88 protein-coding genes, 1 pseudogene and 1 riboswitch (1 of these 90 running past the window's edge) are annotated in these 115,343 nt (G+C 45.0%); of the genes and pseudogenes, 66 read left to right on the plus strand and 23 right to left on the minus strand.

Annotated elements, in window-relative coordinates; translation table 11 throughout:
- Positions 1-32 precede the first annotated feature (32 nt).
- Positions 33-977 (minus strand): DNA-3-methyladenine glycosylase family protein, encoded by a 945-nt coding sequence (locus tag L6I86_RS19370; protein WP_236289710.1) that lies wholly within the window; start codon positions 975-977, stop codon positions 33-35.
- Between the two features lie 153 nt (positions 978-1,130).
- On the opposite strand from L6I86_RS19370, the gene L6I86_RS19375 reads away from it, so the two are divergent.
- From L6I86_RS19375 to L6I86_RS19405, 7 genes are all read left to right on the plus strand, one after another.
- Positions 1,131-1,673, plus strand: a complete 543-nt coding sequence (locus tag L6I86_RS19375; protein WP_236289712.1) for a bifunctional transcriptional activator/DNA repair enzyme AdaA — start codon at positions 1,131-1,133, stop codon at positions 1,671-1,673.
- Between the two features lie 30 nt (positions 1,674-1,703).
- Positions 1,704-2,267: a methylated-DNA--[protein]-cysteine S-methyltransferase gene (locus L6I86_RS19380; RefSeq protein WP_236289714.1), complete on the plus strand. Its 564-nt coding sequence runs from the start codon at positions 1,704-1,706 to the stop codon at positions 2,265-2,267.
- A 293-nt stretch (positions 2,268-2,560) separates the two neighbouring features.
- Positions 2,561-4,213 carry a spore germination protein gene (locus L6I86_RS19385; RefSeq protein WP_420851910.1) on the plus strand — a complete coding sequence of 551 codons (1,653 nt, stop codon included), beginning with the start codon at positions 2,561-2,563 and terminating at the stop codon, positions 4,211-4,213.
- The gene (locus tag L6I86_RS19390) at positions 4,161-5,276 is read left to right on the plus strand and encodes a GerAB/ArcD/ProY family transporter (RefSeq protein ID WP_236289716.1); all 1,116 of its coding nucleotides are present in this window, start codon (positions 4,161-4,163) and stop codon (positions 5,274-5,276) included. Before L6I86_RS19385 ends, L6I86_RS19390 begins: the two co-directional genes overlap by 53 nt.
- Positions 5,257-6,474, plus strand: a complete 1,218-nt coding sequence (locus tag L6I86_RS19395) for a Ger(x)C family spore germination protein (RefSeq protein ID WP_236289718.1) — start codon at positions 5,257-5,259, stop codon at positions 6,472-6,474. Before L6I86_RS19390 ends, L6I86_RS19395 begins: the two co-directional genes overlap by 20 nt.
- A 19-nt stretch (positions 6,475-6,493) precedes the next feature.
- Complete coding sequence (locus L6I86_RS19400; protein ID WP_068669204.1) at positions 6,494-6,694, plus strand: CLC_0170 family protein; 201 nt, start codon at positions 6,494-6,496, stop codon at positions 6,692-6,694.
- A 14-nt stretch (positions 6,695-6,708) separates the two neighbouring features.
- Positions 6,709-7,524: an SPL family radical SAM protein gene (locus L6I86_RS19405; RefSeq protein WP_236289720.1), complete on the plus strand. Its 816-nt coding sequence runs from the start codon at positions 6,709-6,711 to the stop codon at positions 7,522-7,524.
- Here the strand turns inward: L6I86_RS19405 and L6I86_RS19410 are convergent.
- Positions 7,521-8,489: a helix-turn-helix domain-containing protein gene (locus L6I86_RS19410; RefSeq protein WP_236289722.1), complete on the minus strand. Its 969-nt coding sequence runs from the start codon at positions 8,487-8,489 to the stop codon at positions 7,521-7,523. The genes L6I86_RS19405 and L6I86_RS19410 overlap by 4 nt on opposite strands.
- Positions 8,490-8,672: 183 nt before the next feature.
- Between L6I86_RS19410 and L6I86_RS19415 the strand changes: the two genes are divergently transcribed.
- From L6I86_RS19415 to L6I86_RS19440, 6 genes are all read left to right on the plus strand, one after another.
- Positions 8,673-9,410, plus strand: coding sequence for a ThuA domain-containing protein (locus L6I86_RS19415; protein ID WP_236289724.1), 738 nt, complete (start codon positions 8,673-8,675; stop codon positions 9,408-9,410).
- 176 nt (positions 9,411-9,586) lie between these two features.
- Positions 9,587-10,432: an AraC family transcriptional regulator gene (locus L6I86_RS19420; protein ID WP_236289726.1), complete on the plus strand. Its 846-nt coding sequence runs from the start codon at positions 9,587-9,589 to the stop codon at positions 10,430-10,432.
- Positions 10,433-10,543: 111 nt separating this feature from the next.
- Positions 10,544-12,061 carry an ABC transporter substrate-binding protein gene (locus tag L6I86_RS19425; RefSeq protein ID WP_236289728.1) on the plus strand — a complete coding sequence of 506 codons (1,518 nt, stop codon included), beginning with the start codon at positions 10,544-10,546 and terminating at the stop codon, positions 12,059-12,061.
- A gap of 17 nt (positions 12,062-12,078) precedes the next feature.
- Positions 12,079-12,981: a carbohydrate ABC transporter permease gene (locus L6I86_RS19430; RefSeq protein ID WP_236289730.1), complete on the plus strand. Its 903-nt coding sequence runs from the start codon at positions 12,079-12,081 to the stop codon at positions 12,979-12,981.
- The gene (locus L6I86_RS19435; RefSeq protein WP_236289732.1) at positions 12,978-13,802 is read left to right on the plus strand and encodes a carbohydrate ABC transporter permease; all 825 of its coding nucleotides are present in this window, start codon (positions 12,978-12,980) and stop codon (positions 13,800-13,802) included. Before L6I86_RS19430 ends, L6I86_RS19435 begins: the two co-directional genes overlap by 4 nt.
- Before the next feature lie 53 nt (positions 13,803-13,855).
- Complete coding sequence (locus L6I86_RS19440) at positions 13,856-15,253, plus strand: sulfatase family protein (protein WP_236289734.1); 1,398 nt, start codon at positions 13,856-13,858, stop codon at positions 15,251-15,253.
- Between the two features lie 154 nt (positions 15,254-15,407).
- On the opposite strand, the gene L6I86_RS19445 is transcribed toward L6I86_RS19440, so the two are convergent.
- Both L6I86_RS19445 and L6I86_RS19450 read right to left on the minus strand, forming a co-directional pair.
- Complete coding sequence (locus L6I86_RS19445; protein ID WP_236289736.1) at positions 15,408-16,601, minus strand: chromate transporter; 1,194 nt, start codon at positions 16,599-16,601, stop codon at positions 15,408-15,410.
- Between the two features lie 477 nt (positions 16,602-17,078).
- Positions 17,079-18,449, minus strand: coding sequence for an erythromycin esterase family protein (locus tag L6I86_RS19450; protein ID WP_236289738.1), 1,371 nt, complete (start codon positions 18,447-18,449; stop codon positions 17,079-17,081).
- Positions 18,450-18,761: 312 nt separating this feature from the next.
- On the opposite strand from L6I86_RS19450, the gene L6I86_RS19455 reads away from it, so the two are divergent.
- From L6I86_RS19455 to L6I86_RS19515, 14 genes and pseudogenes are all read left to right on the plus strand, one after another.
- Entirely contained in the window at positions 18,762-19,340 is a 579-nt protein-coding gene (locus tag L6I86_RS19455) for a sensor domain-containing protein (RefSeq protein WP_236289986.1), read from the plus strand.
- Positions 19,341-19,461: 121 nt separating this feature from the next.
- The gene (locus tag L6I86_RS19460) at positions 19,462-21,255 is read left to right on the plus strand and encodes a helix-turn-helix transcriptional regulator (protein WP_236289740.1); all 1,794 of its coding nucleotides are present in this window, start codon (positions 19,462-19,464) and stop codon (positions 21,253-21,255) included.
- Positions 21,256-21,313: 58 nt separating this feature from the next.
- A pseudogene (locus L6I86_RS35940) lies at positions 21,314-21,466 on the plus strand (macrolide ABC transporter ATP-binding protein); the annotation flags it as partial.
- 765 nt (positions 21,467-22,231) lie between these two features.
- On the plus strand, positions 22,232-23,749 hold the full coding sequence (locus L6I86_RS19465) for a family 43 glycosylhydrolase (RefSeq protein WP_236289742.1): 1,518 nt from the start codon (positions 22,232-22,234) through the stop codon (positions 23,747-23,749).
- A 285-nt stretch (positions 23,750-24,034) separates the two neighbouring features.
- Positions 24,035-26,248 (plus strand): helix-turn-helix domain-containing protein, encoded by a 2,214-nt coding sequence (locus L6I86_RS19470; RefSeq protein ID WP_236289745.1) that lies wholly within the window; start codon positions 24,035-24,037, stop codon positions 26,246-26,248.
- 562 nt (positions 26,249-26,810) lie between these two features.
- Complete coding sequence (locus tag L6I86_RS19475; RefSeq protein ID WP_236289747.1) at positions 26,811-27,767, plus strand: ABC transporter permease; 957 nt, start codon at positions 26,811-26,813, stop codon at positions 27,765-27,767.
- An 11-nt stretch (positions 27,768-27,778) separates the two neighbouring features.
- Positions 27,779-28,669 carry a carbohydrate ABC transporter permease gene (locus L6I86_RS19480; protein ID WP_236289748.1) on the plus strand — a complete coding sequence of 297 codons (891 nt, stop codon included), beginning with the start codon at positions 27,779-27,781 and terminating at the stop codon, positions 28,667-28,669.
- Between the two features lie 91 nt (positions 28,670-28,760).
- Positions 28,761-30,395, plus strand: a complete 1,635-nt coding sequence (locus L6I86_RS19485; RefSeq protein WP_236289750.1) for an extracellular solute-binding protein — start codon at positions 28,761-28,763, stop codon at positions 30,393-30,395.
- 76 nt (positions 30,396-30,471) lie between these two features.
- Positions 30,472-32,550, plus strand: coding sequence for a glycosyl hydrolase 115 family protein (locus L6I86_RS19490; RefSeq protein ID WP_236289753.1), 2,079 nt, complete (start codon positions 30,472-30,474; stop codon positions 32,548-32,550).
- A 408-nt stretch (positions 32,551-32,958) separates the two neighbouring features.
- Complete coding sequence (locus L6I86_RS19495; protein WP_236289755.1) at positions 32,959-40,359, plus strand: glycosyl hydrolase 53 family protein; 7,401 nt, start codon at positions 32,959-32,961, stop codon at positions 40,357-40,359.
- A 285-nt stretch (positions 40,360-40,644) separates the two neighbouring features.
- A complete protein-coding gene (locus L6I86_RS19500) occupies positions 40,645-43,122 on the plus strand; it encodes a glycosylhydrolase-like jelly roll fold domain-containing protein (protein ID WP_236289758.1) in 2,478 nt (825 codons plus the stop codon).
- 125 nt (positions 43,123-43,247) lie between these two features.
- Positions 43,248-43,853, plus strand: coding sequence for an extracellular solute-binding protein (locus L6I86_RS19505; RefSeq protein ID WP_236289760.1), 606 nt, complete (start codon positions 43,248-43,250; stop codon positions 43,851-43,853).
- Between the two features lie 28 nt (positions 43,854-43,881).
- A complete protein-coding gene (locus L6I86_RS19510; protein ID WP_236289763.1) occupies positions 43,882-44,505 on the plus strand; it encodes a TetR/AcrR family transcriptional regulator in 624 nt (207 codons plus the stop codon).
- A 74-nt stretch (positions 44,506-44,579) separates the two neighbouring features.
- Complete coding sequence (locus tag L6I86_RS19515) at positions 44,580-45,785, plus strand: YhgE/Pip domain-containing protein (protein WP_236289765.1); 1,206 nt, start codon at positions 44,580-44,582, stop codon at positions 45,783-45,785.
- A 173-nt stretch (positions 45,786-45,958) separates the two neighbouring features.
- Here the strand turns inward: L6I86_RS19515 and L6I86_RS19520 are convergent, their stop codons facing one another.
- A complete protein-coding gene (locus tag L6I86_RS19520) occupies positions 45,959-46,993 on the minus strand; it encodes a sensor histidine kinase (RefSeq protein WP_236289767.1) in 1,035 nt (344 codons plus the stop codon).
- Complete coding sequence (locus tag L6I86_RS19525) at positions 46,990-47,661, minus strand: response regulator transcription factor (protein ID WP_236289769.1); 672 nt, start codon at positions 47,659-47,661, stop codon at positions 46,990-46,992. Before L6I86_RS19525 ends, L6I86_RS19520 begins: the two co-directional genes overlap by 4 nt.
- 190 nt (positions 47,662-47,851) lie before the next feature.
- On the opposite strand from L6I86_RS19525, the gene L6I86_RS19530 reads away from it, so the two are divergent.
- Both L6I86_RS19530 and L6I86_RS19535 read left to right on the plus strand, forming a co-directional pair.
- Positions 47,852-48,619, plus strand: coding sequence for an ABC transporter ATP-binding protein (locus tag L6I86_RS19530; RefSeq protein WP_236289771.1), 768 nt, complete (start codon positions 47,852-47,854; stop codon positions 48,617-48,619).
- On the plus strand, positions 48,606-50,531 hold the full coding sequence (locus tag L6I86_RS19535) for an ABC transporter permease (protein ID WP_236289773.1): 1,926 nt from the start codon (positions 48,606-48,608) through the stop codon (positions 50,529-50,531). Before L6I86_RS19530 ends, L6I86_RS19535 begins: the two co-directional genes overlap by 14 nt.
- Here the strand turns inward: L6I86_RS19535 and L6I86_RS19540 are convergent.
- The 3 genes from L6I86_RS19540 to L6I86_RS19550 all read right to left on the minus strand — a co-directional run bounded on the left by L6I86_RS19540 (position 50,493) and on the right by L6I86_RS19550 (position 53,660).
- Positions 50,493-52,070: a HAMP domain-containing sensor histidine kinase gene (locus L6I86_RS19540; RefSeq protein ID WP_236289774.1), complete on the minus strand. Its 1,578-nt coding sequence runs from the start codon at positions 52,068-52,070 to the stop codon at positions 50,493-50,495. The two genes, L6I86_RS19535 and L6I86_RS19540, sit on opposite strands and share 39 nt — an antisense overlap.
- Entirely contained in the window at positions 52,067-52,765 is a 699-nt protein-coding gene (locus tag L6I86_RS19545; protein ID WP_236289775.1) for a response regulator transcription factor, read from the minus strand. Before L6I86_RS19545 ends, L6I86_RS19540 begins: the two co-directional genes overlap by 4 nt.
- Positions 52,766-52,853: 88 nt before the next feature.
- Positions 52,854-53,660, minus strand: coding sequence for a hypothetical protein (locus L6I86_RS19550; RefSeq protein WP_236289777.1), 807 nt, complete (start codon positions 53,658-53,660; stop codon positions 52,854-52,856).
- A gap of 262 nt (positions 53,661-53,922) precedes the next feature.
- On the opposite strand from L6I86_RS19550, the gene L6I86_RS19555 reads away from it, so the two are divergent.
- Positions 53,923-54,399 (plus strand): hypothetical protein, encoded by a 477-nt coding sequence (locus L6I86_RS19555; protein WP_236289779.1) that lies wholly within the window; start codon positions 53,923-53,925, stop codon positions 54,397-54,399.
- A gap of 123 nt (positions 54,400-54,522) precedes the next feature.
- Here the strand turns inward: L6I86_RS19555 and L6I86_RS19560 are convergent, their stop codons facing one another.
- The 3 genes from L6I86_RS19560 to L6I86_RS19570 form a co-directional block, all read right to left on the minus strand.
- Entirely contained in the window at positions 54,523-54,831 is a 309-nt protein-coding gene (locus L6I86_RS19560) for a hypothetical protein (protein ID WP_236289781.1), read from the minus strand.
- Between the two features lie 171 nt (positions 54,832-55,002).
- A complete protein-coding gene (locus L6I86_RS19565; protein WP_338113424.1) occupies positions 55,003-55,881 on the minus strand; it encodes an SDR family oxidoreductase in 879 nt (292 codons plus the stop codon).
- A gap of 91 nt (positions 55,882-55,972) precedes the next feature.
- Positions 55,973-56,473: a CBO0543 family protein gene (locus tag L6I86_RS19570; protein ID WP_236289785.1), complete on the minus strand. Its 501-nt coding sequence runs from the start codon at positions 56,471-56,473 to the stop codon at positions 55,973-55,975.
- A 187-nt stretch (positions 56,474-56,660) separates the two neighbouring features.
- Between L6I86_RS19570 and L6I86_RS19575 the strand changes: the two genes are divergently transcribed.
- The 5 genes from L6I86_RS19575 to L6I86_RS19595 are packed head-to-tail and all read left to right on the plus strand — an operon-like array spanning position 56,661 to position 61,944.
- Positions 56,661-57,767 (plus strand): GerAB/ArcD/ProY family transporter, encoded by a 1,107-nt coding sequence (locus L6I86_RS19575; RefSeq protein WP_236289786.1) that lies wholly within the window; start codon positions 56,661-56,663, stop codon positions 57,765-57,767.
- A 22-nt stretch (positions 57,768-57,789) separates the two neighbouring features.
- Positions 57,790-59,358 carry a spore germination protein gene (locus L6I86_RS19580; RefSeq protein ID WP_236289789.1) on the plus strand — a complete coding sequence of 523 codons (1,569 nt, stop codon included), beginning with the start codon at positions 57,790-57,792 and terminating at the stop codon, positions 59,356-59,358.
- A 17-nt stretch (positions 59,359-59,375) separates the two neighbouring features.
- The gene (locus L6I86_RS19585) at positions 59,376-60,572 is read left to right on the plus strand and encodes a Ger(x)C family spore germination protein (RefSeq protein ID WP_236289791.1); all 1,197 of its coding nucleotides are present in this window, start codon (positions 59,376-59,378) and stop codon (positions 60,570-60,572) included.
- Between the two features lie 5 nt (positions 60,573-60,577).
- Positions 60,578-60,811 (plus strand): hypothetical protein, encoded by a 234-nt coding sequence (locus L6I86_RS19590; RefSeq protein WP_236289793.1) that lies wholly within the window; start codon positions 60,578-60,580, stop codon positions 60,809-60,811.
- Positions 60,812-60,846: 35 nt separating this feature from the next.
- The gene (locus tag L6I86_RS19595) at positions 60,847-61,944 is read left to right on the plus strand and encodes a GerAB/ArcD/ProY family transporter (RefSeq protein WP_236289795.1); all 1,098 of its coding nucleotides are present in this window, start codon (positions 60,847-60,849) and stop codon (positions 61,942-61,944) included.
- Between the two features lie 123 nt (positions 61,945-62,067).
- On the opposite strand, the gene L6I86_RS19600 is transcribed toward L6I86_RS19595, so the two are convergent.
- Positions 62,068-63,891 carry a copper amine oxidase N-terminal domain-containing protein gene (locus L6I86_RS19600; protein WP_236289797.1) on the minus strand — a complete coding sequence of 608 codons (1,824 nt, stop codon included), beginning with the start codon at positions 63,889-63,891 and terminating at the stop codon, positions 62,068-62,070.
- Positions 63,892-64,325: 434 nt separating this feature from the next.
- Between L6I86_RS19600 and L6I86_RS19605 the strand changes: the two genes are divergently transcribed.
- Together L6I86_RS19605 and L6I86_RS19610 are read left to right on the plus strand one after the other, a co-directional pair.
- Positions 64,326-66,536: a sensor histidine kinase gene (locus L6I86_RS19605; protein ID WP_236289799.1), complete on the plus strand. Its 2,211-nt coding sequence runs from the start codon at positions 64,326-64,328 to the stop codon at positions 66,534-66,536.
- A complete protein-coding gene (locus tag L6I86_RS19610; protein WP_236289801.1) occupies positions 66,533-67,228 on the plus strand; it encodes a response regulator transcription factor in 696 nt (231 codons plus the stop codon). The genes L6I86_RS19605 and L6I86_RS19610 overlap by 4 nt, the downstream gene beginning before the upstream one ends.
- 10 nt (positions 67,229-67,238) lie before the next feature.
- Here the strand turns inward: L6I86_RS19610 and L6I86_RS19615 are convergent, their stop codons facing one another.
- Positions 67,239-68,414, minus strand: a complete 1,176-nt coding sequence (locus tag L6I86_RS19615) for a YncE family protein (protein WP_236289803.1) — start codon at positions 68,412-68,414, stop codon at positions 67,239-67,241.
- Between the two features lie 179 nt (positions 68,415-68,593).
- On the minus strand, positions 68,594-70,075 hold the full coding sequence (locus L6I86_RS19620) for an S-layer homology domain-containing protein (RefSeq protein WP_236289805.1): 1,482 nt from the start codon (positions 70,073-70,075) through the stop codon (positions 68,594-68,596).
- A 208-nt stretch (positions 70,076-70,283) separates the two neighbouring features.
- Between L6I86_RS19620 and L6I86_RS19625 the strand changes: the two genes are divergently transcribed.
- The 12 genes from L6I86_RS19625 to L6I86_RS19680 all read left to right on the plus strand — a co-directional run bounded on the left by L6I86_RS19625 (position 70,284) and on the right by L6I86_RS19680 (position 86,107).
- Positions 70,284-71,138 (plus strand): AraC family transcriptional regulator, encoded by an 855-nt coding sequence (locus tag L6I86_RS19625; RefSeq protein ID WP_236289807.1) that lies wholly within the window; start codon positions 70,284-70,286, stop codon positions 71,136-71,138.
- Positions 71,139-71,221: 83 nt separating this feature from the next.
- Complete coding sequence (locus tag L6I86_RS19630; protein ID WP_236289810.1) at positions 71,222-72,634, plus strand: ADP-ribosylglycohydrolase family protein; 1,413 nt, start codon at positions 71,222-71,224, stop codon at positions 72,632-72,634.
- Positions 72,635-72,820: 186 nt separating this feature from the next.
- Positions 72,821-72,967 carry a hypothetical protein gene (locus tag L6I86_RS19635; RefSeq protein WP_236289812.1) on the plus strand — a complete coding sequence of 49 codons (147 nt, stop codon included), beginning with the start codon at positions 72,821-72,823 and terminating at the stop codon, positions 72,965-72,967.
- 434 nt (positions 72,968-73,401) lie between these two features.
- A complete protein-coding gene (locus L6I86_RS19640) occupies positions 73,402-76,521 on the plus strand; it encodes a hypothetical protein (protein WP_236289814.1) in 3,120 nt (1,039 codons plus the stop codon).
- 160 nt (positions 76,522-76,681) lie between these two features.
- A complete protein-coding gene (locus tag L6I86_RS19645; protein WP_236289816.1) occupies positions 76,682-77,812 on the plus strand; it encodes an amidohydrolase family protein in 1,131 nt (376 codons plus the stop codon).
- Positions 77,809-78,189 (plus strand): Rieske (2Fe-2S) protein, encoded by a 381-nt coding sequence (locus tag L6I86_RS19650; RefSeq protein ID WP_236289818.1) that lies wholly within the window; start codon positions 77,809-77,811, stop codon positions 78,187-78,189. Before L6I86_RS19645 ends, L6I86_RS19650 begins: the two co-directional genes overlap by 4 nt.
- A gap of 134 nt (positions 78,190-78,323) precedes the next feature.
- A complete protein-coding gene (locus tag L6I86_RS19655) occupies positions 78,324-79,196 on the plus strand; it encodes an AraC family transcriptional regulator (RefSeq protein ID WP_236289820.1) in 873 nt (290 codons plus the stop codon).
- Positions 79,193-80,944, plus strand: a complete 1,752-nt coding sequence (locus tag L6I86_RS19660) for a sensor histidine kinase (protein WP_236289822.1) — start codon at positions 79,193-79,195, stop codon at positions 80,942-80,944. The genes L6I86_RS19655 and L6I86_RS19660 overlap by 4 nt, the downstream gene beginning before the upstream one ends.
- Positions 80,925-82,526 carry a response regulator transcription factor gene (locus L6I86_RS19665; RefSeq protein ID WP_236289824.1) on the plus strand — a complete coding sequence of 534 codons (1,602 nt, stop codon included), beginning with the start codon at positions 80,925-80,927 and terminating at the stop codon, positions 82,524-82,526. Before L6I86_RS19660 ends, L6I86_RS19665 begins: the two co-directional genes overlap by 20 nt.
- Positions 82,527-82,694: 168 nt before the next feature.
- Positions 82,695-83,642 carry an ABC transporter permease gene (locus tag L6I86_RS19670; protein ID WP_236289826.1) on the plus strand — a complete coding sequence of 316 codons (948 nt, stop codon included), beginning with the start codon at positions 82,695-82,697 and terminating at the stop codon, positions 83,640-83,642.
- Positions 83,643-83,666: 24 nt separating this feature from the next.
- Positions 83,667-84,533, plus strand: a complete 867-nt coding sequence (locus L6I86_RS19675) for a carbohydrate ABC transporter permease (protein WP_236289828.1) — start codon at positions 83,667-83,669, stop codon at positions 84,531-84,533.
- A 56-nt stretch (positions 84,534-84,589) separates the two neighbouring features.
- Positions 84,590-86,107: an extracellular solute-binding protein gene (locus L6I86_RS19680; protein ID WP_236289830.1), complete on the plus strand. Its 1,518-nt coding sequence runs from the start codon at positions 84,590-84,592 to the stop codon at positions 86,105-86,107.
- A 106-nt stretch (positions 86,108-86,213) separates the two neighbouring features.
- Here L6I86_RS19680 and L6I86_RS19685 read toward each other — a convergent pair whose 3' ends face one another.
- Positions 86,214-86,825: a biotin transporter BioY gene (locus L6I86_RS19685; RefSeq protein ID WP_236289832.1), complete on the minus strand. Its 612-nt coding sequence runs from the start codon at positions 86,823-86,825 to the stop codon at positions 86,214-86,216.
- 141 nt (positions 86,826-86,966) lie between these two features.
- Here L6I86_RS19685 and L6I86_RS19690 point away from each other — a divergent pair, with 141 nt between their 5' ends.
- The 3 genes from L6I86_RS19690 to L6I86_RS19700 all read left to right on the plus strand — a co-directional run bounded on the left by L6I86_RS19690 (position 86,967) and on the right by L6I86_RS19700 (position 91,009).
- The gene (locus tag L6I86_RS19690) at positions 86,967-87,848 is read left to right on the plus strand and encodes an energy-coupling factor ABC transporter ATP-binding protein (protein ID WP_236289834.1); all 882 of its coding nucleotides are present in this window, start codon (positions 86,967-86,969) and stop codon (positions 87,846-87,848) included.
- Positions 87,839-89,509 carry an ATP-binding cassette domain-containing protein gene (locus tag L6I86_RS19695; protein ID WP_236289836.1) on the plus strand — a complete coding sequence of 557 codons (1,671 nt, stop codon included), beginning with the start codon at positions 87,839-87,841 and terminating at the stop codon, positions 89,507-89,509. The genes L6I86_RS19690 and L6I86_RS19695 overlap by 10 nt, the downstream gene beginning before the upstream one ends.
- A gap of 576 nt (positions 89,510-90,085) precedes the next feature.
- Positions 90,086-91,009, plus strand: coding sequence for a polysaccharide deacetylase family protein (locus L6I86_RS19700; protein WP_236289838.1), 924 nt, complete (start codon positions 90,086-90,088; stop codon positions 91,007-91,009).
- 102 nt (positions 91,010-91,111) lie between these two features.
- Here L6I86_RS19700 and L6I86_RS19705 read toward each other — a convergent pair whose 3' ends face one another.
- From L6I86_RS19705 to L6I86_RS19715, 3 genes are all read right to left on the minus strand, one after another.
- A complete protein-coding gene (locus tag L6I86_RS19705) occupies positions 91,112-91,627 on the minus strand; it encodes a hypothetical protein (protein WP_236289840.1) in 516 nt (171 codons plus the stop codon).
- 144 nt (positions 91,628-91,771) lie between these two features.
- Complete coding sequence (locus tag L6I86_RS19710) at positions 91,772-92,287, minus strand: hypothetical protein (RefSeq protein WP_236289842.1); 516 nt, start codon at positions 92,285-92,287, stop codon at positions 91,772-91,774.
- A gap of 28 nt (positions 92,288-92,315) precedes the next feature.
- Positions 92,316-94,442, minus strand: coding sequence for an ABC transporter transmembrane domain-containing protein (locus L6I86_RS19715; protein ID WP_276574883.1), 2,127 nt, complete (start codon positions 94,440-94,442; stop codon positions 92,316-92,318).
- 190 nt (positions 94,443-94,632) lie between these two features.
- On the opposite strand from L6I86_RS19715, the gene L6I86_RS19720 reads away from it, so the two are divergent.
- The 3 genes from L6I86_RS19720 to L6I86_RS19730 all read left to right on the plus strand — a co-directional run bounded on the left by L6I86_RS19720 (position 94,633) and on the right by L6I86_RS19730 (position 97,544).
- The gene (locus tag L6I86_RS19720) at positions 94,633-95,025 is read left to right on the plus strand and encodes an iron chaperone (protein ID WP_236289846.1); all 393 of its coding nucleotides are present in this window, start codon (positions 94,633-94,635) and stop codon (positions 95,023-95,025) included.
- Positions 95,026-95,058: 33 nt separating this feature from the next.
- Positions 95,059-95,853: an EcsC family protein gene (locus L6I86_RS19725; RefSeq protein ID WP_236289848.1), complete on the plus strand. Its 795-nt coding sequence runs from the start codon at positions 95,059-95,061 to the stop codon at positions 95,851-95,853.
- A 461-nt stretch (positions 95,854-96,314) separates the two neighbouring features.
- Positions 96,315-97,544, plus strand: a complete 1,230-nt coding sequence (locus tag L6I86_RS19730) for an NAD(P)/FAD-dependent oxidoreductase (protein ID WP_236289850.1) — start codon at positions 96,315-96,317, stop codon at positions 97,542-97,544.
- A 65-nt stretch (positions 97,545-97,609) separates the two neighbouring features.
- Here the strand turns inward: L6I86_RS19730 and L6I86_RS19735 are convergent, their stop codons facing one another.
- On the minus strand, positions 97,610-99,910 hold the full coding sequence (locus tag L6I86_RS19735; protein WP_236289852.1) for a helix-turn-helix transcriptional regulator: 2,301 nt from the start codon (positions 99,908-99,910) through the stop codon (positions 97,610-97,612).
- A gap of 277 nt (positions 99,911-100,187) precedes the next feature.
- Here L6I86_RS19735 and L6I86_RS19740 point away from each other — a divergent pair, with 277 nt between their 5' ends.
- Genes L6I86_RS19740 through L6I86_RS19755 form a run of 4 tightly spaced genes read left to right on the plus strand, consistent with a single transcriptional unit; the run spans position 100,188 to position 104,611 of the window.
- Positions 100,188-101,135, plus strand: coding sequence for an ABC transporter permease (locus L6I86_RS19740; RefSeq protein ID WP_236289854.1), 948 nt, complete (start codon positions 100,188-100,190; stop codon positions 101,133-101,135).
- Positions 101,136-101,149: 14 nt separating this feature from the next.
- The gene (locus L6I86_RS19745) at positions 101,150-102,052 is read left to right on the plus strand and encodes a carbohydrate ABC transporter permease (protein WP_236289856.1); all 903 of its coding nucleotides are present in this window, start codon (positions 101,150-101,152) and stop codon (positions 102,050-102,052) included.
- A 34-nt stretch (positions 102,053-102,086) separates the two neighbouring features.
- The gene (locus tag L6I86_RS19750; RefSeq protein ID WP_236289858.1) at positions 102,087-103,727 is read left to right on the plus strand and encodes a type 2 periplasmic-binding domain-containing protein; all 1,641 of its coding nucleotides are present in this window, start codon (positions 102,087-102,089) and stop codon (positions 103,725-103,727) included.
- Between the two features lie 26 nt (positions 103,728-103,753).
- Positions 103,754-104,611, plus strand: a complete 858-nt coding sequence (locus tag L6I86_RS19755; protein ID WP_236289860.1) for an MBL fold metallo-hydrolase — start codon at positions 103,754-103,756, stop codon at positions 104,609-104,611.
- A 43-nt stretch (positions 104,612-104,654) separates the two neighbouring features.
- Here L6I86_RS19755 and L6I86_RS19760 read toward each other — a convergent pair whose 3' ends face one another.
- Positions 104,655-106,097, minus strand: coding sequence for an MFS transporter (locus L6I86_RS19760; RefSeq protein ID WP_236289861.1), 1,443 nt, complete (start codon positions 106,095-106,097; stop codon positions 104,655-104,657).
- A gap of 290 nt (positions 106,098-106,387) precedes the next feature.
- A riboswitch (cyclic di-AMP (ydaO/yuaA leader) is annotated at positions 106,388-106,538 on the plus strand.
- 191 nt (positions 106,539-106,729) lie between these two features.
- Here L6I86_RS19760 and L6I86_RS19765 point away from each other — a divergent pair.
- From L6I86_RS19765 to L6I86_RS19780, 4 genes are all read left to right on the plus strand, one after another.
- Positions 106,730-108,565 carry an APC family permease gene (locus L6I86_RS19765; protein ID WP_236289863.1) on the plus strand — a complete coding sequence of 612 codons (1,836 nt, stop codon included), beginning with the start codon at positions 106,730-106,732 and terminating at the stop codon, positions 108,563-108,565.
- 45 nt (positions 108,566-108,610) lie between these two features.
- Positions 108,611-108,871 carry a YqkE family protein gene (locus tag L6I86_RS19770; RefSeq protein WP_236289865.1) on the plus strand — a complete coding sequence of 87 codons (261 nt, stop codon included), beginning with the start codon at positions 108,611-108,613 and terminating at the stop codon, positions 108,869-108,871.
- Between the two features lie 29 nt (positions 108,872-108,900).
- The gene (locus L6I86_RS19775; RefSeq protein ID WP_236289867.1) at positions 108,901-109,878 is read left to right on the plus strand and encodes a polysaccharide deacetylase family protein; all 978 of its coding nucleotides are present in this window, start codon (positions 108,901-108,903) and stop codon (positions 109,876-109,878) included.
- Positions 109,879-109,990: 112 nt separating this feature from the next.
- Positions 109,991-111,055, plus strand: a complete 1,065-nt coding sequence (locus tag L6I86_RS19780) for a polysaccharide deacetylase family protein (protein ID WP_236289869.1) — start codon at positions 109,991-109,993, stop codon at positions 111,053-111,055.
- A gap of 60 nt (positions 111,056-111,115) precedes the next feature.
- Here the strand turns inward: L6I86_RS19780 and L6I86_RS19785 are convergent, their stop codons facing one another.
- On the minus strand, positions 111,116-111,331 hold the full coding sequence (locus L6I86_RS19785) for a hypothetical protein (RefSeq protein WP_056612196.1): 216 nt from the start codon (positions 111,329-111,331) through the stop codon (positions 111,116-111,118).
- A 150-nt stretch (positions 111,332-111,481) separates the two neighbouring features.
- On the opposite strand from L6I86_RS19785, the gene L6I86_RS19790 reads away from it, so the two are divergent.
- Positions 111,482-112,894: a hypothetical protein gene (locus L6I86_RS19790; protein WP_236289871.1), complete on the plus strand. Its 1,413-nt coding sequence runs from the start codon at positions 111,482-111,484 to the stop codon at positions 112,892-112,894.
- Positions 112,895-113,243: 349 nt separating this feature from the next.
- Here L6I86_RS19790 and L6I86_RS19795 read toward each other — a convergent pair whose 3' ends face one another.
- Positions 113,244-113,615, minus strand: a complete 372-nt coding sequence (locus L6I86_RS19795; RefSeq protein ID WP_236289872.1) for an iron chaperone — start codon at positions 113,613-113,615, stop codon at positions 113,244-113,246.
- A gap of 370 nt (positions 113,616-113,985) precedes the next feature.
- On the opposite strand from L6I86_RS19795, the gene L6I86_RS19800 reads away from it, so the two are divergent.
- Together L6I86_RS19800 and L6I86_RS19805 are read left to right on the plus strand one after the other, a co-directional pair.
- Positions 113,986-114,765: a sporulation protein gene (locus tag L6I86_RS19800; RefSeq protein ID WP_236289874.1), complete on the plus strand. Its 780-nt coding sequence runs from the start codon at positions 113,986-113,988 to the stop codon at positions 114,763-114,765.
- A 181-nt stretch (positions 114,766-114,946) separates the two neighbouring features.
- Positions 114,947-115,343, plus strand: the 5' portion of a protein-coding gene (locus L6I86_RS19805; protein ID WP_236289876.1) for an NUDIX domain-containing protein. It continues 185 nt past the right edge of the window; the window shows 397 of its 582 coding nt (coding positions 1-397); it begins with the start codon at positions 114,947-114,949; the stop codon falls past the right edge of the window.

Here is a 115,343-nt window from a genome sequence, read left to right on the forward strand (position 1 = left end):
CTACGCCCCCGCGCCGCCCCCCCGCGCCGCGACTAATACAAAACCCGCCACAAGTAAAACGTGGCGTAAGCTTCCCAGCCCCGCCAGCCCTCGGCTAGCTGACGGATCTCTTCAAGCGAGGGCTTGGCCTCGAGCCCAAGCACATGCTTCAGCGCGTTATGCAGGCCGACGTCGGCCAATGGGAACGCTGCGGGGTTGCGCAGACAGCGCATCAGCACATAGTTGGCCGTCCAAGGGCCGATGCCGCGAATGCGCAGCAGATCTTTTTCCATGGCAAGGAAATCGCTCATCGCAAGCAGCCCGGCCTTGGATAACGATCCTTCCGCCATGAGATTGGCAACGCCAATGAGGTACTCCGCTTTTTTACCCGTGAATTGTAAAGCGGTTAAATCCTCGGTCGTGAGGGCAGCAATCCGCTGTGGTGTCGGGAATGCCCAATACGTTCGGCCCTCCCAATCTAGCGAAATGCCGAAGGTTTCGACTAGACGCCTTTTGAGCGTATAGGCAAAAGCCAAATTAATCTGCTGCCCAATAATCCCCCAACTCATCGCTTCAAACAAATCGGGAATCCCCATCAGGCGCAGCCCGCGGAATTCCTCCGTCACTTGTCGCAGGATCGGATCCTCCATCGCATACAATGGCGTCAAATCCGTCCCCAAATCAAACCACTCCCACACATAGCGAGCGATTTCTTCCCGAACTGCAGAGGTTAAACTAGTACCACTATAGTGGACAATTCGGACGTGAAGCACCTCGTCATCCTCACTGTGGACAGCAATAAGTGCGAGGTTATCCCCAAGTGGTAGCAGCTTATAGATGCTAGAGTTATCCACAACGAATAGGCATTCATTGGTTGAGCGGCTTAAATAGCCGATATTTTGCTCATATCGAAAAGGCCCAGGCAGAGCTAGCGAGAGCGTGCTTGTTTGTTCGTACCATTGTAGGCTGGATGGGTCAAAAGCTTGCAGGTGTGGCATCGTCATTCTCCTTATCGGTAGGAAGTCGTTACTTGCATTATCGCCGAGAGCGGCTTTTGTAATCTTGCTTTCTCATCTCGGAACCCTTACAACGACAGACCTGTTTGGGTATACTGAGCTTATTAAAGAAACACAAGGAGAGGGGCATCCGGTATGCAGGAGCGGTTTTGGCAAGCCATTGTAGCGAATGATGCGGCGTATGATGGGACGTTTTATTATGCGGTGGCGACGACAGGGATTTTCTGCCGACCCTCCTGCAAATCGAGGCTTCCGAAGCGGGAGCATGTGCGTATATTTCATCACCGTGAAGCAGCCATTGCAGAGAGCTATCGTCCTTGTAAAAGGTGTCGGCCTGACGGCATCAGGCTCCCCGATGAGGCATGGGTTGCGGAAATGAAGGCGCATATCGAAGAGCGCTTCGCCGAACCGTTGTCGTTAGCGACGCTTTCGGAGCATTTCTATGCGAGTACGTATCATCTGCAAAGGACTTTTAAACGAATAGCTGGCGTGACGCCACTTATGTATATCCAAGAGATCCGGCTTGCGGCAGCTAAAAAGCTTCTAATCACCACGGACATGCCCGTGCAGGTGATCGGGTCGCAAGTGGGGATGTCAAATGCTGCGCATTTTGCGACATTGTTTCAGAAGAAAACAGGACTTACGCCGACAGAGTTTCGGCAACAGCCAGTTCATTAACGATAACCGAGTTGGGAGGTTGGTTGCAACATGGTGACAGAAGTTACGGAAAGTGTGGTAAATCAAACGATTTACTGGGGGGCGGTTCGATTGCAAAATCATAATTTCGTAATGGCGGTAACCGATGCGGGATTGGGTTACTTGCAGTTTCAGAAAGGTGACGCGAGAGATGGCGTTGACGTTGAAGCGTGGCAAGAATTCACCCAATGGGCGAGAAAGATTGGACAACCGAATGGATGGATTCAGCAAGAGGATAGGTTAAAGCCTTACATGCAGCAGCTGGACGAGTATTTGAGTGGGGAGCGAACAAATTTTGAACTGCCACTGGATTTACGGGGGACGGAGTTTCAACAGTCGGTGTGGAGAGCGTTGCACGAGATTGTCCATGGTGAGACGGTAAGTTATTCACAGGTAGCCCAAACGTTAGATAGATCCAGTGCCGTACGTGCGGTTGGTACCGCCATCGGTGCCAATCCTGTGCTTATCGTTGTACCTTGCCATCGCGTCGTAGGGAAGGATGGAGCGTTGACAGGCTATCGCGGCGGTTTGGTGAATAAGGAGAAGCTTTTGCAGTTAGAGCGGCAAGGGAAGTAGAACTGTTGATTCTCTCTATATATGGAAGGTTTTTTACGGTTTATAGGAGTTGTTTATTGTCACTTTTCAATGACAGGAAGCTGCTCCTATTCTCCGTTACAGATAATAAATTCACTCCCATTGACCTTTCCATGCATAGAATCTCAAATATAGATAAAAATACGAGGAAGGAAATGAATGGGAAATAGGAATCTGACATCATCATGAGTGTATTTACGGGGGAGAATTGCGTGACCATTTGGAGTTGGAAGAAGCTACGGACCAAACAAACATCCACAAGTCAGCAGCCTCGGATGATACCGCTGAAGAATTCACCTGCTCATCAGGTTATGGAAGCCAATAAAGAGGCAAGTGTCGGTACGCAACTCGAAGCGACGATTACATACGTTCAACAGATACTCGGTGAAAATGACGATTTCATCATACGCCGGTTTTGCATATTTGACGATCTACCAGCTGTTGTCATGTTTTTCCCTGATTTGATTGATAAGCAGTATCTGAACGATCACATTCTAAAGCCTTTGATGTTAACGTCCTCTCAAGACGCTAAAGCAGTAAGCCGACCTATGAAAGATTATCTTCTGAACGATACCCTTTATGCGTGTGAAGGCAGAACGGAAACTCAGCTGAATGAAATTATCCAAGCCATCGTAGAAGGGAAAACCGTCCTTTTAGTTGATGGAGTAACCGATGCGTTTATCTTCAGTACACGCCATGTTGACAAGCGATCGATCACACAACCAGAAACGGAACAGGTGATCCGTGGCGCAAGGGAAGGCTTTATCGAAATGTTGGGTACGAATCTAGCCCTGCTTCGCTACCGTCTCCCGACGCCGGACCTACGGATAAAAACGATTCGTATAGGACGTATCACCAAATCCAAAGTGGCGCTCTGCTACATTGACGGCATTGTGAATCCAGCACTTGTAGAAGAAGTGTTCAGACGTTTATCGTTGATTGATATTGATGGCATCCTGGACGTTGGATATTTGGAACAGTTTATCGAAGATAACCACTTTTCGCCGTTCCCGCAAATTCAAAACACGGAACGACCCGATAAAGCGGTCGCCAATCTTTTGGAAGGCAGGGTTGTCTTGCTCGTAGACGGTTCTCCGTTTGCCCTCATATTGCCAACCGTGTTCAGTCAATTTTACCAAACGATCGAAGACTACTCAGAACGGTTTCTCCTCGTCAGTTTCATACGACTGTCGCGTTTGGTAGCCTTGATTTTCTCACTAATATTTCCATCGTTATATGTGGCCCTCATTTCGTTTAATCCGGAGCTTATCCCTACAGAATTTGCAGTAGCGGTAGCTGGGGGGAGAGCGGGAGTGCCTTTCCCTTCGGTTATTGAAGTTTTGATCATGGAGATATCGATGGAAGTACTAAGGGAAGCGACACTTCGGCTGCCGCAACAGGTTGGTGGAGCGCTCTCCATTGTCGGTGTGCTAGTCGTTGGGCAGGCAGCGGTTGCGGCAGGTTTTATCTCGCCAATCACGGTTGTTATCATCGCCTTGACGACGATCGGTTCCTTTGCGACACCGGCTTACAATGCGGCTTTAGCGCTGAGGCTGCTGCGCTTCCCACTAGTCATTTTATCAGGCATATTTGGCTTATATGGGGTAATGATCGGGTTGATTCTGATTGCCAACCATATGCTTTCCTTAAGATCATTTGGTGTTCCTTACTTGAGCCCGGTAGTCCCCGGTAATTTCCAAGGGATGAAGGATACGATAGCACGGTTGCCCCTGTGGTCTATGCCGAAGAGGCCGGCACTTTTACACACACCTAATGACACCCGTCTTGGGAAAATAACAAAAGAAATGAGTGAAGAAGCGCCAAACAACACATTAGACCCTTTGAAAGTCGGAGATACAAGGAGGAACGTAACTGATGGAGCATCCTCGCCAGGTAACAGTGATACAAGCGGCGATCATACTGATTAGTACAATCATTGGGGTGGGGGTGTTAGCCCTCTCGTTATTTGCTGTCAGAGCAGCCGATTCAGGGGCGCCTCTTGTCACATTGCTAGGCTTTTTGGTTGGTCTATTAGGACTTTGGTTATTAACCAAGCTCGGGATGCGTTTTCCCACGAAATCTATTATTGAGTACAGCGAGGATCTGATTGGTAAATGGCCAGCGCGTGGATTTAGTGTTCTGATTATCTTGTTCTTTTGCTTGATTACAGCCCTGGCATCACGTGAATTTGGGGAGGTTGTCGTCACTTCCGTTTTAACTAAAACACCCCTAGAGGTGACTGTGATCGTTATGTTGCTGCTAGCGGCTGTTTCTGCTCGCGTAGATATAACGACATTTACTTACTTTCACCATTTTTATTTCCCGATCATCGTATTTCCGGGACTAGTTATTGTCGTGCTCTCACTAAAGAATGCACACTTAATTAATCTTCTTCCCCTGTGGGGAAATGAACCAACCGGTATGCCAATGGGAATTCTCACGATGGCTGCCTTATTTCAAGGCTCATTTGTCATGACGATCGTCATACCTGCGATGCGCAGGCCGGAGAAAGCCATGATTGCTGGGTTTATTGGTATGTTAGCAGCTGGGTCTTTTTATATACTTATCGTGATTGCTACCGTGGGCGTCTTCGGAGCTGAGGAAATTAAGAAATTAGTCTGGCCGACATTGGAATTAGCCAAGACGACATCACTGCCTGCCAATATCCTAGAGCGTTTAGACGGTGCATTTCTTGCTGTATGGGTTACCGCAGTGTTTACGACATTGTTGTCTTCCTATTATTTAGCCATATATTTCTCAAGCCAGCTTTTACGTTTGCGAGATCATAAAATGTTTACCTTCTTAGTTGTCCCCTTTATCTATGTCATTGCGATGTTCTCACAAAATCTGCTGCAGATGTATGAAATCATTCAAATTGTCGGTCGCTGGGGACTAATCTTCACAGTTGCGTATCCATTGGTCTTATTTGTTGTGGCCATGATTCGAAAGAAAAAAAATCGGGGTGATCAACTTGTGGCAAAATCTGATTAAACAGATTCTTGTTTTCGTGTTGGTTGCCCCTTTGCTTACAGGCTGCTGGGATCGCCTAGAAATCGAAGATCGAGCCGTCGTCCTGGCGATTGGCATTGATAAGGCGAAGCCGGGTGATGAGAAAGAAAGCAGCAATGCTACGCATATTCTGGGCCAGGATCCAGAGGCCAATAAGGGACTCATTCGTATCACCGTCCAAATAGCTGTTCCCGGCCGCATTCCGCTAGGAGCAGGGAGCGGATCCGGCAGCCCTTCCGGGGAAAAACCAGTCTGGGTGCTGACCAGCGTCGGATATACCATTCAGGATGCTTTATTGAATCTTCAGCAGCAGCTCGCAGATAAGTTGTTTTTTGGCCATTTACGGGTCATTGTGATTTCGGAAGCCGTAGCCAAAAAAGGGATTGAGAATGAAAACGACTTCTTTCGGCGTCAACCTCAGGTCAGAAGAACCGTTTGGATGGTCGTATCCAAAGGAAATGCGGCTGACATCATGAACGCCACTCCGCAATTGGAACGTGTTCCGTCTTTATATCTGCTCGCTACCCTGGAACATTCTAGAGAAAGGGGCACTCTGCCCAACATTTTCTTGGGTGTCTTTTTAAGTGCGAATTCTGCCAAGGGGCAGGAAGGGATGCTTCCTTATTTGGAATTAAAGAAGGAATCGAACATTGAGCTTGCTGGGATGGCCTATTTTAAAAACGATAAAATGGTTGGCGTCACAACAGCCTTGCAAATCGGACATTATATGGCGATCAAACAAATCAACCCAGGGGGGTATAGTGTTATTCAGGAAATGCCAGGCTCAAAAACGTTAGTTATTTTTAAGTCTACTCACCGAAAGTCGCGAATAACGACAACAATTAAAAATGGAAAAGTGCATACCATCATAAAATGTCAAATCGAAGGGGATTTAACGGAGAAATCGAATGAAAAGGTGTTCATTACAAAAGGAAATTTGAAGAAGCTGGAGGAGAAAATTCAAGAAGACGCTAACGTGGGATTCGGGAAATTAATTCAGCAGACTCAGAAGGATGGCAGTGACATCTTCGGTTTCGGTGAATATGTGCGCGCGACGCAGCCAGCCTACTGGAACAAGGAAATCAAAACCGAGGAATCATGGCAAGATCAATATAAAGAGATGTCCTTCGATGTCACGGTACACGTTAAGATTAGACGAATTGGGACGAAAACCAACTAGGGAAGGAAGGATTCGGCCAATGATTACCTTTAACAATTACACGGTTTTGCTGCTGTTGGTCTCTGGGTTGCTCGTGTTAGTTTTCGATGTGAAAAATTATACGAAGGCCAACATGCCCAAAGAGAAAAAAGGGGCTTTATTTGCAGGATGGTTCAATATTTCTTTAGGAATCCTTTCGTTCTTCGGCTATTGGGTGTATGAGAAGTGGTTCTGGAAATAAAAGGAGGGTCACTCATGGTCAATGTGCAGCGGAAGCAATCTAAGCAGCTGCTGACGAAAGCGAGCGGCTTCCTCGAGGGCTACTCGCATACCTTAAATCCGTACACCGGCTGCGCCTTCGCCTGCTCCTACTGCTATGTGCGGCAAATGCCGGTGGCCTTGTTTCGCAGCGAAGCTTGGGGCAGCTGGGTCGACGTGAAGGAGAACGCTCCCGCACTCCTCGCCAAGGAACTGGCGAGGGCCAAGAGCAAAGGGCCCGTCACGATCTTCTTCTCCTCGGCGACGGATCCGTATCAGCCGATCGAATACAAGGAGTGCCTCACCCGCGCGCTCCTCGAAGTGATGTCCGCGGATCCGCCGGACTTCTTGTTCGTGCAAACCCGCAGCCCGCTCGTGACGCGGGATGCGGACCTGCTTCAGCTGCTCGGCGACCGCGTCCGAGTCAGCATGACGGTGGAGACGGACCGCGAGGAGATCCGCCGCGCGTTCACCCCAGCCGCGCCACCGATCGCGGCGCGGTTAGAGGCACTCCGCGAGCTCGCGTCTCGCGGAATTCCAGTGCAGGCCACGATAGCGCCAGCGCTGCCCAGCTCGGATGGCTTCGCCGAGCGGTTGGCAGGCATCGTGGATCGGGTGTGCATCGACGATTACTTCATGGGCGATGGCAGTGGGGGAGGGCGCACAGGACGCATCGGCGTGCGTGCCATCTATGACGCGCTGGAGCTGACCGACTGGTACAGTCGGGATGCGTATCGGCGCGTGCACGAACAGCTCCTGCGGCATTTCCCACAGGAGCGTGTCTTCATCAGCCAAGCGGGATTCCTCCCCTAAGGGCACGCCGTTCTTAACTCTGTTATTGCCCCGACCGGTTGCTCATCCTGCACCTCCGTATGATCTCGGAGCCGCTGCTTGAATTCCTTAGGCGAGCATTGATTGTATCGCTTGAATAGTTTATAGAACTGAGCCATGTTCTGAATGCCGGCTTCATAACTAATTTCCATAATGCTGAGATCCCCTGTGAGCAGAAGGCGCTCGGCTTTTTTGATACGTTTATAATTCACATAATCAATAAAGGATAGTCCCATCACTTTTTTAAAATACTTAATAAAGTAATGATAACTCAGATTTAGAATGCGGCACACATCTTCGACCGTTATTCGCTCTGTCAAATGCTCATCGATATAATTCAGCGCTGGGCGCAAACGTGAGATGCCTGAATCCTCGGTCAGCCCAGCAAGATCACGTTTATCATTGCGCAGAAGGAGCAACAGGAGGTGTTTAATGGCAGCAACGATGGCTAGCTCATAACCGATGGTACGCGTTTGTGACTCTTCATGAATTTGCCGGATAAGCTGATAAGCTTTTGCTCTAACCGCACTATTCGACCGGAAAAGTTCATTAAATGGTTCGAGAGAATGCGTCAACTCCGAAAATAAATGCAAATAAGCGAGAGTGCTCAGATCAAAATGCTGTGTCAGATCGATTTGAAATACAATTTGGTGCAAAGGCGCTTCTGAGTATTTATGTGTGCGATGGGGTTGTGAGGAACCAAGTAACAAGACATCCCCTGCCTCCATAACCGTATAAGCATCTTTCGTTTGGATGCCGAGTTGACCCTGGGTTACGACGAGAAACTCAACTTGCTTATGCCAATGCCATGTCCAAGGGTCGGGCAAGCCACATTGGGGGTAGTCATGTTTGATTTCCCATATTTTTAAGAATAGAAGCGGGTTCTGGTACACGACTTCTTCATTTCTAATTTCAGTTAAATTTGCAGGACTAAGAGTAGGGTTCATGGGTAAGAATACCTCACTAGCTGGACATTTTCGAATAAGATTTAGTTGGAATAAGTATAACATTGCGAGACATCCGATGACACTATTGAATAAGAAGTAACCACAATTCTACCTTTCCTGAACGCTTGAGAAAATCTATACTCAGAAGTAAGAATGAATACGCTATCGTGGAGGCCTAGAATGATGAGTAAACCATTAAATGTAACTGTTTGGAACGAGCATCGTCATGAAAAAGAAAGTGAAATTGTCCGAGCTGCCTACCCAGATGGCATACATACAGCCATTGGTGAGGGCCTGAGCGGTTCTGTCCAAGTCACCTATGCAACATTAGACGATCCTGAACATGGTTTGTCGGAAGAAGTTTTGAACAATACGGACGTTCTGATCTGGTGGGGTCATAAAGCACACGGCGAAGTACAAGATGAGATCGTAGCTCGTGTTCAAAAGCGTGTATGGGCAGGCATGGGCTTAATCGTCCTGCATTCCGGCCACTTCTCCAAAGTATTCAAAACTCTTATGGGCACATCCTGTGATCTCAAATGGCGCGAAGCTGACGAGAAGGAACGCCTATGGGTTGTTGCTCCAGGCCATCCAATCGTGGAAGGCATTGGCGAGTACATAGATCTTGAGGCAGAGGAAATGTACGGGGAGCATTTTGACATCCCACAACCGGATGAACTCATCATGGTTTCTTGGTTCGAAGGCGGCGAAGTGTTCCGCAGCGGTTGTACGTTCCATCGTGGGAACGGGAAGATTTTCTACTTCCGTCCAGGTCATGAAACATACCGTACGTACTACAATGAGCAAATCCGCCGCGTCATCTCCAATGCGGTTCAGTGGGCAGCGCCATCCACGCGCGAATACCCGAAATACGGTAACCACAAGCCATTGGAAGAGATTAAAGCGAAGGTTAAAGCTTAAATTCATAGCGTAGCGAAGTACCGAGCATGCTCCCAAATCTTTGGGGGCATGCTTTTTGCTGTTTTCAATGAGTTGATTTTGCTAGAATAAGAGACATTGAGCGACGCCTCTGGGATGACAATCATGTTATCTCAGGAGCTTTTTTTTCGTAACCATACCCAATAAGGAGTGAATCCATGTCAACTCAGATCGAGGATCTATATGCGATTACGTTGTTTGATATTAAAAAAATACAATACTACTCTCGGATCATGTTTGATTTCGATCAGCCTTATCTGACGGTATCTTATATCAAAAAAGGAGAGGTTATTACAACAGACGACGGTAAAGAGTATATAGCCAAAACCGGAGATGTTATGATTCATCGTCCCCATACGCCTTTTAATGTTATTTCACAAGAAGAAGGTGTTCATTACCTCCTCAGCTTGAAATTGCATGTTAGAGAAGGAGAAGATTTCTTCCAGCTGTTTCCCTTGGATAAAGTTATTAAAATTAGGGACTCCGCGCTGTATGAGAAGAAGTTCGACGAGCTTCAAGACTTATGGCAGCAGAAAAATGAGGGAATCTGCTCTATGCAGTCAGCCTTTCTAGCGCTCTTTCTGATTCATGAAATTGTAGAAAGCTCTAAAATCGGTGAGAAGCGCAAATCCAGAGAGACGTTCGAAATTGCCCGGTTTAATTATGCCCTGCATTATATCGAGAAGGGGCTGGAGCGCAATATTACTCGCGAGGAATTAGCGGAAATTTACCATATGAATCCGGTTTATTTTAGCCGGGCCTTTAAACAGGTGTATGATCTAACGCCGATGCAGATGCTTCAAAAAATGCGTGTTATGCAAGCCAAACGGATGCTGGAAGACCCCGAGAATACGATTGAATTCATTTCTCAAAAATGCGGGTTCTACGATGCGTCCCATTTCAACCGAGCTTTTCAAAAAACATACCATATGTCCCCCAATCAATTTCGAAAAAGTATCAAAAGTACAAAAAGTGGAATCGCGTCTACATGGTCTGAGGATTAATTGTAAGATAACATAATAGTTAAATCGAAGGCATCCAATCCTCATTGCGCACCCTACACGAGCTCTTCGTTCAGGAAGTAACATTTTTCAAAAATAAAGGGGGATATACCATTGGTACAAAAACGGAAGTATGCTGCCTTATTCATCGGATCTGCTCTAATTGTACAAGGTTTGACGGCTTGTTCAGCTTCAAATCCGAATCCGAACAGCACAGGAACTCCTGTTGCAACAGGGACTGCCGGGGACAAAGCCCAGACGTCGACATCCGGAGAAAAAGTTACCTTGCGCGTGATGGACTGGGCAGACAGTGAGAAGCCTTTTCGTGAAAAATTTATCAAAGATTTCGAAGCCAAATACCCCAACATCAAAATCGAATATACGCTAATGAGCGTCGATCAATTTCAGAATACTATTACAACCGCGATTAAATCGGGGGATGCACCGGATCTATATCCAATACCCGGCAACATGTCATTGAGTATGGCGGTTAAGGGAGAGTGGTATCAGCCGTTAGATCCTTATATTGACGACGCTTTCAAAAACCAATTCGCAGAGGGCGCTTTTGTTGAAGGCTCGACGATGCTGAATGGAAAAATCTATTCCATTCCGGCTATGGCGAGTGTGCCGAGTACGCTTGTATTTTACAATAAACAGTTGTTTCGAGATGCCGGATTAGACCCCGAAAACCCGCCAAAGACATATACGGAATTCCGCCAAGCCGCTAAGAAAATTACAGAAGCAGGCAAAGGCAAAGCTTACGGTATCATCGAGGGCGGTAAACAAATCGGTCGATGGAAATTAGCGGCTATGGACTGGTCGGCACTGGGAGGCAGCGGTTTAAATCAACAATCGCCGATCAGTTTGGTAACGCATGATGCTAACTATGACGGTAAAGAAGTACTTGATGTCATGAATGTATTCAAGGGGTTGAAGGATGACGGAAGTTTTCATCCGAAGACGATGAGCATATCTGCACCTGAAGCTCGAGCCTTATTTGGAGAAGGCCAAGCCGGGTTTATATTGCAGGGGGAATGGTCGATTGGCGTATGGAAACGTGACAACCCTAACTTGGACTTTGGTGTCATGGCGCCGCCTGTTCCGGATGCAGGTCAGAAGGGCTTCTTGCCTAGATCCAGCTATAGTCCTTGGATTGGCATGTCCAAAACAACGAAGCATCCCAAAGAAGCCGCCCTATATTTAAAGGAGTACTTCAACAAAGATTATCAGTCCGTACTCGTGAAAGCGGGAGATCGCTTCTCTATTCTCAAAGAGGTTAATGAGAGCTCATCGGAAATACCACAATTCAAGCAGTACTATGACATCGCTCAGAAGTATTCGCGTTTAGTGCCTAATCCACAAATCAGGAACCCTGAGCTTGCAAGTGTTTACGGGAATTATAAGGATGTTCAGCCAGGTGTAGGTGATATTCTCCAAGGCGTTGTTGCAGGGGCAATTAAAGAACCCAATACGGCACTTAAGCAGTTTTCTGATATTGTCGATAAGTCATTAGATACAGCGATTGCGAAGGCAAAGTCGGAAGGCGCGAAGGTAGATAAAAATGATTTCATTTTCTCTAATTGGAGTTCTGACAAAAATTACTCGCAGCAAGATTATAAGTCAATTCAATGACGGGGAGTTCGCGCATCATGAAAACCAAGTGGAGAATTGAATTGTGGTGTTGGTTATTCCTACTTCCTACTGTAGCCCTTTTCGTTCTGTTTCAAGGCTGGCCGATCGCGGCCAGCTTCTACTATGCCATGTTGGATTGGTCGGGTTTAACATCGGATTCAACTTTTGTCGGACTACGTAATTTTGTTGACGTGGCGAAGGATCCGTACTTTTGGAATGCGTATAAAAATAGTTTTAAATTCATGTTGGGTGTAGTGCCATTAAATCTCCTTGTCCCCTTAGTACTTGCCGTCGTTTTGAATCGTCCCAGGCTTAAGGGAGCCAGCATATATCGAACGTTAATCTTTTTGCCAGTGGTCACGACGACATCGATTGTCGGTATAATCATGGTTTTCATCTGGGGCAGTGACGGAGCGGTGAATGATGCGCTTATGAAAATAGGTTGGCTCGATACGCCGATTAATTGGTTAGGCGACGCCAAATGGTCAATGTTTACCGTTATTCTCATCTCGGTGTGGAAAAACTTAGGCATTAACATGATTTATTGGCTTGCCGGACTGCAGAGCATTCCCAAGGATCTTTATGAGGCGGCTGAAGTGGATGGCGCAAGAGGGACGAAATTATTTGTCTATATCACGATACCCCTTCTATTGCCGATAGGAGCCGTCATCTTATTGCTAAATGTCGTCAACTCGCTGAAGGTGTTTGATTTAATTAAAACAATGACGAACGGAGGTCCCTTCTTTGCCACGGATGTTGTGTCCACGTATATTTACAGGTACGCATTTTCCAGTGAAATGGGATTGCCTCAATTAGGATATGCTTCGGCAGCGGGTCTGTTCTTTGCAGTAACGATTAGTATTCTAGCCATTATCCAATCCGTGCTGAATAAACGAATGAAAGGTCGTGCACAATCATGAAAACCTTTCGATTAACCATGTTTCACGTCGTCATGACTGCTTTTTGTCTTGTATGGATCTATCCGTTCTTATGGATGGTTTCAGCGTCCTTCAAAACCCAGAGTGAGTTTTTTGCAAACGGCCTTAAGCTACTTCCAAACAGCTTTCAAATGGGCAACCTGATCAGAGCATGGAATGAAGCAAACTTTGAGCGATACTTTCTAAATAGTGTGGTTATCTCCATCAGCACCATCCTCATCGTACTTATCGCAACAGCAACTTGCGGCTATGTGCTTGGCAGGTATACGTTCAGAGGAAAGAAATTGCTCTTAGGCGTTCTAGTTGCCAGCATGTTTGTTCCTATGGAGTTTGCGATTATTCCGATCTATGATCTAATCAAAAATTTGGGACTGATGAACAATTTACTGGGGGTTATTCTTGCGGAAGCGGGAGGGGCGCATATTATATTTATCCTGCTTTTCTCCACTTTCTTCAGTCAGATTCCTAAGGAGCTGGAGGAGGCTTCCATCATGGATGGTTGTGGATTTTTAAGGACATTTCTTAGGATCATGCTTCCATTATCCAAACCCATCGTCGGCAGTGTGACGATCATGCAGTTCATTTGGTCCTGGAACTCGTTCATGATTCCTCTAATACTAACGCTCAGTTCCCCCAATCTCCGTCCACTTGCTGTTGGATTGTATGCATTAAGGGGAGAGAACGTTGTAGATTGGACAGGGATTGCAGCTGGAGGTACGATCGCCATTCTTCCGATCATCGTTATTTTCTTGTTCTTGCAGCGCTACTTTGTAGATGGGATTGCCGGGGCAGTGAAGGGTTAATGAATAGATACAGCATGTACAATAACATAAGTGAAAGGCAGGTTACATGAGTTATGAGAATCCTCTATTTGGATTTAGATTCTTTGCGTCCTGATCATCTCGGCTGCTATGGTTACCATCGTGAGACTTCTCCGAATATTGATGGTATCGCAGCCGAGGGTGTTAGATTTAACAACTATTACTGCTCGGATGCGCCGTGTATGCCATCCAGAACAGCCTTAATGTCAGGCAAATTTGGCATCCATACAGGCGTTGTCGGACACGGCGGGACAGCTGCGGATATGAGACGCGAAGGAATGGAGCGCGGCTTCAGCGATCGATTAGCGTCAGAGAGTCTCCCTGGTGTATTGCGCAAGATTGGCATGAAAACGGCTTCGATAAGTACCTTCGCAGAAAGACATTCCGTGTGGACGTTTAATGCAGGGTTCAATGAAGTCTTTAATGTGGGGGATAAAGGGGGAGAATCGGCTGAAAAAGTGCTGCCGATCGCACTCAAATGGTTAGAAGATAATGCGAAAACAGAAGATTGGTTCTTACATCTGAATTTCTGGGACCCGCATACTCCTTATAGAACGCCGGACCACGTAGGCAATCCTTTTGTTGACGAACCGATGCCGGACTGGATCACAGAAGAGGTATTTCAGCAACATAAGCTCAAAAAAGGGCAGCACAGTATTGAAGATATGAATAAGCTTGCCAAGTCGCATTATTACAGACATCCAAGGCATAGCCAAACGATTGAGGAGCATAATGATTTAAGGACGATTATTGACAATTATGATTGCGCAATTCGCTATATGGATGAGCATATCGGACAGGTGCTGCACATGCTTGACAAGCTGGGTGTGTTAGAAGATACTGCGATTATTGTTAGTGCGGATCATGGGGAGAATATGGGGGAATTAGGCATTTACTCCGAGCATGGAACAGCGGATCAGGGGACCTGCCGAATTCCAATGATTTTCCGCTGGCCTGGTGGACGCAAAGGAAGTGTCGACGAGGGTCTCCATTATCAACTTGATCTCGCCCCTACACTGGCAAGCTTGCTGGATACGGAGAAGCCTGAGTCTTGGGATGGTTTGAGTTATGCGGAAAGTATTACGAGAGGTACGGATACTGGAAGGCCATACTTGGTGGTATCCCAGTGTGCGCATGTCTGTCAGCGAAGCGTCAGATTTGAGAATTGGCTGTATATCCGAACCTATCACGACGGTTACCACGGATTCCCAAAAGATATGCTGTTTGACTTGGAAAATGATCCCTACGAACAGCACAATCTTGTTGAAGAAAGAAGCGATATCCACATGAAAGCTGTCTATTTGCTTAATGAATGGCATGATGACATGATGCTGTCGATGAAGGAAGACTCAGATCCGTTGTGGACCGTTATGAAAGAAGGCGGACCTTTCCACGCGAAGGAATATAAGCAAATATTGAATGCTGTGAAATGAGTGCTTTTAGATCCCCGTGAATAAATCACTTGCATAAGTGCTCAGATAATCTTGATAGTAGTCACAAGTCTAACGTCAAGAAAGTACCTTTTAAGAACCTTGATATATCAAGGTTCCTTTCTGTTTGGGTGATATTCGTTTCTACAAATTTTGACTATATAATAATCGTTAGAGTTCCTCCTATTGCACCAGCAATCACAATAACCCATGGAGGCAACTTCCAAAATACGAGCAAAATAAATAAAATAGCAGCTAAAGCAAAGTCTGCAGGGTCTATGATTGCTGATGTCCAGATCGGGTTATAGAAAGCAGCCAGTAAAATTCCGACGACAGCTGAGTTAATACCTGTTAAAGCACCTTGAATTTTAGGATTGCTTCTGAGAACATTCCAAAAGGGAAGTGTACCAATAACCAATAAATATGCTGGAAGGAAAATAGCGAAAGTTGCAATCGCAGCCCCCAGAATCCCCCCATTTATAGCTCCCAAATACGAAGCAAATGTGAACAATGGCCCTGGTACCGCTTGGGTAACCCCATAGCCAGATAAGAAATTTTCTTTACTTACCCAACCTGTTGGTAACATCTCTCGCTCTAATAAAGGTAAAACTACGTGACCTCCGCCAAAGACTAGGGATCCAGATCTATAAAAACTATCAAATAACGCCAGCCAGTGTTGAGTAGAAATCCCCCTCAGAATAGGTAGTCCAACTAGGATAGCAAAGAACAAAACTAAACAGATCAGACCTATGGTTCGGCTAACTGGAATTTGAAGTTCCGGGCGTTCCACATCAGTCTTTTCTCGGTATAGGAGTACTCCAATTAATGCCGCTAGAGCAATAAGTGCGATTTGAGCAATCGTAGTTTGCCAAATCAGTGTGATGGTTGCACTGACTATGGCTATTGTCACTCGTTTTCGATCTGGGGTAAGTTTTTGGCCCATCCCTAAAATTGCTTGTGCTACAATAGCTACTGCAACTATCTTTAAGCCGTGAATCCACCCAACATTTCCAATATCGAATCCTTTCACTACTAAAGCAAAAAGAACTAATGCAATCACTGATGGCAACGTGAACCCTAGCCAAGCAATAAATCCGCCTAGAAGACCTGCGCGAATGGTACCAATCCCTATTCCGACTTGACTGCTAGCTGGGCCCGGTAAGAACTGACAGAGTGCAACTAAGTCTGCGAAGCTACGCTCATCCAACCACTTTTTTCTGCGAACATATTCGTCGTGAAAGTAACCCAAGTGCGCCACTGGACCTCCAAAAGATGTTAAACCCAACTTCAGAGATACCCATAATACTTCAAAAATAGATGTCAATCTATTTGCTTTCTTCGATTGATCCATTACTTTCATACCTCTCCTGTTCTTTATGGTTTACATGGAATAATAAACTACTGAATACGTTAAGTCTGCTTATCTAACTTTATTCTAAAATTAACTCATTATAGCATTCGCTCAATTTTAAAATATCAAGAGAGTATAATTTATTTGTAAAATACCAGGATTCCTAAGAAAGAACGCATATGGGTATTTGGTGCGATGGCATTGTCCATATGCTATATCATTTGGCAGCTTTGGAATCTTCTTCATTTACCATCAACAACATTGCACGATCGTCGTTTCGAGCATACATTCAAAGAGTATGGTTGTGGACTAGCCTTTGCTGTGTTATTTTTGATTCATGCATTTTTATAACGATATTTATTTATCGGACTGTTTATTAGTAATGCCTATCAGTGGTTAGATTGAGGAAATAATAAAGCTATAGAAAACCGCCTTTTTAGAAGGCGGTTTTCTTGTGGTCGAACTAGAAAGAACACATCATCTGTTACACTTGATATGCGAAGGGGTCGTTTTTTGAATATGAACCATAATGTCGAATTGCTCTTGAAGGGAAACATCATCATCATATTGCGGTGTGTTAGGAATGATCTGTGCACCGCCATCCAAGAATGGCTGCTTTTCTTTTACCCATTGCTGCGCGGCTCCATTCAATTTGCGAAGATCTAACAGGAACTGATCATAATGAACTTGTCCAAACATATGATTGGAGCTGTTCTTGTTCATCTGAATGGTATCCGCTCCAATCTTATTTTCACTTAATGATATAAATGCTGTAAATTTACCTTCCGTGGTGGTGGAGCCAATTGCGACATATTGATTACCTACACGTTCTTTCAGAAACTCCCCGGCGACTTTAGGATACATCTTCTCAGTGATAACACCTTTAGCTATGTGAATATTGTGCCCCCAAACCATCGTTTTGCCGCCCAATTTTTCTTGAGCCCAAATAGCGTGCTCGGCTAGATACTGATCATGCAGCTTCACCAAGCTCGGATAGTCAGCCGGAATCACCATCTTCGTAAAATTCTCTATCACCGTAGCTGTTCCCTTCACCCAGGTTAGCTCGTGTGAATCAGTCTCCTTATTCGACTTCGTTTTGTCTTCAAGTAGTTTGACTACTTTTTGCGCATTAGCCATATGCTTTTCTTTCACTTCAGTAGTCTGCTTCATATATTCCTGTAGATTACCTGCCACCGACGACAACTCTTTATAGCTTTGCTCGACTTCCGGCAGCAATTCAGGATGATGCTCCTTTACATAGTTGATCACTTTATCGAAGACACTTTGATCCAGCATTTTTAAGTCGAGTCCGACGAACTGAATTTTCTTTTTATTTACAGGATCAGAGTTGTATTCCCGCATCCATTCTACCATAGCGACGATCTCATCAGTTGGGTACAACAGTTTCAAAAACTCCCTAGGATCGCCTTTTCCCGTTTGGATATACTCGTTTAGCTTTAAACCGTTGCCCCAATCCTCTTCAATCCCAAAATTGGTAAATCCTAGCTCGGTGACCAAATACTTCACAATGCGATGCTTCATCATAAAAATCTCCGAGCTTCCGTGAGTAGCCTCTCCTAAACCAACATAATTTGCATTCCCTATCATGTCTTTTAGCGGTTTTAAATCATCCAATGGTTGTTTCGGATCTAACGTCTTCAGTTGCTTCGCCTGCGATTCAAGTGATTTCGCAATACTATTTTGAGATATTTGAGCTGTCTCAACTGGTTGGGTTGTTCCTATTTGATCCGACTTTTCAGCTGGTTTCGTACTGCAACCTGCAGTTAGAATCGCTGCACTCAGCATTACTGTAACTCCACCGTAAATCATTTTCCTTCTTTTGTTCATGGTATTCACCTCATGGATTTTTTTGAAGTACGACTCTATCTACATACAAGCATATTGGGTCGTCTTCAGTAGTCCAATTGTCACTCACTCACTATCATTTAACCTAGTTACAAATCTTCACTATTTCATGTGACATGCAATGCTCGCTAACGTATCGATTAGCACCAACATGTCACAAAGAAAATGATGACATGTTGTCACTGTTGGAGATGACAGCTGTACGGTTAGTATGGAGCAGTAGGCAACCACCACCTACTGGGATTGGTGGAAGAAGCCAAACCATACAATACACGGAGAGGAGCGATGAACCTTATGAAATCAGGTTTCATCCAAAATGGTTATTTTTTATTATTATCTTTCGTTACAGGCTTGTTTTACTTTTGCTTTTATATGGTAGCTCTGTCGTTAAGTTTAAGTCTTTCATTTACGGTAATCGGCATTCCACTAGTTACACGCGTATTGCGAACTACGACAACCTTCATCCAATTCGAACGCACGCAGACAAAAATTTATACAGATATTACGACGGCACCTTACAACAAAAAAATAACAACGGATGCATCGGTCTGGGTTCATGCCAAATTAGAACTTACGGATCGCCGCAATTGGTTCGCCGTCTTTTGGTTAATGCAGAAGTTGGGGATCGGACTCGTCAGTCTCGTCAGCGTAGCCGTTCTCTATTTAGGACCGCTTGCATTCCTGTTGGCACCACTTTTGTATCGATACATCGATTTGAATGTCATTTTCATGCAAGTAGATACTTTTGCGGAATCACTTCTTACCATGGCTCTGGGAGCGGTGCTTGCCGCAATAAGCGTCAAATTAAGTGACCGGTTGGCGAAAACAATCGGAGGTTATACGCGCACCATGATTCAGCAGCTAGACCGATAGCTGTTTTGTTTCCGGCCTTTGTGCAGATGCTGTAGCGTAAACAGCCAATTATGTACCATACGAAGGTTTGGTCTATAATACTATAGGAAACAAAAAGAAAGTTGCTTAGGGGTTGAATGATTTGTTGGATATGGTCAAACAGTGGTTTTGGTATGATTGGATTATGCTGGGGCTTCGCCTTATTATTAGCGTTTCGCTCGTCCTCACGACGATTAAATTTCAGGAAGGTCTAGTGCTGTCTCTTTGGATCGTTATTTTTTGGGAGATTGCCGCTTTCTCTATTCCCTGGGTTTGCTTACTGCTCAACTACAAATACTATTTATTCACAGAAATACTGCTATTTGGCGGGCTGTGTATACATTTAACCTCGTTGTTTCCAGAAGCTTTCCCTTCATTTCTTGCATCAGCCTTTCTGATTGCAGCGAATAGCGCTCATCGGTCTTATCATTGGACGGCTCCGGCAGTGGTCTTGGTAATACCTGGAATTTTTTATGTCGTTTCGCCAGATAATAGCTATTGGTTCATGGTAACCTACTATGGATTTGCTTATGTGATGGGATTCGCTTTTCATTTATTGATCGTCAATCATCGGCAAAATGAAACGATCCGCAAGCAAAATGCGGTGCTTGAGCAATATATGTCTCAAATCGAGCGTATTACGCTGGCAGAAGAACGAAACAGGCTGTCGAGAGAGCTTCACGATACTGTCGGTCATGCTTATACTTCCATCATCATGGGAATGGAAGCGCTGCGCTCCGAGCTTGCTACTGAAACGGGTATACAGAGGCTGGATTCCTTGCTTGAGTTGGGCCGTAAAAGTATAGAGGAAGTGAGGGGCTACTTGCATCAAATGGAGTCTCCACAGCAGTCGATTTCCTTGGTCCAATCTCTGCAAAAGCTTGGCGATGAATTTCAGGAGCATGCCCGGATCGAGGTAAGCCTTCGTGCGTTCGGAGACGAGTACCAACTGTCCCGACAAGCGAAAATGGCGTTCATTCGCTGCTTGCAAGAGTCGCTTACGAATGCGGTTCGTCACGGTCAGGCGACGAAAATCACCGTTTCTTTGCAATTTGGGCAGCAAGATACAAGATTGGAGGTGCATGACAACGGAAGAGGGATGGAAGAATGGCAGGAGGGCTTCGGCATGAACGCGATGAAGGAGCGGGCCATGAATTTGCAAGGTCAAGTGTCCGTTTATACGAAGCCAGGGGACGGGACGCTTGTTACCTGTTCGTTGCCGCGACAAGCGGAAATGGAAGACGATCTTATTCAGCTGTTGATCGTCGACGACCAACCTTTTATTCGGGAAAGTCTCCGGGTGCTGCTCGACAAGTACCAGGATTTGAACGTCGTCGGATCGGCAGAGGATGGCAAACAGGCCGTCGACCTGTGCGGACGCCTCCAGCCTCATGTAGTGCTAATGGATTTGGATATGCCACGCATGAACGGTGCCGAGGCAACCAAAATGATCAAGCAGCAATGGCCGCATATCCGCGTATTGATTTTCACGACGTTTCAGGATGCGGAGCATGCTTTGGACTTACTGCGCAGCGGTGCGGACGGCTTCCTGCTAAAATCATCCGAACCATTAGAGCTGGCCGATACGATCCGGCTTATTCATAGAGGAGGCACGTTAATCGATCGGGGGATGTCCCATAAAATATTCGAGAAGCTCGATAAGAGCGTACAATCAACGCAATTGAAAATCGCCAACGACTATGACCTGACTCACAGGGAAATAGAAATATTGCAGCTTTTTGCCAAAGGGCTCCGGTACAGGACAATAGCGTCCAAGCTATATTTGTCGGATGGCACGGTCAGAAACTACGCCTCGTCAGCCTATATTAAGCTAGGAGTACGCAACAAGGAAGAAGCAGTCCAGAAAGCGTTGGAAATCGGGATCATCGTTAGCTAGATTTCGAACGGCAGCTATGCTCGGCTACGAATAACTTCTTCTTCATCCACTACCAACCATTGCTCGGACGTTGGCGGGAGATCCGCCGATAATTTTGGCGAATGAGCCCACGGGGGCGCTGGACTCGAAGACTGGCGTGGAGATTATGGATATGTTCAGGCGTATGAACGAGCTGGGGAGGACGATTATTGTAATTACGCATGACCGGTAGGTAGCGGAGTAGGCGAAAAGGGTTGTGAGGTTTAGGGATGGTCAGTTGGTTAATTAAATGTTATAAAGGTTAATTACCCTACGAGAAATCGTAGGGTTTTACGAATTTATTTATGAATTCACATTAGTTAATTTTGATAGCTATATTTCCCAATTATATTCAAAAGAAACTCATTAATGTTACTAGAATCTACTAAAAGAAGTGGCTACTTAAGCAGATTGAGTGAGAAACAATATTAAAAGAAAGTGTTGGTATTGCTTCATATGTTGCTGGACTAATTGAAGACTAACTAATAGATAATTTGAATCGATTGTTGTAGATCAAGGGAAATAAAGTTCGTTAGTGGAAAATAAAGTGTGTTAATGTGTGTTTACTTTTGTAAACGTTTCTCTATATAAGTGAGTACATAAATACAAAGTCAAAAACAACTCACATGTGTCAATATTATCGGATATCGGTTTAGTGCCTGAATTTAGTTTATTGTCTGTTTCAAAGAAATAGTGATAAAGAGCATAAAGTTACGAAGAACTTTTTCTCTAATGTACGAGAGAGGAGTTATTTTTAAATTCCAACGCGAAATATGCAATCAGTTATGAAAACGGAAAACTGTTAAGTGACTGAAATGAGTTTATTGTGATGGATAGGTTTTTATTTTTATACTATAAAATGAAAGCGCTTTATTTTTATCGAATATTGAGGGAGGAGTGTAGTGGTTAGCTAGCTATTGGATCTTGTTACCAATCAAAATTTGAAAGGATGATCAAAATGAAACACGGGATAAAACGTTTCGTCGGCTTTCAATGCTTCCTTCTACTTCTTCTAATCGCATTCTCCGTTGGTGTCACTACAGCTAGCGCTTCCAGTCAAAAACTCACGAATGATGTTTTTTGGAAGGATACAGCTAACAATCCGATCTATTCGCAAGGGGGCGGCATTTTAAAAGTTGGCAACACCTATTATTGGTATGGTGTGAAATACAATGGTGCTGTGACGTACTACAATAATCCAACAGCCTTAAATAGTGATACTAGTTTTAATGCCATTACCTGCTATTCATCCACAGATCTGGTTCACTGGACGTATGAAGGTAATGTGGTGACTAAGGGAGCGACTGGCACGACATGGGACGTAACTTGGTTAGGGAGAGTCGGTGCCGCCTATAACAGCATTACGCATAAGTATGTAATCGTGATGCAATACCAAGGTACGAATGGGAAGGGAACTGCATTTGCTACGAGTGATACGCCGGCAGGCACCTTCACTTTTGATAATGTGCAAACGGAAATTGCAAATACCAGTACGGGTAGAACAGGTGATCAGTCTGTCTTCATCGATGATGACGGTAAAGCTTACCTGGTATATAGCAATAACAGTGGTCGCGCTAATGTATATATTTCTCCTCTGCGTACCTCTGATTACTTAAGCGTGGAACCGGCAACATTGCTCTTAAATGTCCCGGCAGGTCGAGAGGGAAACGCTATGTTTAAATATAACGGCGTGTATTATGTATGCGGTTCTGAATTGCATGGATGGAATTCATCAAAGACTTACTGTATATCCTCTACAAATATTTATGGCCCTTACTCGAGTGAATTTGTCATGGGGAATACAGATAAAGACTTCTCACATGTGACGCAGACAGGATTATTTGTTAGTGTGCAAGGAACTTCGGGAACTACCATCTTATTTGGCGGTGATCGCTGGAGTGATTTCGCAGGCAACGGGATTGGCTACAATCAATGGATGCCGATTTCATTTAGTGGAACGACGCCTACTCTGAATTCCCTAAGCGAGTTCAATATTGATGCTGCTGCGGGTACGTGGAGTGTAAGTGGAGGTAATAATTATATTCTTAATCCAAGTTATGAAGCGGACCGTGTTGCACAAAATGCATTAGCCGGATGGACGACTTGGACTAATGCTACGACAAATCCAAATGCCAATCTATCTGGTGGGCACACGGGTAGGTGGGCTGCTAAGCAAACTGGAACCGCGGCATACAGTGCCACACGTTATCAGGATGTCACTAATTTACCGAATGGTACTTATACATTGAAGGCATGGGTTAAAAGCAGTGGTGGACAGTCGAGCGCTTACATTTATGTGAGCAACTATGGAGGTACAGAGCTTAGGTATAACATCAACTCAACGATTAGCAGTTGGACTCAGATAACGATTCCAAATATTGTCGTGACCAATGGCTCAGCGAGAGTTGCTTTATATTCGGTTGCGAATGCAGGCAACTGGGCGAATGTGGACGACTGGTCACTCATTAAGAATTAAGTATTTCTAAAGTAAATTAGCGTCTGATACGGCTATTTCTATAGCTATGTATCAGGCGTTTTACTTTGTTATAAGGTACTAACTACCGTTGAAGCCCGCCAAATCAAGGGTTTCGGAAATTGGTTTAGGAACGGAAATGAGTTTATTGCGAGGAAAGGATATTGCCAGTATAGTGTTGTTAACCTCTAGCATTTATGCTAGGTTAAGTCTGTGAAAAAGTGGAAGACAACTCATCTTAGAGCTTTATGCTATAGTATAATGACCATCATGAACAGGAGTCCACATATGAAAAATAACACTTATATTAAACGCATGATGTTTTCATATCTGCCCATATTATTCCTAACCATTAGTGTGCTTATTTTCATATTTATAACAATCCTTAATGAATTAAATGTGCGTAACGCGATTCAAGCTAATAAAGTGACTACTGAGTACATTAGTAATATGATGGATAATTCGTTGAAAACAATCGATACAGATGCCAGAAAATTAATTGACACGAATATGGACCTGCAAGCTTTCCTTGACAGCCCTTCGGATCGTTTGTTGAACTATGCGGCATCTAATATTCTGAGCGACATGATGGTTCAACATAATTTTATTGATTCGGTATATTTTTATCGGGCAAAAGATAAGCAAGTGCTGGATCAAAGCAAGATTCGTCCTTTGGACGAGTTTCCTGATCGCAGCTATATTACTGAATTGTTAAATCAGCCATATTCATCGAATTGGTCTTCTCCGAGATTTAAAAAAGGGAGCTATGAGGAGGATTTGACCATAAAGGTCATATCATTGGGTAGAAAAATCCCCATAAATACAGGCAGTCTCGGGTATATGGTGATTAACGTAAAAGTCGATGCACTTTCCAAATTCATTGATGAGATGATTGATCGCAATTTGACCAATGCGCAAATTTATGATGATCAGCACGTACCCTTTCTACCAGAAGTTGCTTTTGCATCGAGTAATAAAGGGGTTCATGCTGAGGTCGTTTCAGATTATACGGGATGGACCTACCAAACGGAGATCAAAGGTGGTAAGTTGTATAGCATTTTACTGAATGGCGGTTTGTTTTGGATTTTTTCCATACTTTGTGCGATCTTACTGGCCGTGGGCTCAACCTTTTATGTAACTCGTCGAAATTATAAGCCGATAGAAGCGATTTTACATCGCATAGATCGGTTTTCAACAACCATTAAGCCTGCTGATTTGAAAAATGACAAAAATGAATTTGCTTTTATCGATCAAGCGATTGAGCGGCTAATCACGAATAACATGGCTTTTCAGGAAAAACAGCAGGAAGATTTAACGATACGCAGGCAGCAATTTCTACAAAGCTTACTAAACGGGGAATATGAAGCAGAGAAGGAAATATGGGTGCAGGAGCGTGAACACTATGCGCTTAGAGAGGGAACCCGATTTATTGCAGCGATTCTAGAAATGGATCATTACGTGCAATTCTGTTTGAAATATAACCAGAAGGATCAGTCCCTATTTAAATTTGTCGTTAATAGTGTAGTGGTTGAATTCGCTGAGCAGCATAAGCACCAAATCATGATCGAATGGATAGCTAAAAATCGGCTTGTTATTCTCCATATGTCGGAGGAAGAACAGGACCTTGAACATAATTTACTAAAATTAGCGGAGCAAATTCGTTCGTGGATCGCAGATCAGTTAGATTTCACGGTCACGATTGGTATTGGTACAGCTACAGATGCGGGTAATATCATCCGATCATTTCAAGAAGCTACACATGCCGTTAACCGTAAGGTTACGCTCGGTATTAATCAAATTATTGATACCATTGAAGTTCAAGAAGGAACATCAAGTGAATGGTTTACCTATTTACAATGGATTCAAGCTGTTGTACGTCAGGTTCGACAAGCAGAATCTGGATGGCTGGATCATTTGGTGAATCTATTTCAAGAAATGCGAACCCAAGGGCTGTCCAAGGAAGATATTGATCGCCTTCTCCATTACTTGATTTTTCAAATGGAGAGGGAACTAGAGGGTATCATGCCAGAAATAGATAAGCATTGGCATTCGAGCATGAAGTCAGATTTACTTCTTGGATTGGAACAGTCAGACACACTCGATCAGATCGAGGCTAGCTATCGTCAAACGATTGAAAAGATGGTCGAGCAATTGTTGGAGCTTTCACAGAATCGAAGGCATCATGTACTCATGAAAGAAATAAGAAGTTTCGTCGCAGAGAACTTCACGGATCCCAACCTTTCTTTGACTTTATTAAGTGATCGGTTTCAAGTTAATTCAAAATATTTGAGCCAACTGTTTAAAGAGGAAATTGGTGAGAATTTTAGCGATTTTTTGATCACACTTCGAATGGAATATGCCAAAAAGCTATTAATTGAGACGAAAGAAAATGTTCAGGATATTTCGGAGAGAACGGGTTATACCAGTTCCATCTCGTTCAGCAGGGTGTTTAAAAAATGGGTTGGCATGTCGCCGGGTCAGTATAGAGAATCGCAGCAATGAGATGCTTTTCATAATGAACATGGTGAGCTTGAAAAGATTAAATTAGACATGTATAGTCCGCACGATGATAGTGAAACAAAAAGGCCTACTATCCTATGGATTCATGGAGGAGGGTTTAAACTTTCACATGTGGATTTTTTGGATTCTGAATTTTCAAGGTTTTAAGTAACATGCTAAGCAATAAAGAATAACATGTCGATGGAGATTTAGAAAATCTCATATGAGGCCAATTATCTTTATTCCGTTAGTAAACCGCTTTCCATTAATGACCTATGATTGAATGGACAGCCCTGATTTAGCAATTAATATGTAACAAAGTTTCGACCAACTAGCAGAAAAACTCCACCCAGGAACACCTTTTATTTTATAACGGGTGTTCCTTTTTTTATCGAAAAAGCCTGTAGTATCAAGGGTTACGGAATTCTGTTAATGACCAGAAATTAGTTTATTGTGTCATCCGTGATATTCCCCGTATAGTGTGGTTAATCACCTGAACCGTTAGGCTCAGACACGGTGGCCAGATGAGTTAGGCTGCCTAAGTACATGAAAAGAAGGGATGCACATGGACCAAACTACTACACAAAGTAAATTGCAATCGTTGCCGGTGACCGTGAGGCGTCGAAAAGAAAAATGGTTTCGGAAGGATTTTCAATTGTATCTATTACTTCTCCTTCCCATTATTTATTTCATCCTTTTCAAATATGTGCCCATGTATGGCGCGGCGATAGCGTTCCAGGATTACAGTATTTTTCAAGGCGTAACGGGTAGCAAATGGATTGGATTCGATAACTTCCGCGAACTGTTCGCCATGAGCCAGTTTTATACGGTTGTAAGGAATACGCTGGTTCTGAACTTTTTGGATTTGCTATTTTCGTTTCCAGCACCGATTATTCTTGCGCTTCTGCTACATGAGCTCAGGGTCATGTGGTACAAAAAATTGGCGCAAACGATTTTGTACCTGCCGCATTTTATCTCGTGGATCATTATTGGTGGTCTTGTCTACCAAATGTTTGCTACCAAAGGCGGCCTCGTTAACAATATGCTCAGCTTAGTAGGTATACCTGCGATTCCGTTTTTAACAGAAAAAATGAACTGGGTGCTTGTTTATCTTGGAACGGGTATTTGGCAAAGCGCTGGCTGGGGAACAATTATTTATTTGGCCGCATTAACCGGCATTAATAAGGAGCTCTACGAAGCTGCAGATGTGGATGGGGCAGGTCGACTGAAGAAAATGTGGCATATTACGGTGCCAGGTATTCGACCAACCATTGTAGTGATGCTGATCATGCAACTCGGTCATATTATGACGATCGGCTTCGAGCGTCCGTTCGTGATGAGCAATCCGCTGGTCATGGATTATGCGGAAGTGATCTCTACCTTCGTGTATAAAGCAGGTCTTCAATCAGCACAATTCTCGCTGGCAACGGCGATGGGCTTGTTCCAAGCATTGGTCGGACTCATCTTTGTCGTATTGGCGAATACGATTGCCAAGCGTTTCGGGGAACAAGGATTATGGTAGGGGGAAAGGGTATGACAACCAATGTAGTACAACGGAAAAGACCGGGCATTCGTATCACAGACGCATTGATCATGCTATTTGTCGGAATCGTCTTGCTGATCTGTCTGATGCCGTTCTTGCACATCATCTCGATCTCGTTAAGCACCAAACATGCGGTACTGTCAGGGGAAGTTACGATATTTCCACGAGGCTTTGACTTACACGCCTATGGAATTGTTTTTCAGGATACGAGGATGCTGAAGTCGATGGGGCTGACGATCCTACTAACGGCGACATTTACGGCAGTGAGTATGTTAATGAGCATTTGTGCAGCGTATCCCTTAACTAAGGAACGTCTGAAGGGAAGATCGGTGTTTATGCTGCTCATCGTCTTTACGATGTTCTTTAGTGGCGGATTAATTCCCGAATATCTACTCGTAAAGCAGTTAGGGATGTTAGACAGTCTTACTTCGTTAGTCATTCCTGGCATGATCAGTGCTTTTAATTTGATTATCTTGCGATCCTTTTTCTCATCAGTACCAGCCAGCTTAGAGGAATCGGCGTATTTGGACGGTAGCTCTCATATCGGAACTTTAGTTCGCGTTGTTCTACCGCTTTCGATGCCTGCACTAGCTACGCTCAGTCTGTTCTATGCAGTTTCCAGATGGAATGGCTTTATGGACGCGCTCTTCTACATTACACATGCGGACTTATATCCGATACAGCTGAAGCTGTACCAGGTTGTTATGAATAGTATGGTTACCGATCTAACCGCAATGGAAGGCGCATCTCAAACCGAAGTCATGCCAGAAGGAATTAAGGCGGCAAGCATCATGTTCGCAACGACGCCGATCTTAATCGTATATCCATGGGTTCAGCGCTATTTCGTCTCAGGCATTATGATCGGGGCGGTTAAAGGTTAATTTTAAGCAAATTAATAACGGTTAATTCCTCGGTTCCTTAGAGGTGAAACATATATGTACATCACAAACAAATGTGAAGGGGAGTTTGAACATGAAAGTATCGCAACGTAAATGGTTTGGGGCATCAACGACAGTTATCGTATTAGCAGGTTTGCTTTCAGCTTGTTCGAGTTCAACGAAGGAGGCTACTCCAAGCGCTACTGCAAGTGCTAATACAGGCGCTGCTGCAACAACAGCAGTTAGTAAAGATCCTGTTACATTGAAAGTTGAAGTGTTCGATCGGGGGAATGCGCCAGCTGGTGCGGGTCCGGTCGACAACAATTTCTGGACACAGTGGATTCAGAAAAATTTCGGCGATCCGAACAATATTAAATTGCAGTTTATACCGGTTCCCCGCAACCAAGAAGTGGATAAACTCAACATTCTCATGGCATCTGGCGATGCCCCTGATCTCGTGTTTACGTATGACACAACGACAATTAATAATTATGTGAAAAGCGGCGGTTTGACAGATGTTAGTACCCTAATCGACGCCAATGGTCCTAATCTCAAAAAGTTCCTTGGTCCGGAAGTTCTTTCCTACGGTATCTTTAGCGGCAAGCAGTATGCGATCCCTGCGAAGAGAACATTACAATTTACACAGTCTTCCTACATTCGTAAAGATTGGTTAGATAAGCTAGGTATGCCGGTTCCGAAGACGACAGATGAATTTTACAAAACGATGAAAGCGTTTAAAGAGAAAGATCCTGGCCAAACGGGTGGCAAAGTGATTCCTTATGACTTTAGTACACTTGACGGCACAGCGATTACAACGCCAGGGGTATTAATCTCCTCGTTCGTTAAGAAATTGTCTGAAGAAGATAACTATGCTTTGTCGACGGCGAACAATATTCCAGAAATAACGAAACCTGGCTATAAAGAGGGACTTCAGTTCTTGAATAAGATGAATCAAGAAGGCTTGATCAATCCAGACTTCGCGCTGGACAAAGACGGGAAAACGTTAGAAAAAGATGTGGCAAACGGCCTAGTAGGCGCATTCACAGCGCTTGCTGCTCATCAAAACTTAATGGGAACTGGTAACGTTTTCGATACACTTAAAAAGAATGTTCCAGGTGCTGAGTATGTCGCGATGGATCCATTTACGAACGAAGAGGGTAAATCAGTAAAGGGTATTTATGATCCAATTGGTGCGTATATCATGATTCCGAAGGCGAGCAAGCATGCGGCGGAAGTGGTTAAATATTTAGATTGGATGTCGAAGCCAGACGTGCTATTTACGCTACAAAACGGTATCGAAGGCCAACACTATACGTTAGAAAATGGATTTCCGAAAGCGATCACAACAGACGAAGCGAAGAAAACGTTCTACAATAACTCCGATATTGCGATGGTGATCAACGGGAAAGATTTCGGCTCCCAAGAAAAAAATATTGAAGCTACTTCTCTTGCATTCCCGAACTATAAAGAACTAGCTAAACAAACCATTGTTAATGGGCTCAAAGACGGCTATACAATGCCACGTTTCGATCGTCCGATCGATTCCGAGATTAAATACGGCAAAACGCTGAAGGATAAAGCGCTTGAGGCTGTCGTGAAAAGTATCATGGCTAAGCCGGATGACTTTGGCAAAACATTTGATGCAGGCGTTCAAGAATATCTGAAAATTGGCGGTCAAACGGTGACGGATGAACGTAGAGCTGCTTATAAGGATATGAAGAAAAAATAAATGGTTTGAGTAACCCCCATGCTATTTATGGGGGTTTTCTATATGTAATGGTGAAATGAAAGGATGTTGGTATTTAATGAGTATTCAAGCAAATAAACAGCTAGTTTTAGAAGGGCAAGTACACATTGGAATTCCCGAAATACTGCGTTCGGCTGTTGAACATGCCCTGAGGATGTTGGTTAGAGACCTCGAAACAGTATTGGGAGCTAAGCCACAACTAGTAACGGGAACTGATAAAAAGGCTGAGTTATGCATAAGGCTTGCTGTAGAAAAAGACGACATTCCGAAACGTTCTGAGACGTTTGGCTTTCGTTTCCACTCGAATTCTGGAATATCCCGGATGGAGATTATAGGTCATGATGACTTGGGACTCGTTTACGGAATATTAGAATTCAGCAGAATATACTTAGGCATACAACCATTCTGGTTTTGGGCCGATCAATGCATTACTAAGCAGACCCAAATTAATATTCCATGCCTTGATTATGATGCCCCAGTGCTGAAGGTTCGGTATCGTGGTTGGTTCGTAAACGACGAAGTGTCATTGATTGGTTGGAAAGACCCTTATCCACCTACCAGGGAAGTATGGGAGCCCGTTTTTGAAGCGCTGCTGCGCAGCGGTGGCAACATGGTTATTCCGGGCACGGACCTACCGAGAGATGGCATTCACTACGAGCTTGCCTCAGAAATGGGGCTATGGGTGACACATCATCATGCAGAGCCGTTGGGAGCAGAAATGTTTTTACGCGCTTTCCCAGGCAGGAACGCCAGCTATCAGGAGGCTCCAGAGTTGTTTGAAAGCTTGTGGGCAGAAGCTATCGAAGAGCAAAAGGACATGAAAGTCCTATGGGTACTTTCCTTCCGAGGCCAAGGAGATGCGCCTTTCTGGCATAACGATCCTTCATTCGACACATCAGAAAAGCGCGGAGCGATGATCAGTAAGGTTATCCGCAAGCAGTACGATATGATCGGCAGTAGCGTGCAGAATCCCGTTTATTGCGTAGCTTTATATGGGGAGATCGCCGAATTGTTTAAAGGTGGCTATGTTGAGTTACCCGACGATGTGATTAAAATATGGGCTGATAACGGGTATGGGAAAATGGTTTCACGGAGACATAATAATCAGAACCTTCGTGTACCATCGCTTCCTACGGCAGATGACAGAGGCAGAGATGGTCTGTATTATCACGTGACGTTCCACGACTTACAAGCATCCAATCATTTGACAATGTACCCAGGTTCAGCGACATTTCTGAAGCAGGAGATCGAGACGGCGTTCGCTGCTGGTACTGACGATTATTTGCTAATTAATTGCGGAAATATTCGGCCTCATGTCTATTCCTTGGACATTCTTCGGGAGCTATGGAGTGTCGGAACTATTGATGTTAGTAAGCATTTAAACGAATTTGTAAGTAGCTATTATGCTTCTCATCATGATGAGCTAGAAGAACTATATCAAAGTTATACAGAAGCGGCGATACAATACGGACCACATGCTGATGATTTAGCTGGAGATGAGTATTATCATCATCCTGCTAGACAAATCATCGGTCATTGGTTGCAAGGAAAGTGTGAACAGCCAGATTCGAGATTGTTCTGGGCTGTGGGAGAAGTTCCATTTTCCCAACAAGTGAAGAATTTCGAAGATCTCTTGGCACAAGGCATACAGAAATGGAGAGCTTGGCTTTTACGCTGCGATGAAGTTCTAGCGAAGCTAGGTACCGAAGATTTGAGAAGGGCCACTGACCAACTACGTTTTCATGGAGCCTTGCACTTGTCCGGATGCGAAGGCTTTTACTGGCTGTGCCGTTCGTATAGGGAATATCAGGAACAGCGATATCCACAAGCTTTCGTGTACGCCTCTGAATCAATCTGGTCTTATAAAAAAGGGCTAGATGTATTAAGAGATGCCGAGCACGGGAAGTGGGATCGTTTCTACCGAGCAGACTGGCTCACGAATATTGAGAGTACGGTTAATAACGTAGATACGTTAAGGCGGTTTCTACGTATGCATGGCGATAGCCCTGATTTTTTCTTGTGGTATAAGGAATATGTGATGCCAGAAACGGAAAAGCATATCTATCTGGAAAATACACATCGGAACCCGTTGTCCGACGATGAGCTGGCGCAGCAATTGAAGTGTCTAACGACATGAAAGTGACTACAACAAAAACCTTGTTAAATCAAGGTTTTTATACTTTTTTTGGAATTTACTGAATGCCAGAAGGCAGTAGATTAATCGTGAGCAGCAAGTATAGGTTGCTTACTGAAATAAGTTAATAAACAGAGAAAAGTTTATTGTTATCATACATCACTTTATGTTTTAAATGGTATCGTAGCTAGTGACAATACGGATGGGCGAGTTTCTGTTTGCACTAGTTCGAGGAGGTGATGGGATGAGTCGATTAGAGCGCAATGTCGTCCTACCGATTTCGTAAGCGCTTTATTATGATTAAAGTGGCTATCAGAAATCAGTAGAGCTAGATTAGCATATTTATTCTTGCGATCTGCTTTTATTAATGGGGATAAATTGACGTATCAAATTATTAAAGGAGTTGTATCGATGATTAAAAAGATAATTTCGTGTTTGCTCTCAGTATTGATTTTGTTTTCAATTGTCTCTATAAAACCGGTTGCGACTGTGTATGCACAGGAAGGCGATGGGAATTTAGGTTTTGAATCAAATTTAGATGGATGGAACGTAACTGGTACTGTTACGAATCAAGCTACTGGTGGAAAAAATGGGAACTATGCTCTAATGAAATCCGGTTCTTCTTTAAAGAAGACGATTAAAGGGATTCCCCAAGGCAGCTACACAGTTAGCATGTGGGTAAAAGGTGCGACTAGTAGCAACTCCGCCAATGTAACAATTAAAGATACAGGTGGACCTGATTCGGTACTTAAAATTGATACCTATCTTGATTCAAGTACATGGAGGGAAATTGCTCATAGAAATGTACTTGTCTATAACGGACAAATGACCATAAATGTAAATGCGGGAACGTCAAGCGGACTACAGATTGATGACGTCACAATAACGCTTGACTCGAACGACAACAATCCGGTGCAGAACTGGGATTTTGAAAGTGGACTGCAAAACTGGGTCACCAAAGGCCAAGTTAATATTGACACCGCTAATGCCGATACAGGTGTGAATGCGGTAAAGTTGGCGACTGATTCTGAAGTTAGTCAAAAAGTGTCGGTAAAGCCTAATACAGATTATATTGCCACTGTTCGTATGAAGGTGGACAAGCAAGACACGTACAAAACAACCAAACAGTACAATGTAAGTAATACGAACGTGATTGGTGTTTTGGTTGACAGGTTAACATTGGGCAATCGTGTTAATCTCGGCGTTAGAGGATTGGATGGGGTTGTTCTGCGTCAGGCTCCTGCTAGTACTGAGGGGTACGCACTGGTCACAATCGCGTTTCATACAGGCGTGAATCAATCAGAGGTTGAGTTGTATGCAAACACGATATTTGATCAAAGCTATGTCAAATCTGTTTCCGTGCATGAAAATAAAGATACGGATAATCCCTATCCAAATGGATGGCAAAGACCCAATTATAAAGAAATTGACAGCACACACCCAGCAGACGAATGGACTTCAAATGGCAACCAATTTGCTTATGTTGATAATCTGAATGTGTTCGAAATATCTAATGAATACATTAAAGGTACAGACATGACTTTTCTTCAGTCTATTGAGGATGCTGGAGGAAAATATTTCGCGAACGGTGTGCAGCAGGATGCATTAAGAATTCTGTCCAATCATGGTGTTAATTCAATATTGACTACGCTATGGGTGAAGTCCGGAAATCCAGTTTATGACTGGTCTACTTTAACACCTCTATCAACAGAAACTAAAGGTTACGATGGAGAAACGGTTACTGGGCGTCAAACACTACCTGGATATTTCGATAAAAAACATAGTGTTGCGATTGGCAAACGCGCTAACGAATTAAATATGACCTATACACCTAGTTTCCATTACAGCGACACATGGATAAGTGCGGCAAAGGCACATATGCCGTATGAATGGATTCAAAAAGATTACAACGGGAATCTGTCGAACCCCGATATTCAGATGCTTGAAACTGCCGTGTATAACTATGTACATGATACCCTTTCTGAGATGAAGTCTGAAGGTGTCAAGGTTATATCAGTTAAGAATGGAAATGAGCAAGATGGTGGACTTTTATTTCCAGTAGCAATGGGTTCAAATTATAATCAGCATGCTGCAATTATAACTGCTTCTACGCGAGCGGTAAAAGAAATTTACCCTGGTGCTATCGACACCATACACACAAATACAGGATATGATCCTGCGCAAATCACGGATTTTTTCCAAGCTTTTGCAAATCGTGGAGCTGAATTTGATGGGATGGCTTTTTCACTATATGGTGGGCGAGAAACCACGAACCAATTTGTCATGATGAACGCAGCGATGCAAAATAATGCAACAAAGTACTATGACTATATCAACGTAGAAACAGGCTTCACATTTACGACATCATCTCCTATTGGTGACACCGAGAGTACCTTGACGATGCCACAATACTATAATGCTACTCCAAATGGACAGTACAATTTCTTATTGGATTATATGCAGGCCCCTCTTGATATCCCGAATCCTTATGGTACAAAAAGAGGATTTTATTATTGGAATACAGAGGCGATTGCCATCTACGGAGCTGGCGCTAAAGCTGGAGAAGGCCCAGGTGGCAGCAAACGTACGATGTTCAACAATGGAACAGATAGCATTAAGGAAATGGGGAGCACGCTGAGCGGTAAATCGGGCGATATGATGGATAGTATGTATGCTTATCTAATCAGGGGAAATACAAAGAAAGCATCGGATACCCTATACAATCCACTACGATATAACGGAACAAATTACGAAGTTGGCGAAGCAACCAGCCTATCTTTTCTAAATGCCAACTTGTCCCTGAAAGTTGGCAAGGTGAGCCGATTACAGCCTACAATCGCGCCGATGGATAAATTACTCAAAGATTATACGATACATTATACATCCAATAATCCTAATGTGGCTGAGGTATCTGATGCTGGTTTTGTTACAGGAAGATCTGCAGGCACAGCCGTAATCACTGCCTCAATAGGAAATATCACAACAACAGTATCTGTGACAGTTAATGGTGCAGATTCGACAAGCGGAATGACCATCACCTATGACATCATTAGAGGTGGGGGCAGTGTTGGTACAGGGACAATAACGCAAGGAAGTACAATTAATGCAAAACCCTATGATAAGATAAAATTCAAAAGTGCTGTTTTGGGTAATCCAACAAAGAAAGCAGTTGTATATACGGTATCGGATCCCAATATTGCCTGGTGGTACGGAGATACTTGGCAAACCGATGACAGGACAATGCGTACACTTTCTGATAAGCTCTCTACCGCCAATTATGAACCTGTTGTACAGCTAAATCCAGTTAAAGGTGGAACCGCGACTATCACTGCTGCATCAGATGATGGAGCAATCAGTGTGAGCTTCAATGTCACTGTAACTCAAACTGATGTTACGCAAGTATCGATTAGTGGAGGAGATCGTTCTGTTCTCGCCGGTAAAAGCTTACAGCTAACAGCTTCTGTAACACCTAATGATGCCTCATTTTACAAGGTGTATTGGAGCAGTGCTGACGAAAGTATTGCGAAAGTGGATTCGAAAGGATTCGTTACTGCCATTAAACCTGGTACCACAACCATAAAAATTATTTCTGATTCAAATCCTGCAATAACGGCGTCCATAACGCTTACTGTAACTGATGTGCTAGTTGAAAAAATACTGCTCTCCAACAGCAAAATAGGACTTCCTGTTGGCGGCACCAAGGCACTCGTCTATTTAGCGCAGCCAGATAATGCGGTGAATAAAGCTGTAATATGGAGTGTGAAGCCAGGCAGTGAGGGCATTATCTCCATAGATCAGCACGGTGTAGTGACTGGTTTGCAGGCTGGTACAGGAACTGTTGTTGTTACTTCGACTGATGGTAGTCATGTGACAGCAGAATGTATTGTAAAAGTCGTAGAAGGATCAATTGCTGCAACTAGTATGGAGTTGTCAAAAAATGAGGTATGGTTTAAATCCAATTATTTCTCTTCCGATTCTGCTGTAAAAGGAGACAACAAGCCTGTAAATAAACTGGATGCGATATTTATGCCAGAGGAAGCCACGAATACAGGAGTCATTTGGTCCTCGAACAATGATGCGGTTGCATCTGTAGATGCAAATGGAATTATCACAGCACATAAGACAGGTGTAGCCGTGATTACTGCTACATCTATAGATGGCGGTTTTACGGATAATGCGACCATCTATGTACCTCAAATTAGTGAGGATTGGGAAAACTATGATGTTAATTCCAAGGGTGGATTTACAGATGGAAACACCTTTACATATCAAGTGGTGGACGCATCTGGCAATAAAAAACTTCAGGCTGCTGTATTAAGTCAAAAAGGAAGCGCGACTTCTCTAAACCGTAGAACATTCACTCCGGTAAGTGACGACAAAGTGGTTGTCGATTTTGACTGGAATGTAGGTTCTTTTACAGCAGATAACCGCTATAGAGGCGGACATATTTCACTTGAAGATACAAACGGAAATACGTATTTGGCATTAGCCACATACCCGGCAGCTTTTGGGACCTATCCTGAAATGACGTATTACTTTAATAAAACTTATAATTCAACGGCAATGCCAACAAAGAATGGTACCGTAAATGGAGATTATAACTATATCCACGGTGGCTTTACTGGGACTAGCGGGGCTGTCGGGAGTTATACAGATACTAAAGATGTGGGTATAGGCTTTAAAGGAGCAAACAAAGATTATAATGTAAGAGTGAATCTGGATTTTAAAAACAGAAAGATCAGCTTTACAGTGACAGATAAGAGTGACCCAAGCATCACAGCCACAGTTACGGATTTAGCAATGGATTCCAGGATTAGTTATTCAAATAGCTTCGGCGCAATTGCATTTTCACATTATTTCAACTCTGTTGCATCATGGACGACGAAGATAGATAATTTGGCCGTGTACACGACAACAATTAAGCCTGAAAAGATTGATTTTGATGTGAAAGCTATTAATGTGAACGCAAGTCAAGGAATAAAGCTGGTACCAGTAAAAAATGCTCTGAGTGCTACTGCGAAGATTAATGCGTCTGTGATTCCAGCAGCTGCTGATCAGCGTATGTTGTTTACGCCGCTGGGAGATTTAGCGGGGAGTGTGTCTGTTGATACTTATGGAAATGTAACCATAAATCCAACTTCAATGGTTAACTACGGTAATTATGAAGCGATTCAAAATGCTAGTGGCTACATTCGGGTTTCATCCGTCAGTGCCCCTGACGTATACACAGATGTTAAACTCACAGTTGGAAGTCCAAATGCATCTGAAATTCTTCAGGTATATGTGGACGGCGAGGAGTATTCCGGTCCATTAACACTGGAAGCAGATGCAACGCCTAAGTTAACCTATGTTGCCTCAGGTGGGGATGGGGTTTCAGATGTGTACGATTATAATTGGCAGGTTACATCTGGTAATGCTCAAATTGATGCCAATGGTGTATTATCCGCTCAAACAGCTGGAAAAGTAGCCGTTACATTTACGATTGATCTATTCCGGAAACAAGAAGTGCGTACATTAGAATTTAACTTTATTAACATGGAAGAGCAGCAAGTATTTGCAACACCTGACTCTGGAACATTCGCTACACCAATTCATGTAGCGCTAAGTACAGAAACAGGCAACAGTATATATTTTACAACTGACGGTAGTGAACCGAGTGTTACAAGCATTGTTTACAGTACACCTGTGTTTGTTGACAAAACGATGACGATTAAGGCTGTTGCAGCTGTTGACGGTGTGCTTATAGGAAAAGTTGCGGAATTCAACTATACAATAGTTCAAACTATTCCGACATATACCGTTACTTATGATAGGAATGGCGGTACAGGAACACCACCGGTGGGAACGTCTAAAGTTGAAGGCGAAGCTTTTGCTGCAGCAGAAGTTGACGGCATAACAGCACCGGAAGGCAAGCGGTTTAAGGAGTGGAACACGGCAAGTGATGGAAAAGGTAGGTCATACGCCGAGAGTGCGACAATTACCATGCCAGCGGAGGACCTGACATTATATGCAATTTGGGTAGATGAACAGTACACTGTTGACATTATTGCATCCCCTGCATCTGGAACATACACTTCACCTATACTTGTAACACTGAGCACAAGAACAGGCGGCAGTGAGTCAAGTGTTTCAAGCGCAGTGTACTTTACAACTGATGGCAGTGAGCCAAGTGTTACAAGTGCTGTGTACGGTACATCTCAGTTTGTTGATAGGAATATGACAATCAAGGCGGTTGCCATCGTAGATGGTGTGCTAATAAGTCAGGTTGCAGAATTCAATTATATAATAGTTGAAAATGTTCCAACATATCATGTAACCTACGACGGGAACGGCGCGACAGCTGGAAATGTTCCAACTGATGAAATAGCATATGAGGAAGGCGACACCATCATTGTTAAGGCCGGTAACCTCCAAAGATCAGGTTACAAGTTTGTAGGCTGGACAAAGGCAGCAGAAGGAACAGGAACGGTATATGGAGCAGACAGTACATTTACGATAGGAGCCGGTCATATAACCTTTTACGCAAAATGGGAGTATATTGCCGAAAATTCAAACGGAAACAATGGTCAAGGCAACACGATTCCGACACCTATGTCCCCTCAAGTGGATATGAGAGAAGAAGGGGGAATTGCCATTATCACAGGCACATTAACCGGGAACGTTGATGCTGTAACGAAGTCATTTAACGCAATTGTTAAAGCAGATCTGATTGCGGCGCTTACTGAAAGAGCTCAAAAAGAGGAAGCTTTGGGACGAAAAAACGTCATTGAATTTAATATGACTACGAATGAAGATACTTCAACCATAGGAGTGGAGTTTCCGCGTGAAAGTTTCAAACAGTTGGCTGACACCACGGAGACTGACATAAGTATCAATACTGGAAATGTAAACATTATTTTTAATGCTAAAACAATTAATTTCTTAAGTGATTCTATTGCAACAGGGAACATCACAATCGGAATTAAAGAAGTGGACAAAGCTTCGCTTACTGCCTCAGTACAAGAAAAAATAGGTGATAGACCGATTTACGACTTTAAAGTCAAGATAGGAAATGCTGAGATATCACAATTCAGCGGTGGGAACGTTGAAGTACACATGCCATACAAATTACAACCAAACGAGAATAAGAATTCCATCGTTGTGTACTACATGGATGGTTTGGGAAAACTTAACACAGTAAAAGGCAAATATGATGAAGATACAGGTACAGTAAAATTCACAACACCTCATTTTTCAACCTTTGCGGTTGGATATAATGATGTAAGCTTTGACGATGTGAAGAATGATGCCTGGTATGACGAAGCAGTAAGCTTCATGGCAGCAAGAGGCTTTGTAAATGGTGTCGGAAATAACAAATTTAATCCTTCAGGAAATGTAACCCGTGCAGATTATTTGATTATGGTTATGAACTCCTTCGGAATTGAGATCGACACTCAGATTAAAGATAATTTTGTGGATGCGGGTAACAAGAAATATTATACGGCATATCTTGCTACGGCAAAGCGTTTAGGACTGGTAGCAGGTTTAGGTAACAATGTATACGCACCTGAAGCAGACATCAGCAGACAAGATATGATGGTTGTTTTGTATAATATACTTGAAAAACTAGGAGAGTTGCCTACTGGGAATAGCGGTATAGCACTGGAGAAGTTTGGTGATGCAAGCCAGATATCCAGCTATGCAGTTGAAGCAATTAAACTCTTTACAGAGACTGGAATAACGGTGGGAGACGGTGAAAACCTTAATCCTCGAGCAACTACAACAAGAGAACAGGCTGTACAAATCGTATACAATTTATTGTCAGCGTGGTAAGTGTTTTATTAATAATTAAACTGCATTAGATTAAGTAGGTAGAATAAACTATAGTCGTGCGGCCTTAGTCCTTAGCTTCATTGGACTGAGGCCGTTTATTGCATTTTCAATTAATGTGCGGGAAAGCCAGTCGTATCAAGGGTTTCGGAAAACGGTTAATGCCCTGAATTTTGTTTGTTGCTTCGTTCGGCGCAATTCAAGTATATTGTGGTTATCCGATGGAACTAAGATTTTCATTTGCAATGAAAATCATGTTCCGACGACTTGACTAAGAGGGGAAAAAAGATGAATAACATATTGGAAGATTTAAAACAGCAATTTATAGATCCTCCTCAGGAGTTCAGCCCGATTCCATTCTGGTTTTGGAATGATGAGCTTTCTAAAGAGGAGATCATTCGGCAAATTCACGACTTTCATTCAAAGGAAGTGAATGGCTTTGTCATTCATCCGCGGATGGGACTTTCACGTAAGACACCATACTTGTCAGATGCTTATATGGAGTTGGTCGAGGTAGCTGTCTCAGAAGCCGCAAACCTAGAAATGTCGATTATTTTATATGATGAAGGAATGTATCCTTCTGGATCCGCTTGCGGGAAAGTTGTTCAGCAAAATTCTGAATATGCAAGCCGTGGGATTAGAATGGAAGAGCATGCATGCGGGAGAGACGAAATTAGGATCTCATTTGATCTTGGAAATGGCGAAGAGATTGTTTCAGTTCAAGCCGTTCTTAAACTGTCAGAAGATACAATTGCATATGAAAGCACGATACTTCTCGATTTTGATCAAGATGGAGTAAGCTTTAAGCCTCCTGAAGTGGGGCTTTGGTCAGTATTGTTTATCATCGATACTTTCTCCAGGGGGACCATACGAGGCGTCCATCTAGGGCAAGATGATGGAGAACCTGATGCACCTCTGGCGGCAGACCTATTGAATCCGAATGCAGTTCAAGCTTTTATTACTCTTACACATGAAAGGTATTATGAGAGGCTTAGAGCGTATTTCGGCAACACCATCTTTGCTTTCTTCACTGATGAACCTGATTTACTCGGTCGTGGACATAGACAAGGTTTGAAACCCTGGACACGTAAGTTTTTGAATGAATTTCTCGCATTTGGAAATAAAGAGCACGATTTACCTGTGCTATGGTTTGATGCTGGAGAGGTAGCGAGGAACATTCGCAGTAATTACGAAACGACGATTAGGAATCGTTTGGCGCGGACATATTACAAACAATTGGCAGATTGGTGCGAAAAGCATAAGATCGGTTTGACAGGACATCCGGCAGCAAGTGATGATATTGGCTTGTTGGAACATTTTCACATCCCAGGTCAAGATGTTGTTTGGCGATATATCGCTCCGGAAGATGACAAAGCGCTTACTGGTGCGCACAGCACCATGGGTAAATGCTCTGCAGATTCAGCGCGCCATCGTAGTAAAAGAAGAAATTTAAATGAATGTTTTGGTGTCTGTGGTAAAGAAAGCGGATGGGCGTTAAACGCTGATAATATGAAGTGGTATTTAGATTGGTTATTCGTTAGAGGCGTAAATTTGATTTCGCCGCATGCCTTCTATTATTCAATTAGAGACGAACGTCGTGACGAGAGACCTCCCGATGTTGGCCCCAATAATATATGGTGGCCCGAATACAGCAAGTTTTCACGTTATATCAAACGAATGAGTTGGCTTATGACCGATAGTGTAAACGCAGCAGAAGTAGCTGTACTGGCTCAAGCAGACCATTTGCCGTGGGAAATTGCTAAACCGCTTTACGAGAATCAAATCGAATTTAATTACCTGGAAGAAGAACTTCTAGATGGCTTTTGTCAGATAGAAAAAGGTGAAATTCGGATTGTTAAACAGTGTTATAAGGTGCTACTGATCGAAAATAGTGATTTGGTGAAGCCAGCGATATGGCCCATTCTTGAATCTTTTGTAAATCAAGGTTGTTTGTTGATTGAAATAATCACTGAAGAAGACATGAGAACGAATGAGTTTGGACAGCTTCGTCTAAGTAATGCTAATGAAATTCCGGAAGTGCTTGTGAATTTTTTAGAGAAGAAACCTTTGCTTCAGCCTGCTTCGCCATCCATTCGTATCAGCCAGGTTTCTAAAGAAGACATCAACTTTTATGTCATCGTAAATGAAGGTGAAACACCATATAATGGTTCACTATGTACAGAGTTAATTGGTAGAACTGAGATGTGGCAACCTTGGACGGGGACATTGGATAAGGCACAAACTGAAGTGTTTGCAGAAGGTTGCCAAAGCATAAACTTCTCAATTGAACGTAGGGAATGTCTTATAATTGTCATCGATCAGTCCCAAGAGGCCCTACAGCTAGAAATTCAAGATAACCTAATGACGGAGACACTGGATATTTCGGATAACTGGCATATACTAGGTACAGATGGAGGCGAGGAGTTCCCGGTCCTTCTCTCATGGACGGAATTAGAAGGGATGGAGCATTTTTCCGGAGCGATAATATATAAGAAGATTTTTGAATTCACGGAGCCATTAAAATATAAAGGCATACAGTTAGATCTTGGGGATGCTCATGAAATGGTGCGGCTATGGATCAATGGCATAGAAGTCGGAGTCCGTATGTGGAAGCCGTACTTGTTCGATATTACACAGCAAATGAAACAAGGGTTGAATGAGATACAAGTAGAAGTGACAAACAGTTTAGCCAACCTGTATGATGGTCAGTCGAAGCCATCTGGCTTGATCGGACCAGTAAGAATAATGGCAACATTCAACAATTGAAAATGGGAATTGTTTTATTTCTCCCCTATATGAGGGAACATACATAGAAGGGAGTTAGCTTATGCAAATCATACAGCGGAAATGGTTAGGACTTTCTACATTAGCAATTCGTACTGACTAGTATATTGTCAGCTTGCTCTGGAATAACCAATGAGGTTTCCCCAAGCGGCGCGGCAAGTGCAACAAATGCTGTAAGCAAAGAAGCAATTACGCTTAAAGTTGAAATATTCGATAGAGGTAATGCACCTGCAGGTGCTGGTTCTGTTGAAAATAATTTTTGGACACAATGGATTCAGAAGAATTTTGGTGATCTAAACAATATTAAGATTCAGTTCATTCCTGTTCCGCGAAATCAAGAGGTTGATAAGCTAAACGTACTAATGGCTACTGGCGATGCACCTGATCTTGTATTTACGTATGACTCAACAACCATTAATAACTATGTAAAAAACGGTGGGTTAACGGAGCTAGGGGCGCTTATTGACCAGAATGGACCCAATCTGAAGAAGTTTCTAGGCCCGGAAGTTCTCTCATATGGCTTATTTAGTGGGAAGCAGTACGTAATCCCTGCCAAGAGAACGTTGCAATATACGCAATCATCCTACATTCGTAAGGATTGGTTGGATAAATTAGGCATGCCCGGTCCAGAAAACAACAGAAGATTCTTCATCCGCCACCAACCACTTGCTTTTACAAAAAAAGTGGTCTATAATTCATTACACGATCGTTGAATGAAATGATGAGAGCGAGATTACATGTATGAAAAGAGTTCCCAAAACAAGCCGCGATCATCAGGCTGCCGAACGTAGAGAGCAAATCTTACTTGGTGCGAAGCAACTGTTTGCGGAGCATGGCTATCACGGGACGTCGATTCGCGCAATGAATAAGCATATCGGGATCACAGATGGCTTGTTGTATCACTATTTTCCAGGAGGAAAGCAGGAGATACTAGAGACCATTTTCCATGAGGCTCAGAAAGATCGCATGGAGCTGATGGATCAGTTGATTAAAGGGATTCATCCAGGTCAGCCGTTGGAAGAAGCCTTATATCTGTTTATCTCAAGATTGGTGGGTACCCTCATAGGGGATCCGGATTTTATAAAAATTATGCTGCGTGATTCAGATAATATCTTATCTGAGGATAAGAATTTTATGACCCAGCTAATCATGCAGCGCCACCAGGCGTTAACGGAAGCTCTGACGAAAAGAGCTGAGGCTGGAGAAATCCGAGAGATGGACTTCCGCTTAGCTGCCAAACAAGTTATTTCCGTGGGTATGATGGCCGTTCTCGGACAATTCACAGCAGTGAATATGATAGAAACCGATGTCGATAGTTATTTGAAAAATATGGTCGCTTTCACCGTATCACTTTGGAGAAAGTGATTCTTTTTTAGTAATTTCGTTCACACAACGTTGAATGAAATATATGAAATTATGAATCTGAGGGGGCATTTACTATGAATCATTTTTTTAAACAGAAACATCCTTATTTAGCTATCATTGTTGTTTTTCTTGTTATTCTTCTATTAGGGATTGCGCAACTCGGCTCTACTGTGAATCCAACGCCTAAGAATCTGCCTGTTCTTCTTGTTCAAATGGATGCAGGTGAGAAGCTACCAACCGGGCAAGAAATGAATTTCGGTAAGCTGATTCAGGAGAAAATAACTGCTGCCCCAGCACAAGCTGACACCGTATCTCCACTCAAATGGACGACTTTAGCCAGTGAACAAGAAGCGATCGATGCGATGGATCGAGAGCAAGCCTACGCGGCGATCATCATTCCGGCAGACTTTAGCCATAAGCTGGCTAGTTTATTATCCCCTGCGCCGCAGGCATCATCCTTAACACTTTATATAAACCAAGGGATGAATAACACCGCAGCTACCATGGCGAACGGCGTGCTGAGCCAGATCCTTAATGGCGTTAACGGTCAAGTGAGAGAGCAACTATTAGCACAAGTTAGTCAAAAAGGCGGCACTCTCACCGTTGATCAAACCAAAGCGTTCGCCTCACCAATCGTCGTTACAAGCAAGAACATTAATGCCGTTGGCACGAACAGCGCGAATGGGAACGCACCTGTTGTGTTGACTCAGCTTGCTTGGTTTGGAGCTATGGTGACAACCTTATTCCTCTTCATGGCTGCTGGCAAAGCAACACAAACAGGCTCACGCTCGCATCGCTTCGGTATTCAAGTTTCGCAATTGCTTAGTGGTGTTGTCATCACTGCAGCTTCTGCGGCCAGTATTCTACTTGTAGCAGGACAATGGTTGGGCTTAACCATCCCCAATTATTGGGAGATGGGGTTATTCCTTACTTTTGTAGGTTTTGCCTTCTTCCTGTTGCAAACGGCCGTTGTCAGCTGGCTTGGTTTAAAAGGTGTACCGCTGTTTGTGCTCGTGTTCTTCTTCGGCGCACCCGTGCTTTCTCTGCCAGTCGAATTATTACCAACATTCAGCCAAGACTGGCTGTACTCGTGGCTGCCGCTTCGTTTCGCTGCGGAAGGACTTCGTGATTTGTTCTACTTCCGTCAGAACTTGAATTTGAGTAGTCCGATGTGGACGTTAGGTATCATTGGTGTCATGGCTATCGTGGTTATTTTCTTATCTCTGTTGAAAAAGCACGAGCAACCAGCAGTTAAGGTAGAGGCATCTCGATCGATGTAACACAGGATTACTGATGTAGATACAACAGAAAAGGAGTTGCGGCGAAGGAGGGTCACCTCCCAGCATCCCCTTACGTTCCTTATCCAGTGGCCAATACGAGGGCCGATGGCAATAAGCCTCCAACCTGACACCCAGGTACGGAGGCTTTTCGCTATGTCGTCTTTTTATAAACATCAACGCAAATCATTATAATGCTGCATCTTCATGAAGTGAATGGTGACCGCAGTCCCCTGGCCAACCGTTCCGGTAATCGACAGATCATGACCAAGTTTCAGCGCCATTTGTTTGGCTAAGTAGAGCCCCATTCCTGTGGAGCGGCTGTGTGTTCGGCCATTTTTCCCCGTGAAGCCTTTATCGAACACGCGACCTAGATCAGCGGGATCAATCCCTATCCCTGTATCTTTAATAATCAACCGCTTCTCAGAGTCGGTTTCCTCGGAACGGAAGGTGATACTGCCGCCATTGTCGGTGTAGGTCAAGGCATTCGCCACGATCTGATTCACGATGTATCCCAGCCACTTGCTGTCACTATTCACATGGTGAGTAAGGTTTTCCATATCCGGACGTATCCGTTTGGCAATAAACAGCTTGGCCACCTTTTTAACACTATCCTTCACAAGGGTGATCAGTGACAACTCTGAGATGAAATAATCTCTGGAAAAAGAGTCAATACGCGAGTAGTAGAGCGCTTGCTCGACATAACTATCGATCTTGCTAAGCTCGTCTTCGAGCTTGTCTACGAGGTATTCCGCGGTTTTGCCAGCGCGGTTCTCCATAATGAGACGGCTGGCTGCGATAGGCAGCTTCACTTCATGGATCCAGGAGAGGATGAATTCCTGATGATTCCGGATCTCCGCTTGCAGGAGATGCGTTTCGTTGGCTTGATCCTTAGACAGCTGAGTTAACAGCTGTAGATAGAGCTCTTGCTCATTGGTTTGAGGCTCGGGCATCGCCGCGATGGCCCAATCTTGATGTTGGTTTTTGCCAAGAAACTCATTCAGCTCCTTGTAGAAGGACTTCCGATAGAAGTAGCCAAAGATTATATATAGGGCTGCGAATAGAAAACAGCCTGCATTCGTGTAGGCGATATTATTAAGGGCGGCCTGCCCTTTTACACTGACAAGCATAATCATTGAAATGAATAGCATCGTCACCGCATACATCCCTATGAAATATCGTTTATCCTTCAAATAAGAGAGAAAGCTCATGGGATCATGTACCCTTGCCCTTTCTTGGTTGTGATGAAATCATCGCGTCCAAGTTCTGCAAGCTTTTTGCGCAGGCGGGTAATATTAACGGTTAACGTATTGTCGTCTACGAAGCTTTCATCCTCCCAAAGTCCGCGCATCATCTGCTCTCGGCTGACAATAGCGCCCTGATGTTGCATGAGGATGGTGAGAATTTTGAACTCGTTCCGGGTAAGCTCTGTTTTCTGATCTCCACAGGCAATGTCACCATCCTTCAAGTTCAGGACGACGCCATTATGAGCCATTACGTTAGCCGATGTTTCCATGTAGGAGTAGGTTCTGCGCAGCAGGGCATTGATTTTCGCAACGAGGACATCCGTATAGAAAGGTTTCTGGATAAAATCATCGCCACCCATATTCATGGACATGACCATATCCATTGGGGTATTACGGGACGAGAGGAAGAGAATCGGTACATTCGAAACTTCTCTGATCTGGCGGCACCAATAGAATCCGTCGTACGCCGGTAAATTAATGTCCATCAGCACGAGGTGGGGATTTTCGCTCACATAAACGGTGAGCACGGCGTCGAATTGCTCGATAATGACCGTTTCAAACCCCCAGCGACCCAGTGCTTCAGCCACCGTATCCCGTATCGTTTTATCATCTTCCACGATCATAATTTTCACAGACAGTCGATGCCTCCTTAAGGAACGAATGAGCCGATTATACCACTTCACCAGAAATGGTAGCATAATCATGACAAAATTGTAAGGTAACGCAGAGGAGTTGTAAGTTACTTCGATGGTTGCATAATCCCGAAGATAGTAGGATAGAGGTATCAGGAATTAAACCATGTATATTGGAGGAATAACCGATATGAAAACGATCGTTGAAGCAAAACAACTGAAGAAAGTATACGGTACCAAAGGAAATGTATTTACAGCGCTGAAAGATATCGATTTAACCATTGCCCAAGGCGAATTTGTTGGCATTATGGGACCGTCTGGATCGGGCAAAACGACACTGCTGAACATGTTAGCCACGATCGATCAGCCAACCTCTGGGGAAATCATCGTTGACGGGATTAGTCTTATGAAGATGAAGGAGGCAGAGCTGGCGAACTTTCGCCGCGACAAGCTGGGCTTTATTTTTCAGGACTATAACTTGCTCGATACGTTGACTGTGAAAGAGAACATCATTCTCCCGCTTGCCTTAGCAAGAATGAATGTGGCTGAATTGGAGCGCCGCGTAGATGTGATCAGCAAGAAGTTCGGCATCGATCCCTTGCTGGATAAGTACCCATACCAAATTTCGGGCGGGCAAAAGCAGCGAACAGCCGCATGCCGCGCCATCGTGTCAAACCCCAGTCTCGTACTGGCCGATGAGCCAACAGGGGCACTGGATTCCAAGTCTGCGACAGAACTTCTTGAAAGCTTGCAGAGCTTGAATGTGCAGGATAAATCAACCATTCTCATCGTGACGCATGATGCTTTTGCAGCTAGCTATTGTACACGTGTTGTCTTTATTAAAGATGGTCAATTATTTACGGAGTTAAATAAGGGGAACGCTTCGCGCAAGGAATTTTTCAACAAAGTCATGGATGTGCTCTCGGTGCTAGGGGGTGGGGCAAGTGACCTTATTTAGTCTGGCTAGAAGGAATGTCATCGGTAATTTGAAAAATTATTTGATCTATTTCATCTCGATGATTTTCAGTGTCGTGATTTACTATACGTTTGTTTCTTTGCGCTACAGTGAGGAGATTGCGGCGAATATGCAGAAATGGGAGGGCATGAAGTCCGTTTTCACACAAGCGTCAATCGTGCTCATCCTGTTCGTTGCGGCGTTTATCTGGTATTCCAACTCGTTTTTCACTAAAAAGCGAAAGAAGGAAGTAGGCTTGTACGCTTTGCTTGGCGTGAGGAAGCGTAAGATTGGCACTATGTTATTTTATGAAAATATGATGATGGGCATTGGCGCCGTTGCAGTTGGTATCGTGCTGGGGACACTACTGTCCAAGCTGTTTGCAATGATGTTCCTCAAATTGTTGGATTCAGCCGTTGAAGTCAGCTTCAGTATTTCCTCTGAGGCGATTGTGAACACACTGATCGTATTTGCCATCATTATCGTGGTCACTTCAATCCATAGCTACCGATTAATCTATCGCTTTCAGCTCGTGGAATTGTTCAAAGCAGAGCAAGAGGGGGAGCAGGTTCCGAAGCCATCGGCTTTGTCAGCGGTTTTGGCTGTTGCGTTATTGATTATCGGCTATTGGACGGTGTTCCAGCCTATGACGACTTCTGCCCAAATGGGACGGAACTTCCTCATTATCTTCGGCACCTTGATCGCCGGCACTTATCTGCTATTTCGGTATGCACTCATTTATATCTTGAAAATCGCTCAAAAGACGAAGTCTCGCTACTATAAAGGCATGAACATGATCTCCACAGCGCAATTGATTTATCGTATTCGAGGCAATACGCGAATGTTCACGATGATTGCGCTGCTCAGCGCACTAACGCTTTGTGCGGTTACGGTAGGCTCAAGCGCCTATTTCACGATCACCAAAGCAGCAGAGGAGGAAGCACCCTTCAGCTACATGCACATTTCACAAGGAGCAAGCTTCGATGGGCAAGTTAGCGCTATATTAGAGCAGGATAAAGAACATCCAATCGAAGCTAAGCTGGATGTCCCTATTATCCGAGTTACGGCTGACGTGACGAATTTCTACTATCATCCATCAAGTCATTCGCCAAGTTCCGTTCCAATCAAGCTGGTGTCAGCCTCCATGTATAATCGTATCTCAGAGACGTTAGACAGAGAGGGTCAAGTGGTACTCCAAGATCAAGATATCGCGGTCATTCAGCCGAGATATTCGACGTTTACCCTGAATGAAGTGAAGGGAGATACGATTTCTTTCAATGCTCAGGCAGGCAAGCAAACGCTAACTGTTCAGCAGATAATCGTAGGAAGAATACTGCCATGGAGCTTCCCTGATCTCGTCTTCATCGTCAGTGATACCCTGTATGCCAAGCTGCTCCCAGGATCAGAAGAAGTGACGTACAAAGGGTATGTCGTCAAGAATCAAGGGTCAACGAAGCTGACCTCAAATACCCTGATGAAGCTGAAAACCGATCAGAACGGGTTTTCCTCCTACTATTATCAATATCGCCAAAACATGGAGTCCGCTGGCATGGATATCTTCACGCTGGGCTTCTTAGGACTTGTCTTCCTAGCCGCGACAGGCTGTATGATTTACTTCAAACAGCTGACGGATGCGAACGAGGATAAAGAGCGCTATGCAATGCTTCGCAAAATCGGTGTAAGCCGCAAAGAAATTAGAACGACGATCGCCAAACAGACCTTGTTCGTGTTCATGCTGCCTCTGCTGCTAGGTGTTGTGCACAGCATCATGGTTCTCAAAGCGCTAACGACGATCCAGTTGATCAGCGGAGAGATCCTAATCCCGGTGATTACGACGACGATCCTTTATGCAGCTATTTATTTCTGCTACTTCGTGCTATGTCTCGGAGCCTCGAACCGTATCGTCAGCAGGTAAAATGGTGAACGTGACGCCATCATGTTCATTCTTAGCCTGAACGCTCATCGCGTGATGATCCATAATTTGTTTCACGATGGCTAAGCCGAGTCCGAACTGACCCTTGCCGCCGGTACGGAAAGGTTCGAACAGATTATCCGCGATTGTCTCATCGAGCAGCGGACCGTCGTTACTCATCTGAATGTCAAAATGAGGAGCAGGGCTCATACGGATCCGAATGCAAGTCTCGGCGTAACGAAGCTGATTATCGAGCATGTTTTCCAAAGCGATCTTCCATTGTTCCTGATCTCCCAGGAGCGTGTGAGGAGCTAAGTTCAGTTCCCAAGTGATCTCAGGACGTTTATAGCGGAGTCGTTCTACAACATCTTCGATAACTGCTTTGATTTCAAAAGCATGGAAAGGCTTCTCTTTGGCCGTAAAATAATTCAATTTGTTCAGCAATAACAGATCGCGGATGCGCTTCTCCAGGCGTTCGCCCTCTTTCATAATGACACCTAAACTTGCACTTAACGTGCCTTTCGGAAAAACACCGTCCTGAATGGATTGCGCATAACTGCGGATCACCATGACCGGTGTTTTTAGTTCGTGCGACGTATGCTGCAGAAAGAATTGCTGCGCACGATCTTGCTTTACAAGACGCTGCCGCATCCCTTCAATGGCTTTGCCTAGGCGGCCAATCTCATCTTTACGGCGGCCCGTGTCGATGGGCTCATGCCAATCTCGCTCGGCCATGCGTCCCACATGCTGTTCCATCTGAACGAGGGGACGCGTGAAATACCGAGCGAGCAGTAAGCAGGGGACCCAGCTGATCACGATAAGGCCAACCATCAATAGGATCAGTCGGACGAACATCGACATGATGAGATCATTGCGGTAGTTGCCCCAAGCGTAGGAAACGATAAAGTTAGGCGCTCCTTGGACGATCTCTTTGCGGATGACATAAAAGATACTGTTATTATCAATACTGCGTGTATACTTGGCAACGGGCTGCATCTGGGCTAGCGCATCTTTCTCCATGGCTGCCATGAATGGCTCTGCGGAATGGAGTGTTGTCGTAGTAGCAGTTGTAGCTGCTATGGCCTCAGCTGCTTGTGTACCACTGATCGTAAAATGCCGGATGGAAGGGCCGGTCAATGTGCTTTCAAAAGGAGCTGTTATCTGGGCGGAAAGCTTAGAAACTTCGGTCAATGTGGGAACAGAAGCGCTCGATGAAGCTCCCATTTGCACGATACTGCTTCCCTCGGCATTAGGGACAACTAGAACGCGACTTCCAAGGGATGGATCGGACCCTGAGATGGTTGTCATGTTCATAGGCTGTGGTGATAGGGGGATAGCAAAAACAGGACTCGCAGCTCTCGTCGCTTCCACTTGAAGACCACTTTGGGTATCCATCAAAATATTATAAAGCTGCTCGGTGAAAAAGCCCTTTAACGTCCAAGGCAATAATACCGCAAGCAGTGTGAAAATGAACAAAGTCAGCGCGGCGAAGGCTCCCCATAATTTCATGGCGAGCGGCCACTGGCCTAGTCGAAGACTCATGCTTTCACCATCCTATACCCGTATCCGTATACGGTTTCTAAACGCATGTCTGGCAGCTTGCGGCGCAGTCTGCGTACTAAATCATCAACGACACGATCCGTGCCGAAGTAGTCGATGCCCCAAACAGAGCGCAGCACTTGCTCCCGTTCAAGCACATGTCCTTGATGTTGAATGAAGTAGAGCAGCAGCTCGAATTCCTTTGAAGTCAAATCGAGCGCAGCGCCCTCACGATCGGTTACGGTGCGAGCGGGCTCATCAATCGTGTAAGTAGCTAACGTAGTGAGCTGCGCGCGGCGCTCCATGGATGCCGTTAGCACGCTGTTTCCTTGCCGTGCATATACGCGCTCTAGCAGCTTGCGACAGCGGATGACTAGCTCGCGTGGCAGAAACGGCTTCGCCAAGTAGTCATCGCTTCCAAGCTCAAGACCTATAATGCGATCGATATCCGCATCGCGGGCCGAGATGAAGATCACGGGCTGAGACGGTTGATCGGCTTTAATCTCACGTATGAGTTGGAAGCCGTCTACGCCTGGCAGCATAATATCGAGGACCCACAAGTCCGGCCGCTCCGAGATCGCTTCTCTGGCTGAGGTCCCATCGGGGAACGAACGCACTTGCCACCCCTCTTTCTCCAAATAGGCCGCTAATACGCCTCGTAAATGTTCTTCGTCTTCTACTAAAAAGATGCTATACATCGTATCCCTGCCTTCCATGCCTTCTATAACATGAGGAAAAGTGGAGCCGAATCGCAGAATATGCGATCGGATCCACCTTACTTACCATTTATTTTTTCTCAGCTTCTGTTGCTTGCTGCTCTTTGATTTTTTTAGTGATGTCACGCATGTCTTCTGTTCCCTTTATAAAATCCTTCAACAAATCTGGCAAGATAGCACGGATCGCTTCTGCATCATCCGCTTCTACCGCATCTGTTAATTTTTGTTGAAGTTTCATGCTTTCAGACTCTACAGGCTTTGCTATCATTATATCACTCGCAACTCCAGCCTCAACTGGAAGAAGACGGGCAATCTGCTCTGGCGCTGTTCCATCGGACTTCGTTATGCTTGTGATCAAGCCTCTGGTGGGAGCAGTTACCCCTTCTGGGAGGTCCTTGATTTCTGTAGCTGTGAGAGTAGGTAATGGAGGCAAAGCTTCGATGGCTTTTCCGCCTTCAAATGAAGTAACGAAAGTAGCGCCTTCAGAAGGGAATACTTGCACGGCACCATCCCCAGCATCTTTACTTGAAATCGTTACTGTCTGAGCGAAGGAAGGCTTCGGCAGATCAGCTTCTGCTTGCTTCCGATCGTCGAGTGCTTTCTTCCAGTCAACAAGGGTATCTGGTGCGTACGTAGTGGCAAGCATTTTCAAATAGTTGCGCTCATGAGCAGGTTGGTTAAGCAAGCCTGCACTCGAAGAGCGGAAGTGAAGGGCTGGCACTGCTCCAACAGCCTTTACCATGTGTACGGCTTTGGAAGTGGGTTGTGTTTCACTTGTTGTATCTGCCGCAGAGGCACTTACTGCACCGAATGCGATGGTTGTCATAATAGCTAGCAGGCTCGTTTGAACGGCGCGTTTTTTCCATGTTGTTTTCATAGTTTGAAAACTCCTTTCGATTTATGTAGCATGCAGGGATGGTTGATTTCCCTTACACCCTTACTGTACCGAAAGATTATGGACATCCTATCGTAAGATTGTGGGAAATTGTGTGTGGGCTGTTACTTATTTGCCACAGCGCTTGTAGTCCCTATGGGGGCTTTTCCAATGGCTAACTTTGGGGAATATTTCGAGGAAATAGGTTATAAGGAACTGGTAATTAGTAAACAATAACCACAAGATTCCCAGGAAGGGAGCTCCTATGGTTTTTTTATTGTATAGCTTTGTTTCTTTGTTCGTATTTGTTTACTTTATGAAATATCAAAAGAAACATCTGCATGCGTTAGAGATATTTTTATTCTGGTGCTTAGCTTCATTGCTGATTCAAATCCGATCAGCTATTTTTACGATGAATATGAAAAGTGTCGTGATTCCGCAATCACTTTTGTTTGAGTTTTCGCATGTGCTCATACGCCTAGTGCTGTATCCATTAGTTACGGTGTTTTGCTTAAATGAAATTGCCGCCACTGCATCCAAAACAAAAAAAATAGGGATGATCATCAAATATTCGGCATTGCTGCTTGGTTTAGAATGGATCTCCGATTGGTTAGGCGTTTTCAATCACATGAAACCATATTTATTAGGGTCGGGCGTATTTTGGGTAGGTTATGTGATGTTGATGATCATGATCATGAAGGTTTTTCACAGAAAATTTTATGAAGGATACCATAAACCATGAATTTTCACATTGATTGGAACGAATGGTTCGTTGTTATTTGCTCGGTTATAGCGATGACGTTTTTTTTTAAGATACGTAAGCATTTTGACGCTATCACCATCGTCATGATTTGGACGTTTAATGTCATATTCGTTGCCACTTATGATTATGCACTAGCGGCAACACCATTTGAACTTTATTACTGCGGCGATAATGTAACTTACGAGCCCATTGCATCATTTGCTCACGTTTTCTTGTATCCTCCGTTTTCTTTTCTTCTTTTGTTTTTTTACGATAAATGGCATCTACGCGAAAAAAAGCATCGAATGCGTTTTGTACTTTATCTTGCTGGATGGACAGCATTTGCGGTTTTCTTTGAATGGCTGCACGTACTAAATGGTTTCTTTGTATATACTGGTTGGAAGTTGTATTATTCAATCCCGCTGTATCCAATATCTGCGCTAATTTTACTGAGAATTTATCATTTTATTGAAAATAATTACCCCTTGCGAAAGAAAACATAAAAAGCCCCGGAAACTTCCGTGGGCATTTCTGTTCATCCAACATCTAACAGCCAAGTGCACCTATGTATTGAGCGCTCATGAATGAGCGCTTCATTCTTCATCACAAGCCCATATACTCTCCACCGTTCACATGAATCGTCTGTCCGATTACGTAACGCGATTCTTCCGATGCTAAGTATAAATAGATAGGAGCGATTTCATAAGGTTGTGCTGTTCTTTTGATCGGTCCTGGATTATTTAAAGACCCATAAAACATGTAAAATTCAGGCGGAAATGAGGAAGGGATAAGAGGGGTCCATGTTCGACCAGGGGCTACGGCATTGACCCGGATGCCCCGATCAGCAAGAGTAACCGCCAATGAACGGGTTAGTGCGCTAATGGCACCCTTGGTGGCGGAGTAACTAGCCATTGCGGGATAGCCTTTATCCGCTGCGAGAGAGCTCGTATTGATGATTGCACTGCCCGGCTGTAAGTAAGGAAGTAAAGCTTTCGTAAAGTAAAAACAGGAGAATACATTCGTCTGGAATATCCGCAACAACTGCTCGGATGTCAGGTTAGTTATGTCCTCTTCATAAATCATTTCACCTGCATTATTGATTAAGATATCAACCCGTCCGAATCTGGACAAGGTAGTCTCTACTGCCCCTCTGCAAAATTCCTCATCACCGATATCCCCGGCAATCGTCAAGCAACTCCGGCCAATTTGCCGGATTCTCTCCTGAGTTTCCAAGGCATCCGTGTGTTCATTGAGGTAAACGACAACGATATCCGCGCCTTCTCGAGCAAATAAATAGGCGATCGCCCGACCGATTCCGCTGTCCCCTCCGGTAATAATCGCAACCTTATTCTGCAACTTTCCCGATCCAACCTTTCCCGGCAGGTCCGAAACAGGCCTCGGTATCATCAAATATTCTAGTCCAGGCTGTCCTGGCTGATATTGGGGCGGAAACTCCACAGGGACTTCTTCGCATTTCTTCACTCGAGGGTCATGGGAATACACAGGGTTTCCCTCCATTCTTGCGTTAGCTTCTATTAATTTATTCTTGAAGCTGAAATGGGTGCGTGACTAATTAATGTAGTGGAACTTTGAAGTACCACATGAGTACAACGATAATGATTAAAGATAACAAGTACGCACGTAGTGGTTTAGTATGATGCAGTCTAAGCATAGGAAACATCATGACATCAAACATCACGGAGTGCCAAAAGGTCCAGCCATGACCGTATGAGATTCTACCAGAAATCTGTAAAGCTAATTCCACAACAGAATAAATAAATACCCATTTGAGTAAGTACATGAGCTGCTTTAACTTAGTTGTTGTCGGATAGCGTGAGAGGAACAAAAGAACGCTTAGAGGCATTGTTATTACGGCATAAACGATAACCGTTATCTGATGGTTATAAAGAAAGTCGGGATGAAAAACCCACAAATTAAAGTCATGGGTTAGATATTCATACAAAAGACCACCAGCCAGGATAAAGAGCATTGTTGGGTGATACTTGTGCCAGTTCTTCCAATCTGCCCAACGCCAAACGGAATAAATAGTAAATAAAGCTATTACAACATGCATAGAAATTGACCACCTTCGTATCTTATACAACATCTCACATGTTGTAAGCTTTATTTTACCCGCATTTTTTTATTTAATCCAAATTATGGATATATAACCTGCAAATATATGGGCGATACATACTTTATTGATTATTTTTGGAAATTTGGGAATAGTATCATTAAATTGCATCACTAGTGAGGGAAGTATGGAAGACATTAAGATATCCATGAGCCAATTTACAGTACTCGTCATGATATTTACGATTGGGACTACAATCCTAGTTATTCCATCAGGGCTTGCTGTGGATGCCAAACAGGATGCCTGGCTCGCAGCTATAATCGGAGTTGGCCTAAATTTGTTAGTCGTATGTTTATACAACAGAGTTGGAGATTATTTTCCAAACATGAACCTTACTAAATATAATGAAATATTGTTTGGGAAATGGTTAGGGAAGCTGCTCTCACTCGTATTTATTTTTTTTGCATTTGTCGGCGCAACTACGGTCTTGTTTTATATGGGGAATTTTGTGAACACACAAGTTATGCCTGATACACCTATTCAAGCTCTTAATCTTATTTTTGGCATCGTCGTTGTCATGGGTGTGCGTCTTGGACTTGAAGCCATAGTCCGCGCAGCAGAGATTTTTTTCCCATGGATCGTTCTGCTATTTATTATTTTAGTCGTATGTCTTGTACCGGAAATTAAATTTGAAATGTTGCAACCCATGTTCACAATTGGATATAAACCACTGATAAAAGCGGCCTTGTCCGTTGCTGGTACTTCTTCACTCCCTTTTATAGTACTGCTCATGGTATTCCCGGTTCATCTCAATCAACATCAAAAAGCAAAAAAAGCGTTTCTGATCGCTACCTTACTAGGTGGGCTTTTTTTCGTAATGATTACCTTTTTATGCATCTCAGTATTGGGTACTAAATTAACTGAAGGACATATGTTTCCAAGCTACGTTTTAGCCAAACAGATAAACATTGGCAATTTATTGGAACGTGTTGAAATCCTAATTGCAGGGATTTGGTTTCTAACGGTTTATTTTAAAACAACTCTTTATTTTTATGCTTTTGTTATGGGGCTAGCTCAAATATTGAATATTAAAGATTATCGCCCGCTTGTTTTACCATTAGGAATGATTCTGGTTGTATATTCACTTGTCGTTTATCCCAATGTTGCTTATATGGCAGAGTTTGATTCCAAATCGTATATCCCCTATGTGATAACTATTGGGCTAGTGTATCCATTACTCATACTTGGGGTTGGAGCAGTTCGAAAGCCAATGTCAACGAATAAAAATGCTTGAGTAGGTGGTGATATCAAATATCATGGATTTCATCGAGAGAATTTTTCGGAATAATAATAAGCGCACAGTTGAAACAAGGCCCGATCAGATTAACTCGTCGTTCTCAACCGAATCACTTGAGCAGTCGCTAGAACTTAACATGGACAGAGTCAAGAAAGCCTTTGGAAATAGTAACGATATCATTACGCAAACCATCAATCTGAATGGATCAGATTCGATACAAATTGGATTTATTTATATAAATGGACTGATTAATCCAAGTTCTATTCAAGCTCTGCTCACTGAAAATTTAAAGGTTGATTTAAGTGAGTCCCCGTTTAATGCTTTAAAAAATTCGATGAGTACACTCGGTCAAGTTCGTGAAATTCCTGATTTCGAATCCTTATATCAAGCTATATTAGCGGGGTTAACGGTTATTTTACTGAATGGGTGGGGGCAGGGGTTAGCGGCAAATACGCAAGGTGGGGAGCATCGTTCCGTTGAAGAACCGACCACGCAGTCTGTCGTAAGAGGACCACGGGAAGGGTTTACCGAGCAATTAAGCACCAACGTCGCACTCGTCAGACGCAAAATAAGAGACCCAGACCTATGGATGGAATCCAAGACAATCGGGCGTAAGAGTAAAACAGAAGTAGCCATTATGTATATGAATGGCATTGTGAATGACAAATTGGTGCAGGAAGCAAGAATTCGCCTTGGACGTATCGATATCGATGCGATTTTTGAAAGTGGTAATGTCGAAGAGCTGATCCAAGACGAAACATACTCACCGTTTCCTACCCTGTACAATACGGAACGCCCCGATGTTGTCGCCGCAGGCTTAATGGAAGGTCGTATTGCTATTCTTGTCGATGGCACTCCTTTTGTACTTATGGCGCCTGCTTTATTTATTCAATTTTACCAATCTGCGGAAGATTATTACCAACGAGCAGATTTCGCAACACTTCTTCGATTCCTTCGTTATGCATGTTTTTTCATATCTTTGTTGGCTCCATCCCTATATATTGCCATAACCACCTTTCACCAAGAATTGCTGCCCTCCTCCTTACTAATCAGTTTAGCTGCTCAAAGAGAGGGAATTCCTTTCCCAGCATTTATCGAAGCTGCTGTTATGGAATTAACTTTCGAAATCCTTCGAGAAGCCGGTGTGAGATTGCCGAAGACTGTCGGACAAGCTGTTTCAATAGTAGGAGCATTAGTAATTGGTCAAGCGGCAGTAGAAGCAGGTTTGGTGTCTCCTGCGATGGTTATCATAGTAGCCATCACGGCTATTTCTAATTTTGTTATTCCTTCCTTTAATATGGGGATTACGATTCGAATTTTAAGATTTCTACTAATGCTAGTAGCGGCTTCTTTTGGGTTATTTGGTGTAACTGTGGGGCTTATTGCTATCGTTATTCATTTGAGTAGTCTAAGGTCCTTCGGAATTCCGTACATGTCTCCAATGGCACCTTTTATCTTAGCGGATCAGAAAGATACTATTTTTCGTTTGCCGCAATGGGCATTATCTACAAGGCCAAGGCTCATTAGTCAAAAAAACAACATTCGAGAAAATATTGCCTCTTCGAATAAGCCTGAAAACAGGCCATAGATAAGGAGCCATCCGTAATGCGATATGTAATGGTGTTCTTTGCCTTGTTCGTCACGATTGGATTACTCACGGGATGTTGGAGCCGGCGCGAACTTAATGACCTTGCCATTTCGGTTGGTATGGGTTTTGATAAAAAAGATGATCAAGTGCAGGTGATCATTCAAGTTGTTAACCCTGGAGAAGTGGCTTCAAAAGGGGGTGGGGGTGGAACGAATACTCCCGTAAGCACCTTTAAAGCTACATCCAAAACCATTTTTGAATCTTTAAGGAAAATTACCACACAAAGTCCAAGAAAGGTGTATTCTTCCCATCTTCGGATGCTTGTGATTAGTGAAGAATTAGCTAGAGAAGGGATTACACCAATCCTGGATGGGATATCAAGAAATCATGAAATGCGATCTGATTTCTATATTGTCATAGCCAGAGGAACAACCGCTGAGAATGTATTAAAAATACTTACACCTATCGAGAAAATCCCCTCAAATAAATTGTTTACCACGTTAGAGATGTCTGAGAAGGTTTGGGCGCCTACGGTAAAAGTAAAACTAGACAAATTAATTGCTGATATACAAACAGAGGGAAAAGATCCTGTATTAACTGGTATTCTAATCAAAGGTGATCCGAGTAAAGGTGATGAAAAGAGTAATCTGAACCAAACAGATCCTCCTACATTTTTGGTATATGCGGGTTTAGCGATTTTTAAAAACGACAAACTTGTTGGTTGGCTTAATGAGAGAGAAAGCAAAGGCTACAATTATTTAATAGATAACGTTAGTAGTACGATCGGACATATAGATTGCCCAGCAGGAGGTATTTTAGCAGTAGATGTAGTGCGAACTAAAACGAAAATGAAAGGCGAAGTGGACAATGGAAAACCGCAAATTATTGTAGATGTTTTTCTCGAGGAGAATGTAGGTGAAGTCCAGTGCAAGATCGATCTGCTTGATCCGGAAAATATTAAGAAACTGGAAGAAACGTCGCAAGAAGAAGTGAAAAATATTCTGGAGGCCACCATTCAAAAAGCGAAAAAATATAACGTCGACATTTTCGGTTTTGGTGAAGCGATATATCGAGCGGACCCTAAATATTGGAATGAAAACAAAGAAAGTTGGAAGGAACAATTTTCGGATTTACCTGTACTTGTGAAAACAGAAGTGAAAATTCGTCGTTTGGGCACTGTAAGTGATTCTCTGGTACAAAAAACAAAGGAATGATCAAAATGTGGACGATTACAGCGATACTTTTGGCCTCTGCAGCTATCGCGATACTGGAGCTTCCATCGCTAATGAAAAAAAAGCTATATAAAGAGTTCGTTATCGTTTGTTGTTTAGTAGTGCTAGGTACAATTCTTAGTATTGCTCAAAGTCTGCATATGCAGCTGCCCAATCCCTTAGATCTCATCACCTTTGTTTTTCAACCTTGTAGCGATTTCATTCAAGGGTTTTTACATTGAAATTGCATACAGACGAGAGGAGGTATAACAGAGAAATGGGAAAAAGTATAATTGGCATCCGACAATTTACTATTCTTGTCACACTATTCACAGTTGGAAGCTCAATATTAATAACCCCATCTGGTCTCGCAGCGGAAGCGAAGCAAAACGCATGGATAGCCGCCATTCTTTCAGTGTGTATTGGTTTGCTGACCATCTTTCTTTATCAAGCATTGGTAAGACAATTTCCTAACCAAACCTTGGTACAGATGTGCGAGACTGTATTTGGTATTTGGATAGGTAAAATAGTTTCTTTACTTTATTTCTGTTTCTTCTTCCTCCTTGCAGCGCTTGTACTGCGGAACATCGGCGACTTTGTGGTAACACAGGTTCTCCCAGATACACCGCTTCAATTTATTCTTATGATCTTTCTCGCAGCTGTTATTATGGCAAGTAGGCATGGTATTGAAACGATTGCACGTGCCGGGGAAATTTTTTTTCCTTGGGTGATGATATTCTTTTTTGCTATGGTTATATTTTTGGCACCGCAATTTCGACTTAATCAACTTCAACCTTATTTCGGGGAAGGCATTATTCCTGTCATCAGAGCGAGCTTACCTTTTACAGGAACCCCTTTTATGGAACTTATCGTATTATTGATGGTTATTCCTTTTGTGACTTGTGCAAAAAAAGCTAATAAGGCGTTTTTTGTGGGGACGGTGATCGCTGGAATAGTACTGATTATGATAACCTTGATCTCGATTCTCGTTCTTGGTGCAGGTATTACCGCAAGGAATTTGTATCCAAGCTATAGCTTAGCGAAAATGATTAGTGTTGGACGATTTCTAGAAAGATTAGAAGTCATAATGGCGGGGATCTGGTTTATTACGATCTTTTTTAAACTAACGATTTGCTTCTACGCTTCAGTCCTCAGTTTCGCTCAAGTTATCAAAATGGAAGAAATTCGTCCCCTATTTTTCCCTTTTGGGATGATTTTGATTGTGTTATCCATCGTTTCCTATCCAAACGAAAGCTATTTCCTTAACTTCGTATCAAAAATATGGTTTCCCTATGCATGCACATTTGGATTACTACTACCTATTTGTATGATTGGTTTATCTCTCATTCGAAAGAAAGAAAAATATATCAGGTAAGATCTACTCAGTACAGAATTTGCAATAAACGATATAGAAAGCTTCAACTAACATTCTCTGTTAGCTGAAGCTTTTTGTTTTAAATAAGATTAGATTAGGGACAGAGGCATTTATAACACGTGTTTATGGAATCTTAACTTCAAGTTCACTTAGATATTTGGACGTATCTGCGCCGTTAGGCTCACGAAATTCAATTTCGACAGAATTGGAATAAGCACCGCCATTACTAATTGGCAAAGGCATCGGAGCGTATCCTTCTGGCATCCATCGAGCGGTTGCTTTGTACTTGCCGACCGGGACTTCATCGATACCGCCGCCGCCAAAAACCGGGCCGCCACGTTTAATGATCGTTTGTCCAGTGCTGCCATCAAGGAGCGGACCAACCGGTGTGAGTGTCACTTCCAGATCGCTCAAATCGAATTCTGGCATCGAGTCATCGGAAGATGTGAAAAATGGATAAACATAAATTTGTCCGTTAAAATTCGTCCAAGTAAAATTCCGAACCCCGCCTTTACTTCCCGTTAGTGGGACTTCATTATCCGATTCTAGATGGAATTTGTATGTTTTGTTGTTAAATTTTTTAGTAATGTCAGCTGACATCGACCAGGAAGTCGCTAGCTGTGGCAGTTCAATTTCGTAATGACCATTCTCATCAGTGACACCAATGATATTGCTGTTATACAACAATGTGTTATCGGCATACACAATGATGTCAGGCAGCGGGTGACCCTGCATATCGCGCACATATCCTTTTGCTATATAAGGCGCAGCGGTTTCTTTTGGGAAATCCGGAATTGGTGCTGGTACTGGTGTAGGTGCAGGTGTAGGTGTAGGTGTAGGTGTAGGTTCGGGTGTTGAACTTGTATCTGTTGGTTCTTCAATTCGGATTGTTGCGCTAGTTCCATCGCTCGCATAAGTGACTTGATAACCGCTGTTTTCTGCAACAAATCGGAGCGGTACCATGGTGTGATTGTCAATGATTTGAGCTGGTATGGTCAAGCTAACGTCTCTACCGTTCACTTTGGCTGTGGAACTGTTCATAGTGAGTTCGATGGTTAGCCCATTTTTCGTCCCAATCGCCTTTTGCGTAGTTCCATTATCGACCCAACTCACAGAGAAACCAAGAGATTCAAATAGTTTGCGAAATGGAACTAGCGTAGAGCCGTCTTTGATAATCGGTTTGGCGTCTTCGAATTGGAGCTCTTGACCTAACAGCCATACGTGAATCGTCGGACCTTGTGATGGAGCAGGTACCTGCGGAGTGGAAGGGTTCGGGCTAGGAACTGGTATTGGTGATGAAGTTGGTGCCGGGCTAGGACTAGGCGTTGTGGTAGGTGATGGCGTTGAAGTGGATGATGTTCCGCCACTCGTCATTGGCTTTTTATACTTAATTGGTTTCGAAACAACCGTACCTTCGGGCGTTTCAATCTCAAGTACATAAGATTGCGTTTCTTTGATTGTGCCATTATTGCTGGCGTACAAATCAAACGCGAGGTTGCCTGCAAATTCCCCCACAGGATCTTTCACATCTTTACGGAAGCCTGGGTTGATAATTTCACTTTCATGGGTGGTACCGCTCGGTGTAACCACGGTTTTATCCTGCACAATCCCCAATAGCCAACCTGTCGTGACGCGGTTTGTTCGCCAAACGCCTTGATAGTTATCCTTGCCGAAATCATCGGTTGACCGCAAAACAACAGACTTAATCATGGTTGTATTAGCGAGGTTCAGCAGCAGCTTAAAGTGGCCATCCTTATTTCCCTCTGGTGTAAAATCTGCAGCACCAACGACATCCGTTGCGGTATCCAGCAAGCTGAATTCTTTAATCTCAACACCTGTCGGTACCGTTTCGCCAAAAGCGGCTGCGATCCCTCCAAATGTTAATACACCAGCCAGCACTGAGCTTAACGCAGCGGAGTGAATGATTGATTTCCTTTTTTTGATCATGATAACGTTCCTCCCACACTTGAATTTGCTTCTGGCATTATCTTACAATGCCTGCAATTCATATTCCTAGAGACAACGCTGGGAAAAGTTTGGGAAAGTTTTGGGAGCCGTTCAGGAACGGTTTGGGAAAAAGGCTGCGAAAAAGACATCATGGAACGCCGTGGGTTTGAGTGATCAGTTACCCTCTGCCGATGACACTAAAAAACCTTGATTAATGTCTAAGTAGATAAAAAAATGACCCACAGCAACGGGCTGTGGGTCTAAGTATATATATTTTAAAGGGGGGTTGGTCTTTATTATAGGCAAGTTACATTAAAACAACATGAAAGTTAGATTTCATTTTCATTACAAATTTGACAGTGGTAAAATAAGTTGGAAAGCTAAGCAGAAGCTTGAGCTGGAGAGCGGGGTATTTCCTATTGAAGCATTATTCCATGAGGTCACATTTAACGATTACATTTGCCCTAATGGCCTTGATCCCAATCCTAATTCTAGGCGGTTTCCAGGTTTCGCAAATTAAGCATATTACACAGGAAACGAACCAAAACCAGCGGCAGACGACGTATCGCCTTGGAGACGCGGTAGAAGCTTATATGTCCTATCATCGCAATGCTGTTGAAACTTTGGCGGCAACGATTTCGGCTTCGGATGCAGCATTTCGAACTCGGGAGAGTCTGACGTTGAAGCTGCAATCGTTGCAAGAGAACCTTGAGGGATTCACAGGTATTTATGTGGTCGATGACAAGGGGATGATCAAAGCCACACATCAGATGTCCACGGACTTAATTGGAACGGATGTCAATGATCGAGACTATACAGCACGTGTGAAGGCTGGTCAGAAAGCGATTATTTCTTCGTTATTCAAAGGCCCTGAGGGATTGAATCAACCAGCTATAGCGATAGCCGTACCGGTTTATAAAGGCAACAAACAAGTCGACGGATTCGTGTTGGCTGTGCTTGAATTAGCGCCAATTAAGACACTTGTTACCAAATATGACTATGGGACAGAGGCGTATCCTGTTGTCTTGGATCATGCAGGCAAGCCGATTTATCATCCGAACGCAGCGCTAACGGAAGCTATGGCGGATTTATCCAAGGAGGCAGTCGTCGCCGATGCCAAAATGCTTAAACAAGGCGAAGACACCTACACGCTAAGCTCCTCGTCACATAAAGAACTTATTACCTATAAGCTAATTCCAGACTTGAATCTCATTGTATGGGTAAGCAGGTCGACCGCGGCTGTCAACGCAGCATTCACGGAATCTTTACGGATCACGCTGCTGTTGTTAGTGTTCACGCTGATCTTAACTGTGTTACTTGGCAGTCTGTTGGCCAAAAGATTAAACGGCACGATCCACGCCTTAGTCGGTTATACACAGCGATTAGCCGGAGGATCATTCGCCCAGCCTGACCAGAAGGTTGTACCGCGCGGAGCACCCGCGGAGCTGCATCAGCTCGCCGAGCATTTCTTCCGCATGGCAGCGCAGATCAAGGAAAACCAACGCGCCTTACTGCAGCTGAATAGCGAGCTTGAGCATCGCGTAGAAGAGCGCACACAGCGATTGCAGGACGAGCATGCGACGTTGAATGCCGTCCTAGAAAGCATGTCGGATGCGATTGTCCTGATTGATGTGCAGCATAACGTGCTGTATGCCAATCATCAGATGGCGGAAAGTTTCGCGATTCCAATGGGCGAATTGTCCCATATGCCAGAGGCTGATTTATTTGAACGAATTGCTGAGCTATTGCCAGAAGATCAGGACGAGCTCCAATTGCGTAAGTTGACAGCGGAGCCGAGGGTACAGAGCGCCTTAACGGTGAAAACAGAGCAAGGCAAGCCACGTTTTATGATGGTATCCGCGTTTCAGGTTGCGCGGGAGGAGCGGGTATTTGGCCGTGGCTATGTGTGGCGTGACAGAACGAAGGAGCATGAAATCGACGCGCTGAAGAACGATCTCATCTCACTCGCCTCGCATGAATTCAAAACCCCGATTACGAGTATCCGTGGTGGCGTGGAAACATTGCTGCGCAGGGATGCCCACTGGGATGAGGACTTTAAGCTGGAGCTGCTTGAAGGCATTCATGAGGATATAGGCCGTATCCAAGATCTTATCGATGAGTGGCTGGATATATCCAAAATCGAATCAGGTGCGATGGGGATTCATCCGCAACCGTTGAGGCTAGCAGCCGTGATCGAAAGTGCTAGACAACGATTGCCTGAAGATATCAGCGCTGCACGAATTCAATTGGAGGTTGCGTTATCTTCGGATACGCCTCTTGTCTTTGCAGATAAGCTTCGAATGGAACAGGTTTTCTTGAACTTGTTCATCAATGCAGTTCGATATAACGAGCGGGAACCGATCATTAAGGTAACCACGCATGCGGACGAAGAGTATGTCTATGTTCACGTTCAGGATAATGGGATCGGTATAGCAGAGGAACATTTGGCGAAATTATTCGATCGTTTCTATCGTGTGGACGTATCATCCAGTCGTCAAACCGGGGGCACAGGGCTTGGATTGGCGATTTGCAAAGGAATTATGGAAGCCCATGGCGGAACCATTCAGGTTGAAAGCCAACTGGGTGAGGGAAGCCGATTCACTTTGATGATTCCACGGTTTAATGGGGGAGATGAGCTAGCATGAGCGCAAAGAAAATCATGATCGTCGACGATGAGCCGAAAATCATTCGGTTTATCGCGGCGAATCTGAAATCGTTAGGTTTCGAAACGGTGGCCTGTCAGAACGGGGCCGAGGCTCTGGAGAAGGCAGAAGCCGTTGATCCAGATTTAATTTTGCTAGATCTGATGATGCCAGGGATGGATGGCTTCGAAGTATTGCGCAGACTGCGTACCTATTCCAGCGTGCCTGTTATTATGTTAACAGCAAGGAGCAATGGTGCGGATAAAGTGCAGGGGTTGAATCTTGGTGCGGATGATTATTTGACCAAGCCGTTTTCGTTGGACGAGCTGTTTGCCAGAGTCAATGCCGTGCTGCGTCGCTTGGATGGACGTATGCCTGCGCCTGCAACGACGAGCGAATTAATTAATGGGCCTGTGACGGTCAATTTAGCCCAGCGCCGAATTTGGGTTAGCGAAGCGGAAGTGAAATTCACCGAGACCGAGTATAATCTGTTCGTTCTTCTCTTGCAGCATGAAGGCAAAGTAATGACGCATGAGCAGTTGTTGAGCGAGATTTGGGGAAGTGAGTATCGCGATGAGGTCGAGTATTTGCGCGTTACTATCGCGCGAATTCGGCAGAAGCTGAAGGCACACACCGAAGGGCAGGAATTGATTGTGACCTACCCTGGTGTTGGTTATATGGCGAAGGGGGATTGATGAGCTGAGACTAGTTATTCGTCAAAAGCTGCACATCCAGCGGATAATCGGGCAGCTCGAATTCGCGTGTCGTGCCTGCTGACAGGTCGACTACCGTGATCCCGTTCCAGCCCGTATCCGCGTAAGTGACGCCTCCTGTGAGATAGGCATAGCGCCCATCGGCACTGCTGGCGACCATTTGATGCATGCGGGCCAATGGAATAATCTTTTCCTTATACGTATTGGCGTCGAGTATGGTCAAATTAGGCTTGCCCGTTGCACTGCCTGCTGAACCGATGCCAACGATCAGCAGCTGCTTGCCGTCCGGGGTGAGCGTGACACCTTCCTGATGTGTGTTCCCCGTCAAGGGTTCGGTGGTGTAGCTGCCGCTCTTCGGATCAAGCACTACAAGGCCGCGGCCTTGGTAAGGCAGAAGTAAGCGGCCATCTGCCCGGACGGCGGCGTAGTGCGGCTTCTCGAAGCCGCCTTTACCGAAAGGAGCAGCCTCCAATGTGCGTCCTTTTAGTGTAAAAGGATCGACAGCCGTCACGGTGTAGCCGTCGTGGTCGATACTGTAGACTTCGCGGCCGTCGAGGCTGGTCACGACATCAAAAGGTCGAACGCCAACAGGAACTCGGCCTGTCATTGCAAGCTTTTCCGAATCTAAGATTTCAAGTTGACTCTTACCTCCATCGAGATACACACCGACATATACGAACTTACCGTCTGGCGATACGGCAATTCCCATACCACCCGAACGATATTCACCAAAGCGTGGTTTACCCACGTTGGCCTGATAAGGGACAAGAGCAATCCGTGTACGGAGCTTCGTATCGATGACGGCGACACCTTCAGCAGTCGACACATAAGCGCGATGATTCGGCCCCTCTGCGAGGGCAAAAGGGGCTGTTCCCACGACAAGCTTCTCCATCCGGCCTGAAGCGGGATCGAGGAAGGACATATAGTCACTTTTTGAATGCGTCACCATCAGGGTTGTGGCTGTAGCCGTTGGCGAAGGGTTTGCAGTCGTAGGTAAGAAACTCGTCACTGGCGTTTGTGTTGCCGCAGCAGTAGGAGATGGCGTTGCTGTCTTCGTCGGATTGACGGTGTTGACTGCGTTTGGCTGTTGGCTGCTACAGCCAATTAAGACAAGAAACAACGTTAGCGGTGTTAAGCTTGCGAATAGAGATTTATTTGTGAATATCATATAGAAGGTCACCTCTGCATTAAGAGTATAAGAAGAGTATAAGAAGAGTATAAGAAGAGTATAAGAAGCCTAGGAAACAACAGTACCTGTGGATAAGTGTAGCAAACAAAGGTAAGGAAGAGAACCTGATCACAGGTCATCTTCCTTATCTTTTTGTTATTTGATTTTATGATCTCTGCTTACTTTTTCAAGTTTAAAGTGACTCCTGTTGCTGTAGCCCATGCACCCACTGGCGCAACGGTGTACGTCGTATCTGGAACCAACTGAGCATTATTGAGAAGCGTGAACGTACCAACGGCACCTTTGCGAGTCGTCAAGCTATATTCAGCAGTCAGAACTGTGCCATCAGCAGCAGTTAGAGTTACGCGGCGTGAAACGAAGATTTCATCCTTCGGATCTTGCGTTAGTGTAACTGCAATCGTCTTCGCATCTACTGCTGCTGCGGATTGAAGCTGAAGCGGAGCGATTTCTTTTGCCGTAAAAGTAGGGTTCTTCAAAGTTGCCCAGTCCGCGGAGACTGTATAAGTTACACCTGGATGGAAGGTCTCTCCGTTAGGCAAAATGAACTTAGGCGCTTGGCGACCATCGGTTGCTTGCGTGAATGGCAAGTAATTAGCAGTCATCGTTGCACCGCCCTCAGGAGTGATTTGAACTTGGCGATTACGCATGGAAGATAGGATTTGGTAGGTCGTGCCGTTGTACCGATTATTTTCGTCAACGATAAATGAACCAGGACGGCCCTTGCTGTAAGCCGCGATGACATAACCATAATCCGCAACACCGTCAGTTAGATGGGATTCAACTTCAAATAGATCATTAGCAACCTGAGCCGTGGAATCCAAGCGGATTTTCTCTGTGCTAGCTGTGAAATTAACGGCAGGTTGGCCTTTATAAGTCAGCGAGTACGTCGTGCCTGCTTTCTGCGTTGGAACTGGTACAATATACGTGGATACAGAGCCTGTTTTTAGGCGAGGCACGTTATTGATGGCAAGGCCATTGTCAAAAACAAAGTTTTTGGACGCTGGATCCAGCTCTAATTCTGCCGTCGGAATCGGTGCCGAGAAGGTCACCTGTAGGGAAATAGCATTCAGAACCTCTAGCTTCGTCACACGAACAGGAGCGACTTTCTGAGCTTCTACGAGAAGTAAGGCAGCTTGACCGCGTGTAACTTGGCTGCTTAGTGATGCGTAGCTTGGTAACTGGCGAATCGTTGCAACGTCAACTTGAAGGACTTTCGCAACGATGCTGCTTAACTGCTCGGAAGTGATCGTTTGCGCCCCAGCGAATTGCTGGCCAGTCACATCATTCATCGCACCAAGAGCCTGCAAGGAAATCGCGTAGTTATAGTACCAATCTTTTGAACTCACATCTTGAAAAGGATTAGTTGTCGTTGTATCCACAGACGTGTTTACGTGGAAAGAGAGGGCTACCATTTTGGCAATCTCACTGCGTGTGACCGCTTGATTAGGTTTGAAGCTATTGTTTTCATAACCAGACAGCACTTGCTGCTGAGCTAATTGCTCAATTGCAGTCTGGATTTGTGCAACACTTGCGGAATCCGTGAAAGGATTTGCTGCTAACGCATGGTAAGGTAGAAGAGCGGATAATCCGACAGTTGCTGAAATAGTAAGAGCGGCAAGAACTTTTTTATTATTTTTCATCGAGAAACACTCCTCAAGTGGATTGGATTTGTTTGTTGCGCTGTTGTCTACAGGACTAAGCTTACTAATTTGGGCATAACAATCGCATAAAAATGAGGGGTGAGACATTACAATTTCGTAAAAATGAGTAAAGCATTTTTATTTTCCACAACATTTTTGCTAATGGTAAAATAGAGCTATCTCAATTTCGAAGGTGGACTGAAACCAATTGAAGCAGAAGATCGAATATGACAATCTCATTCCAATTAATGCGTATCTTTGGTGTCCAAAACCATATCCACAACCTCTTCATTTCCATTCTAGTTTGGAAATTGGCTATTGCCTGGGAGGGAGAGGGCAATTCATTTTTGAAAATAAGCTATACGAAGTTCGCAAAGGCGATGTCTTTATTGTCAATAATACAGAGCTTCATATTGCTCAATCCGCGCAGCACGATCCAAGCCGATATATATTTTTGAATTTTGATCCGAGTCTCTTCCTTGAAGAAGATGAAAAATTATTGCTGCCATTTGCCTATCGATCGGAGAGATTTGAGAATCATATTGGGGCTGGCACACTGCTTGCGCAGCAAATTGGGGTACTCATTCAACAGATTTATGAGGAGCTTGATGCAAAAGCTGAGGGTTATCTAACGATTACTCGTTGCAAATTGCTAGAGTTGGGTGTTATCTTGCTTCGCCATTACAGGAGTGCCTTCAGCAATGAGCAATGGAAGCATATGTCCAATTCGCAGCGTGAGATCAAAGAAGTGATGCTTTTTGTGAAAGAACGGTATCAAGAGCCCCTTCAACTTACCGATGTTGCTGAGCATTTAGGCTGGAGCACCGCGCGGACAAGCCGCCTTTTTAAAGAGCATACAGGTATCAGCTTTATTGCTTATATGACACAGCTACGGATTAGCGAAGCGAAGAAACAGCTTGTCACAAGCCTGGATAGTATCGCAGACATTAGCTTTTCCAGTGGGTTTCAGAGCTTGGCCTCCTTCTATCGCGCCTTTAACTTGGATGCCGGACTATCCCCTCAGGAATATCGTAAACAATTTGGCATCAAGCAATTATTTTGAGAAGTGTGAAAGAAATTGAGAAGATTCGCTGAGGCCAAATTCGTATAATCAGCTTAAAATCTTACATTGAAGGTGGTTTTACGATGGCTGGCTGGGAGCATTTAAAGGGAATTGTACATGCTGAAATCAAACAAAGGGGAGAAGAAGGCTGCGATGTCAGCGGATTTCTAGACAAGTGGGCTGCAGCTGAAGATGATGACGCGAAGCTAATGGCCGTGTACCAGCAGTTGATGGCGCTTGAAATTCGTGCAGACTTCCCCTATCAGGAGCCTTCCGACTTGCCTGGCATTCGTGCGACTCGGCCCGAAGGACCTCGCCAATTACCGGCGGATAAAACGGAAGCTGCATGGCTCAATCAATTTCAAGGTGCGTGGCTCGGCCGAAGTATCGGGTGTGCTCTAGGTAAACCGTTTGAGAATGGTCAATTTATGTATGGCAGTGGTGGAAGAGACGGATGGAAGAATATTGAGCTATGGTTCAAGGGAGCAGATGCTTGGCCAATTAGCGGATATACCCCAGGGACTTCACGAGCGTCAGCCGAGTATGATTTGAAAGTGAATGACTGGTGCCAGAAAAGCTGGAAAGAAAACATTCAGTTTATGGAAACCGACGATGATATCCGTTATACCGTATTAGGCTTGATTCTTTTGGAGGAAAAAGGATTGGATTTTGATAGCTGGGATATTGGCAAGCTATGGCATAAGTACCTTAGCTACCAGCAAGTATGTACAGCAGAGACGCAGTCTTATTTGAATTTTGCCCAGGTGACCTCGCATATGCAAGGAGAACAAACAGAGGACTGGGCACAGAAGAGCGAATGGGTGCGAACTTGGTTAAATCCGTATCGGGAGTGGATTGGCGCTCAGATTAGAGCCGATGGCTTTGCTTACGGTGCGGCGGGAAATCCGGAGCTTGCAGCTGAATTAGCATGGCGGGATGCTTCCTTTTCCCATGTGAAGAACGGTATTTATGGGGAAATGTTTGTGGCTGCTATGATTGCAGCGGCTTTTAACGAAACCGATAATGAACGCATTGTGGAAATTGGACTTAGCGAAATTCCTAGCAATAGCCGCTTGGCTCATGATATTCGACAAGCCGTGGAAATTGCGCGTACGGCGGTTGATCAATTAGATCTAGTCGAGCGGATTTGGAATGCGTTCGAGCACTATCATTGTGTACATACGAACAATAATGCAGCTTTGGTTGCTGCGTCGTTGATCTTTGCTAAGGACGATTTTGAGTTGGCTATTACGACATCGGTTCTAGGTGGTTGGGATACCGATTGCAATGGCGCTACCGTTGGATCGATTATGGGTGCGAAGCTAGGTGCTGATAAGCTTCCGGCCTCTTGGGCCGAGCCGCTTAACGATACGTTATATGCAGAGGTGACAGGGTTCCATCCCATCGCAATTTCGGAATGTGCCAATCGCAGCTATGAGGTATTTAAGAAGATATCTGCCGAATATGAGGCTAAACATAAGCTTTCATTCATTTAATCGCTGGATCTAAGACTGGCCTAATGGGCTGGTCTTTTTTTGTATGCCAGAAAGTAAGAGTTTTCTAGTTCCCGAAAATCGTACTCGATGTGATGAGAAATGTCGCCGCATGCTTGGAAGACCACATTAGCCACTTTTTCCACTCCGTCTATTCCCACTGTCCCCTTGGCTCAGAAGGACATGACATTGCATGTTAGTCAGGGATTTGTAACCAAAGGTTGCGGACATGAGAGCCGTTATTTGATGAGGAAGCAGGGGTTCCCAATTCTTACGGACTCCACGGTCGTTATTGGGTCCATTGCAACATCTATTGGTACACAAATCAGTCAATAACGTCTCTGGTGTCCCTTTAAAAATCAAAAACACCCCGTTTTCAGACAATAGAGGCTGTCACGTCCGTTATAAATATAAGCTGTAGATTTTCATATTCCAGTTAATACAAATGTCAGCAGCTACTGCCTCTCAAAGCAAACAATCCCCACCTACAACGTTCCAGCGATAAAGAACGTCAGGATGAAATTCCCTGACGGTTTTTTCTTATTTACCACACCGCTTAGCTTACAAAATCACAAAACTGCAAGACATACGATCATTGTTGTGTTCTAGGGAAATCCCTTATATTAAGCTGGCATGGCATGGCGTTTTGCATCCAGCTATTCATGACTTATCTGGGGAGTGGTGTGGAGATCACGAAAGCAACGACATTTTAAAAGCGCTTTCAATACGGTTTTAAATGATGTATCAAACGAAAGCAGGAGGAATGAGAGATGAGAAAAAAGATGATGCCAAAGCTTGCAGGACTCATGATTGCAGCTGTATTGCTTCCACTGGCCGGTAACTTAGGCGGAGCTCCAGTAGCCAGTGCAGCACCCATTGTAGCAGATGCCAATTGGCGCCCCATTGATACAACGATGGCTGTTGTTCCGGGCAGTGCCATGGATTTGTCTGTTTTGAACCATATACCAGCGGGCTCAAAGGGTTCGGTCCAAATCGATGTGTACGGCGATTACTATTTTGAAGATGAGCCCAATACCAAAGTGAAATTTTATGGTGGAAATTTAAACGGTAGTTACGGTACAGACCCAACCAAGGAGGAAATGGTCGTCATGGCCGACCGGATTGCTGCTATGGGCTATAATGTGGTGCGCTACTCGTCTATTGATCAGAATTATGATTGGGCCAAAGGACTTATGCAGCCGCTCACGTCCACCACGGTAACCTTGAATTCGTATAAACTTGATAATTTTGATTATTTTAACGCTTTGCTGAAGGCCCGCGGCATTTATATTGATCTTGACATCTTGGCCTTTGCAAACTTCAAAAATGTGCCTAGCTTAGCTGAAAGTGTGTATGGCTCAACCGCATCCAAGTATTTGGCCACTCTCCTTCCGGACGGGCAAGCCATCTGGCAATCATTTGCCTATCAGCTATTTAATCATGTGAATCTGTATACAGATGTTGCATTGAAGGATGACCCCCAAATCATGGGCGTATCCCCCATGAACGAAGTGATTCTCTACAATGCCGATTTCTCAAACCCGAATTTTAAAGCCTGGATGCTCGCTGATTTCAATAATTACTTGGCTGGCAAAGGAAAACCGACAATTACAACGTTTCCCAATAATTTCTGGGGAGCACCATCCAGCATGAGAGATGATCTGGCCGAATATTTCACAGAGAAGCAGTTTACTACCTATGGTGCAATGAGGTCATATCTCAAAGATACGATTGGCGTGAAAGCACCGATTGGGGGCATCAACTATATCAATGATTCCTTAGCGAATTATTGGCGAACGCAGGCGGATGTTCATGAAACGCATCTTTATAACGGTATTGTCGATGGCAGAGGAAAGCCCTTCAAATACAATCCATTGACGCATCCACGTTACAGCATGATCTTTGCACCAGAATCAAGCGCGAATTACGTATCGCAATATGGCTCGTTTATTTTCAAAAATTATATACCAGGTCTTGCCCTGGGGCAGCTATATAACAAGCCATTTGCCTTAACGGAATTTAATCATGAGTTTCCAAACAAAGGCCGAGATGACATCGGCTTGATGACGGCCGCAACCGGTGCTTACCAAGGGTGGGATATGCTAAATCGGTTTCATTACGTCAGCCGTGTGAATGAGGCTGTCAATCAAACGCCGCAGGGAGGATCGACCTCCTTTGATTCTTTAACCGATGTGCTTGCAACGATGTCCGAGTACCAAGGGACACTAGTGTTCCGACAAGCTCATCTCACACCGGCGGATGCGAAATTTGTTATCGTGAGAGATAAAACCTATGTAAAAACGCATGCCTCTGCAACGGAAAATGAATCACCAGAGCGTAATCGTATGTATATCCCGCATCTGTTCAAGATGGTTACCGTGTATGCTGATAAGCCAGGTGAACCGTACGCCATCTATAAGATCACGCCTGATCTCACAGATGTGCAGATTGCAAACGGCGATATCCCCGCTGCCAATAAGATTACGATTACGAATGAGATGACGTTGAAGCAAGTGGCGGAAACGTTTATCAATGCCATCGATGATACCAGTCTGAAAACGAGTATGCTTGCGAATCTGAATGATAACAAGCTGGTTTCCGACACAGGTGAGTTGCTTTTTGACCTTAATTTAAATACCTACTTCATTAACACACCCTACGTGGTGGCTGCAGCAGGAACGATGAACAACAACAGCTATGAGCTTGGCCCGATCACGATGGAGGCGAACCTGCCGAAGGGAACTTTATCCGTAGCTTCCCTGGATGATCAGCCGCTGGATGAAAGCGACAGAATACTGATGATTTATACAACTGATGCGGCAGCAACAGGTGAGCGTGAAGAAACGGTTAGCGGCGTGACCTACTACTATCGTGGAGAATTACCGACGCTGGCGAAGTACGGCACAGCCGAAGTGCAGCTGAAGACAACCAAAACACCAAGCGCATATAAAGCCTACAAACTTACGATGAATGGTGTACGATTGCAGGAAATTCCGATAAGTGTGCTTGGCGATACGATTACGGTTTCGCTCGAAACCGACAAGGGGTATGGCTTTGAGTTGGTGTATGCGCCGCTCATCGGCACCGACACGACTGCGCCAACCCCACCGGCTAACGTAACCGCGGTTTCTCCTTACTCAACGAGGGTGGATCTAACTTGGGATGCTTCGACAGACAACGCAGGTGTGTCCGGGTACAAAATTTATCGCAATGGCGTTGAAATTGCAGCATTGAACACGATCGTGACTTCGTATACCGATCTGGCAGTATCTGGACCTACGGCTTACACGTATATGATCAAAGCATTCGATCCTGCTGGCAATTCGGCATCGAGCACCATTTCGCTTACGACCTCGGATATCCTATTTTATGAAGGTTTTGAGAGTGGAAACAGCAATTGGACGATTCATTACGGCCAATTTAGCATTGTGCCGGACGGAGGCTCCAAAGTTTATTTTGCCGACAATCTTGGCTATGGCGGATCCAAAGCCTCGGCAGGAGATACGTCATGGCAAAATTACAGTGTAGAGGCGAAATTAAAGGCGAATAGCTGGAGCAGCAGCATTTATGGACGAATGGGGCTGATTGCCAGATTCGTTGATAGTAAAAACTTCTATTTTGTTTATTATGATGATCATGCTGGGCAACTGACGCTTAGAAAGATTGTGAACAATTCAGAAAGTGTACTTGCCACTGTGCCGCTCTCTCTGAGTACGGGCCTTCAACATCTGTTCAAGCTGGAAGTGAACGGAACTACAATTAAAGCTTATGTCAATGGAACACTCAAGATCAATGTTACTGACAGTACGTTTACTCATGGGAAAATTGGTGTATATACCCATATTGCGCAGGCGTATTTTGATGATATTTACGTGAGAGCCATCCCCTAGTCACATGTAACAACCTTACAAAATCGCAAAAGATACAAGACACGACAACATTGTTGTTTGGCCGCTGGACACGTAACATTATGGTCAAGAAGCAAGGATGGTTCGTATCTACGACCTCACATCCTGCTATCTAATGTAAATTGCTGGAGGGGCAAAAGATATGCAGACTTCGAATACCGACACACAGTTACCAGCGGACAAACGTCCGAAGCTAAAACGCTCCATTATCGATTGTGACATTCATCAAGCCACGGGGTTGGAAGCATTAAAACCCTATATGCCGCGAGGGTACCAGGAGCTTATGAAGCAATACGGGCCGGCGCTGCCGGGAGGCATGCACTTTAATGGGGGCGTAGGCGGCAGGATGGCTGACGCTTATCCCGAGGGGGGCGGATCTGCCGGCAGTGATCTGGCCTTGATGCAAAAGCAGCATTTGGACCGCTACAATGTCGAATATGGCATTCTCACAGGGGAAGGCTATGCCGTGCATGCGACCCCTAACTATGATTACGCTGCTGCACTCTGCCGAGCGATTAATGAATATACGATTGAGCACTGGCTTTCGCGAGAAAGCAGACTGCGGGGGTCCGTTTTCATTGCGAAGCAGGCGCCGCAGCTTGCTGCGCAAGAAATTGACCGCGTCGGGGGCCGATCCGACATGGTGCAGGTGGTAGTTTCCAGCGGCGCTACTCTGCCATATGGAAATCGGCACTATGATCCGATTTATGAGGCCTGTGTTCGCCATAACCTACCCTTCACCATCCATGTTGGATTAGAGGGTGAAGGCATTAATAGCCCACATACTGGGGCTGGGTATGTGACGCACTACATTGAGCAGCGTTGCGCGCGTCCCGCGGTCATGGGCGCACATTTGGCCAGCTTTATTTTCAACGGAGTGTTCGAGCGCTTCCCTACGTTGAAGGTTGTGTTGCAGGAAGCCGGTGTCCTGTGGCTAGCTCCATTCCTGTGGAAGCTCGATCAAGAATGGAAAGGGCTGCGGGTGCAAACGCCATGGGTTCGCAAGAAGCCGAGCGAATATTTCCGAGAGCATGTCCGTGTGACCACACAGCCGTTTGAAGAGACACCGAACCGTGAGATCTTCGATCATTTGTTAGAGAGCATCTATGCGAAAGAAACGCTGATGTTTTGCAGTGATTACCCGCATTGGGATTATGATTCACCAAGTCAAGCATTGCCCAAACTGGAACCTGAGCTATGGGACAGCATCTACTATCAGAATGCAGCCAAGCTATATGGTCTGCCTCCACGCAAAACGGAGGGGACGAAATGAAGCGAAGCTCGCAGCACATCGTAGGAACAGTAGGGGAGATTCCAACTGGTACGCATAAGATTGTGGAGGTAGAAGGGCGCAGCATAGGTATCTACAACATTAATGGCGGCTTTCATGCTCTGCGCAATATTTGTCCTCATCAAGGAGCAGAGTTGTGCAAAGGTTTGGTGACAGCCTATGTGACTTCCGAAGGACCTGGTGATTTTCAGTTTGATAGGGAAGGTGAAATCGTACGCTGCCCCTGGCATCAGTGGGAATTCGATATCGCAACGGGCTGCATGATCACGGATGTGGCTATGCGCACCAAGACGTATGATGTCACGGTAGAGAAATTCGGCGTTTCGATTGAAAATGATCTGATTTTAGTTCATATGTAAGAACGTAAAAACCTCTCTCAAACAGGCAGGATCCAACTGCCAAAGAGAGAGGTTTTATTTCGCTTCTGCGCCATATTCAATCATCTTCAGCATTTGCTACAATAGAAGGGATAACGGATAGGATGGTGATCGGCGTGCAGGAAACCGCTAAGGAATTTTTTGAATCAAAACTATTCGTTCCTGATGAATTCGCCAAAAAAGGCGGCATCTGGCCGCTCCGTCTTGGTCGCAATATCGCTAAGCCCAGCTATCAAGCAGGGCCTATGATTCTTGAGTATTACAATATGCACTTTATTATGGAGGGGAAGGTCGAGTTCACCTTTGACAAAGAGCACATTATTTTGTCCAAAGGCGATGTGTTTGCGATGGTACCGGGGAGTACTTTTCGTTATGGGTTGGCTCCAAGTGATGCCACCCTACAGATGATTTGGATTTCCATGGATGGATTGCAAGCACCCGAACTTTTCGCTAAAGCTGGCTTTAGTAAGGCCACTCCTTACCTGTACGGGGTCATGTCCAAGGAGCTTGAAGCTACGCTTCGCCAGTTGTTCCTTCCCCGCAAATACGACATGAAACGGCATAACGAGTTATGTTCCATCCTATATCGCATTTTTGGCCTTATGATTCCAACGGACCCGTCCGAAAAGAATCAGACTGGCAAAGAGAACTGGATTCCTAAAAGCGTTGCTTTTATGGACACTTACTATATGGAAAATATCACGGTTCGTGATGTTGCTGATTACTTAGCCCTTCACCGCACTTATTTCTCGAAGATGTTTTCGGAGGAAATGGGGGTATCCCCTGTCCAATATTTGCATCGATTGCGGATGGAAAAAGCAGCAGAGCTACTTTCCTCTGATTTTATGATCAGCGAAGTTTCGTTACTGCTCGGATATTCCGATGCTTATGCTTTCACACATGCTTTCACCAAATATTACGGCAGTCCGCCGGGGAGTTGGAGAGCTACACACCGAGGCTCAGGCATAGACAGGAAGGTGCGACCGTGAAAAGTACACAGGGCGCGATTTCCTTACAACTCAAGCTTACCTTAACTTTTTTGCTTATCCTCATACCACTGGTCAGTGTAAGTATATTTGCCAATAACTACTCACAAGGTATTATGAATGTCCAAATTAGTGACCGGACGAAGGGGGCACTCCTGACGTCACTTGCCTATATGGAGCAAATTGCGAATACGATGGATCAGCAAACCCTACTGATTAGCTCTAATCCTAGTATCGTAAACATCTTTAGGGATATTGAAGACCCACTTAACCCGACTCATTTATATGATATTCATACCGTCATGCAGCAGCTGACTTCTCTTGCCAATATTAACGGTGCCATTCAAGAGGCCTATATTGTTCATGGAGCTAGCGGCAATGGCGTTTCGACAGCGCTGGGGGCGTTCAGATGGCCTCGGGTGAAGGAAGAAGGCTGGTTCCAGCAAGTCGTTCGAGGAATTGGTTCTTTAATTATTTATATTCCTACTGCAGATTCAAGCGGGGGTCAGAACTTATATTTAAAAGGCTCCAATATCTACTATATTAGGTTACTTGACGTATTAAGAGATTCGCCAGAGCCGAACGTTTTGATTTTTGCTGTAAATAACTCGTCGCTTCAGAGTATTATTCAACATCTCCAAACGACCGAACGGATGAACATTTCTTTATATTATAATAACAGGCTGATTCTGGAGACCAACCCTGCTGCGAAGGAAGCTTATGCTTCCGACATGTTCGCAATGAAAGAAACAAGCGGTGCATGGTCTATTCAATTAGAGCAGCCCAAGGATGAAATTTTCAAGCAATCTGATCGGTTGCAACTCTTTACTTACCTTATTATTCTACTTAGCATACTTCTTGCTGTGTGGACGGCCTGGCTGATTTACATTCAAATTTTAAAGCCTTTGCGCCAATTATCGAGCGCTTTCAAATTCGTTGGCAAGGGAGATCTGAACTATCAAATCAGGCATGATCGAAGAGATGAATTCGGACTCGTAATGAATGGTTTTAATCAGATGGCGGAGTCCCAGAGAATTATGATCGAGGAGGATTATGAGAAGGAGCTTCGTTTAGCGAAGTCGGAGTTTAGCTTGCTGCAATCGCAAATCAATCCGCATTTTCTTTATAATACACTGGATTCCATCTATTCGGTTGCGGTCAAATTTAATATGAAAGAAATTAGTGAAATGGTCTTGAATTTGGCCAAATTTTTCAGAGTTAGCTTGGGAAAAGGACGGAGTCATTTTACATTAGAGGAAACGATGCAGCATCTGCTGTATTACATTCGTGTTCAACAGATGCGAACAGCACACTTTTCAGTTGAGATTGATTTGGAAAAAGGCTCTGAGGCCATCCCTGTACTTAAATTGCTGCTGCAGCCTATTGTAGAAAACGCGATTATTCATGGGCTTGAGAAATGCCCTTTTGAAGGTGAACTGCGAATTCGCTCTAGGGTTCATCAACATCTTTTATTTATCGAAGTAGAAGATACAGGTATGGGAATGCCAGACGCTTTGCTGAAGCAAATCCAACTGGAGCTCAGTATACTGACAAGTAAGCTTTACCGAGTGCCGCAAGAAAGTCCGTCGAGTCAATTTTTTGGGATGAAAAATGTGAAATCGAGAATGAAGTTATATTACGGAGAAGAAGCTGACGTCCTGATTGAAAGTGAAGAGGGACTCGGAACAAAGGTTACCTTAATCATTCCTATACGAGTGGGGGAAGAAGAAGATGAAGCTGCTCGTCGCTGAAGATGAATTTCAAGTCAGAGAGCGGATTGCCTATGGAATTTCATGGAAAGACTATGACATTGAAATTGCCGGTGCTGTGGGAAACGGCAGGGAAGCCATCGTGGCTGTAGAAAAGGACTGCATTGATATCGTCATTACAGATATTCATATGCCCGATATGAGTGGTCTTGAGCTTGCAAAGGTTCTGAAGAATGAATATCCTCATGTGAAGGTTATCATATTAACGGGTTTTGACCATTTCGAATATGCACGTGATAGCATCGATTATGGCGTTGTTAAATATCTGGTAAAGCCAGCGGAGAATGAGGTTGTACTGGAAACGGTGTTAAGAGCCAAACAGCTTCGTGAACAGGAATTGAATGATATACATAACATAGCGCTTCTGAAGCAGCGATGGAAAGAGCATTTGCCTCAACTTAAACAATCATTTTATAAAAATTGGTTGAACGGGCGTTTGTCTACCTGGGAATTAGAAAAACGCAGTCAGGAAATCGGCTTTTCCCTAGCAGGCCATATCTATTTGCCTGTCACGCTTGATATGGACCCGATTGCCGAAACCGATGTCCGTTTCCATTCAGGGGAGCGGCCGCTAATTCAGTATTCGCTGTTTAATATTACTCGGGATGTCGTGGAGGATATGGATGGCATCGTTCTGCATGACGATGACGGGTTGACGGCCATTATCTTCTTTGCCCCTTCAAGTGTAGAGGTATCAGGATTTCAGCTCAAAGTTAATCAGCAGCTCGGCAGACTGCTTAGCACGGTTAAAACCTGTTTGAAGCTAACAGCCAGCGCTGGCATTGGAACTTGTGTGGAAGATCAAGCTTTGCTGCCGATTGCCTATAAGCAGAGTAGAATGGCACTGCAGGAACGCATCGTACTGGGCAATGAAACCGTCATTCCATATCGGAACGATGCGCCTTCGAAGTCAGTCTGGTTGAATATGAACGATCTGGAAAAAGACATTGAAATTGCAGTGGAAACGGGCAATGAGAGCAAGAGGTCAGAGCTTATCAGCACGTTAATGGACATCGGTTTCTCGCCGAACCATCCCATTGCCGAGGCGAAAGAGATGCTTCTTCGCATTACGGCATTACTGACGCGAATTGTCAATTCCCACGGGTGGAGTTTACGCGAAACGCTTGCTGAGGACTATACAGATTTTATGAACTTTAATCAGTTGCTGGCGAAGGAACAGCTCATGGAATGGCTGCATCGCATGATGGCGCGAATTAGCCGATCAATTAGCGAGCGTCGAAAATCGGGTACGCATATTACGGTGAGTGAAATCTTGGCTTTCGTTGATCGGCACTTATATGAGGAAGAGCTAAGTTTATATTTTGTCGCTGAAAAAATGTATATGAATTATGCCTATGCGAGCCGAATCTTTAAAGAGGTGACCGGCAGCAATTTCTCGGATAGCGTGCTAAGACTACGGATGGAAAAGGCCAAGGAGCTGCTGGCAACGGGGAGCAAAGTGTATGAAGTAGCCGAACGAGTCGGATATAAGAACGGGAATTACTTCTCGCGGAGCTTTCAGAAGTACTGGGGAATCAAGCCGAGTGAAATGAACAAGTCATAAGTTTTGAAGAAAAAATGACATTCAACATGACCTGTTGGTGTCTTTTTTTGCATGCAAAAACGTAGAAATTGTGGTCATTAAAGTAGAAGGATTAGTCTACATTTTCATTACTTGTCGGGCTATAGTTAGTACAAGAGAAGAGCACGATAGCTAAGGAGATCACACATGATGAAGACAAATTCTTTGACAGTAAGCAGAGAAGTCAAATTAACAAAAGGGAGGTCATTCAAGCTTCTGAGGTATTGGGATTTGTATCTCATGGTATTGCCTGCGGTCATTCTTATCCTCCTCTTCAAATATATGCCGATGTATGGCGTCATCATTGCCTTCAAAGATTACAATTTGATGGAAGGTGTATGGGGTAGCGATTGGGTGGGGCTTCAATATTTTCGTGAATTATTTACGTTCGACGAATTCCCAAGAGTAGTCAGAAATACCGTTATGATCTCCTTGATGAAACTGCTCGTAGGTTTCCCTGTTCCCATTATTCTAGCCCTGCTGCTGAATGAGCTCAAATTCGTCAAATTCAAACGAATGGTGCAGACGATCACTTATCTGCCTCATTTTATTTCATGGGTGATTATTGGCGGCCTCGCCATTGATATGCTGTCTCCAAGCAGCGGGATTATTAATAGAATCATCGAAATGTTAGGGTTCCAACCGATCTTTTTCATGTCGGATGAAAGAATTTTTCGATGGATACTAGTGGGCTCGGATGTTTGGAAGGAAGCGGGTTGGGGGGCTATCATATATCTCGCTGCACTGCTGGGGATTAATGAGGAACTATACCAAGCGGCTACTGTGGATGGGGCAAATCGCTTTCGGCAAATTTGGCATATTTCTCTTCCAGGTCTGAAGTCGACCATTATCATCATTCTCTTGCTGCGAATCGGGTATATCTTAGATGCAGGTTTCGAACAAGTACTGGTTATGTATAACCCAACTGTCTACGATGTGGCGGATATCATTGATACGTATGTGTTTCGAGTGGGGCTAGGCTCTATGCAATTTGGTCTAACGACAGCAGCTGGGTTATTCAAGTCAGTCATTGGCTGCGTACTTCTAATTTTAGCTAATGTATTTGCCAGGAAAATGGGGGAAGAAGGAATTTTCTAAGGAAGAGAAAGTAGAGGGCTTGTCATGAAAAGAATTCGGAGAGAATCCATATTTAATAATGTAAATGTCATCGTATTGTCGCTGCTCTCATTATCAACCGTTGTACCTTTGATTCATATTGTAGCGAAGTCACTCAGTGGTGAAACGTATATTTTAGCGAAAGAGATTTGGCTATGGCCGAAAGATTTCAACTTTGCTTCGTATGAATATGTACTCTCTTATAAACAGTTTTACATGTCATTTTGGAATTCCTTGATTATTACTGTAGTTGGCACGGCAATCAGCATGGCTGTCACCGTATTGGCTGCGTTTCCACTCTCTAGGAAAAATTTTCCCTTTAAAAGAGGGTTTATGCTGTTCTTTGTCATCACGATGTTCTTCAGCGGTGGTCTAATTCCTACCTACCTGGTTGTGAAGCAATTAGGATTATTAAACACACTCTGGTCGATTATGCTGCCTCTGGCCTTGGCACCGTTTAATTTAATCTTGATCCGCAACTATTTCTTGAGCCTGCCTGAGGCTTTGGAAGAGTCGGCAATTATGGATGGGGCTTCCAACATACGGATTCTTACTTGGATCTATCTGCCTTTATCCCTACCGACCATTGCAACGATCGCGATGTTTTATGCCGTCGGTTACTGGAATAGCTTTTTTCAAGCGATGATGTATATCACTGATAGAGGTCTGATGCCACTGCAAGTATTCCTGATGCAGATTGTGACCAACTCCAAGACGGGAGACATGACGACGGGCGGCGTGTTAAGTGAACTTACACCAGAATCGACGACGGCTGCGGCCATCATTTGCGTGGTATTTCCGATCCTTTGTGTGTATCCCTTCATTCAAAAATATTTTGTTAAAGGTGTTATGTTAGGTGCGGTTAAGGGATAATTCCATGCCTTTATCCGAACTTTCATATATGTATAATTAAATAGGGAGGCGCGATCATGGTTTTTAGAAAAACAGCGGCAATCAGTATGAGTGTAGTCATGTGTATGCTTGTCATGGCGGGGTGCAGCACAAGCAAGCAAGCGGGCCAGGCAGGAACAGAAAAGACTGCGACGGCAACAAGTGGGAGTGGGGGAGAAGTCAAAGCGCTTAAGGATTTAAAAATTACCCGACTTTACCACGGCGTTATGGAGCAATTCAAAGGTTCGGACACCATGAATAATAATAAGATTATTAATAAGTTAAGGGAGAACTCGGGCTTTAACATTCAATATGAGTCACTTCCAAATGAAAATCCATCGCAAAAAACATCCATTATCTTTGCTTCTGGTGATGTGCCTGATCTTATCATGGTGAATGGCAAATCCGACTACTTTAAACTGGCCAAACAAGGTGCGCTCGAGCCCCTCGATGATTTAATTGCTAAGCAAATTCCGAATTTGTCTACGATGGCAAGTAAAGAGTCGCTAGATGCTTTGAGGTATGAAGGGAAAGTTTATGCGATCCCTTATCGAAATGCCTTAAAGGTAGGGAACGGTCTTATTGAGCGTACGGATATTTTGAAGGAATTAAACTTGAATGCGCCAACAACGATCGATGAGTTTTATTCAACAATGAAGACCATTAAAGAGAAGAAGAATATTACGCCACTAACGATGGCGACTTCGAGTGCGGGATCTTTCTTTGATGGATTTTTCCCTTTCTCCGCTGCCTTCGGCGTTTCTACACCTACAGTTATAAAAGACGGGAAATTGAAATTTTCCTGGGTGCAGCCGGAATACAAAGAATTCATAACAACACTTAAGAAATGGTATGACGAAGGACTATTGGATCCTGAATTTGCAGTTAATAAAGATAGCAAAGATAAGTTAATTAACGGAACAGCCGTGTTCAATACGTTGTATTTCTCATCAGGTATTGACGTGGACAAAGCCCTGCAGGAAAAGAAAAATGGCGGCTCTGTACAGTTTATTGCACCTCCTGTTGGCAAAAATGGTCAATCGGGGATTCAAGATGCTTCGATTTCAACGCAATATGTTGTAATTCCTAAACAAGCTAAAAATAAGTTGGGTGCAGCCCAATACCTGAACTTTTTGTACAAGCCGGAAACCGATATCTTAATAAATTATGGCATAAAAGGTGAGGATTACACAGAAGCAAATGGGATATATACACAGACGAAAGAACAAAGTGACAAAATTAGCTGGCGTTCGATGTACGGCTTAGGGGATACGGATTTTGGTATTGATGCACGACTGAAAGCCAAAAGTTTGTTGCCTTATTATGAGCCTCAGCTGAAATTTAAAAAATCCCGTGAGGAAACGAACTTTGCGCCATCGATTGAAGCGTACGATACCAAATTCACAGAACTTCGCAATTATGTGGAAGAAAACTCAATGAAATTTATTATGGGTAAACGTGATTTGTCTGAGTTTGACAAATTTACACAGGAGTTTGATGCTAAGGGCGGGAAGACCGCGATTGATGCCTTAAACGAATGGTTTACGAAGAAGTAAAAAAGCAATGAAAGAGCCATCCTCAAGTAGATTAGCTACTTTGGGGGTGGCTCTTATTTGTTGGACGAATGTGAGGTAAGGTAATAGGTTATTAAGAGAGAGTGAATTAGTGAATCAACGCATCTTGCGGATTCTCCGTTTTCACAATGCTATGTGAAGATGAACCTGTAAGACGCTGTGGCGGGAAGACTTGGCGAACGGGCGCAATGATGAGTGCAGCTACCACCGCTTTAATCGCATCTCCTGCGAGGAATGGATAGCAAGCGGCGACCATTGCTTTCTCTAGCGTATAGGAAGGAACCTTATACATTAACCAAGGTACACCCGCTAAATAAAGGATCAGTGAGCCGAATACTTCAAGAACAAGAAATGCAGCGACATAGCCCATGATGCCATTTAAACGAATACGAGGTAAAATAAAACCAATGAGCATCGCAGAGATCGGCCAGATCATAATAAAGCCGCCAGTAGGTCCAAGGACAACGCCTAGTCCACCACTGCCATGAAGGAGTGGGAAACCAACGGCAGTAAGCACTACGACAAGAGCCATACTTAGGAATCCGTAACGCGCACCTAGTAAACCGCCAGCGAGCATAACAGCTAATGTTTGAAGGGTAATGGGTACTTCTGTGCCGACTGAGATTTTGAAGAAGCTGAATAACACGAGAATAGCTGCAAATAAAGCGCTGAAAATTACACCACGTAACGTAAGTTTCATATTGTTGATCACTCCTGTTTCTGGTATTGTTAATCTATTGTCAACCAAATTAATGATTAACAAGTTGACAATACAGATGATAGCACAACTGCTAGAAAAGTGAAAGGAACTTTTTTACATATGCCTACAAGAGAAAGATTAATGTCATTAAAGAACGCTTCAATCGTCTATCGTATGGAATCGGGAGAAGGGCGACGCGTATGGTCAGGTGTTTCGCTAGACATTCATAGAGGTGAGTGGATTGCTGTTGTGGGACCTAATGGGAGCGGGAAAAGTACACTTGCTAGCGTGCTGCTAGGCTTGAACCCATTGTCGGAAGGGCAAGTGCAGCGTAGAACGAATGCTGTTACGCAGGCGACAAGAGGCGTGCTCCAATTGCCAGAAGCTCAATTCATAGGAGAAACGATAGGGGAGGAACTAGATTTCTTACCGCAAGCACAGCAATTAACAGCGGAGGAACGCAGGAGCTGGTATACGGAAGTATTAGCTGCTGTAGGATTGTCACTTTCGCCAGAGCGTACAATGGCTACCTTATCTGGGGGGCAGAAACAGCTGGTAAATCTCGCTGCCGCACTCGCAGCAAGTCCAGAGATTCTGCTTCTAGACGAACCGACGGCGATGCTGGATCCAGCTTCTCGCAAAGAAGTACGGGAAGCTGTGCGCCAGGCACATCAACGTGGCACGACGATTGTATGGATTTCACATCGGCTGGAAGAGGTGGCGGATGCGAGTCGTGTCGTCGGATTTGGCGCTGGAAGAATTACCTTTGATGGGGAGCCGCGTGAGTTTTTTTATGGGAAAGCTGGGGAGAAATCGGAGAAAAACGAGAAAAACGAGAAAAACGAGAAACCTGAGGAGTTTGAGAAATTAAAGAAATTCGAAAAATCTTCGCCTTGTGTGGAACTTGGCTTTGATCCGCCTTTTGTGATTCAAACGGCGATGCATCTGCTAGAACAGGGACTCACGTTAGACCCTCTTCCGCTGAACATGGAAGAATTGGCGGAGGTGATCTCATGCCGATAGTTTTGAAGGAAGTAGGGGTAAAAGCTCCTGATTCACCTGAGGTGACACTGCTCCAGGATATAAGCTTTACGCTGCAGGAAGGATCCGTGACATTGCTTATCGGCCACGCAGGTTCAGGGAAATCTACACTGCTGCAAGTGATGTCGGGTCTCCTTAAACCGCAAGCTGGATCCATTACGGTGGATGAACAGCCGATTTGGCTGAAACCGATGAAAGCCGATCCCAAGCAATTGCTTCGCTTCGGCTTAACGTTTCAATTCCCCGAGCAGCAATTGTTCGCACGCAGCATAGGTCAAGAATTCGCTTATTCGCTTAGGCCGTATAAACTTGCAAAGGAAGAGCGGGATCGGCGCATTCGCGCGGCGACCCATGCGCTCGATCCGCATGGCGTTTTCGCCATGGATCGCTCGCCCTTCGCGCTCAGCGGCGGCGAGCAGCGCCGGCTCGCGCTGGCGACTACCTTCGCCACGGCGCCGGATTGGCTCCTCATGGATGAGCCAACTGCCGGCCTCGAGGCGGCCGCCGTGCGCGAGCTGCTGCGCATGCTGCGCGAGCGCAGCGGTCGTGGCGGACTCGTCGTCGCCACGCATGATCTGGACACGTTCTTTCCGCTAGCGGACCGTGTCCTCGTGCTAGACCATGGCGAGCTCGTCTTCGACGGCTCCCCGCAAGAGCTCTGCCGCGCGCCCGAGGTGCTGGCGCGCGCCGGGGTTGGCCTCCCGAGCTGCGCGGAGGCCGCTGTGGAGATGGCGCGCGTTGGCATCGCCATCGCGCCAGATCTGCTCACGCCGGCGCTTGCCGCGTCGGCGATCTTGGCTGCGCTGCGCGAAGCTGGCAGCGCTTCTGCGCCAGCGGCCCCGCTGGCCGCCGCGAGCGTGGCGCAGCCACCGCGGCCTGCGCAGCGGCAGGCGCTGGCGCCGGAACCACCCGCGCCGCAGGCGGGGTGGCTGGGGTTGGACCCGCGCGCGAAGTGGCTGCTCTACCTGCTGCTCGCCATCGGCACGATGGGGCAGCAAGGTTGGGGCAGCCTCGCGGTGGCCGCGGCGCTCGTCGGCTGCGCGTTTCTCGGCCTTCCGCGCAGTGTGTTGCGCGGGATCAGGAAAATCGCAACGTCGTATGCGATTTTCCTGATCTTTTCCGTCGCGCTGGCGGGGATCGAATTCTCACCGATCGGTTACTCAGTTGATAATGGCTGGAGCACCACCTTTATTCTGACGCGATTATTTGTCGTCTTGATGGCAGGCTGCTGGCTCGCCATGTCGACCCCCTATAGTCAGCTCGTGCAGGGACTGAACTGGGCTTTGAAATATTTGTACAAGGTGAAGCTGCCTGTGGCGTCCTTCTCCTTGGCGGTTTCGTTTGTTTTTCGATTCATCCCGCTCATCATGCGAGAGTGGCAGCAATTCTCGACGATCGTGCGAGCACGAGGGAAAGCCTCAGTCCGCCCAGGTACGGTTCGCGTGCGCGACATTCCTGCGCTGGTCGTGCCACTCTTGTTAGGCATGTTCCACAAAGCGGAACAAATGACCGTCGCGATGGAGATGAAGCAAATCGACGGCACAACGTTGCTGCTACGGAAGGACACACTGGAGTGGGCGAGAGCTGACACGGTCTTAGTTGTGGTTGCTTTACTTGCTTGGGGATTTTTGCTATTTACGTAGTAGCTATCAGCAACCTAGTAGCTTCGGAAGTCTAGTAGTAGCTAACAAGCAGGCGCTATAACGGACACAGCGGATGCTATTAGGTTGTATTTGATTGTTTGTGTAGGCTAACGGACACAGCGGATCTTATTTGTCTGAAATCAGAGAATTATTGGCTTGCTAGGGCCATTTAACGGCTATGGTGTCCGTTAGCTCCCCAAATGCCCCATTCTGGTCGAAATAACGTCATTCGTGTCCGTTAGAATTGCTTTGCTTCTTCTCTGTTCCTCCGCTTCTCAGTTCGTACGCAGTTCTCCACACCTCCTCTTGCTCTCGGTTCCCCAGATTTCCTCTAACTCCCCACCCGTTATCAAAATCTAGGAATATTTCTCTCAATCACTGCTTACAAATAGAGTGATAGATGATTCCTCGAGAAATGGGTGGTTTACTATGAACGTCCGAGGCAAGAGGTTCCTATTTTACACATTACTAGCGGGAGTGTTTACGCTTCTTATTCTTTTTTTCATTAGTGGTCTCAACTCTCCAACAGCTCCCATAATCATAGAAGTACAGGCCGAGGAATTGACCCAATCTACTATGTCAACGCCTGTGCCCGTGTATACACCTGCGTCTGCGCCTATATCTGCACCTGCGTATGTGACTATGTCTGATCCTGATCCTGTGTCTACGCCTGATCCCGCGCCTTTTGAGATTTCTCCCCTTTCATCGGACAAGCCTGAGCAGCCACTCCCAGCGCAAGTGGACACAGTAGTCACAGCCCCACCTCAGACAACTTCCGTTACAGTGGACACCTATATGCCCAATGGGGTTGTCGCACCGTCTGCTTCATCCAAAGTCAGCATACCCGTCCTCAACTATCATAGCGTCACCATTGATCCAGGGAATGTGGTTGTTATTTCTCCAGCCAAGCTGGAGGCTCAGATGAAATATCTGCATGACCATGGGTATACGCCTATCTCTCTTGCAACATTCATTAACCTGATTGAAAAGAAAAGCGGTCTCGCGGCGCCTGATAAGCCTGTACTGCTCACGTTTGATGACGGCTATGTGGATAATGTGGAGGAGGCGATGCCGATTCTGGCCAAATACAATTTCCCTGCTACACTCTTCATGTCACCAGGCATGGTCGAGGATGCCAGTTATTTGAATTGGGAACAGGTCAAGCAGCTGCAAGAAGCCGGCTGGGACATCCAACCGCATGGCATGACACATCCACATCTACCTAAGCTTTCAGCGGAACAACAAGCGTATGAGATCACCGAAGCTAGAAAGTTGATTGAGGAGAAGCTTGGCACGCAAGCAGATGTTTTTTGCTATCCATATGGGGAATATAACCAAACAACGGTGAAGCTTTTGAAAGAACACGGCTTTCGCTATGCGTTTACCATTGATCAAGGCTACACGACCAATCAGCAGTCACCTTACTTGCTGAAAAGGCTGTTTATTAACGGGGAAGAAAGCCTGAAAGCCTTCATAAACAAGCTATCGAAAGCCAATTAGGGAGACGTTTTCCATAGGTTGCACTAGTTCAGACAACACAAAAAAGGAGCTACCACATTGTAGGGGCTAGCTCCTTTTTGTCTCATTAGGCATCTCGTACGATCACCTCAACCACTCACAATAAGCCTCAAGCTCATGAAACGGCACCGTATAGAGGGCTAAGGTGTTCACAATGGATTTCGTCGAGCCGGGCAGTGCAAGGAATTTGGCAAAGAGCCGATTCTCGTGCCCTTCCCCAGTCGCAGAAGCCCAGAACTGAACCTGCCGGACTCCCGGATTGCCTGCTTTAATAGCATCAACCAGTGCACGTAGTCCCTGTACGAATAGCGAGGTGCTTCGCAGCTCTTTTTCAATAAAAGCAACTTCGATCTGACATATATGTTGGTCCTCATAGTCGCCGGGACCTGTTCCGTAACCGAAACCGGCCGCGCCAACCATGTCGTAGGACTCTTCATTGATGACGAGTATAACTTTACCTAGAAAGAGCGGACTACTGATGAAACTGAGTTTCATGCCGAACGTGTAAGGCAAATTCAGTTCGGCGTGATGACGCAGCAGGAAGTCCATATAGGCTTCATGATCCATTTCAAATTCGCTGACACGGAATTCAAAAGACATTATTGTGGCTGTACACGAAGTGAATCGTTAACCTTAACGATTTTACCGAAGCCGCTGCCTTTTTTAGAACCTTTGTCGATAGTAGGGGGAACTGGAAACATACGGATGGCCTCCTTAATGTCGTAATTGTCTTGCCTATTTCCATTATATCGCAGTGAATTTCTTTAGGGTATCCCTTAAAATGTTAATTTTCTCACAAAAAACGACTTCTTTGCCGTGTGTACCCTCCCGAACGGAGCGTGCGCTAGTAAATTTGGCATACAGTCTGCATATATAATCGTTCTCAGCTAGTGCCGCAAGCCTAAGCTCCTGGACCTCCGGACCTCCCTGAACAATCTCGTTCACCATGTACAGCAATCCTCGAACAAATAAGCGTGACCCTCGGAGCGCTTTATCCGCAATGGCTACGTCCACAAAGGCAATATCCTTATCCTGGAAATCCTGCTCAGGGGTGCCGTAATAATAAGCAGCGATGCCAACCACACGGTCATCGACATCTTTCGCAGCGATCAGGTGACCCTGAGTCACGTAGGAGTAAATGAGAGTAACCATTTCCAAGGTGGAATAGGCGGGGTGCAGGTCGCGCTTACGGGCTAACATGAATAAACTTGCCTTGGCGAAATCGTCATCGCTGACACACTTTTGGTAGCTTAACGTCATTGTGTGTCTCCTTTCTGACTTCCAGTCATTATCCAATTCGTTTCTGAAGTGTTTGTTCTAAAGATTGTAGAATCTGCGGGTGTTCGGCCATTAAACGGTGAAAAGCTTCTTGTCTGACGGACAACAGTACCGAGGGCCCTATCGCCCTTACTGTTGCATTTCGAGGTACATTGTGAAGTAAGGCAATTTCGCCGAAATGATCCCCATCTTGCAGTACGGCGACCCGTCGTTCCCCACCATCAGGTGTACGTTTTATAATTTCAAATTTACCACGAACAATAATGTAAAATTTGTTGCCCTCATCGCCCTCACTCACAACATTCTCGCCTTCTTTGCAGGTTTCGGTTGTACATAACATAGCGATGTTCTTCAGCAGCGGAGGTGCAATACCTTCGAAGAAGGGAAGCTTGGCAAGCCTGTCCATGTCCACCGTGGCGTAGAGGCCGTCCAGAGACAGGTTAAATCCGAACTGCTTATCCCATAGGCTGCGGTAAAGATTGCTCTTATGTAGAAGCTCATGGTGGGTACCAGAGTCCACAATTCGGCCGTCATGGAAAACATAAATGCAGTCGGCGTTCTTAACTGAGGATAAGCGATGTGTCACGGATACAATGGTCTTCTCAGATCTAAGCCGATCAACGAGCTGGTTAATGTCCGCTTCGGTAGCTGGATCCAATGCTGATGTTACTTCATCGAGCAGCAAAATGTTCGGCTTCCTGAGGAGCGCTCTTGCAATCGATAACCGTTGGCGTTCGCCTCCTGATAGTGAGCCCCCTTCATGATGCACCTGTGTATCGTATCCGTCAGGCCAACTTGCAATGACATCATGGATGTTCGCCTGCTTGGCCGCCTCGATCATTTCATCTTCCGAAGCACCGCTATCCAGCAGCAAGTTATCCCGAATTGTCGTATTAAATAAGAAGGTATCCTGCGTAACGAGTGTGGACTGTCTTCGTAAAGAAGCTTCACTTAGGGTGCGGATGTCATAGTCATCCATAGAGACAGAGCCTTGCTTTGGATCATAAAAACGGGACAATAGCTGCAGTGCAGTACTTTTGCCAGAGCCGCTTGTGCCTATGAAAGCCACATAGCTCCCAGCTGCAATTTGCAAGCTTACATGTCGTAATTGATCGGATTCCTCGCTATAACCGAAAGTCACATCATCCATTCGAATCAAGGGAAGAGAAGAAGGCAGCTCGAGAGGATGAGGGACCTCCGAAACGCTGGGTTGATGATCCATAATTTCTTGGATGCGCCGAAAGCTAATACTGGAATCGATAAGGTTCGGGATGATGTAGGCTAAGTTAGAGCCTGACTGTCCTACACTTAAGAATAAGGTGAAAAAGGCCATGAAATCGCCTATAGTCATCATGTCATGGAAGATCAAATAACCGCCAAAACCAATCATAATCCCGTTCAAAATCAGAAGTGATATTAGAGGGAGCCGCTCCATCATGGAATTGGTAAGCTGCAATTTTAGGCCAAAGGAAAAGAGCTCATGCACCTGCTTACGGGCTCGTTCTTGAAATCTGGCTTGCAGATGCAAACTTTTAATCGTTTTATGTCCCTTAACCATCTCATCAATCGTATTTGTGAAACGTTCCTGCGTTTCTTTGTAGAGAATATTCGCGGCTTCCGCGCGCCCTTGGAGGAGTCTCGGCCCGATAAACATCAGCGTGGATCCAGCAAGCATGGCCAGTGTGAGCTTCCATTCAATAGAGAATAGTAAAATGAGTCCAAGCAGAACGCTTAAAGCTTCCTTCAGGAAAAATGGGAATGCGATGCGTACCACTCTTTCTACGGAGCCCATATCTGCCGAGAATCGGGTGACAAGATCGCCAACTCTGTATGTTTGATAGAATGGGAGCGATTGCCGCTGTAGGTGTGTAAACAGCTCGATCCTTAGTTTTTTGATGATCTGGCCACCGAGATTTCCAAGTGCGTATTCTCCGCCAATGCTTGCACAAATATTGAGAAAGCCGGTGCCAAGCAGTATGGTCAAGATGATTGCGAAATGATGAAGATTTTTGGGTATAAAAGCCTCGTCCACCATATATTTCAGGCTCATAGGAGCGGCTACCGAATATCCGACTTCTAGGAGGAGGCAGAATAAAAAAATGCTGGTCAGTCGCTTATAGGGAATCCAAAGGTTCAAAAGGGTTCTTAGGAAATTCAGGAATTATCGCCACCTTTCAATAGAATAAGATTACAGCACTTTTTTAGGGTTGTAAACGACACGATTTGTCATAATTCGGTAAAAAAATGAGTTGTTGAATAGAACTCGAATTCTTCCCCACCTAACGTGTATAATACAACTAACAATCCGCACCAAGGAGATTCCGTGCATGAAAGAAACCAAAACAGCCTTCGCATCCATCGACGCCTACATAGCAACCTTTTCCCCTGAGCTTCAGGAGAAGCTTCAAACGATCAGATCAGTCATTCAAGAGTCCGCACCAGAGGCAACGGAGAAGATTAGCTACCAAATGCCTACCTTTGATCTACATGGCAATTTGGTACATTTCGCAGCATTCAAAAATCATATTGGCTTTTATCCCACACCGAATGGGATTGATGAATTTGAGGAGGAGTTGGCGCAGTATCCGAGGTCCAAAGGGGCTGTCCAATTTCCACATGATCGACCGCTGCCACTAGCGTTAATCAGCAGGATCGTGAAGCATCGGGTGGCACAGAACAGTGAAAAAGCTCAGATGAAATCACCGAAAAAGAAGAAATGAAGATATAAGAATCTAACCGACGGTGGTGAAGCCATGGAACAGCCGTACACGATCTACGAACAGCAAATGAAGGCGAAGCTGAAGCGTTGGGAAATACGTTTGCAAAAGCAACCTAACCTGATCGAGCGAGCCTCCAAATCCGTTCAAAATCGCATTAATCAAGTCATTCCCGAGAAGATCCACAATACGATCACCGCGACGGTGAAAGGGATTGTGCAAACGACTTTGTTCGGTATTCATTATATGCCTGCGACGGAGCCGCTGAAGGGCGTATCGATGGCGGACCGCGATGCGAAAGCCGAGGAGTTGCTGTCACTTTACAAAAAAATCGCTGCGGCTGAGGGCGCCGGAGCAGGGGCTGGGGGCATTTTGCTTGGCCTTGCTGATTTTCCGATTCTGATCGGGATTAAGCTGAAATTTCTTTTTGAATTAGCGCATATTTACGGGTATTCCACCAAGGACTACAGAGAAAGATTGTTCATTCTGTATGTGTTTCAGTTGGCGTTCTCCAGTTCGAAGAAGAAGCCTGCGCTGCTTCATACGATTAAGAATTGGCCTGCAATTTCACAGAACTTTCCTCCTGCCGCCGACTATGCGAATCAAGTGAATTGGCTGCAGCTGCAGCAGGAGTATCGGGACACGATTGATTTTCGTAAAATGCTTCAGCTCATCCCCGGCATTGGGGCTGTCGTTGGCGCATGGGCTAACTTTGGCTTGCTGGAGGAGCTCGGCGTGGCAGGCATGAACTGTTATCGGCTGCGCAATTTGCAAGATAAAGCAGCCAAGGGAGACTCGCCGGCACCCGTTAGTCCGAAATCACAGAACTAATCTTATCGTACACGTCGTCCATTCTGGATTAGTCCGAAATCGCCCAACTAAACCGCGGCAAACACCCTCCTCACAAGAAAATTGGTTACATAGTTCGGCAGAATCGGACTATTTAGTCTTTTTCGAGTGGAACCCTTGTTATAGTTCGGAGAAATCGGACTAATACGAATATCGGCAAAAAAAGGGGGAGGCTGGCCCTGACACGTAGCCCCGAAGTCGCTCCCCAGCAGCAGAGCTCCGCTCTAAATCCCCCCAAACCGCTTTAGCGCTCGCCCGGTTGCCACGTCCCTCAAAAAATTGTGCATTCTTTTTCCACGCAAATAGTCAACTAATCAGTTATTTTCGTGAATAACGCGCATACACTAGAAGAGAGTCGGTTACCGGCTCACCTTGTGAGAAGTTGTGATTATTTTCACAAGCATATATGTGATTAATTTCACAACCGGAGGAGTGTTGAGGCAATGAGCAAACCCAAAATCGTGATCCTAGGCGCAGGCTATGGCGGACTTGTCACAGCGATAAGGCTGCAGAAGAAGATGAGAAGAAATGAGATGGACGTGACACTGGTCAACAAACATGACTATCACTTTATTACGACGCATCTGCATATGCCGGCTGCCGGTACGGATCATCATGATAACGCACGCGTGACCATTTCCGATTTGATTGATGAGCGGAAGATTCGATTCGTGAAGTCGACGGTAAGAGAAATTTTGCCGAGTGATAAGAAGATTGTGCTGGAAGATGCTACGCTTGACTACGACTATCTCGTGGTAGGACTCGGGAGTGAGACGGAAACCTTCGGGATCCCGGGTATGCATGAATATGCCATGTCGATCAAAAGCATTAACAGTGTCCGCTTCATTCGGCAGCACATTGAGTATATGTTCGCCAAGTCTAAGGTGGCTCCGAAGCGCAAGGATTATCTGACCTTCGTCGTTGGTGGCGCGGGGTTCACGGGTACGGAGTTCGTCGGAGAGTTGGCGGATCGCATTCCTGTTTTGTGCAAAACGTATGATGTCGATCCGGTAGATGTCCGGATTTATAATGTGGAAGCTTCCTCGTCGGCGCTTCCTCCCGGGCTGCCAGTGGATTTAGTCGAATATGGAATGGAAGTTATGCGCCGCAAAGGGGTGCAATATAAGCTATCGACAGCTATCAAGGAATGTACATCGGAAGGAGTTATTCTGAGCAACGGCGAGTTCATCCGCGCAGGCACGGTAGTCTGGTCGGGAGGGATACGCGGTAATTCGCTGCTGCAGGAAGCGGGTTTCGAGGTTCAGCGGGGACGGGTGAAAGTGGATAGCTGCTTGCGTTCCTATCAGTTCCCTGAGATTTTTATCACAGGCGATTGCTCGATCGTCACGAGTCCAGAGGGTACACCCTATCCGGCCAATGCGCAGATTGCTGTCCAACAGGGCTATAATGCGGCTAGGAATCTCATCCAGACGGTTCGAGGCAAAGAGATGAAGCCATTTGTCTATGATTTCAAAGGCACGGTAGCAACCTTGGGGCGCGGTGAGGCTGTTGGTTTACTCAAAGTGAAGAAAGTGAAAGGCCGCTTGGCCTTATTTATCAAAAAAATGATTGATGCCCGTTACCTGTATCTTATCGGCGGCATTCCACTCGTTTGGAAGAAGATGGTTTGGAAGCAGAGGTCCACGACTCGCAATTATCATGTGCCAAATTAACGCGCATATAACGTAAAATCCCCTTCAAGTAGATACTTGGAGGGGATTTTTAGCCGTTGTACCCACTAACTATAGCGATTGGATCGATACTGGCTTGGAGACACGCCTTCACGTTTGCGAAAAGCTCGCGAAAAATTATTCTCATCCACAAACCCAACCTGCTCAACAATTTCCTTAATGGAAAGGTGGGTGGTTTCGAGTAACTCTTTTGCTTTCTCAATGCGAATTTTCGAGACATATTGCATCAAAGGAAGACCATTTTTGTTTTTAAAATAGCGTGTGACATAGGAGGGTGTTAAAGACAGCTCTTCAGCAACTGTGGAGAGACTGAGATTATAGTCCATATAATGCTGGGAAACGTGCTCTAACATGGATGCATATAAGCGATTATTATTGGCATCTTCTCCTAAACTGTCTTGTATGCTGCGTGCAGCATCAAGCAGATTGGCGCAAGCCTCGGCAACGGTTTTGGATTGGAATTCGGCTAGGGATTCCAGTTTATATTTGATCGCTTCGCGATGGGATAGCGGAATATTATTGACGAGTTGGTTCAAGGTAAAAATGATTTGTTGAAACGTTAGGCGGAATGTAGGCGCGTCCTCCAGCCGAGTAAAACTTTCTTCCATCTCATGAATTAATAGTTGCAGATGCTCGGAGCTCTTGGAGCAGACCGCCGCATGGAGAGCTTCCGCAAAATCGGAAATTTGCTGCTTATCGATCGTCGTATTCTCAATTTTTTGCTGAGACCACTCAGTTGGGGTGATGATAGACTGTTTACCAGCAAAAATCCGATATTCAGCAAGCGATGTTGCCGAGTTGAAAGATTGATGCAAGTCATTCGTAGGTTGAGGTTCACCTACCATACAGGATAATGAGAGGGCAAAATGCCTATTCATGAACGCGATGATCTGCTCGGAAAAAGCACGACTGCGAGCTTCCCATTGATCTGCAAATTCGTTATTCCACGAAACAATGCCTACAATTCCATTATCGATAGCCAAATCAAGTGCATAATTGACGCCGTGCACACCTGATAAATTTTCCAAAACGTTGCAAATGGTATATTTCATCAACCACTGTTCACTAAGAGGCTCTTTACTTACCTTTGAATTGTAATCATCAAAAATAATGACAAGTACACTGCTTGTATGCCGTGTATCAAATAGTTGATGAAGGGCACTTCGGTTATCTTGCGTCGTATTGTCTACGTTCAATTTCCCCATTAATACCGCGAGCAGTAACTGGTTCCTCGTTAAAACCTCTTGATTATGCATCATATTGGACAAATGGATGCTCTCATCTCTCATCTGCTCGATATAGCGAGTCAGTTGGTCTAATTCATCGGTATTGCCTTTCGTCAACTTGTCCGATGGCAAGGTAGGGAAACGGTTAGATAACTCTTGGATCGGTTGATAACTCTTGCGTGCAGACCTGAAACAAAGCACAATCCCTAGAGCAAGCGATATGAGAAATATGGTTAGGGAAATCGTGAGTGCCACATCATATTCGCGAAAATAGTCACTACGACGAATGGCGTTCACTACATGAATTTTCTGTTTCGATGACGTTTCCTGCAAGAATAGATAGCCGGGGATCCGTGCTTTCGAGTTTTGCGCTGCTCTTTCAAGTTCACTCCACGCTAGATCAGAAGATCCTTTTACATACAGAAAGGGCATATTGGATTGATCAAAGGCAATCAGGCTGCTGCCACTATCAATGGTTAGTTGGAAATTACTTACCAGGGCCGGATAGTTTAGTTTGTAGATCATAATCCCACTCGAAAAGGGTGTGCTGTCAAGCGGAACTAGAAGAAGCAGAACCTGTTCCTTGCCGTCAGGATTATTTTCATTGGCTAGTGAGGACAGAAGTATGGGTGATCTTAGTTGCCCCAATTTGCTCTCTAAAATTTCTGGCGAAATTCGGCCATCGCCGACGAGTCGGCTATAGCTCTCAGGTGAGTAAATTCCCGTATCGGTAAAAATCGTATTTTGAAGCGAGCTGTAGGCTGTGTTTCGATAGAACAAACCAATGGAATCAAGATCAGCAGACAGCGCCTTTAATTTTTCAAGTTCATCGGCAATTAAATACGGATATTGTAATGATTCTTGTAATTGATAGGGAAGCAGTTTGGTATCCCGTGACAAGGTTAAAGTCAATTTCTGTAGGTCTAATATGCGTGTATCCAGCAAACTGGTCGTATTGGCCATAGATCGATGGGTATTATCCATCAGCCGATTATAGGTATTTGATAGCGAGATGATATTGGTCACTAAGAATAATAGACCGGTTACGGCCAGAATCAGAAGATGCCCAAGAAGAAATTTTCGATAGAGCTTGGACTGAATCGCTTTCCGCAAAATAAACACATCCTCTGGTCGAATAGGTCTTGATTTCTTACGAGTATATAAATTTTGCGCTATGTTATCAATTCATGGCAGGCAAAAAGCTGAAAATTGACTAGGTATTGAGAAAAATGCAGGGTGCCATTTATGCGCTGAAACCATTTTTTGCTGTGAAAAGCCGATTATCAATTGTTGTCGGAGGTTCCAAACTTACGTATACTCGGAGCCATAGGAACCGATTCAGGCGCCGAATCGATTCTGAGTGTCAACTTTTCTATCGTTCGACGAAGGAGGCAGCTATATGACTGCGAAGACCAAGGCTGCACATGCACCCCTACCTAGGTCTAACAAAAAAAGGTTTGGGTTGCAAAACAATTGGGATTATCTCATCTTTGTTATCCCGGTTGTCCTTTATTTTCTTATTTTCTGCTACGGACCTATGTATGGTGTACAACTGGCATTCAAACGCTTCAATCCGATTCACGGAATCATGGGCAGTCCTTGGATTGGTTTGGATAACTTTGAAAGGCTTTTCAATTCATTTCAGTTTTATCGCATTGTTAAGAACACGCTGGTCATCAATCTATTTAAAACGCTGATCAGTTTTCCCATTCCGATTATGCTTGCCCTCATGTTCAATGAGATGAGAAAAGAGAGATTGAAGAAGACGCTTCAGACGATCACTTATGCACCGTACTTCATCTCGACTGTCGTCTTTGTCGGCATTATCAATTTATTTCTCGGCGGGGAAAATGGGTACTTGAATCATTTGCTGGGGATGATCGGAATCGATTCGATTCCTTTTTTGACTAATCCTGACTACTTCCCTGGTGTCTATATCGGTTCTGACATCTGGCGGAATAGCGGTTGGAATTCCATTATTTTTATCGCTGCGTTAGCTGCCGTAGATCCCCAGCTTCATGAATCTGCGCAAATCGATGGGGCTAGTCGGTGGAAGCGGATGATTCATGTGAATCTGCCGTGTATTATGCCAGTCATTGTCATTCAATTTATTTTACTCATGGGGAAAATGATGACTCTCAGCTACGAGCGTATTCTTCTTATGCAAAATAGCTTGAATATGGAAACCTCAGAGGTCATTTCCACTTATGCTTACAAGACAGGTCTAATCAATATGGATTATGGATTCTCTACCGCTGTGGGCCTCTTTAACAATGTCATCAACATCATTTTGCTGCTTGCGGCCAACAAGATTGCCAAACGATATAGCAGCAGCAGTCTGTTCTAAAAGGAGAGGTGAACATGGAGGTCGTGTCCCACAAAATTCGAGAGTCTAACGGAGATCGGATTTTTCTGGCGATTACTTATGTACTTATCGGGATTCTTGTGTTAATTGTGCTTTACCCGCTGATCTATGTCGTTAGTGCCTCATTCAGTGATCCCAAACTGGTGATTGCCGGTAAGATAGGACTGATCCCGAGCGGATTCAACGTGGAAGCCTATCGACGGGTATTTACGAATACGGAAATATGGATTGGCTATAGAAATACACTGCTCTACACGACCATAGGAACGTTAGTTAATATTTCATTGACCATGATGGGGGCCTATCCGTTGTCACGCAAAAATTTTCGATGGCGTCGCGGGCTTATGATATTCTTCACCATTACGATGTTTTTCAGCAGCGGTATGATACCGATGTATCTGCTCGTTAAGAATTTGGGACTTTATAATTCGATGTGGGCATTAATATTGCCAACGGCGATCAGTGTATACAATATGATTGTTGCTAGGACGTTCTTGGAAACCAACATTGATGAACAACTCTATGAATCGGCCTATATGGATGGCAGCGGCAACATCAGATCGTTTTTCTCCATTGTGCTGCCCCTGAGTGCGCCGATCATGGCTGTTCTTGTATTATTTTATGCCGTGTATCATTGGAATTCCTATTTCGAGGCGATGATCTATTTGAAGGAACGTTCGCTTTATCCGCTGCAGCTCTTCCTGCGGGAAATTCTAGTGATGAATCAGTCGGATAACGTGATGATGGATTCGATTGAGATGGATACAAGCAAATTTCTAGTTGCGGAAGGTGTCAAATATGCCGTTATTATCGTATCCAGTGGACCCATTCTTATGCTGTATCCATTCCTTCAGAAGTATTTCGTTAAAGGGATGATGATTGGTGCGCTTAAAGGTTAATGTGATTAATAATGAAGGAGATGACTAACGAAATATGAAAAGAAAATTAGTCTTGCTGACAGCTGCCATGCTGATTACATCGATTCCAGTACTAAGCGCTTGCAGCGATAAAGATAAAGGTGCAGAGCCTGTTGCAACTGGTGCAGCGAATAAAGAGGCGAATATCAATAAAACAGGTATGCCAATTGCAAAGGAGCCAGTTCAATTGAAAGGGCTGGTCTCCAAATATGAGCTGGTCAAGGATTGGAACGAGCATAAAGGCTTGAAAAATTATGAAGCGAAATCGAATGTCATCATTAAATGGGATACGGTACCGCAAAATGCCTTTGATGAGCGCAGAAATCTAATGTTTGCCTCCAATGATCTGCCAGACTTTGTCATGCGGGCGAATTTGTCGCCGCAATTAATTACGTCTTACGCAGCAGCGGGTCAGATTATCCCGTTGGATCCTTTGATTGAGGCTGGCTATGCGCCGAATCTGGCAGCGCTTATGAAAGAAAATGACGGTATTCGCAAATCGATTACTTCGGCTGATGGCCATATTTATTCGCTTCCGAATATTAGTGAAGCAGATGGACGTATTTCTTCCTCGTGGATTAATAAGAAGTGGTTGGACAAGCTTGGGCTTCAAATGCCGACAACAATGGACGAATTTTATAAGGTGTTGAAAGCCTTTAAAGAACAGGACCCTAACGGGAATGGCAAAGCAGATGAAGTTCCGATCTCAGGGTACAAAGAGGGCAATAAGAACTACGGTGATCAATTTATTAAATCGTTCTACGGCAGCTGGGGATTCGGAGGGAACTCCGGGATCATCGCTCCCTTTATGGATGTTGATAACCAGGGCAAAGTTCGGTATATCGCAACGGACAATACCTTCAAAGACATGATTACTTTCTTTAACAAGCTTTGGCAGGAAGGATTAATCGATAAAGAAATTTTATCACAGGATATGAAGCAGGAAATCGCGAAGGTTGATGATGAACGTGTCGGCTATGTAGCGAAGGGCAACAACAATTTGTGGATGGGCAAAAATCGAAATAATTACGTCCAGAACCCTGTCCTAAAAGGCATCGACGGTAAAGTGTATTGGACGGGCATCTCCCCGAAAGTTCGGGATTTAGGTTCATTCGTGATTACGAACAAAAACCCGAATCCGGAAGCAACACTGCGCTGGGGAGATTATTTCCTGAGCGAAGAAGGGACGGCTCTGGCTCGACTTGGTATCGAAGGTGTTACTTATACGATCGGCAGTGATGGATTTTATAAGCTGAAAGACGAATTTGCCAAAAATCCGAACGGACTTACGGTGGATGAGGCGCTCTCCGAATATACGATTTTCCAAGGTGGCGGCATTCCTCAGCGCGTGACGCAAAAGGTTGATCAAAGTGCTGCTGTTCTACCAGAAATGATTGCCAATAAAGATGTTATTCGTCCTAATTTGGTGCCTGAAGCGAAGTTGATGATTCCTACTTTTACCGAAAAAGAGAATATTGAATTAAGCTCATATGCAACGGATATTGAAGCTTATGCAGATGAGAATATTGTTAAATTTATTACTGGCGCTAAACCGCTTAGCGAATGGGATAAATATGTAAGCACGTTAAATAAAATGCAGCTTGATAAATATCTAGCGATCTATCAAGCAGCTTATGACCGCTGGAATCAGAAGTAATCAGCGTATAGAAGGAGGGACTCACGATGAGATTTTACGGCACAAGCGCAGCCGAAGGAATACCGAATCCATTCTGCCTCTGTTCTGTTTGCAGCCATGCGCGCAAGGCAGGAGGGGCAGAGATACGCCGCCGTTCGATGTTCCGAATCAATGAGCAAATGTGTATTGATTTGGGCGCGGATTCTTTTCAACAAGCAATCGAATACGGCGACTTTACCAAGCTTCAGCATGTCTTAGTGAGTCATACCCATGAAGACCATTTCAACTATATGATGATGAATGTTCGAAATATGTCGATAGAACGATTGAAGGAGCCGCTGCATTTCTACTTTACAGATCAAGCCTACGAAATCGTTGAGTTCTATCGTCAAAGCCGACCGATCATGAAAGGCATGACCTCCGATTTGGAAGCGCGCGGCGTAGTGGCTTTTCATAAGCTTGAGTTTAACCAATCCGTTACCATTTGCGGCATGAAAGTAACGCCGCTACGTGGGAATCACTTGGGTAATATGGGGGAGAGCTGTGCGAACTATTTGATTCAGAACGAGGATGGCCAGAAACTTTACTATGGCGTAGATACAGGCTGGTATTTGCCAGAAACGTTCAAGTTGCTTGAAAATGCTTCACTTGATGTGTTGATTAGTGAATGCACCTTTGGACTAACTAGCGGACGCGGTCTTCATCCAAACGGCCATTTGGACGCCTTTAGCTGTATGGAGCTATTTCACAAACTGTTAGCGCAAGGGACGTTACATGCCAACTCTCGTATTTATCTTACTCATATTAATCACTTTACCTCTACACATGCAGATCTAGTAGGCTGGATTCAGGAACAGCAATTCCCATGCCCGATCACGGTCGCATGGGATGGGATGATCATATGATTAAAAACGCGCACCGATAACGTATCGGTGCGCGTTTATGCTTTTATTCAGTTGCGGTTGCAGCCACAACTGGGCTTCCTACCGACTCCGTTGTGACGACTCCCATATGCCTCTTTTTTGCATAGCTTCTGTATAGAATCGAGCTTCCTATCGTTAAAAGCGCAACCACCGCCATCCCCCAGATGAGGTTGTCAAAAGCACGTTCGAGCGGCAGTGATTTCTGCCAGACCAGCGCACTACCCGAGAGTGCCACGGCGAACGCACCGCTAAAAAATTGCAGCAATTGGAACAACCCCATGCCTGATCCGATGCGATCTGTCGTCAATTGACGGGACAGCTCATTGGATACAGCGCTGGACAGTGTCGTGAAGCTGATGCTGACCAAGATATAAAGCGCGGCAATCCAGTAGTAGGAATAGCTGGCAGTGAGGGCAAGCCCTACGGTTGAAACTAGCATCAACCATGGTACGTAGCGGAGTAACGCCGTATTCCCATAGCGGTCAATAATGCGACCCACACGGTTGGAGACGAGCATAGCCAACAAAGCGCCAGGGAAGAGCAATAGTCCCGAAGTAAGTGGAGCTAAGCCGAAAACCCGCGCAAGCATCTGGGGCGCTAGGAACAGGAAGCCGAAGCTGATCATGTAGGAAAACACGCCGATTGCGCCGAGCGACATATAAGGTCTATCACCGAATAGGGCAGGCAGCACGAATGGTTGTGAGACTCGGCGAATTCGCAGCGCGAATAAGGCAATTGCAAGTATACCTACTAAGAGTGCTACGAGACTTTTGGAAGTAAGGAAGAGCAGTAACCCCGTCGTCCCAATCCCGAGCAGCAAAGCACCGATGAAATCGAACGAGCCGCTTGCTGGTTTTTCTTTTGGGAGTAGGATGAGAAAGATAGGAATAAGCAGCAGCGTGACCCCTGTAATGACGAATAGGAAATGCCAGCCCAGGTACTGAACAATGGATCCGCCTGCGACCGGACCTAGGCCCAAGCCAAGTGAAGCCGCGGAAAGGATGAGCGACATGGCTCTGCCTCTACGAGACAACGGAATGTAGCGGGTGACGAATACGATACCCAGCGAGGGAATCGCGCCTGCGCCAGATGCTTGAATCAGCCTTGTAAGCAGCAACAGTCCGAAGCTGTCCGTGAACAGCCCTAGAATGGAGGCGCCGCCTAGCGAGAGCAGGGCAATGACGTAGAGCCTGCGAATAGGCACGAAGTCGGATAAGCGGCTATAGGTGATCGAGGCGATGGCGAAAATGATCGAATATCCCGTAACAATCCACGATGCCGTAGAGGGGCTGAGTTCAAATTGTAAGGAAATCTTGGGCAGAGCCAGATTGAACATCATCGTGTTCATGATGACAAGTACAATCGTAAAGCAGAGCAACCAGGAGACAGGCGTTTCTCGTAAGCGGCCAGGCATCTCAGGTTGAGCGTGTGTTGTTCCTTGAGCTGAAGAGGTTGCGTTGTCTGACATGGTACACCTTCCGATCTAAACTATAATATATTTTGTGACAGTTTAGCATGACGGGTAGCATGTGTCAATGAATTGACCCTGTTCGCACGAAACAGTAAAATTGGTGGATTGCAACCTTGCTGTTTAGTCAAAATACCACGATTACCTACGAGAATGGAAGATAATCAACGAATCAGGTAAATGTAAGCGAATTATTGGGTGAAACGTGAGGTCGGATAGAGCTTTTTACGTTTTTTCCCTCCTTTACTATGTTGGTAGAAGAGAGTAGTATTCAACACGTACATGAACAGTTGAATATTTCGCTTAATTTTCTTTTAAGAAAAGCGGGGGAACCACGAGTAACATGGGGTGAATAAGGGTACGGATACGAGTACCTTTTAGGGCAGATTTCTCGCGGCCCGAACCCGGCAGCTAACCTCGTAAGCGAACGTGAGAAAGGAGAACATGTGTTCAAAACACAAGGTCTATCCTTGTGTTTTTTTGCGTCCATTTTTCAAAAATATAGGACTATAGGTTTCACACAGTAAGTTGGCTATATTTCTAGATAAACGCTCCCTTTTTTTAAAGGAAGGCGTAGCCGTTTATTGTGTGAGATGAGTGAAATTAGCTTTAATTGGAGGAACAACTGCGAAATGACAAGTGATTCATTGAAAAAAATTGTGTTCGGTAAGCCGCTAAAGTCCAGTGAGATTGAGTCGGAGAAAATGCCAGTCTGGAAAGCCCTCCCTATCTTGTCGTCAGATGCCTTATCATCCGTATCGTATGGGACGGAGCAAATTCTGTTAGAGCTCGCGACAGTAGGGGTTGCTGCGTTTGCCTTCTCGTTGCCGATTGCGGTTTCGATTATCGCTTTGATTCTACTGCTCGTGCTCAGCTATAGACAGGTAATCGAAGCGTACCCGATGGGCGGCGGCGCTTATATGGTGACAAAAGAAAATTTAGGCATGGTGTGGGGACGTCTTACCGGTGTCTCTCTGCTAATCGACTATACCTTAACCGTAGCCGTTTCGATATCGGCTGGTGTCCAGGCAATTACGTCTGCTTTTCCATCGGCTGTACCGTACATTGTTCCGCTGACCATTTTACTAGTTTGGATTATGGTCTGGTTGAATTTACGAGGTACCTCCGAATCAGGAACGGTATTCGCGATTCCAACGTACTTTTTCATTCTTTGTATCCTTTTGTTAGTGGGTAAAGGTATTTTCGATTTACTGACAGGATCTATGAATACGCATGCGATCGAATTCGCACCAAGCGCAGCGACGAACTCATTAACCTTATTCGTACTTCTCAAAGCATTCTCGTCTGGTTGTTCAGCTGTAACGGGGATCGAAGCGATCTCCGATGCCGTGCCCCATTTTAGAACGCCATCTGTCAAAAATGCCAAACGAACACTTCTCTCGTTAGGTGGCCTGTTGGCCATCGTCTTCGGTGGTGTAACGTTGATTGCCTTAGGGTATGGCGTGGCACCGGATCATAACGGTCATACATCGGTTCTTTCGATGGTGACGGAACAAGCCTTTGGCCGAGGTGTTATGTATTACGCGACGCAAATCGCGACAATGCTAATCTTGGTGTTAGCTGCAAATACAAGCTTTAATGGCTTCCCGATCTTGGCGTCCATCATGGCCCAAGACAAAAACTTCCCGCGCATGTTTTCCTTCCGTGGGGATCGACTTTCGTATCACTATGGCATTATTACGCTAGGCGTTTTAGCCAGCCTGCTATTGATTGGCTTTAAAGGTAAAACCGATGCACTTATTCCGCTTTATGCGATTGGCGTATTTTTATCTTTTACACTTGCTCAGACGGGTTTGGTTCGTAAATGGCTCAAAGAGCGCGTATCTGGCTGGATCGGAAAGGTGATCATTAACGGCCTGGGCGGTATCGTCTCCCTTGCAGTTCTTATCATTTTCTCAGTTACCAAGTTTAGCGAGGGTGCTTGGATTGTCATTATCATTACACCGATACTCCTCTGGCTCATTACGAAAATCAGTCACCATTACGACGACGTAGCCAAACAGCTGCGGATTGATATCACACAAGACCGTGTGTGCACCAAAGAGCCGGTCATTATCGTGCCTGTAGCAGGGATTCATAAAGCTGTAGAGCAAACCCTGAACTATGCCAAATCGCTCTCGCCTAACGTCATCGCGTTCTATGTATCCTTCTCGGATGAGGACGAAGAATCGATGCAGGAGAAGTGGCAGATCTGGGATCCAGGTGTTCGACTTGTTGTGTTCAAATCACGATACAGAACGATTCTGAAGCCGCTGGCTGAATTTATTGATCGCATCGACACCCACGTGTCAGAGAAGCAGTCGATCATGGTTATTCTCCCGCAATTCATGCCGAAGAAATGGTGGCACCGTCTGCTCCATAATCAATCTGCGGCGCGGATTCGTTCGAAGCTTCAAGCCGATAAGGATATCGTTGTTGCAACAGTGCCGTATCATTTACACCAATAGAAGTGTACAATAATAGGGAGAACTTGTAGACGAGGTGACCTTATTATGGTGAAAAAGAAAGCAAAGATTACGCCAGCTACGGCTAGCGTGCAAGATAAACCTGCAACGCTGAAAGATCTGCTGCGTCCAGAAATTTTGGAAGGGCTCAAAGCCCAGGCTGACGCGATGAAAGCGGAAGAGCAAGCGAAGAAGGATGCAGAGAGAGCTAGGGTAGAAGCAGCTCGCAAGGCGGAAGAGAAGCGTCTTGAGAACGATTTTGCCTATCAGCTGGAGAAAAGTAAATTAGACTGGCGGAAACATAAATGAGGGGGCGCACGATGTGCCTCCTTTTCTTTATGAGTGCGATGATAACGCTTGCAGGGTGTGGGGTGGAGCCGAGTGCTGAGGGTGTGGAAATGGCGGTTGCATCTACATCTGCTGGTACTACAACATTGACACCAATACCAACGCTTGCACCATCTGCCGTACCACCTGCGAACACGACATTAACAACGCCAATGAGTAATTCGATCGTATCACCTGTTGCAACGTTATCCTTCCATCCATCATCCGAAAGTCCAACCGTTAAAACGGTAGATATTGAGGCGGACCCAGCCTTCGCTTCGGTGGAACAATCATTGATCGCCCGTTATGCCTCTGTGAGTCCAACGAAGTGGGGAGAACGTGTCCCCGGTGTGAAAACACGCTTACATACGAAGGACAAAGTAATTGCCCTCACCTTTGATGCCTGCGGCGGGAAGGAAGGCAGTGACTATGATGAGAAGTTGATCCAGTATTTGATTCAGGAGCAGATTCCAGCTACGTTATTCATCAATGCAAGATGGATAGCTGCGAATCCGTCTACCTTTCAAGATCTGGCATCGAACCCTTTGTTTGAGATCGAAAATCATGGCACCGAACACCGCCCCTTATCTGTAACAGGCAAGCCAGCCTACGGTATTGCGGGTACGAAGAACGTCAAAGAAGTTATTCATGAAATGAAGGATAATGCGGATCAGATAGAGAAGCTGACGGGGAAAAGGCCCTTATTTTTCCGTTCGGGTACGGCATTTTACGATGAGATTGCGGTATCCGTTGCGCATGATTTAGGGTTCGAGCTAGCGGGATACTCCGTGCTTGGCGATGCGGGAGCGACGTATAACACGGAGCAAGTGTACAACGCCATATCGAAGGCTCCGAGCGGGTCTATCGTCCTTGCGCACATGAATCATCCCGAGAAGGATACCGCCGAGGGTGTCATCAAAGCGATACCGCAGCTGCGTAAATTAGGCTATAACTTTGTACTGCTTGCCGCTTTGGAACTTATCGAATAATAGGAGGAAGTAATGTAATAAATAGTTTACAAGAAAGCGTTTTCATGATACTATCTTCGTAATTTATTATCATCTCATCTACGGGGTTGTTGTCAGCATGAATAGACTGAATTTGCAAAATCCAACGAATTTGGCGTTTACTGTTCTTTTGTTTTCTAGCTTTTTATTTTGCCTCTATTTAGTCATACCTGCAACTTCGCCGAAGTCCTTGGAGCAGACTATTAGTCCAGAACAAGTAATAAGCGAAGAACAGCGTACGCCTTCTTATGAACAGTTTGCAGAACCCGTTGCAATAAAAGAGGTAAAACAAGAGGTTAAGCCAGTCGTACAGCAACTAGAACTCGAAACGCAACAACAACCGGGGCAGCGTCAAGTAAATGCGCTAGCTTTTGACCAAGCAGATTATGGTAAACAAAAGGTTCATTATACCGACAAAGTCATCGTACTCGCCTATCATCACATTGATGAAAAAGAAAACGGAATTACAATTTCCCCCAAAAGATTTAAAAGTCACCTGCAAAGGTTGAAGAAAGAAGATTACAATGTCATCTCCATGGAACATTTTCTGCATTTCATGAAGGGGGAGGCTAAGGTTCCCCAAAATGCGGTTGTCATCACGTTTGATGATGGCTATGAATCCTTTTATACCCACGCGTATCCTGAACTACTTAACTTTGGTTTCCATGCTACTAAATTTATCGTTGTTGATTCTATAGATCATCCTAAGGCACCGCGTCTAACATGGGATCAGATGAGAGAAATGAAGCAGAACGGGATGAGTTTTTACTCTCATACGTACGATCACCATGACAAAGTCAAGGCGGGTTCTGGGAATACACTTATGCCAATGCTTACAAATCCCATTTATTTGGAAAATGAAAAAAGAATTGAAACGGACGATGAATATCGAAAGAGAATTAAACAGGATCTGCTAAAGGCTGAAAACCGTATCGAGGAAGAGTTAGGACCGCAGTATCGTCTACTTGCATTTCCTTTTGGTTCCTATAATGAAACGGTCATTGGGGTAGGAAAGGAAGTGGGAATTGAACTTTTCTTTACGACCAAAGAGGGGATCAATACCATAGGAAGTAATGAGATTTATAGAATCCATGCAGGTACATCGTATATGTCAGAAGATGATTTGATGTGGCGAATGAAGTTATATCATAAAAAGTAAAGTGAAACTATAGCTGGGAGCCGCATTGAAGCGGCTTCTTTTTTGTTCGCCAACAGTATCCTATCTTTTTTTCATCTCAAAAAACTCACAAGCTGCCCGATCATAATAGGTCAAATCGCTGACGCGCGTTTGCACAACGACTGTCGTATCACTGAAACGTAGAACAACCGCATTGGAATCGACAATATGGTCATCCTTAAAAATGCGAACAACACCCTGTCGGTCAATGACCTCCTGAAAATCTGAATCCGTATGCAAACGTTGATTCCTTGCCATATATGAATAATCCCCTTACCTCATTAAAATAGTTCTTTTTATTGTACCACAAGGTGACGAAATGCCCGAATTTAGACGAACGCCTACGCCTAGCCGAGCATAGAATGTAGCACCAATTGTTGCTTGGGCTGAGAGGGTGTGTGGTGCAGGATGGATATTCAACTTTTACCGATTCATTGGGTCTATTTAGTGTTTATTGGTTTCATTCTTACGCTTCTTGTTAAACGAAGAGATACGACGATGATTTGTGTGGTGGGTATTTTTACACTAGGGTTGTTAGCGACGGAAACGTTGAGCGGCTCTGTATCGGGTGTGTTTAACAGCTTTATTTATGCAACCAAAGAGTTAATGGGGACGATTATGATCATTTCCATTATCGTGGCCATGAGCCGCGTCTTAATTCGCACAGGGATTAATGAAACGATGGTGGCGCCACTGACCAAATTTCTGAGAACGCCAGCGTTAGCCTTCTGGGGTATCGGCATCATTATGATGGTGACATCCTGGTTTTTTTGGCCTTCACCTGCGGTTGCGCTGATTGGTGCTGTGCTGTTGCCCGTCGCTGTTCGCGTTGGCTTGCCGGCACTCGGTGCCGCGATGGCGATGAACCTCTTCGGACATGGGATTGCGCTATCGGGGGATTACATTATTCAAGGGGCTCCCAAATTGACAGCGGATGCAGCTGGCTTACCGGTATCCTCCGTAATGGAAGCGAGTATTCCGCTCGTCATTGTGATGGGGCTTGTTACGACGATAACAGCTTTCTGGCTGATGCGGCGCGATATGAAGAACGGCAAGTGGCGCAGCGGACTTATTGATAGCCGTTTAGAGGAAAGCGGCGGGCTTGTTCCTGTTGATGAAGAGAGCAAACTGCTGATTAGAGAGCGTTTGAAACGGAGTCTAGCTATTGCAATTCCCGTGCTGTTCGCTCTAGATGTTATTGCGATGTTCGTCTTGAATTTGCAAGGCGGTGATGCAACCGCTCTCGTGGGTGGTACCGCGGTGTTTATCTTAATCGCAGTCACCTTAATCGCTCACCGAAATGCTGGCGTGGAGAAGATCACTTCCTATTTAATAGAAGGCTTTGTGTTCGGCTTCAAAGTCTTCGGTCCCGTCATTCCGATTGCGGCCTTCTTCTATCTAGGTGACTCCGCGATCACGGATCTTTTCGGCAAAATATTGCCAGAAGGTTCACACGGTATCGTGAACGACCTAGGCGTGGCACTCGCAGGTGTCGTGCCGCTCAATGGAGCCATTGGTGCCGTGACGTTAACCGTCGTCGGCGCTATTACCGGCCTCGATGGTTCCGGCTTCTCGGGTATTTCCTTGGCGGGCTCCATCGCGCAGCTGTTCGCGACCGCCATTGGCTCTGGCGCAGCGGTGCTGACCGCGCTTGGGCAAGTTGCTGCCATCTGGGTCGGCGGCGGTACCTTGATCCCGTGGGCGCTTATTCCGGCCGCAGCGATCTGCGGCGTGAGTCCGTTCGAGCTTGCGCGGCGGAATCTGAAGCCCGTGCTCTTCGGCTTAGCCGTGACAACGATCGTGGCGATGTTTTTGGTTTAGGCAGCGGGCGGAGAAGGAACCGAACGAATGGGAAGGGCCCGAGGCCATGTATGTGGCGGAGGGCTCTTCTTTTTTTAACCTCTAAATTACCCTAGTTCGTGTTGTGCATACAGCTGTGACACATGTGAAATGCAATAATACAACCTTTTATATCAAATTAACCACTCTATCTGATATGTGTGCAAAAAGGCAACAATTTCTGCCTTCATTTGGCTAAATAGCATCGTTCGCTCCAAAAGGTTGCCTCTTCGCATCAATTCGTCTTTACTCCACCGTTTGCTCCGAAAAAAGATGCCTTTTCGCATCTTTGACCATAGCTAAGCTGGCACTTAGTAAATGTAGAATAATACTATTTCCGCCAAAAAGTTGAACACTCTGCCTTATCCGCCACATTAAACGCGATCATTTTCTCAAGTAATGAATAATCAACCGGACTATTCCACTTGATACGCACCAACTCCTTCGTGTGATCGTAGCCAGCTTGTACAATATCATCCGCGAACTGAAGAATGCCTGCCTTTTCAGGGGCAATAGCCAAATGGGGTTTGGCTACGCTAAACCCAATAATAAATGTGCCATGGTCGGTAAACATAGGCTGATTCCATGCGATTTTTGGCTCTAAATTCGGGAACTTCTCAGATACCCAAGTCAAAACTTCTTCCGTTCGATCCCGATGTTGTGGGTGATCGATACGCCCTAAAAACTCTGCAAAAACTTCCATGGTATTCCCTCCTAAATTGACATACATATTCCTATTATTAAGCCCAAAATCGTTTAAATCATCATTGGATTTCAACGTGTTTGTTGAGATCGTTAAACCTGAGCGAATCGCCATCAAACATGATGTGTTCCCCCATTTTCAGGCGACAGCACGTGTTGTGGATCTGGATGGGAAGACCAAACTTACATACCAAGTATGACAAAGGAATAGATGTCATTAGGATACCACAAAACGGAATTACAAGCCCCAATTCACGGCGGCTGAAAAGGAGGAATTATCCAGTTGCAACCATTTTTGTATTAAACATATGAAACCACTTGGGCCTCAAATCGTATCATGAGTATATGAATGACAAGGAGGAAATTTACACATGTCTATGTTCAAGCGCATGCTCGCGAGCGTCGGGATCGGCGCGGCCCAAGTAGATCTCATGCTCCATCAAGATACGGTGAATGCCGGGGAAATAATCAGTGGCGTCGTCAGAATTCAAGGGGGGCGCGTGGATCAGCAAATCACTGATGTGTACGCCTTCGTTATGACGCGTTACCTGAAGGAGCAGAACGATACAAAGACGCAAATAGAAGCTCCTGTGGCTAAGTTCCAGCTTACTGGGGAATTTACCGTCCAGGCAGAGCAAGTATATGAGTTCCCTGTCTCGTTCCAGCTCCCCAACAATACCCCAGCGACCTTGGGAAGAACCCCTGTGTGGATTCAAACGGGACTTGATATTAAAGAAGCGATTGATCCGAAGGATCAAGATCAGCTTCAAGTAAGACCACATCCACATTCCGAGGTTGTGCTGGAGGCTGTCAATGAACTCGGTTTTCGACTCCGTGAGGTGACATGCGAATATGCGCCAGCTATTGGTAGAGAAATTGGATTGCCTTTCGTTCAAGAATTCGAATTCGTCCCCACCATGCAATTCCGGGGCCAACTGGATGAATTAGAAATCATCTTCTTCCCGGACGAGGACGGCGTCGATTTGCTGCTGCAGATTGATCGCAAAGCGCGCGGGTTAGCCGGCCTATTTGCCGAAGCGACGGGTACGGATGAAAGATTTGTAAGGGTGCGATTCGACCGTAATCAACTAAATTCCGGCGCTAGCTACGTTGCTGATGAATTAGCTGAATTGATTCGCAGGTACTTATAAGATTTTATAGATATCATAATAATCTTAGCGTTAAGAAGCCTTTCCCGTTGTGGAGAGGCTTCTTTTTTTCCCGGTCAAATGACCAGCAAACCCATTAATATAGGGTTGCCTATTGTCCATCTTTCGCAGTATCCTTGCATATAGATGATTAGACGATGAATGACCAAGGGAGCTGAGAGAGATGGAAGCCAAATTTTGCATGAGCTGCGGAGCTGCCATGGAGACGCGTGATGTGGATGGAACGGAGAGACGGGCCTGCACAGCGCCAGAATGTAGTTTTGTTCATTGGGGCAACTACAGCATCGGTGTCGGTGCGCTTGTGATGAAGGATGAGAAAATATTACTTGTGCGCAGAGCGCAAGAACCAGGGAAAGGCCGCTGGACAAACCCTGGCGGCTATATTGAGCAGCATGAATTGATTCAAGATACAATTGTACGAGAAGTATTGGAAGAATCCGGCGTCGAGGCATCCGTCTCACGACTGGTTGCTGTACGCGATCTGCCGAGAAGCATACATAATGTGTACATTGCCTTCGAAATGTCCTACATTAGCGGAATACCTCAGCCGGATGGCGTCG

Source organism: Paenibacillus allorhizoplanae (assembly GCF_927798215.1).
Classification (GTDB): domain Bacteria; phylum Bacillota; class Bacilli; order Paenibacillales; family NBRC-103111; genus Paenibacillus_E; species Paenibacillus_E allorhizoplanae.

Coding starts and splice junctions, on each gene's coding strand:
- L6I86_RS19785 (WP_056612196.1), bottom strand. CDS start 111,331: ATGGCAAGGAATCAACGTTTGCATACGGATTCAGATTTTCAGGAGGTC.
- L6I86_RS19555 (WP_236289779.1), top strand. CDS start 53,923: ATGGTTTTTTTATTGTATAGCTTTGTTTCTTTGTTCGTATTTGTTTAC.
- L6I86_RS19700 (WP_236289838.1), top strand. CDS start 90,086: ATGTCAACGCCTGTGCCCGTGTATACACCTGCGTCTGCGCCTATATCT.
- L6I86_RS19770 (WP_236289865.1), top strand. CDS start 108,611: ATGGTGAAAAAGAAAGCAAAGATTACGCCAGCTACGGCTAGCGTGCAA.
- L6I86_RS19550 (WP_236289777.1), bottom strand. CDS start 53,660: ATGAAAACAACATGGAAAAAACGCGCCGTTCAAACGAGCCTGCTAGCT.
- L6I86_RS19400 (WP_068669204.1), top strand. CDS start 6,494: ATGATTACCTTTAACAATTACACGGTTTTGCTGCTGTTGGTCTCTGGG.
- L6I86_RS19485 (WP_236289750.1), top strand. CDS start 28,761: ATGAAAGTATCGCAACGTAAATGGTTTGGGGCATCAACGACAGTTATC.
- L6I86_RS19385 (WP_420851910.1), top strand. CDS start 2,561: ATGATACCGCTGAAGAATTCACCTGCTCATCAGGTTATGGAAGCCAAT.
- L6I86_RS19595 (WP_236289795.1), top strand. CDS start 60,847: ATGGGAAAAAGTATAATTGGCATCCGACAATTTACTATTCTTGTCACA.
- L6I86_RS19605 (WP_236289799.1), top strand. CDS start 64,326: ATGAGGTCACATTTAACGATTACATTTGCCCTAATGGCCTTGATCCCA.
- L6I86_RS19410 (WP_236289722.1), bottom strand. CDS start 8,489: ATGAACCCTACTCTTAGTCCTGCAAATTTAACTGAAATTAGAAATGAA.
- L6I86_RS19440 (WP_236289734.1), top strand. CDS start 13,856: ATGAGAATCCTCTATTTGGATTTAGATTCTTTGCGTCCTGATCATCTC.
- L6I86_RS19720 (WP_236289846.1), top strand. CDS start 94,633: ATGAAAGAAACCAAAACAGCCTTCGCATCCATCGACGCCTACATAGCA.
- L6I86_RS19790 (WP_236289871.1), top strand. CDS start 111,482: ATGGATATTCAACTTTTACCGATTCATTGGGTCTATTTAGTGTTTATT.
- L6I86_RS19675 (WP_236289828.1), top strand. CDS start 83,667: ATGAAAAGAATTCGGAGAGAATCCATATTTAATAATGTAAATGTCATC.
- L6I86_RS19415 (WP_236289724.1), top strand. CDS start 8,673: ATGAGTAAACCATTAAATGTAACTGTTTGGAACGAGCATCGTCATGAA.
- L6I86_RS19515 (WP_236289765.1), top strand. CDS start 44,580: ATGAATCATTTTTTTAAACAGAAACATCCTTATTTAGCTATCATTGTT.
- L6I86_RS19495 (WP_236289755.1), top strand. CDS start 32,959: ATGATTAAAAAGATAATTTCGTGTTTGCTCTCAGTATTGATTTTGTTT.
- L6I86_RS19705 (WP_236289840.1), bottom strand. CDS start 91,627: ATGTCTTTTGAATTCCGTGTCAGCGAATTTGAAATGGATCATGAAGCC.
- L6I86_RS19640 (WP_236289814.1), top strand. CDS start 73,402: ATGAGAAAAAAGATGATGCCAAAGCTTGCAGGACTCATGATTGCAGCT.
- L6I86_RS19480 (WP_236289748.1), top strand. CDS start 27,779: ATGACAACCAATGTAGTACAACGGAAAAGACCGGGCATTCGTATCACA.
- L6I86_RS19730 (WP_236289850.1), top strand. CDS start 96,315: ATGAGCAAACCCAAAATCGTGATCCTAGGCGCAGGCTATGGCGGACTT.
- L6I86_RS19670 (WP_236289826.1), top strand. CDS start 82,695: ATGAAGACAAATTCTTTGACAGTAAGCAGAGAAGTCAAATTAACAAAA.
- L6I86_RS19775 (WP_236289867.1), top strand. CDS start 108,901: ATGAGTGCGATGATAACGCTTGCAGGGTGTGGGGTGGAGCCGAGTGCT.
- L6I86_RS19580 (WP_236289789.1), top strand. CDS start 57,790: ATGGATTTCATCGAGAGAATTTTTCGGAATAATAATAAGCGCACAGTT.
- L6I86_RS19645 (WP_236289816.1), top strand. CDS start 76,682: ATGCAGACTTCGAATACCGACACACAGTTACCAGCGGACAAACGTCCG.
- L6I86_RS19430 (WP_236289730.1), top strand. CDS start 12,079: ATGAAAACCAAGTGGAGAATTGAATTGTGGTGTTGGTTATTCCTACTT.
- L6I86_RS19800 (WP_236289874.1), top strand. CDS start 113,986: ATGTCTATGTTCAAGCGCATGCTCGCGAGCGTCGGGATCGGCGCGGCC.
- L6I86_RS19500 (WP_236289758.1), top strand. CDS start 40,645: ATGAATAACATATTGGAAGATTTAAAACAGCAATTTATAGATCCTCCT.
- L6I86_RS19520 (WP_236289767.1), bottom strand. CDS start 46,993: ATGAGCTTTCTCTCTTATTTGAAGGATAAACGATATTTCATAGGGATG.
- L6I86_RS19665 (WP_236289824.1), top strand. CDS start 80,925: ATGAAGCTGCTCGTCGCTGAAGATGAATTTCAAGTCAGAGAGCGGATT.
- L6I86_RS19795 (WP_236289872.1), bottom strand. CDS start 113,615: ATGGAAGTTTTTGCAGAGTTTTTAGGGCGTATCGATCACCCACAACAT.
- L6I86_RS19470 (WP_236289745.1), top strand. CDS start 24,035: ATGAAAAATAACACTTATATTAAACGCATGATGTTTTCATATCTGCCC.
- L6I86_RS19370 (WP_236289710.1), bottom strand. CDS start 977: ATGCCACACCTGCAAGCTTTTGACCCATCCAGCCTACAATGGTACGAA.
- L6I86_RS19745 (WP_236289856.1), top strand. CDS start 101,150: ATGGAGGTCGTGTCCCACAAAATTCGAGAGTCTAACGGAGATCGGATT.
- L6I86_RS19610 (WP_236289801.1), top strand. CDS start 66,533: ATGAGCGCAAAGAAAATCATGATCGTCGACGATGAGCCGAAAATCATT.
- L6I86_RS19685 (WP_236289832.1), bottom strand. CDS start 86,825: ATGAAACTTACGTTACGTGGTGTAATTTTCAGCGCTTTATTTGCAGCT.
- L6I86_RS19380 (WP_236289714.1), top strand. CDS start 1,704: ATGGTGACAGAAGTTACGGAAAGTGTGGTAAATCAAACGATTTACTGG.
- L6I86_RS19710 (WP_236289842.1), bottom strand. CDS start 92,287: ATGACGTTAAGCTACCAAAAGTGTGTCAGCGATGACGATTTCGCCAAG.
- L6I86_RS19455 (WP_236289986.1), top strand. CDS start 18,762: ATGAAATCAGGTTTCATCCAAAATGGTTATTTTTTATTATTATCTTTC.
- L6I86_RS19530 (WP_236289771.1), top strand. CDS start 47,852: ATGAAAACGATCGTTGAAGCAAAACAACTGAAGAAAGTATACGGTACC.
- L6I86_RS19545 (WP_236289775.1), bottom strand. CDS start 52,765: ATGTATAGCATCTTTTTAGTAGAAGACGAAGAACATTTACGAGGCGTA.
- L6I86_RS19570 (WP_236289785.1), bottom strand. CDS start 56,473: ATGCATGTTGTAATAGCTTTATTTACTATTTATTCCGTTTGGCGTTGG.
- L6I86_RS19620 (WP_236289805.1), bottom strand. CDS start 70,075: ATGAAAAATAATAAAAAAGTTCTTGCCGCTCTTACTATTTCAGCAACT.
- L6I86_RS19585 (WP_236289791.1), top strand. CDS start 59,376: ATGCGATATGTAATGGTGTTCTTTGCCTTGTTCGTCACGATTGGATTA.
- L6I86_RS19755 (WP_236289860.1), top strand. CDS start 103,754: ATGAGATTTTACGGCACAAGCGCAGCCGAAGGAATACCGAATCCATTC.
- L6I86_RS19475 (WP_236289747.1), top strand. CDS start 26,811: ATGGACCAAACTACTACACAAAGTAAATTGCAATCGTTGCCGGTGACC.
- L6I86_RS19690 (WP_236289834.1), top strand. CDS start 86,967: ATGTCATTAAAGAACGCTTCAATCGTCTATCGTATGGAATCGGGAGAA.
- L6I86_RS19465 (WP_236289742.1), top strand. CDS start 22,232: ATGAAACACGGGATAAAACGTTTCGTCGGCTTTCAATGCTTCCTTCTA.
- L6I86_RS19420 (WP_236289726.1), top strand. CDS start 9,587: ATGTCAACTCAGATCGAGGATCTATATGCGATTACGTTGTTTGATATT.
- L6I86_RS19375 (WP_236289712.1), top strand. CDS start 1,131: ATGCAGGAGCGGTTTTGGCAAGCCATTGTAGCGAATGATGCGGCGTAT.
- L6I86_RS19630 (WP_236289810.1), top strand. CDS start 71,222: ATGGCTGGCTGGGAGCATTTAAAGGGAATTGTACATGCTGAAATCAAA.
- L6I86_RS19695 (WP_236289836.1), top strand. CDS start 87,839: ATGCCGATAGTTTTGAAGGAAGTAGGGGTAAAAGCTCCTGATTCACCT.
- L6I86_RS19765 (WP_236289863.1), top strand. CDS start 106,730: ATGACAAGTGATTCATTGAAAAAAATTGTGTTCGGTAAGCCGCTAAAG.
- L6I86_RS19650 (WP_236289818.1), top strand. CDS start 77,809: ATGAAGCGAAGCTCGCAGCACATCGTAGGAACAGTAGGGGAGATTCCA.
- L6I86_RS19445 (WP_236289736.1), bottom strand. CDS start 16,601: ATGGATCAATCGAAGAAAGCAAATAGATTGACATCTATTTTTGAAGTA.
- L6I86_RS19590 (WP_236289793.1), top strand. CDS start 60,578: ATGTGGACGATTACAGCGATACTTTTGGCCTCTGCAGCTATCGCGATA.
- L6I86_RS19405 (WP_236289720.1), top strand. CDS start 6,709: ATGGTCAATGTGCAGCGGAAGCAATCTAAGCAGCTGCTGACGAAAGCG.
- L6I86_RS19680 (WP_236289830.1), top strand. CDS start 84,590: ATGGTTTTTAGAAAAACAGCGGCAATCAGTATGAGTGTAGTCATGTGT.
- L6I86_RS19390 (WP_236289716.1), top strand. CDS start 4,161: ATGGAGCATCCTCGCCAGGTAACAGTGATACAAGCGGCGATCATACTG.
- L6I86_RS19615 (WP_236289803.1), bottom strand. CDS start 68,414: ATGATATTCACAAATAAATCTCTATTCGCAAGCTTAACACCGCTAACG.
- L6I86_RS19740 (WP_236289854.1), top strand. CDS start 100,188: ATGACTGCGAAGACCAAGGCTGCACATGCACCCCTACCTAGGTCTAAC.
- L6I86_RS19510 (WP_236289763.1), top strand. CDS start 43,882: ATGAAAAGAGTTCCCAAAACAAGCCGCGATCATCAGGCTGCCGAACGT.
- L6I86_RS19760 (WP_236289861.1), bottom strand. CDS start 106,097: ATGTCAGACAACGCAACCTCTTCAGCTCAAGGAACAACACACGCTCAA.
- L6I86_RS19750 (WP_236289858.1), top strand. CDS start 102,087: ATGAAAAGAAAATTAGTCTTGCTGACAGCTGCCATGCTGATTACATCG.
- L6I86_RS19490 (WP_236289753.1), top strand. CDS start 30,472: ATGAGTATTCAAGCAAATAAACAGCTAGTTTTAGAAGGGCAAGTACAC.
- L6I86_RS19725 (WP_236289848.1), top strand. CDS start 95,059: ATGGAACAGCCGTACACGATCTACGAACAGCAAATGAAGGCGAAGCTG.
- L6I86_RS19435 (WP_236289732.1), top strand. CDS start 12,978: ATGAAAACCTTTCGATTAACCATGTTTCACGTCGTCATGACTGCTTTT.
- L6I86_RS19575 (WP_236289786.1), top strand. CDS start 56,661: ATGGAAGACATTAAGATATCCATGAGCCAATTTACAGTACTCGTCATG.
- L6I86_RS19600 (WP_236289797.1), bottom strand. CDS start 63,891: ATGATCAAAAAAAGGAAATCAATCATTCACTCCGCTGCGTTAAGCTCA.
- L6I86_RS19540 (WP_236289774.1), bottom strand. CDS start 52,070: ATGAGTCTTCGACTAGGCCAGTGGCCGCTCGCCATGAAATTATGGGGA.
- L6I86_RS19450 (WP_236289738.1), bottom strand. CDS start 18,449: ATGAACAAAAGAAGGAAAATGATTTACGGTGGAGTTACAGTAATGCTG.